At 53.5% G+C, this 110,496-nt stretch carries 130 protein-coding genes, 3 tRNA genes and 1 pseudogene (2 of these 134 cut by a window edge); 88 read left to right on the top strand and 46 right to left on the bottom strand.

Features of this window, described 5'->3' with window-relative positions:
• From SQ11_RS05825 to SQ11_RS05810, 4 genes are all read right to left on the bottom strand, one after another.
• Positions 1-53: the beginning of a PAS domain-containing protein gene (locus SQ11_RS05825; RefSeq protein WP_041513199.1), read on the bottom strand. It extends 1,792 nt beyond the left edge of the window; the window shows 53 of its 1,845 coding nt (coding positions 1-53); it begins with the start codon at positions 51-53; the stop codon falls past the left edge of the window.
• Positions 54-791: 738 nt separating this feature from the next.
• Entirely contained in the window at positions 792-1,739 is a 948-nt protein-coding gene (cbbX, locus tag SQ11_RS05820) for a CbbX protein (protein ID WP_041513198.1), read from the bottom strand.
• A 180-nt stretch (positions 1,740-1,919) separates the two neighbouring features.
• Positions 1,920-2,354, bottom strand: coding sequence for a ribulose bisphosphate carboxylase small subunit (locus SQ11_RS05815; RefSeq protein WP_041513197.1), 435 nt, complete (start codon positions 2,352-2,354; stop codon positions 1,920-1,922).
• Between the two features lie 22 nt (positions 2,355-2,376).
• On the bottom strand, positions 2,377-3,837 hold the full coding sequence (locus SQ11_RS05810; protein WP_198140804.1) for a ribulose-bisphosphate carboxylase large subunit: 1,461 nt from the start codon (positions 3,835-3,837) through the stop codon (positions 2,377-2,379).
• A gap of 206 nt (positions 3,838-4,043) precedes the next feature.
• Between SQ11_RS05810 and SQ11_RS05805 the strand changes: the two genes are divergently transcribed.
• Positions 4,044-4,976, top strand: coding sequence for a LysR family transcriptional regulator (locus SQ11_RS05805; RefSeq protein ID WP_041513195.1), 933 nt, complete (start codon positions 4,044-4,046; stop codon positions 4,974-4,976).
• Between the two features lie 214 nt (positions 4,977-5,190).
• On the opposite strand, the gene SQ11_RS16360 is transcribed toward SQ11_RS05805, so the two are convergent.
• The 3 genes from SQ11_RS16360 to SQ11_RS16355 all read right to left on the bottom strand — a co-directional run bounded on the left by SQ11_RS16360 (position 5,191) and on the right by SQ11_RS16355 (position 8,656).
• Positions 5,191-6,003, bottom strand: coding sequence for a lipase family protein (locus SQ11_RS16360; RefSeq protein ID WP_052494019.1), 813 nt, complete (start codon positions 6,001-6,003; stop codon positions 5,191-5,193).
• A 799-nt stretch (positions 6,004-6,802) separates the two neighbouring features.
• Complete coding sequence (locus SQ11_RS05795; protein ID WP_156972420.1) at positions 6,803-7,129, bottom strand: hypothetical protein; 327 nt, start codon at positions 7,127-7,129, stop codon at positions 6,803-6,805.
• Between the two features lie 753 nt (positions 7,130-7,882).
• A complete protein-coding gene (locus tag SQ11_RS16355; RefSeq protein ID WP_052494018.1) occupies positions 7,883-8,656 on the bottom strand; it encodes a S24 family peptidase in 774 nt (257 codons plus the stop codon).
• 171 nt (positions 8,657-8,827) lie between these two features.
• Between SQ11_RS16355 and SQ11_RS18225 the strand changes: the two genes are divergently transcribed.
• From SQ11_RS18225 to SQ11_RS05490, 61 genes are all read left to right on the top strand, one after another.
• Positions 8,828-9,199, top strand: coding sequence for a helix-turn-helix transcriptional regulator (locus SQ11_RS18225; protein ID WP_084226744.1), 372 nt, complete (start codon positions 8,828-8,830; stop codon positions 9,197-9,199).
• The gene (locus SQ11_RS05780; protein WP_041513192.1) at positions 9,199-9,627 is read left to right on the top strand and encodes a hypothetical protein; all 429 of its coding nucleotides are present in this window, start codon (positions 9,199-9,201) and stop codon (positions 9,625-9,627) included. Before SQ11_RS18225 ends, SQ11_RS05780 begins: the two co-directional genes overlap by 1 nt.
• On the top strand, positions 9,624-11,684 hold the full coding sequence (locus SQ11_RS05775) for a Mu transposase C-terminal domain-containing protein (protein WP_052494017.1): 2,061 nt from the start codon (positions 9,624-9,626) through the stop codon (positions 11,682-11,684). The genes SQ11_RS05780 and SQ11_RS05775 overlap by 4 nt, the downstream gene beginning before the upstream one ends.
• A 54-nt stretch (positions 11,685-11,738) precedes the next feature.
• On the top strand, positions 11,739-12,479 hold the full coding sequence (locus SQ11_RS05770; protein ID WP_041513236.1) for an AAA family ATPase: 741 nt from the start codon (positions 11,739-11,741) through the stop codon (positions 12,477-12,479).
• Position 12,480: 1 nt separating this feature from the next.
• Positions 12,481-12,765, top strand: a complete 285-nt coding sequence (locus SQ11_RS05765; protein WP_041513191.1) for a hypothetical protein — start codon at positions 12,481-12,483, stop codon at positions 12,763-12,765.
• A complete protein-coding gene (locus SQ11_RS05760) occupies positions 12,766-13,359 on the top strand; it encodes a hypothetical protein (protein ID WP_041513190.1) in 594 nt (197 codons plus the stop codon).
• Complete coding sequence (locus SQ11_RS05755; protein ID WP_232297909.1) at positions 13,356-13,667, top strand: LacI family transcriptional regulator; 312 nt, start codon at positions 13,356-13,358, stop codon at positions 13,665-13,667. Before SQ11_RS05760 ends, SQ11_RS05755 begins: the two co-directional genes overlap by 4 nt.
• Positions 13,668-13,773: 106 nt before the next feature.
• Complete coding sequence (locus tag SQ11_RS05750; protein ID WP_041513188.1) at positions 13,774-14,079, top strand: hypothetical protein; 306 nt, start codon at positions 13,774-13,776, stop codon at positions 14,077-14,079.
• Positions 14,076-14,243 carry a hypothetical protein gene (locus tag SQ11_RS17205; protein WP_156972419.1) on the top strand — a complete coding sequence of 56 codons (168 nt, stop codon included), beginning with the start codon at positions 14,076-14,078 and terminating at the stop codon, positions 14,241-14,243. The genes SQ11_RS05750 and SQ11_RS17205 overlap by 4 nt, the downstream gene beginning before the upstream one ends.
• Positions 14,240-14,482 carry a hypothetical protein gene (locus tag SQ11_RS05745; protein WP_041513187.1) on the top strand — a complete coding sequence of 81 codons (243 nt, stop codon included), beginning with the start codon at positions 14,240-14,242 and terminating at the stop codon, positions 14,480-14,482. The genes SQ11_RS17205 and SQ11_RS05745 overlap by 4 nt, the downstream gene beginning before the upstream one ends.
• Positions 14,479-14,778 carry a hypothetical protein gene (locus tag SQ11_RS05740; RefSeq protein ID WP_041513186.1) on the top strand — a complete coding sequence of 100 codons (300 nt, stop codon included), beginning with the start codon at positions 14,479-14,481 and terminating at the stop codon, positions 14,776-14,778. The genes SQ11_RS05745 and SQ11_RS05740 overlap by 4 nt, the downstream gene beginning before the upstream one ends.
• A complete protein-coding gene (locus SQ11_RS05735) occupies positions 14,778-15,635 on the top strand; it encodes a hypothetical protein (protein WP_041513185.1) in 858 nt (285 codons plus the stop codon). The genes SQ11_RS05740 and SQ11_RS05735 overlap by 1 nt, the downstream gene beginning before the upstream one ends.
• Positions 15,626-16,195 carry a hypothetical protein gene (locus SQ11_RS05730; protein ID WP_232297908.1) on the top strand — a complete coding sequence of 190 codons (570 nt, stop codon included), beginning with the start codon at positions 15,626-15,628 and terminating at the stop codon, positions 16,193-16,195. The genes SQ11_RS05735 and SQ11_RS05730 overlap by 10 nt, the downstream gene beginning before the upstream one ends.
• Complete coding sequence (locus tag SQ11_RS05725; RefSeq protein WP_041513184.1) at positions 16,182-16,499, top strand: HTH domain-containing protein; 318 nt, start codon at positions 16,182-16,184, stop codon at positions 16,497-16,499. Before SQ11_RS05730 ends, SQ11_RS05725 begins: the two co-directional genes overlap by 14 nt.
• A gap of 227 nt (positions 16,500-16,726) precedes the next feature.
• Entirely contained in the window at positions 16,727-17,251 is a 525-nt protein-coding gene (locus tag SQ11_RS05720) for a host-nuclease inhibitor Gam family protein (RefSeq protein WP_041513183.1), read from the top strand.
• Positions 17,252-17,782 carry a metal-dependent phosphohydrolase gene (locus SQ11_RS05715; protein ID WP_041513182.1) on the top strand — a complete coding sequence of 177 codons (531 nt, stop codon included), beginning with the start codon at positions 17,252-17,254 and terminating at the stop codon, positions 17,780-17,782.
• Complete coding sequence (locus SQ11_RS05710) at positions 17,779-18,210, top strand: hypothetical protein (RefSeq protein ID WP_041513181.1); 432 nt, start codon at positions 17,779-17,781, stop codon at positions 18,208-18,210. The genes SQ11_RS05715 and SQ11_RS05710 overlap by 4 nt, the downstream gene beginning before the upstream one ends.
• Position 18,211: 1 nt before the next feature.
• Positions 18,212-18,637 (top strand): gp16 family protein, encoded by a 426-nt coding sequence (locus SQ11_RS05705; RefSeq protein ID WP_052494016.1) that lies wholly within the window; start codon positions 18,212-18,214, stop codon positions 18,635-18,637.
• On the top strand, positions 18,630-19,016 hold the full coding sequence (locus SQ11_RS16350; RefSeq protein WP_052494015.1) for a Mor transcription activator family protein: 387 nt from the start codon (positions 18,630-18,632) through the stop codon (positions 19,014-19,016). Before SQ11_RS05705 ends, SQ11_RS16350 begins: the two co-directional genes overlap by 8 nt.
• 13 nt (positions 19,017-19,029) lie before the next feature.
• Positions 19,030-19,455, top strand: a complete 426-nt coding sequence (locus SQ11_RS05695; protein ID WP_041513180.1) for a hypothetical protein — start codon at positions 19,030-19,032, stop codon at positions 19,453-19,455.
• Positions 19,456-19,568: 113 nt separating this feature from the next.
• The gene (locus tag SQ11_RS05690) at positions 19,569-20,048 is read left to right on the top strand and encodes an N-acetylmuramoyl-L-alanine amidase (RefSeq protein ID WP_041513179.1); all 480 of its coding nucleotides are present in this window, start codon (positions 19,569-19,571) and stop codon (positions 20,046-20,048) included.
• A complete protein-coding gene (locus SQ11_RS05685; RefSeq protein ID WP_052494014.1) occupies positions 20,045-20,323 on the top strand; it encodes a hypothetical protein in 279 nt (92 codons plus the stop codon). The genes SQ11_RS05690 and SQ11_RS05685 overlap by 4 nt, the downstream gene beginning before the upstream one ends.
• A complete protein-coding gene (locus tag SQ11_RS05680; protein ID WP_041513178.1) occupies positions 20,324-20,899 on the top strand; it encodes a hypothetical protein in 576 nt (191 codons plus the stop codon).
• Positions 20,900-20,902: 3 nt separating this feature from the next.
• Positions 20,903-21,130, top strand: coding sequence for a TraR/DksA C4-type zinc finger protein (locus SQ11_RS18220; RefSeq protein ID WP_041513177.1), 228 nt, complete (start codon positions 20,903-20,905; stop codon positions 21,128-21,130).
• The gene (locus tag SQ11_RS05670) at positions 21,127-21,348 is read left to right on the top strand and encodes a hypothetical protein (protein WP_156972418.1); all 222 of its coding nucleotides are present in this window, start codon (positions 21,127-21,129) and stop codon (positions 21,346-21,348) included. Before SQ11_RS18220 ends, SQ11_RS05670 begins: the two co-directional genes overlap by 4 nt.
• Before the next feature lie 6 nt (positions 21,349-21,354).
• Positions 21,355-21,855: a DUF1804 family protein gene (locus SQ11_RS05665; RefSeq protein ID WP_041513175.1), complete on the top strand. Its 501-nt coding sequence runs from the start codon at positions 21,355-21,357 to the stop codon at positions 21,853-21,855.
• Positions 21,848-23,467 carry a phage terminase large subunit gene (terL, locus tag SQ11_RS05660; RefSeq protein WP_052494013.1) on the top strand — a complete coding sequence of 540 codons (1,620 nt, stop codon included), beginning with the start codon at positions 21,848-21,850 and terminating at the stop codon, positions 23,465-23,467. Before SQ11_RS05665 ends, terL begins: the two co-directional genes overlap by 8 nt.
• Positions 23,461-25,014, top strand: a complete 1,554-nt coding sequence (locus tag SQ11_RS05655; protein WP_041513174.1) for a DUF935 domain-containing protein — start codon at positions 23,461-23,463, stop codon at positions 25,012-25,014. The genes terL and SQ11_RS05655 overlap by 7 nt, the downstream gene beginning before the upstream one ends.
• Positions 25,011-25,343, top strand: coding sequence for a hypothetical protein (locus tag SQ11_RS05650; protein WP_041513173.1), 333 nt, complete (start codon positions 25,011-25,013; stop codon positions 25,341-25,343). Before SQ11_RS05655 ends, SQ11_RS05650 begins: the two co-directional genes overlap by 4 nt.
• Before the next feature lie 21 nt (positions 25,344-25,364).
• A complete protein-coding gene (locus SQ11_RS05645; RefSeq protein WP_041513172.1) occupies positions 25,365-25,805 on the top strand; it encodes a hypothetical protein in 441 nt (146 codons plus the stop codon).
• A 9-nt stretch (positions 25,806-25,814) separates the two neighbouring features.
• A complete protein-coding gene (locus tag SQ11_RS05640) occupies positions 25,815-26,258 on the top strand; it encodes a hypothetical protein (protein WP_041513171.1) in 444 nt (147 codons plus the stop codon).
• Positions 26,258-26,695, top strand: coding sequence for a hypothetical protein (locus tag SQ11_RS05635; RefSeq protein ID WP_041513170.1), 438 nt, complete (start codon positions 26,258-26,260; stop codon positions 26,693-26,695). Before SQ11_RS05640 ends, SQ11_RS05635 begins: the two co-directional genes overlap by 1 nt.
• A 4-nt stretch (positions 26,696-26,699) precedes the next feature.
• On the top strand, positions 26,700-28,232 hold the full coding sequence (locus SQ11_RS05630) for a LamG-like jellyroll fold domain-containing protein (protein WP_041513169.1): 1,533 nt from the start codon (positions 26,700-26,702) through the stop codon (positions 28,230-28,232).
• Positions 28,216-28,521, top strand: a complete 306-nt coding sequence (locus SQ11_RS05625) for a hypothetical protein (RefSeq protein ID WP_041513168.1) — start codon at positions 28,216-28,218, stop codon at positions 28,519-28,521. Before SQ11_RS05630 ends, SQ11_RS05625 begins: the two co-directional genes overlap by 17 nt.
• Before the next feature lies 1 nt (position 28,522).
• Positions 28,523-29,794, top strand: a complete 1,272-nt coding sequence (locus SQ11_RS16345) for a phage minor head protein (RefSeq protein WP_052494012.1) — start codon at positions 28,523-28,525, stop codon at positions 29,792-29,794.
• Positions 29,795-30,170: 376 nt separating this feature from the next.
• Positions 30,171-31,274, top strand: a complete 1,104-nt coding sequence (locus SQ11_RS05615; RefSeq protein WP_052494011.1) for a phage protease — start codon at positions 30,171-30,173, stop codon at positions 31,272-31,274.
• Positions 31,275-31,346: 72 nt separating this feature from the next.
• On the top strand, positions 31,347-31,745 hold the full coding sequence (locus SQ11_RS05610; RefSeq protein ID WP_041513167.1) for a hypothetical protein: 399 nt from the start codon (positions 31,347-31,349) through the stop codon (positions 31,743-31,745).
• A 59-nt stretch (positions 31,746-31,804) separates the two neighbouring features.
• The gene (locus SQ11_RS05605; protein WP_232297907.1) at positions 31,805-32,833 is read left to right on the top strand and encodes a Mu-like prophage major head subunit gpT family protein; all 1,029 of its coding nucleotides are present in this window, start codon (positions 31,805-31,807) and stop codon (positions 32,831-32,833) included.
• 136 nt (positions 32,834-32,969) lie between these two features.
• A complete protein-coding gene (locus SQ11_RS05600; protein ID WP_156972417.1) occupies positions 32,970-33,299 on the top strand; it encodes an HI1506-related protein in 330 nt (109 codons plus the stop codon).
• Complete coding sequence (locus SQ11_RS16340) at positions 33,299-33,802, top strand: gp436 family protein (protein ID WP_052494010.1); 504 nt, start codon at positions 33,299-33,301, stop codon at positions 33,800-33,802. The genes SQ11_RS05600 and SQ11_RS16340 overlap by 1 nt, the downstream gene beginning before the upstream one ends.
• Positions 33,802-34,308, top strand: a complete 507-nt coding sequence (locus SQ11_RS16335) for a phage virion morphogenesis protein (RefSeq protein ID WP_052494009.1) — start codon at positions 33,802-33,804, stop codon at positions 34,306-34,308. The genes SQ11_RS16340 and SQ11_RS16335 overlap by 1 nt, the downstream gene beginning before the upstream one ends.
• Positions 34,298-34,909: a phage protein Gp37 gene (locus SQ11_RS05585; protein WP_041513165.1), complete on the top strand. Its 612-nt coding sequence runs from the start codon at positions 34,298-34,300 to the stop codon at positions 34,907-34,909. The genes SQ11_RS16335 and SQ11_RS05585 overlap by 11 nt, the downstream gene beginning before the upstream one ends.
• Before the next feature lie 10 nt (positions 34,910-34,919).
• On the top strand, positions 34,920-35,084 hold the full coding sequence (locus SQ11_RS16725) for a DUF2635 domain-containing protein (RefSeq protein WP_084226741.1): 165 nt from the start codon (positions 34,920-34,922) through the stop codon (positions 35,082-35,084).
• A 76-nt stretch (positions 35,085-35,160) separates the two neighbouring features.
• Entirely contained in the window at positions 35,161-36,633 is a 1,473-nt protein-coding gene (locus tag SQ11_RS05580; protein WP_041513164.1) for a phage tail sheath subtilisin-like domain-containing protein, read from the top strand.
• A gap of 25 nt (positions 36,634-36,658) precedes the next feature.
• Positions 36,659-36,883 carry a hypothetical protein gene (locus tag SQ11_RS05575; RefSeq protein WP_041513163.1) on the top strand — a complete coding sequence of 75 codons (225 nt, stop codon included), beginning with the start codon at positions 36,659-36,661 and terminating at the stop codon, positions 36,881-36,883.
• A gap of 68 nt (positions 36,884-36,951) precedes the next feature.
• Complete coding sequence (locus tag SQ11_RS05570; RefSeq protein ID WP_041513162.1) at positions 36,952-37,305, top strand: phage tail tube protein; 354 nt, start codon at positions 36,952-36,954, stop codon at positions 37,303-37,305.
• A 2-nt stretch (positions 37,306-37,307) separates the two neighbouring features.
• Positions 37,308-37,628, top strand: coding sequence for a phage tail assembly protein (locus SQ11_RS05565; RefSeq protein ID WP_041513161.1), 321 nt, complete (start codon positions 37,308-37,310; stop codon positions 37,626-37,628).
• Positions 37,629-37,757: 129 nt separating this feature from the next.
• Positions 37,758-39,527, top strand: coding sequence for a phage tail tape measure protein (locus tag SQ11_RS05560; protein WP_084226740.1), 1,770 nt, complete (start codon positions 37,758-37,760; stop codon positions 39,525-39,527).
• Positions 39,527-40,720 carry a DNA circularization protein gene (locus SQ11_RS05555; RefSeq protein ID WP_041513160.1) on the top strand — a complete coding sequence of 398 codons (1,194 nt, stop codon included), beginning with the start codon at positions 39,527-39,529 and terminating at the stop codon, positions 40,718-40,720. The genes SQ11_RS05560 and SQ11_RS05555 overlap by 1 nt, the downstream gene beginning before the upstream one ends.
• Entirely contained in the window at positions 40,717-41,796 is a 1,080-nt protein-coding gene (locus SQ11_RS05550) for a phage baseplate assembly protein (protein WP_041513159.1), read from the top strand. The genes SQ11_RS05555 and SQ11_RS05550 overlap by 4 nt, the downstream gene beginning before the upstream one ends.
• Positions 41,796-42,224 (top strand): phage baseplate assembly protein V, encoded by a 429-nt coding sequence (locus tag SQ11_RS05545; protein WP_052494007.1) that lies wholly within the window; start codon positions 41,796-41,798, stop codon positions 42,222-42,224. The genes SQ11_RS05550 and SQ11_RS05545 overlap by 1 nt, the downstream gene beginning before the upstream one ends.
• Complete coding sequence (locus tag SQ11_RS05540) at positions 42,221-42,673, top strand: phage GP46 family protein (protein ID WP_041513158.1); 453 nt, start codon at positions 42,221-42,223, stop codon at positions 42,671-42,673. Before SQ11_RS05545 ends, SQ11_RS05540 begins: the two co-directional genes overlap by 4 nt.
• Positions 42,674-43,729: a baseplate J/gp47 family protein gene (locus SQ11_RS05535; protein ID WP_041513157.1), complete on the top strand. Its 1,056-nt coding sequence runs from the start codon at positions 42,674-42,676 to the stop codon at positions 43,727-43,729.
• Positions 43,720-44,307: a YmfQ family protein gene (locus SQ11_RS05530; RefSeq protein WP_041513156.1), complete on the top strand. Its 588-nt coding sequence runs from the start codon at positions 43,720-43,722 to the stop codon at positions 44,305-44,307. Before SQ11_RS05535 ends, SQ11_RS05530 begins: the two co-directional genes overlap by 10 nt.
• 9 nt (positions 44,308-44,316) lie before the next feature.
• Positions 44,317-44,946, top strand: coding sequence for a hypothetical protein (locus SQ11_RS17505; RefSeq protein WP_052494006.1), 630 nt, complete (start codon positions 44,317-44,319; stop codon positions 44,944-44,946).
• Positions 44,946-45,329 (top strand): hypothetical protein, encoded by a 384-nt coding sequence (locus tag SQ11_RS17500; RefSeq protein ID WP_041513155.1) that lies wholly within the window; start codon positions 44,946-44,948, stop codon positions 45,327-45,329. The genes SQ11_RS17505 and SQ11_RS17500 overlap by 1 nt, the downstream gene beginning before the upstream one ends.
• Positions 45,320-45,901: a hypothetical protein gene (locus SQ11_RS16325; RefSeq protein WP_052494005.1), complete on the top strand. Its 582-nt coding sequence runs from the start codon at positions 45,320-45,322 to the stop codon at positions 45,899-45,901. The genes SQ11_RS17500 and SQ11_RS16325 overlap by 10 nt, the downstream gene beginning before the upstream one ends.
• Positions 45,895-46,158 (top strand): hypothetical protein, encoded by a 264-nt coding sequence (locus SQ11_RS05505; RefSeq protein WP_041513154.1) that lies wholly within the window; start codon positions 45,895-45,897, stop codon positions 46,156-46,158. The genes SQ11_RS16325 and SQ11_RS05505 overlap by 7 nt, the downstream gene beginning before the upstream one ends.
• A gap of 44 nt (positions 46,159-46,202) precedes the next feature.
• The gene (locus SQ11_RS05500) at positions 46,203-46,430 is read left to right on the top strand and encodes a hypothetical protein (protein ID WP_041513153.1); all 228 of its coding nucleotides are present in this window, start codon (positions 46,203-46,205) and stop codon (positions 46,428-46,430) included.
• Positions 46,431-46,596: 166 nt separating this feature from the next.
• A complete protein-coding gene (locus tag SQ11_RS05495; protein WP_041513152.1) occupies positions 46,597-47,361 on the top strand; it encodes a DNA adenine methylase in 765 nt (254 codons plus the stop codon).
• 31 nt (positions 47,362-47,392) lie between these two features.
• A complete protein-coding gene (locus SQ11_RS05490) occupies positions 47,393-47,794 on the top strand; it encodes a hypothetical protein (protein ID WP_041513151.1) in 402 nt (133 codons plus the stop codon).
• A 175-nt stretch (positions 47,795-47,969) separates the two neighbouring features.
• On the opposite strand, the gene SQ11_RS05485 is transcribed toward SQ11_RS05490, so the two are convergent.
• A tRNA-Lys gene (locus SQ11_RS05485) sits at positions 47,970-48,045 on the bottom strand.
• A 305-nt stretch (positions 48,046-48,350) separates the two neighbouring features.
• On the opposite strand from SQ11_RS05485, the gene SQ11_RS05480 reads away from it, so the two are divergent.
• Entirely contained in the window at positions 48,351-49,208 is an 858-nt protein-coding gene (locus tag SQ11_RS05480; RefSeq protein ID WP_041513150.1) for a GNAT family N-acetyltransferase, read from the top strand.
• 49 nt (positions 49,209-49,257) lie between these two features.
• On the opposite strand, the gene SQ11_RS17495 is transcribed toward SQ11_RS05480, so the two are convergent.
• The 3 genes from SQ11_RS17495 to SQ11_RS05470 are packed head-to-tail and all read right to left on the bottom strand — an operon-like array spanning position 49,258 to position 50,013.
• Positions 49,258-49,401 (bottom strand): hypothetical protein, encoded by a 144-nt coding sequence (locus SQ11_RS17495; protein WP_232297906.1) that lies wholly within the window; start codon positions 49,399-49,401, stop codon positions 49,258-49,260.
• 18 nt (positions 49,402-49,419) lie between these two features.
• Positions 49,420-49,776 (bottom strand): hypothetical protein, encoded by a 357-nt coding sequence (locus SQ11_RS05475; RefSeq protein ID WP_041513149.1) that lies wholly within the window; start codon positions 49,774-49,776, stop codon positions 49,420-49,422.
• Positions 49,777-49,821: 45 nt separating this feature from the next.
• Positions 49,822-50,013, bottom strand: coding sequence for a hypothetical protein (locus tag SQ11_RS05470; RefSeq protein WP_041513148.1), 192 nt, complete (start codon positions 50,011-50,013; stop codon positions 49,822-49,824).
• Positions 50,014-50,404: 391 nt separating this feature from the next.
• Between SQ11_RS05470 and SQ11_RS17200 the strand changes: the two genes are divergently transcribed.
• Positions 50,405-50,770 (top strand): hypothetical protein, encoded by a 366-nt coding sequence (locus SQ11_RS17200; RefSeq protein ID WP_156972416.1) that lies wholly within the window; start codon positions 50,405-50,407, stop codon positions 50,768-50,770.
• 115 nt (positions 50,771-50,885) lie between these two features.
• Here SQ11_RS17200 and SQ11_RS05465 read toward each other — a convergent pair.
• From SQ11_RS05465 to SQ11_RS05415, 11 genes are all read right to left on the bottom strand, one after another.
• Positions 50,886-50,961, bottom strand: a tRNA-Ala gene (locus SQ11_RS05465).
• Positions 50,962-51,096: 135 nt separating this feature from the next.
• A complete protein-coding gene (hemF, locus tag SQ11_RS05460) occupies positions 51,097-51,996 on the bottom strand; it encodes an oxygen-dependent coproporphyrinogen oxidase (RefSeq protein WP_041513147.1) in 900 nt (299 codons plus the stop codon).
• Positions 51,997-52,046: 50 nt separating this feature from the next.
• A complete protein-coding gene (gene purD, locus SQ11_RS05455; RefSeq protein ID WP_041513146.1) occupies positions 52,047-53,357 on the bottom strand; it encodes a phosphoribosylamine--glycine ligase in 1,311 nt (436 codons plus the stop codon).
• A 98-nt stretch (positions 53,358-53,455) separates the two neighbouring features.
• Positions 53,456-55,027: a bifunctional phosphoribosylaminoimidazolecarboxamide formyltransferase/IMP cyclohydrolase gene (gene purH / locus SQ11_RS05450; protein ID WP_041513145.1), complete on the bottom strand. Its 1,572-nt coding sequence runs from the start codon at positions 55,025-55,027 to the stop codon at positions 53,456-53,458.
• Between the two features lie 164 nt (positions 55,028-55,191).
• Entirely contained in the window at positions 55,192-55,434 is a 243-nt protein-coding gene (locus SQ11_RS05445) for a helix-turn-helix domain-containing protein (protein ID WP_041513144.1), read from the bottom strand.
• On the bottom strand, positions 55,431-56,444 hold the full coding sequence (gene dusB, locus SQ11_RS05440) for a tRNA dihydrouridine synthase DusB (protein WP_041513143.1): 1,014 nt from the start codon (positions 56,442-56,444) through the stop codon (positions 55,431-55,433). Before dusB ends, SQ11_RS05445 begins: the two co-directional genes overlap by 4 nt.
• Before the next feature lie 266 nt (positions 56,445-56,710).
• Positions 56,711-57,940 (bottom strand): FAD-dependent monooxygenase, encoded by a 1,230-nt coding sequence (locus SQ11_RS05435; protein WP_041513142.1) that lies wholly within the window; start codon positions 57,938-57,940, stop codon positions 56,711-56,713.
• An 18-nt stretch (positions 57,941-57,958) separates the two neighbouring features.
• The gene (locus SQ11_RS05430; RefSeq protein ID WP_041513141.1) at positions 57,959-58,291 is read right to left on the bottom strand and encodes a hypothetical protein; all 333 of its coding nucleotides are present in this window, start codon (positions 58,289-58,291) and stop codon (positions 57,959-57,961) included.
• A gap of 22 nt (positions 58,292-58,313) precedes the next feature.
• On the bottom strand, positions 58,314-59,636 hold the full coding sequence (pepP, locus tag SQ11_RS05425; RefSeq protein WP_041513140.1) for a Xaa-Pro aminopeptidase: 1,323 nt from the start codon (positions 59,634-59,636) through the stop codon (positions 58,314-58,316).
• Positions 59,637-59,693: 57 nt separating this feature from the next.
• Entirely contained in the window at positions 59,694-60,398 is a 705-nt protein-coding gene (gene murU, locus SQ11_RS05420) for an N-acetylmuramate alpha-1-phosphate uridylyltransferase MurU (RefSeq protein WP_041513220.1), read from the bottom strand.
• Positions 60,399-60,432: 34 nt separating this feature from the next.
• Complete coding sequence (locus SQ11_RS05415; protein ID WP_041513139.1) at positions 60,433-61,437, bottom strand: aminoglycoside phosphotransferase family protein; 1,005 nt, start codon at positions 61,435-61,437, stop codon at positions 60,433-60,435.
• A gap of 100 nt (positions 61,438-61,537) precedes the next feature.
• Between SQ11_RS05415 and SQ11_RS05410 the strand changes: the two genes are divergently transcribed.
• From SQ11_RS05410 to SQ11_RS05385, 6 genes are all read left to right on the top strand, one after another.
• On the top strand, positions 61,538-61,828 hold the full coding sequence (locus SQ11_RS05410; protein WP_041513138.1) for an accessory factor UbiK family protein: 291 nt from the start codon (positions 61,538-61,540) through the stop codon (positions 61,826-61,828).
• A gap of 142 nt (positions 61,829-61,970) precedes the next feature.
• Complete coding sequence (locus tag SQ11_RS05405; protein ID WP_041513137.1) at positions 61,971-63,476, top strand: YifB family Mg chelatase-like AAA ATPase; 1,506 nt, start codon at positions 61,971-61,973, stop codon at positions 63,474-63,476.
• Between the two features lie 137 nt (positions 63,477-63,613).
• On the top strand, positions 63,614-64,819 hold the full coding sequence (locus tag SQ11_RS05400) for an amidohydrolase family protein (protein WP_041513136.1): 1,206 nt from the start codon (positions 63,614-63,616) through the stop codon (positions 64,817-64,819).
• Between the two features lie 93 nt (positions 64,820-64,912).
• Positions 64,913-66,883 (top strand): flavin monoamine oxidase family protein, encoded by a 1,971-nt coding sequence (locus SQ11_RS05395; protein ID WP_041513135.1) that lies wholly within the window; start codon positions 64,913-64,915, stop codon positions 66,881-66,883.
• Positions 66,884-66,972: 89 nt separating this feature from the next.
• A complete protein-coding gene (gene metH, locus SQ11_RS05390; protein ID WP_041513134.1) occupies positions 66,973-70,701 on the top strand; it encodes a methionine synthase in 3,729 nt (1,242 codons plus the stop codon).
• A gap of 136 nt (positions 70,702-70,837) precedes the next feature.
• Positions 70,838-71,332 (top strand): DUF1801 domain-containing protein, encoded by a 495-nt coding sequence (locus SQ11_RS05385; RefSeq protein ID WP_041513133.1) that lies wholly within the window; start codon positions 70,838-70,840, stop codon positions 71,330-71,332.
• A gap of 261 nt (positions 71,333-71,593) precedes the next feature.
• On the opposite strand, the gene SQ11_RS05380 is transcribed toward SQ11_RS05385, so the two are convergent.
• The 4 genes from SQ11_RS05380 to trxC all read right to left on the bottom strand — a co-directional run bounded on the left by SQ11_RS05380 (position 71,594) and on the right by trxC (position 75,289).
• Positions 71,594-73,738 (bottom strand): bifunctional (p)ppGpp synthetase/guanosine-3',5'-bis(diphosphate) 3'-pyrophosphohydrolase, encoded by a 2,145-nt coding sequence (locus SQ11_RS05380; RefSeq protein WP_041513132.1) that lies wholly within the window; start codon positions 73,736-73,738, stop codon positions 71,594-71,596.
• 151 nt (positions 73,739-73,889) lie between these two features.
• Positions 73,890-74,096: a DNA-directed RNA polymerase subunit omega gene (gene rpoZ / locus SQ11_RS05375; RefSeq protein ID WP_041513131.1), complete on the bottom strand. Its 207-nt coding sequence runs from the start codon at positions 74,094-74,096 to the stop codon at positions 73,890-73,892.
• A 90-nt stretch (positions 74,097-74,186) separates the two neighbouring features.
• The gene (gmk, locus tag SQ11_RS05370) at positions 74,187-74,813 is read right to left on the bottom strand and encodes a guanylate kinase (RefSeq protein ID WP_041513130.1); all 627 of its coding nucleotides are present in this window, start codon (positions 74,811-74,813) and stop codon (positions 74,187-74,189) included.
• Positions 74,814-74,857: 44 nt separating this feature from the next.
• The gene (gene trxC / locus SQ11_RS05365) at positions 74,858-75,289 is read right to left on the bottom strand and encodes a thioredoxin TrxC (RefSeq protein ID WP_041513129.1); all 432 of its coding nucleotides are present in this window, start codon (positions 75,287-75,289) and stop codon (positions 74,858-74,860) included.
• A 251-nt stretch (positions 75,290-75,540) separates the two neighbouring features.
• Here trxC and SQ11_RS17195 point away from each other — a divergent pair, with 251 nt between their 5' ends.
• Positions 75,541-75,705 (top strand): hypothetical protein, encoded by a 165-nt coding sequence (locus SQ11_RS17195; protein ID WP_156972415.1) that lies wholly within the window; start codon positions 75,541-75,543, stop codon positions 75,703-75,705.
• A gap of 172 nt (positions 75,706-75,877) precedes the next feature.
• On the opposite strand, the pseudogene SQ11_RS17830 reads toward SQ11_RS17195, so the two are convergent.
• Both SQ11_RS17830 and SQ11_RS05355 read right to left on the bottom strand, forming a co-directional pair.
• Positions 75,878-76,216 (bottom strand): annotated as a pseudogene (locus tag SQ11_RS17830) (IS21 family transposase); the annotation flags it as partial.
• A gap of 188 nt (positions 76,217-76,404) precedes the next feature.
• On the bottom strand, positions 76,405-77,517 hold the full coding sequence (locus tag SQ11_RS05355) for a glycosyltransferase family 2 protein (RefSeq protein ID WP_041513127.1): 1,113 nt from the start codon (positions 77,515-77,517) through the stop codon (positions 76,405-76,407).
• A gap of 442 nt (positions 77,518-77,959) precedes the next feature.
• On the opposite strand from SQ11_RS05355, the gene SQ11_RS05350 reads away from it, so the two are divergent.
• The 3 genes from SQ11_RS05350 (at position 77,960) to SQ11_RS05340 (ending at position 81,478) form a co-directional block, all read left to right on the top strand.
• Complete coding sequence (locus SQ11_RS05350) at positions 77,960-78,952, top strand: polysaccharide pyruvyl transferase family protein (RefSeq protein ID WP_041513126.1); 993 nt, start codon at positions 77,960-77,962, stop codon at positions 78,950-78,952.
• Entirely contained in the window at positions 78,930-80,036 is a 1,107-nt protein-coding gene (locus SQ11_RS05345) for a hypothetical protein (protein WP_041513125.1), read from the top strand. Before SQ11_RS05350 ends, SQ11_RS05345 begins: the two co-directional genes overlap by 23 nt.
• Before the next feature lie 200 nt (positions 80,037-80,236).
• Positions 80,237-81,478, top strand: coding sequence for a UDP-N-acetylmuramoyl-tripeptide--D-alanyl-D-alanine ligase (locus SQ11_RS05340; RefSeq protein WP_041513124.1), 1,242 nt, complete (start codon positions 80,237-80,239; stop codon positions 81,476-81,478).
• A 543-nt stretch (positions 81,479-82,021) separates the two neighbouring features.
• Here SQ11_RS05340 and SQ11_RS17185 read toward each other — a convergent pair.
• The 3 genes from SQ11_RS17185 to SQ11_RS05330 form a co-directional block, all read right to left on the bottom strand.
• Positions 82,022-82,279: a hypothetical protein gene (locus tag SQ11_RS17185; protein WP_198140802.1), complete on the bottom strand. Its 258-nt coding sequence runs from the start codon at positions 82,277-82,279 to the stop codon at positions 82,022-82,024.
• 368 nt (positions 82,280-82,647) lie between these two features.
• Positions 82,648-83,067, bottom strand: a complete 420-nt coding sequence (locus SQ11_RS16320) for a hypothetical protein (protein WP_052494003.1) — start codon at positions 83,065-83,067, stop codon at positions 82,648-82,650.
• Positions 83,068-83,184: 117 nt separating this feature from the next.
• Complete coding sequence (locus SQ11_RS05330) at positions 83,185-84,051, bottom strand: YicC/YloC family endoribonuclease (protein WP_041513123.1); 867 nt, start codon at positions 84,049-84,051, stop codon at positions 83,185-83,187.
• A gap of 314 nt (positions 84,052-84,365) precedes the next feature.
• On the opposite strand from SQ11_RS05330, the gene rph reads away from it, so the two are divergent.
• The 3 genes from rph to hemW are packed head-to-tail and all read left to right on the top strand — an operon-like array spanning position 84,366 to position 86,962.
• Positions 84,366-85,085, top strand: a complete 720-nt coding sequence (gene rph, locus SQ11_RS05325; protein ID WP_041513122.1) for a ribonuclease PH — start codon at positions 84,366-84,368, stop codon at positions 85,083-85,085.
• A 14-nt stretch (positions 85,086-85,099) separates the two neighbouring features.
• Entirely contained in the window at positions 85,100-85,693 is a 594-nt protein-coding gene (gene rdgB, locus SQ11_RS05320) for an RdgB/HAM1 family non-canonical purine NTP pyrophosphatase (RefSeq protein ID WP_041513121.1), read from the top strand.
• A 42-nt stretch (positions 85,694-85,735) separates the two neighbouring features.
• Positions 85,736-86,962, top strand: a complete 1,227-nt coding sequence (gene hemW, locus SQ11_RS05315; protein WP_041513120.1) for a radical SAM family heme chaperone HemW — start codon at positions 85,736-85,738, stop codon at positions 86,960-86,962.
• A 37-nt stretch (positions 86,963-86,999) separates the two neighbouring features.
• On the opposite strand, the gene trmB is transcribed toward hemW, so the two are convergent.
• The 3 genes from trmB to thiS are packed head-to-tail and all read right to left on the bottom strand — an operon-like array spanning position 87,000 to position 88,769.
• Complete coding sequence (trmB, locus tag SQ11_RS05310; RefSeq protein WP_041513119.1) at positions 87,000-87,671, bottom strand: tRNA (guanosine(46)-N7)-methyltransferase TrmB; 672 nt, start codon at positions 87,669-87,671, stop codon at positions 87,000-87,002.
• Between the two features lie 46 nt (positions 87,672-87,717).
• Positions 87,718-88,518 carry a thiazole synthase gene (locus SQ11_RS05305; RefSeq protein WP_041513118.1) on the bottom strand — a complete coding sequence of 267 codons (801 nt, stop codon included), beginning with the start codon at positions 88,516-88,518 and terminating at the stop codon, positions 87,718-87,720.
• 5 nt (positions 88,519-88,523) lie between these two features.
• Positions 88,524-88,769, bottom strand: coding sequence for a sulfur carrier protein ThiS (gene thiS, locus SQ11_RS05300; RefSeq protein WP_041513218.1), 246 nt, complete (start codon positions 88,767-88,769; stop codon positions 88,524-88,526).
• Positions 88,770-88,988: 219 nt separating this feature from the next.
• Here thiS and SQ11_RS05295 point away from each other — a divergent pair.
• From SQ11_RS05295 to SQ11_RS05280, 4 genes are all read left to right on the top strand, one after another.
• A tRNA-Gly gene (locus SQ11_RS05295) sits at positions 88,989-89,062 on the top strand.
• Between the two features lie 13 nt (positions 89,063-89,075).
• Positions 89,076-90,584 (top strand): AsmA family protein, encoded by a 1,509-nt coding sequence (locus tag SQ11_RS05290; protein WP_041513117.1) that lies wholly within the window; start codon positions 89,076-89,078, stop codon positions 90,582-90,584.
• A 19-nt stretch (positions 90,585-90,603) separates the two neighbouring features.
• Positions 90,604-91,698 (top strand): A/G-specific adenine glycosylase, encoded by a 1,095-nt coding sequence (gene mutY / locus SQ11_RS05285; protein WP_041513116.1) that lies wholly within the window; start codon positions 90,604-90,606, stop codon positions 91,696-91,698.
• A gap of 42 nt (positions 91,699-91,740) precedes the next feature.
• Positions 91,741-92,367, top strand: coding sequence for a 5-formyltetrahydrofolate cyclo-ligase (locus SQ11_RS05280; RefSeq protein ID WP_041513115.1), 627 nt, complete (start codon positions 91,741-91,743; stop codon positions 92,365-92,367).
• Between the two features lie 58 nt (positions 92,368-92,425).
• Here the strand turns inward: SQ11_RS05280 and SQ11_RS05275 are convergent, their stop codons facing one another.
• The 12 genes from SQ11_RS05275 to SQ11_RS05220 form a co-directional block, all read right to left on the bottom strand.
• Positions 92,426-93,058, bottom strand: coding sequence for a flavin prenyltransferase UbiX (locus SQ11_RS05275; protein WP_041513114.1), 633 nt, complete (start codon positions 93,056-93,058; stop codon positions 92,426-92,428).
• A gap of 102 nt (positions 93,059-93,160) precedes the next feature.
• Positions 93,161-94,000 carry an RNase adapter RapZ gene (gene rapZ, locus SQ11_RS05270; protein ID WP_041513217.1) on the bottom strand — a complete coding sequence of 280 codons (840 nt, stop codon included), beginning with the start codon at positions 93,998-94,000 and terminating at the stop codon, positions 93,161-93,163.
• 37 nt (positions 94,001-94,037) lie between these two features.
• Positions 94,038-95,006, bottom strand: coding sequence for an HPr(Ser) kinase/phosphatase (gene hprK / locus SQ11_RS05265; RefSeq protein ID WP_041513113.1), 969 nt, complete (start codon positions 95,004-95,006; stop codon positions 94,038-94,040).
• A 136-nt stretch (positions 95,007-95,142) separates the two neighbouring features.
• Positions 95,143-95,475: a ribosome-associated translation inhibitor RaiA gene (raiA, locus tag SQ11_RS05260; RefSeq protein WP_041513112.1), complete on the bottom strand. Its 333-nt coding sequence runs from the start codon at positions 95,473-95,475 to the stop codon at positions 95,143-95,145.
• A gap of 20 nt (positions 95,476-95,495) precedes the next feature.
• Entirely contained in the window at positions 95,496-96,971 is a 1,476-nt protein-coding gene (locus SQ11_RS05255; protein WP_041513111.1) for an RNA polymerase factor sigma-54, read from the bottom strand.
• 51 nt (positions 96,972-97,022) lie between these two features.
• The gene (gene lptB / locus SQ11_RS05250; RefSeq protein WP_041513110.1) at positions 97,023-97,745 is read right to left on the bottom strand and encodes an LPS export ABC transporter ATP-binding protein; all 723 of its coding nucleotides are present in this window, start codon (positions 97,743-97,745) and stop codon (positions 97,023-97,025) included.
• A gap of 21 nt (positions 97,746-97,766) precedes the next feature.
• Positions 97,767-98,315 (bottom strand): lipopolysaccharide transport periplasmic protein LptA, encoded by a 549-nt coding sequence (gene lptA / locus SQ11_RS05245; RefSeq protein WP_041513109.1) that lies wholly within the window; start codon positions 98,313-98,315, stop codon positions 97,767-97,769.
• Between the two features lie 63 nt (positions 98,316-98,378).
• Positions 98,379-98,954 carry an LPS export ABC transporter periplasmic protein LptC gene (lptC, locus tag SQ11_RS05240; RefSeq protein WP_041513108.1) on the bottom strand — a complete coding sequence of 192 codons (576 nt, stop codon included), beginning with the start codon at positions 98,952-98,954 and terminating at the stop codon, positions 98,379-98,381.
• A complete protein-coding gene (locus tag SQ11_RS05235) occupies positions 98,951-99,475 on the bottom strand; it encodes an HAD family hydrolase (RefSeq protein ID WP_041513107.1) in 525 nt (174 codons plus the stop codon). Before SQ11_RS05235 ends, lptC begins: the two co-directional genes overlap by 4 nt.
• Positions 99,476-99,720: 245 nt before the next feature.
• Positions 99,721-100,665, bottom strand: a complete 945-nt coding sequence (ispH, locus tag SQ11_RS05230; protein WP_041513106.1) for a 4-hydroxy-3-methylbut-2-enyl diphosphate reductase — start codon at positions 100,663-100,665, stop codon at positions 99,721-99,723.
• A gap of 215 nt (positions 100,666-100,880) precedes the next feature.
• Positions 100,881-101,762 (bottom strand): cobalamin-binding protein, encoded by an 882-nt coding sequence (locus SQ11_RS05225; RefSeq protein ID WP_232297905.1) that lies wholly within the window; start codon positions 101,760-101,762, stop codon positions 100,881-100,883.
• Between the two features lie 252 nt (positions 101,763-102,014).
• Complete coding sequence (locus tag SQ11_RS05220; RefSeq protein ID WP_041513105.1) at positions 102,015-103,139, bottom strand: 3-deoxy-7-phosphoheptulonate synthase; 1,125 nt, start codon at positions 103,137-103,139, stop codon at positions 102,015-102,017.
• 164 nt (positions 103,140-103,303) lie between these two features.
• Here SQ11_RS05220 and SQ11_RS05215 point away from each other — a divergent pair, with 164 nt between their 5' ends.
• The 7 genes from SQ11_RS05215 to SQ11_RS05185 all read left to right on the top strand — a co-directional run.
• On the top strand, positions 103,304-103,684 hold the full coding sequence (locus SQ11_RS05215) for a YajD family HNH nuclease (protein ID WP_041513104.1): 381 nt from the start codon (positions 103,304-103,306) through the stop codon (positions 103,682-103,684).
• 41 nt (positions 103,685-103,725) lie between these two features.
• Entirely contained in the window at positions 103,726-104,697 is a 972-nt protein-coding gene (gene miaA / locus SQ11_RS05210) for a tRNA (adenosine(37)-N6)-dimethylallyltransferase MiaA (protein ID WP_041513103.1), read from the top strand.
• A gap of 70 nt (positions 104,698-104,767) precedes the next feature.
• Positions 104,768-105,127 carry a BON domain-containing protein gene (locus tag SQ11_RS05205; RefSeq protein WP_041513102.1) on the top strand — a complete coding sequence of 120 codons (360 nt, stop codon included), beginning with the start codon at positions 104,768-104,770 and terminating at the stop codon, positions 105,125-105,127.
• 64 nt (positions 105,128-105,191) lie between these two features.
• A complete protein-coding gene (locus SQ11_RS05200) occupies positions 105,192-107,564 on the top strand; it encodes an acyl-CoA dehydrogenase (protein ID WP_041513101.1) in 2,373 nt (790 codons plus the stop codon).
• A 57-nt stretch (positions 107,565-107,621) separates the two neighbouring features.
• Positions 107,622-109,439 carry a long-chain fatty acid--CoA ligase gene (locus SQ11_RS05195; RefSeq protein WP_041513100.1) on the top strand — a complete coding sequence of 606 codons (1,818 nt, stop codon included), beginning with the start codon at positions 107,622-107,624 and terminating at the stop codon, positions 109,437-109,439.
• 162 nt (positions 109,440-109,601) lie between these two features.
• Complete coding sequence (locus tag SQ11_RS05190; protein WP_041513099.1) at positions 109,602-110,018, top strand: acyl-CoA thioesterase; 417 nt, start codon at positions 109,602-109,604, stop codon at positions 110,016-110,018.
• Between the two features lie 178 nt (positions 110,019-110,196).
• On the top strand, positions 110,197-110,496 hold the start of the coding sequence (locus tag SQ11_RS05185; protein ID WP_041513098.1) for a 3-hydroxyacyl-CoA dehydrogenase/enoyl-CoA hydratase family protein. 2,241 nt of this gene lie beyond the right edge of the window; only the first 300 of its 2,541 coding nucleotides appear in the window; it begins with the start codon at positions 110,197-110,199; its stop codon lies beyond the right edge, outside the window.

The raw sequence follows: 110,496 nt of genomic DNA, 5'->3' as shown, positions 1-110,496 counted from the left end.
ACGATGCCATCCGGCATTTCGTCCAAGACCAGCTTGCCCAAATCCGTCATCATCACTTTAGCTCACAAGAAAATTTGTCCGAGAAATCAGGTATGCCATCAAGCGCTGAAGATTGCTGATACGCCAAAGAAACTATTGCCTAGTCAAAGCATGTTCCCGCCGGCATTCTGGAGTCGACTCTTTTTCGTGGACATTTTGATTTTAAGGAGTCCGCGATGTCCAAATACATCCTCCTGTCCGATGGAATTTCGCCAACAGTTGATTGAGCTGGTTCGCACTGGTATTTGCGCCCATATACCCGAGCAGGGAGCTAGATAGTTAGCTGATTCCCCCCTGACGCCAAGGCCAATCATGCGGATGCGGATGCGGAGGCTGATGCTAATCCAGCTCCTCGGCGAGCTAAGGTATAGGTGTGCCCAGATACCGGCCCGTTAAGCGCCTACAGTCTAACATTGCACTCAACTATTCGGCAATTTGGGTCCAGCGCACAAAATTACTCGCAGACTCTACGAGCCCGCTCGCGATGCGGCGTGCGCCATCGCCAAGACAGAGGCATACCAACAATCACGCAGGACAGATAAAAGTGGAAATGCTGTTTACCCATCTCAAACGCATCCTGATTGGATCGATTGTGTTTGCGAGGTCTAAGTGGTACGCAAATGAGTTTCTATTGGCGATAACTGTCCAGAATTTACGATAGAGGGCGCGTCATTTGAAATCTGATATTGGGAGATTTACTTACCCGGAAAAACACAATAGTGCGCCCTGCTTCTGTTTCTTACAACAGAGTCCTATTTTTTTATTTCCGTACCGGTATTGGGTTCACCATCAAGCTTGCCTTCGAGGAACACCCGGCTGGCTGCAATGTCTTCCGCTTCGAGTGTCATGAGATCAATTTTGGCCAATGATTTCTTGGTTCCCTCGAACAAGCGATTGGCTTGGCGCAGCCGCGCCCGATCAAGGGCATTGCGAATGGAACGTGCGTTGGCAAAATGCTCCAGCTTCATGCGTAACCGGATATAGTCACCGAATGTTTTTTCACCCTCGGGACTGAAGCGATAGTTCTGCGCAGCCAGCATGAGCTTGGCGATTGCAAGCAACTCATCGGCATTATAGTCGGGAAAGTCGATGTGATGGGCAATACGCGAACGCATACCGGGATTACTGTGGAAGAATTTGTCCATCCGGTCTTTGTAGCCCGCCAGAATCACAACCAGATCATCACGATTGTTCTCCATTGCTTGCAAAAGGATTTCAATCGATTCCGCGCCATAATCACGTTCGTTCTCGGGCTTGTAAAGATAATAGGCCTCGTCAATGAATAGCACGCCGCCCATTGCTTTCTTCAATACTTCCTTGGTTTTCGGCGCGGTATGGCCGATATACTGGCCCACCAGATCGTCGCGGGTGACGGAGACTAGATGTCCCTCACGCACATACCCCAAGCGGTGCAAGATTTCGGACATCCTTAACGCTACGGTGGTTTTTCCGGTACCGGGATTGCCGGTAAAGCACATGTGCAGGCTGGGCGCCCCAGCGGTCAGATCCAACTTCTTACGCACGCGATCGACAAGCAATAGCGCCGCAGTTTCGCGGATACGGGTTTTGACGGGCTTCAAGCCGATCAATTCAAGATCAAGTTTATCCAGTACTTCCTTGATGTTGGAAGCGCGAAATTCAGCGCCCAGATCTACTGAATCAGTATCGAAGGGGGCGAGTTCCTTTGATGGTTTTTTCATGTTTGCTCCCCACAATGAAGTACGTAAGACATCAAATGCACGTTGGCTGTATTTGCTTGGTAAACGGGGTTGCTCACCAAGTTCATGAGTGGGCCGGTAGATGGAGAATGTAAATTCTCATCCCCATCCACCTTCGCCCAGATAGATCCCTTCCCTGGAGAAGAAGGGGAGGAACTCTCATTAATACCGTTCGGATTCCGCTTTGTCGGTTGCGTAGGAATGAATGGTGTAACGAATGCTACGGCCGTCCACTTCCTGGCGTACCACGCCAAAGCCCGGCTCTTTCTTCGGACGGTTGACGATATACGACATAGTCGGACTTTCCACCCCGCGCGTCGAGTTAAATGCGGTTACCCGGATATAATGATTCGGATAAGTTTTGCGGCAGTCATTGATTTCCGACAGGATCCCGGCGGGATCTTTCAAGTCAAACATCGGATTGCCGAACATTTCCCAATATGTATTGCGCGGATGGGGATCGTCCGTGTACTCGATGCCTATCGCCCAACCGTTTTTCAACGCATATTTGATTTGCGCTGAAATTTGTTTATCCGTCAGTGGCGGCAGGAAAGAGAATTGCCCCTGCGTGATGCGATTTCCTACATTGGTCATCATAATTATTATCTCCTACGTATGGTTAGACGCTGGCCGTGGTTGAGGGTACGAAATCGGCTGTGTCGGTTGATTCGTAATTGAAGGTAATATCCTTCCATGTATCCAGCGCCTGTTTGAGTGGTGTGCACCATTTGGCAGCTGCCTCAAGAATCTGGGGACCTTCTTTCACATAGTCACGGCCTTCATTGCGCGCCAGTATCATAGCTTCCAACGCAACGCGATTGGCAACCGCCCCCGCTTGTATGCCCATCGGATGACCGATGGTGCCGCCGCCGAACTGCAGTATCACATCTTCGCCGAGATAATCCAGCAACTGGTGCATTTGGCCGGCGTGAATGCCGCCCGAAGCGACCGGCATAACCTTATTCAGCGAGGCCCAGTCTTGATCGAAGAACAAACCGGTTTCGACGTTTCGCGGTGTATGTGTATCCCGCAGAGTGTCATAAAAGCCCTTGATCATGAGCGGATCGCCCTCGAGTTTGCCAACCACCGTGCCGGCATGAATATGATCCACGCCCGCCATCCGCATCCACTTGCAGATCACGCGGAAATTCATGCCATGATTTTTCTGGCGTGAATAGGTTGAGTTACCGGCGCGATGCAGATGCAGGATCATGTCATTCTTGCGCGCCCATTTGGCCATCGACTGAATTGCGGTGTAGCCGATCACCAGATCGACCATGATGATCACCGATCCCAGCGACTTGGCGAATTCCGCGCGTTCGTACATGTCTTCCATGGTGCCCGCAGTGACATTCAGATAGTGGCCCTTGACTTCACCCGTTGCAGCGGAGGCCTTGTTGACCGCCTCCATACAGTAGAGAAAACGGTCGCGCCAGTGCATAAAGGGCTGCGAATTGATGTTCTCGTCGTCTTTCATGAAGTCGAGCCCACCCTTGAGGCCTTCGTATACCACGCGTCCATAGTTACGGCCGGAGAGTCCCAGTTTCGGTTTGGTGGTGGCGCCGAGCAATGGCCGGCCAAACTTGTCGAGACGCTCGCGCTCTACCACAATACCCGTGGCGGGACCCTGGAAGGTTTTCAGGTAAGCGACAGGAATGCGCATATCCTCCAGGCGGAGCGCTTTCACGGCTTTGAAGCCAAATACGTTGCCAATGATGGAGGCGGTCAGGTTGGCGATGGAACCTGCCTCGAACAAGTCCAGATCATAGGCGATGTAGGCGAAGTACTGCGCCTCATTCTTGGTCCCGGGACCGGTATTGGGCACGAGTTCCGAGCGATAAGCCTTCGCACGATAGAGCTCGCAAGCGGTCAGGCGGTCAGTCCATACAACGGTCCAGGTAGCGGTGGATGACTCGCCGGCGACTGCGGCGGCCGCTTCCTCATGATCCACGCCGGCTTGTGGAGTGATGCGGAACAGGGCGATGATATCCGTGTCTTTGGGTACGTAACCAGGTTCCCAATAGCCCATTTTCTTATAGGGAATGACACCAGACTTGTAGCGTTCTTTACCTTCTTTCATTGTTTCGGAAGCCATAATTATCTCCAAGTTGTTGAGAAAACCACACCATGTCCACTTTTCACGAAATATGAACAGCAGGCAATACCAGTTCAATAACAATATTTTCCGGTGCGTTGGACGTATCATGTAATATAATCATCATAAATAACAATCAAATATATCGATGTACTTGATAGACTTATATCTATGGACAACAGGAGTAACTCATGCGCCATAGCACCTTGCGTCAACTTGAAGTTTTCGAAACCATTGCCCGTCTGGGCAGTTTTACACGCGCCGCGGAAGAGCTATTCTTGACTCAACCCACGGTGTCGATGCAAATCAAGAAATTAACTGATGCAGTCGGTTTGACGCTGTTCGAACAAGTTGGTAAAAAAATCTATCTTACCGATGCCGGACGAGCGTTGCATCAAACCTGCCGCGACATTTTCGAACACCTCGCGCGATTCGAGATGGTTGCGGCAGACATGAAAGGACTCAAGGCTGGCAAACTGCGGCTTGCGGTGGTGACTACCGCAAAATATTTCGCGCCGCGCTTGCTTGGCATGTTCTGTCAGCAATATCCAGGCGTCGAGGTCTCGCTCAAAGTTGCCAACCGTGAGTGTCTATTGGAACGCTTGGCAGACAATCAGGACGATCTCTATATCTTGGGTCAGCCGCCGGAGGAAGTAGATGCGGTGGCACAGGCGTTCTTGGAGAATCCGCTGGTCGTGCTTGCACCCATCAATCATCCGCTTGCCAATAAAAAAAGAATCTCGCTTAAGCGTATAGCCGAAGAGCCATTTTTGTCGCGTGAGCCAGGTTCCGGCACGCGCATTGCGACTGAACGTATCTTTTCTGAACAGGGCTTGAAGTTGAAAATCCGAATGGAGCTCGGAAGTAATGAGGCGATCAAGCAGACTATCATCGGAGGCTTGGGCATATCAGTCTTGTCACACCATACCTTGGGGTTGGATGCGTCCATGGGACAACTAGCCGTTCTTGATGTGGAGGGCTTCCCTATTCATCGCCATTGGTACTACGCCTATCCATCAGGAAAACAGTTGTCTATTGTGGCGCAGGCCTTTTTGGGTTACTTACAGCAAGCACCGCGGTTTTTGGTTGAAGGATCCAGCCAGTACGCGAACATCAGCCACTGAACCGCCCCAATTCGCCTAGACTCCAACATCTAAGAGAATGGGATAACAACCAAGGAGTCCATCATCAAAGGGGCCCACGCATTTTCAACTAGATCAACAAGAAAAGGAGCCATGAAACCCCTGAGTCTCGCATTGGCAATATTGCCATGTAGACATGTTTGCCACTATCTAGCTACGCATATTGACATTTGTCTATATACGCAACGAATAAATTTCACGCTCTATCGACATAGTTAACTGGCGCATGATCTGCCAATAGTTTTGGGGGCTTCTTAAGGCTTTCTAGTAGTTCAAGAAAGAAGGATTTTTTGTCCTCGGTTTGTGGCTCCTTAAGCAATTGCAATAGCCCAACGTGGCGAAATCCCATTGCTTCAGGAGGAAGCAACGCTGCTGCATCTTTGTTGTCAACAACGCGATGGATCGGTACGATTTGCAGGGAAGCAGCAAACGCTTCGTTTCCCACCCGGGGTGATCCAAATGTATAAACTGCGCGCGGCGCATATCGCGCTGCCGCCAGAGTGGCAAGTGCTGCGCCCAAGCTATGTCCGGTATAAAAGATAGGACAGATAAGCTGGGAGAGCTCCTTCTCGATCTCATCCCACACCGAGTCAAGCGCTTTCCTGAAACCCTTGTGAACCCCCACCTCGTGTCGATTCCAGGGAAGTAATCCACATTCCATGTCGGTAACATAATCCCTTTTGCTGTCGGTACCCCTGAATACCAGGATCGCAAAGGAAGGGGGGGTCATGGGTTCAACGAGCATTGCATGCGTATCCATGTCCACTGAGGCAAAAAAGGCGCGCTGTCTCAATCCCGCCTTTTCCAGAAAGCTAGCCCGGCTCGGCTGCGGAGCGAACATGACTTCCTCCACATCTTGCCGGTAAAACAAGCGGCAAAGCTCTGCGAGCCACAGCGCATTGGTGCGACTGTACTCGGGCCCTGCCTCCGGGTCGAATGATGAAAATTCCCTGCGAGCGAAGAAGTCTGTTGCTCCTCCGGGGTTTAGAAGGTCTTGCCATGTTGTCATTGACATCGATCAATGGGAAATGAGGCCGAAAGATGACGAGATTGATAAGCGTGAATTATATTGCTACGTCTCTATCGGCCCGCCAACCGGTACAGAATATGGTGTTGATCCACCAGCTGTTCCAGGCGCAGGCGGAACAGGTCATCCAGGCACTTGACTCTTGCTTTTTCGGCTTCATGAATTCACCAGAAATCAGGGGCTAACAACCCCAATTCTGGCAAAGCCTTCATCCATTGTATTCCTCTGAATTCTAATATCAATGCGGGTTAGGCGGGCTTTTCAGGGAGGACTAAATAAGCTGATCCAAGACAGACTTGATTCCTCTTCTTGTGATCTTCTTTCTTGGGACTTTCCTTGGTGGACCTACCCTTTTTTTGATCCCCTTTCCGCGTGACCCATATTCTTGAGGTCATTTAATAGTACTAGCGATACCGAACGCTTTACAATTCGTTGAAAGAAGGGATACGAGTACGAGAATTCAACCCGAGGATAGGTCATCATCACTTTATAGTATGTATCATGTAACTCAACAGGGTCTATATGTGTCACATACGACCCATTTCCTAAGGGTATCAGATCGAGCTTCTTAATAGTTTCCCAGCTTTCCCCTTTAACTCCACACTAGCTTTTGTTACATCGGAGGCCGCCCCACCGAGATTGACCCGGACTTCGACATATTCCTGTTTTGAACGAGTCACGCTTGTTTTGTCGAGTGACAGGTCAACGGTATAACACATCTCAATCGCAACAAACCACCATATAAAAAAAGTGCTGCTGGGAAGCGTGCTGCCCAGAGGTCTCAGTGTAATTCCGGAAAAAGCCGAAACATCAAGTAAAGTAGGAAAAAAATAACAGCGACACCCGGTATATATGAAAGACGTAACCATGGCGAAACACTAGACAATTCATCCCTTAACCACAATTCCAAGCCGCTGCTCAATACCATGGCCATTGCAACCATCACAGAATAGGCACCCATGAACCAAACAATGATCAAAGATATATATGTGCGGTTGCCCTTCACATCGAGCCATTTCTCCACTTCTTGCATTGCCGCCTTGTCCCTAAAGGGATGCAAGCCGAGCCATAGCCCTCTATAACACATGTAAATCAATGAATAGGTCACCGTACTCATTCCAAGCGCTAGGAAACGTAAGTAATATAAACCAACCAAATCTAGGCTGGGGCATTTCTCCAGGCAACGAGGTAGTCCAAAAGTGTATGTTTAAAGACCGTTGGAACATTGCAACATACGGCCACATGTTCATCAGAATGCCCACCCCGGAAACGAACGTCGTGGCAGTTACGAAGCGTAGTTGTTCCTTCCAGCGATCATCTTCATTTGGCATAGACTTCACCTTGTGGCTATCTTTATTTAGCTAAAAGTGGCAAAGCTACAACGACCCACTTGAGTGGTTTAGGAAGCATGATTTTTTATCAGCATAGATCAATCTGCAAAACAGTGCGTGCGTTGCACTGCATATTGAGGCCAACACACGAAAATAATTTTACGTACGCTAGTGCGCCTCAAACCCCAATTAGGAAAATTCCGAGGGTTTGGGCTTACAACCCGAACTACTGTTTCTAAAAACTAAAATTTTTGGAAGCGGGGGATCAGGGGCGTTTATCGCCAGATCGAAGAAGTGGCGGGGTGAGGGCTATGCTCAGACAAGTATAAATGTGGTGGAGAGGCATTGACTCATCATGCCCACTGTGGGGGGGTGATCAGTTTGAGACATCAAGAGAGAAACAAAAAAACGCGAAAAACCGCACGACATAAGGCACAACGGGAAATCTATCAGATTTTCATTATTTGAGACAAATTAAGAAAAAACGAGAAAAAGTGATGAGTTTTGCGCTCTATTTGAGACTGAGCTAATTACATTCTGCGTCCTGACCAAACAACACGCCCCACAACGCGTAACGCGGCGGCTCCTGCTCGGTTCAACACCTCACTATCGTATTGTTTATTGTCGCTTATAACGGTCACCGTACCGTCTAGTTTTCGCTGAATACGCTTGACCAGAAGGTCTCCGTCATGCTGCAGGACGTAGATGGCATTATCTTCAATCCGCCCATTGCGTATATCGACTAGGATCATGTCGCCACTGGTGAGAGTGGGTTCCATGCTGTCGCCTTTTACACTGATCAACGCTAGGTCTTTCGCCGATACACCAAGAGCATTTCTTATCCATTCAGAACGGAAGGCCCAATGATCAACAATCTGCTCAGAATGAACCACAGAGCCGTGTCCAGCACTCGCATGTAAGTCATAACGCGGCACTTGCACAAACTCTTCAAGGTTGGCTTGCCGGTAATCATCAGCCCTCCGACCATAATGAACGCAAGCCTTATCCAACTGAGGCTTTTTAGTTGTTAGTGGCTTAATTTCATTGATCTTATCAAGAATGCTCTGGGGTACCAGGAAAAATTTAACCCCGTCTTTAGCACCCTTCCCCGGCCTATGTATTAGTGGCCATGCTTCTCGCGTCGCTGTTTTGTAAATCCCGGCCCTGGATTTTGGTAATCCAGGAATCTTTAGCTCCGCAAGCATCGTTGCGGGGAAGTATTCCCCTTCCTTGCTTAAGATAGTGCCCCTGCTCGTATCCACCAACATATTCGAATTTAGTAGCTTTTCAAGTTTAGCGGTCATAACTGTCACCTAACTGTTACCAACTGCAAAATTACAGAAATCGTTAGGAAAGCATTTTTGTAATTTAAATACAGATAGTTATTAACATATGGGCATTAATGAACTGTCACCTATCTGTTACCTTTAAATTATTAGTTGACAGGTATACAGAACGGGTTTACAGTTCGCCTCATGTATAAAAACAAGTCACCGTTAAACACTGCAAAAAAACCAGCCTTAAAAGACTGGCATCGCGCAGATATTATTGCTGCCGTTCGCAAAACGGGGACTAACTTACAGCGGCTTTCACGTGATCATGGCCTTGGTCGCACCACGCTCAGTAACGCGTTGTATGGCCCATGCCCTAGATATGAACGCCTAATCGCGGAGCATCTCAGAACCATTCCACAAACTATCTGGCCCAGTCGGTATCACCTGGATGGCAGTCCCAGAAGCGGACGTGGTGAGCGTGGCCTCGGACGCTACAAAGCTAAAACTCTGAATGGTAGCACTATCAGAAAATCACGCAATGTATATCCGGTAGACAATCGGAAGGTTGCGTAATGAGCAAGCGCGACAAATTTACTTCTGATTTGTTCGAGATCCCTCAACCAGCGCCAAATGCAGCCGGAAGTTTGCACTGCAGAGTGCAGATCGCTCACACCATGAGCGAAGCCTTAATCGGGTACGACCGTTATGAGGTGGCGGGCACCATGAGCCGCTTGCTAGGACGCGATATCAGCAAGCACATGCTGGACGCCTACACCGCTGAGTCCCGAGAAGATCATATTCCGCCGCTAGATACGGCTATTGCTTTCGATATGGCAACCAACGATGTGCGCCTGCTCAATCTATGCGCATCAAAACTTGGCGCGCGCGTGGCCCTTGGCAAAGATGCCCTTAATGCGGAACTTGGCAAGCTTGAGCGCCTGCGCGATGAAGCGGCCAAGCAGATAAAGCAACTTAAACGAGTAATGGGCGTGGCGTTATGAGAACCCACTATTCCTGCGCTGAATTAGCGGCGATGAAGTTACCTGGATTACCGTTAACAAAAAAGGGTTGGATCGATCTCGTTACACGCGAGAAATGGTTAAAACAACAGCGAGTTGGACGTGGCGGCGGTTCAGAATACCAACTCCCGTCCGCTCTGATTGCCACCATTAAAGAGTGCACGCTACAGGCAATGGTCAAAGCCGCGCCGGTAGAGCAATCGCAAGTGACCGCGCTCTCAACCATCAAGCCAGGAGAGTTAAAGGACTGGCAGCGCCAAACAGCCGAAGCTCGCGCTGCAATATGTGCGGAAGTTCGCCGTCTGGCGGAGGTTGGAGGCACCGAGCGCGCAGTACGTACCGTTATCGAATTGGCGGAAAAGGGTGGCCTCGCACCACACCTGCAGAGACTGGTTACCGTGGCCAACGCAAAGGCCGGTGCAGGACGTGCAATCTCGCGCGGTACGCTCTATCGTTGGCTCAACGATTCACAAGCCGGATGGACCAAGCTAGCGCCAAAATCGCGCGAGTCGATCGACGTTCCGGCGTGGGCACCGTACCTGTTGAAGTTTTTCCAGCAGCCGCAGAAACCAAGCCTGGCTTATTGCATTGAGCAGCTCGCTGCAGCGCTTCCAGCCACCATCACACCGCCTTCATATGACGCCGCAAACCGGTTTCTTAAGAAAATGGGAAAGGTTGAGGTCCAGCGCGGGCGCATGGGTGGCCGCGAAATCAAAAACATCCGCCCATTCGTGCGGCGTGACACAAGCCAGATGTGGCCGAGCGATGCCTACACGGCAGATGGTCATACCTTTGACGGTGAAGTTTCACATCCCGCTCACGGCAGAGCGTTCCGGCCAGAGATTACCACGGTGCTCGATATTGCCACACGCCGGGCGGTAGGCTGGTCGGCCGGGTTGGCAGAGTCCACGTGGGCGGTTCTGGATGCGTTGCGCCACGCCTGCGAAAAGGGTGGTATTCCCGCGATCTTCTATGTTGATAACGGCTCTGGTTACCGCAATGCCGCCATGTCTGACGCTGCAAACGGCTTCATGGAGCGCTTGGGCATTACGCTCACCCATAGCCTGCCGTACAACTCCCAAGCTCGCGGAATCATCGAGCGTTCACATCAAACCATTTGGGTGCGCGGCGCCAAGGGCCTGCCGACTTACATGGGCGCGCAAATGGATGGCGAATCACGGCAACGAGTTTACAAGCTTACCCGCGCCGACATCAAAACCAGCGGCACGTCTCAACTGTTGATGGCATGGCGGGACTTCACCATCTGGTGTCAGCAGCAGGTAGATGCATATAACAACCGGCCACATCGTGCGCTGATGAAGGTGCGCGGTAATGACGGAAAGCTGCGGCATCAGACGCCAAACGAGGCATGGGCGCAAGCTGTTTCGGAAGGCTGGAAGCTCGTGGCTGTTGAGGCCGATGAGGCTGATGATCTCTTCCGGCCATACAAGGAAGCGAAAGTCAGCCGCGCCGAAATACGTTTATTCGGCAACCTCTATTACCACCGCGATCTTGAGCCCTATCACCAGGAAATGGTACGCGTCGGCTACGACATTCATGATGCCAGCCGTGTATGGGTGCGAGATCAGGCCGGCCGCATGATTTGCGTTGCCGAATTCGAGGCCAACAAACGCAACTATTTCCCGGAATCCTTCATTGAGCAAGCTGCCCAGAAGCGCGCTACAGGCCGAATCAAGCGCGCGCAGGTCAAGATCGATGAAGCCGAGGCCGAACTCAACCCGCCGCAAATGCTGGAATACCAGCCAGCAATCGAATTACCACCGATGCGTATTGAATACCCCCGAGAGGAGAAGGAAAGGCAGTCGGATAAGCCAGGCGTGGAAGTCGTCGAAACCGCTGTGGCCAGTGTTGTCGGTCTGCCCAAGCGTCGCCCGATGTTCGATACCGACGCGAGCAAATATCGTTGGCTGATGACCAATGAAGATCAGATCACTGGCGAGGATAACAGCTGGCTGGGGTGGTACAGAAAGACTTCAGAATTTGAGGATCTGTTCGAGGAAGAGGTGACCGCACGGTAGTTGACGCTACCGCACGGTCTTTTTAGTGCAGCAAAGCAAATAGGAGTGTATCAGGTGAAAAAACAATTTGTCAAAACGAGTAATTACGAGAGGTTCCGCACAGGTATCACCGCTGTTGAAACGCGTGGCGCCGCCGAGGCCAGTCTGCTGCTGATCACCGGCGAGGCTGGATATGGAAAATCAGCCACTGTCGACCAGTGGGCCATCAGCCAGGGCGCCGCTTATTTGCGCGCCAAGGTTGAGTGGACACCTCGTTACTTCATGACTGAGCTGGCCGAATCGCTCAAGCTCGATTCACGCGGCCGCGCAAAGGACATATTCGCCCGCATCGCCGGTTTCCTCGGCGGACAGCAAATACCGCTGGTGATCGATGAAATAGAACACTGCTTGCGCGATAACGCACTGGTACTGGAAGCGATCCGGGATCTGTCCGATCTCACGGAGGTTCTCGTAGTGCTGGTGGGTATGGAGCAAGTGCAGGCCAAGATTGCGCGCCATGCCCAGATCAGCAGCCGGATCGCCAAGGTTGTCACTTTCCTGCCCGCCACACTTGAAGATGTTCGGCTCACCTGCCGCCAGCTGGCGGACGTCGAAATTGCGGAAGACTTGGTAGCGGAAATTCACCAGCAAAGCGGTGGACGTATGCGCGAAATCATGAATGCGATCGCAACCTGCGAGCGTCACGCTTCGCGCAATAGCGCCAACAAGATCGCATTGGCCGACATGGCGGGACAAACCCTCACGCATGACTGGCAAGCGCGCCGCCCGCGTTTGATCAAGGCCGGAGCGCGCTGAGATGAGAGCATCAATCAGAAAACCAATTATCGAGCCCAAGTGGAAGTGTGGCGAATGTGGCGACCTTCATGATGACGAAGATGAGGCGCGGGAGTGCTGTGAGCCATCTGTCTTTGAGGTGTATGTATGCCCAACGTGTGGCGAGGAGCACTCCGCCGAAGCTGAAGCTATCGACTGCTGCAACTTCGATCCAGATGGGCCACCCCCGCCCCCGAGTGCGGAGGAACTGGAAGCTGCGGGCCAGATGCGCCTCCCGTTACCAAGCGTAATTGCGGGAGGGCGTTAAATGGCCTGGATCTCCGAACAACTGTTAACGGCCATCGGCAAGCATGCACTCAACGAGTGTATTACCGATGCCAGGCTGCTCGCGCTGACCGGCCTGAATGACAAGCAGGTAGAAAACTCGGCTCTCAAGTTACGCAAACATGAGCTGATCGAGTTGACCGGCCCCGGTTGCTACCGCCTTACCGATGCGGGAAGGGAGGCACTGGCGGCAGGTAAAGCTAATCTGCGCTCCGGTCCGAAAGGTGGCAGCCGCACAAATACACGCATCTGCAAGGATACTCTGCGCATCCGTGTATGGCGCGCTATACGCATCCTCCGCAAATTCAGCATTCCAGATCTGGAGCTGCTAGTGGCCCAGGGTGGTGAGAAGGATATCGGCTCCAATATCGGCAAGTACGTACGTGCATTAGAGCGTGCCGGTTACCTGATCAGGCTGCAAAAGCGCGAGGCCGGGACAGCGCTTACTTCCAATGGCTTCATTCGCTGGTGGCTGCCGGATGATAAGGATACCGGTCTGCATGCGCCGGTTTTGAGTGTTGCTAAAGGCGCCCTCTATGACCGCAACACGGAGGAAAGGAGGCCGCTATGTGGATGAGCCTACTCGCATCTGCTGTTGCTGCCAGTAACAAAGCCAAAGTGGCAGAAGATCTCGGCGTGTCACGCACCGCGATCAGCCTAGTGGTCTCCGGCAAATATCCTGCTAGCACCGACAAGATCGCGGCACGCGTGATCGAAACCTATGGCCGGGTGATCTGCCCGCACCTGGGCGAAGAAATCACGCTAGCCGAGTGTAAGCAGTACCACACCGGCCAAGTGCCAACCAGCAGCCCGCGCGCGATGAAGCACTGGCGCGCCTGCCAGACCTGTCCTCATAACCACTCGAATCAAGGGAGGAAATCATGAAAATGATACGGAAATTGGTGCTTGCATGCAGGTTATGGACTGACCCCAGTCTGGGATATACCTGGCGCGGGGCGTTGCGTACCGCCTCTGTGATGGTGAGGGCATCATGACAATAGTCCATCCCCTTCCTGATGCTCCGTCCATCGGCATTAATCATCAGATGATGGATACCCTTAGGCGGGTTAAAAGCGTTGCTCTAATGCTTGCCCATCAAGGGTTCCGCATCATCGATATTCAAATGAATCCGATAGCTTCGGTCATTACCATCATGCCGGAGGCCCGGTGCGCAAATCTGGGCGCTGCTGAGATCGGTCGTAATGAGCACCGTGGCGGAATGGATTACACGATGGTCGTGTCGCATGAGGGTGTCGACGTTCAGTGGACAATCACCAAACGCAGGAGTATGCCATGACGGAAATACAGTCGCTTTTAGGCACCATCGCAAAGCTAGCGGACGTCATGCGGCGCTGCGACGCGGAGGTGCCACAGGATAATCCCACTACCAATGATGAGTGGGATGGGGCCTTGAGAGAGGCCGCACAGGTTTTGCTTGAAGCAGAAGAGGTGGCGCTATGAACTGGTATATGCCGCCCGACCAACAGCATCCCGGACAATCCATTGGCGTCATCGGTTTAGCGGTCATTATTGGCCTCGCCGCAGTGTTTGGTACCGTATCGTGGTTCAGTAACCGTACCATCGATCAGAGTCGCGAGATCGCGCGTCAGGCACGCGAAATCTCACAGCTATCATCGGGGATCTGCCCGGCTGTCGAGGCAGGTGAGCAGCGCCCAGCTGTGCATGGGGGGCAATCATGACTACCGTAGTGGTGAATGGTGTTGACCTCGAATTGCTGAGAGATCGTGTTCATGAGGGCTATAACGCTTCCAGCGCAACCGTTATCGCCCTGATACAGATTGCGCTGGCCGAGCCTGCGCTGCGCGAAGAGTTGAAGGTAGAGCGCTCTGCTCTGCAAGCCATGTCAAGAGATATCGCCGAAATCGCTTTTACACGGATAAGTGATGGCCCTGACGCGGCCATTAGCGCTCTGGATGATTTTATCAAGAGACGCATCCGGCTGATGCCGATCGATACCAAGCGGGGGGTGCATTGATGACCGATAAAGAAAAAATACTTGCCGCCCTCAAGGGCTGCAATGTGCAATCGCCAATGTCCTTTACCGAGTTGATTGAGAAAACCGGGATTCCCGCTATGTCGCTGATAGTAATTCTGCAGGATCTCTTTGATGCTCGTGCGATTAACCGCGCCACTGTCATGCGCGATGGTCTGACGCGGGTTATGGTGTGGCCAACCGGTGTTCTGCCAAAAATTCCATTCCGCCAATTCACAATCAATCCGAAGAAATCCATTTTGCCGGATTCAGACCAATCGCAAAAACGGATAACCCCAACTCCAAAAATTGAGGAAAAAATTATGTCAACCGAAAAAAGCAAAGCGCGAATCATACTCGAAATCATTGCTAAGCAAGGTACTGCAACATTTAAGCAGTTGACCGACGCCTCCGGCGCATCCTCCGTCAGCCCATTTATCAAAGGGTATATTGGGAGAGGAGAGATCATCGTTGAGGGTCTACCCGGCGCCAAGTCTTGCCGCATGGCGCCCGGCGTGACCGCTGAAAGTCTCCTGTCTGAGGAGCGTAAAAAATCCACCACAGGTCTCCTGTCTGGCGAGTTCAAAAAATCCATCACGGAAACGGCCCCAGCATCATCAGCGCCAGCGCAGGCCGAGCATGTTGTTGATACCACCGGCATGATCCAGCCCTGGAAGCCGGTGCAACCCGAGGCGAGAACGAGTGCCGACGTTCCTGCCCGCCCGCGTTTTCGGCTTGCACGTACGTCAGATCAAACTCTCATGTTGTTCGGGCTGAATGCAGAGCCTATCGAACTCGACCTGGAACAAACGCAGCTCCTAGTTAGTTTCGTGAAAAATGAGGATCGTCCGTGCGCCTGATCTGCCCTTGCTGCCAAACCGATTTTCCGATCGAGGCGGGCATTAACGATATGGCCGCACGCAATGCGATAGTGCGAGCGTTCTCGCTCACTCCGATCGGGGATCTGCTGCTGGCTTATGTACAGCTATTCAAGCCGACGCAGCGCGCGGTTTCCATGCCGCGCCTGGTCAAGTTGATGGACGAACTTTTGCCAATGATTCAGAACGGGAAGATCGAACGCGGCAGCCGTATTTATTCGGCGCCTCAAGAATACTGGCGTCAGGCAATTGAAGAGATGCTGGCTAAACGCGATGCCCTAACGCTGCCGCTCAAGTCACATGGTTACTTGCTCACCATCATTGCGGGTTATGCCGACAAGGCCGAATCGAAGGCAGAATCAAAATCTGAAAACAGGCGAGCAGGAAAAACGCCTGTGGGTGGACAGATTGCACAAACACAAGCGGCGGAGTCGCATGATCCGATGCCGGAACGTCTGTTTATGCCGCAGTCCGTCAGAGAGCAGCTTAATAAATTCAAAGAGCAGGTTAGTAACTTTCGAGGTAACGATGACGACACCTAATCAAGTCCTGTTCACGCTCTCCAGCCATATAGGCAAGGGGCACGGGATCTCCGTGAAACAGTTATCGACGCTGGTAGGGGTGAATCCGCGCATGGTGCGCCTGTACGTCAGCCAACTGCGGGAAGACGGCTATGCGGTCTGCGGTACGCCGAGAACTGGGTATTACATGGCCGAAACCGCCGATGATTTGGAAGAAACATGCAAATTTCTACGCGGCCGCGCCATGCATAGCTTGGTACTGGAATCGCGCCTGCGCAAGATTTCATTACCCGATCTGCTTGGGCAGATCCACTTAAGGACTTAATCGTGAGAAGTATTGGACAGATGATTTTAGACCTTGATTCCTTAAGAAATCGACGGGGCCATGAGCTAACACAATGGGAAGACGAATTCATGACTTCGATAGCTGGGAAAACGGATTGCGGCAGAAATACAAGCAGTATGAGCGATAAACAGGTAACGGTTATTGATCGGCTTCATCAGAAATATCTTGTCATCAACAGCAAAGATTAACCACAAGAGGAGAAATACATGGCTAAAACCGCCACCAGACTTAAAGCCCCGGCACAGGTCTATGTGCCACAGACCAAAGATGATGCCGCTGCCGATATCCGCAAAATTGGCGATCTGCAACGCGTGCTGTTGCGGTCAACCACGGAAATGAACGATGCGATCGCGGCGATCACACACAACTTCCAGCCCCGGCTGGATGCCCTCAACGAGCAGTTGAAAATGTTGCAAGATGGCGTGCAAGGCTACTGCGAGGCACATCGGAGCGAGCTGACAAACGGTGGTCGGGTCAAAACGGCCAATCTAATTACGGGCGAAGTGCAGTGGCGCAAGCGCCCGGCTAGTGTTTCGGTGCGTGGCGTTGATGACGTGATCGAAACCTTGAAGCGCCTGGGCTTTAGCAAGTTCGTGCGCACAAAGGAGGAAATCAATAAAGATGCAATCCTCAATGAGCCAGATGAAGTGCGCGGCGTGGCAGGCATTAAGGTGGTAACTGATGTCGAGGATTTTGTTATTACCCCTTTCGAGCGCGAAGTGGTGGCGTGAATGGACATTCGCCCGGACATTCTCACCAGTAAGGGTCACTACTTTAATTTCCTTGACCCGGAAAACAGCTGCATTGAAATTGAGGATATAGCCACGGCACTTTCAAATCTCTGCCGTTTCAATGGACATACCAGCAGCTTTTATTCAGTTGCCGAACATTCCTGGTACGTCAGCATCCTTGTTCCTCGGCAGCACGCTCTGGCCGGGCTGCTGCATGACGCAGCAGAGGCTTATGTGGGGGATATTACCCGGCCGCTTAAACAGTTACTGCCTGAATACAAACTGATCGAGAAACGCGTCGAAGCGGCTATATTCAAGCGTTTCGGATTGCCGCTGGAATTGCCTGCCTGCATTAAACAGGCAGATCTAATAATGCTGGCAACAGAGCAGCGCGACCTGATGCCCGCTCATGATGACGAATGGTCTCTGATTACAGGCATCAAACCTTATCATCAGAAGATTGGCGCCTGTTCGCCTGCTGCTGCCAGAGCCTTGTTCCTGGAGCGGTTCCAAGATCTGGTGGGCACATGACCATTACAAAAGAGCAATGGAAAGAAGTTGAGCTTAGCCTGTCGTACTCATTTGGGCAGGTGAAACTGCGCTGCGATGGGTACGAAATCACTGCGCAGGTTCGAGCCGGGATAGCGCCGCTTCGCAGCTACATCTATGTTTATGTGGATGGCTATATCAGAGGGGAATGGCTGAAGGGAGGACATGAAATTCCTCTCAAATTCCATCGGAAGAAAAGTCTTTTCGTTCATTCGGCCAAGTTGCGCGCCGAGGCCAAAGAGGCGTTGAAAAAACGGCGGCTCGATAAAGGGCTGCGGGATTTTTACCAAAGTGCATTTAAATCCATATTGGTCTGGGAGCCTAGCTGGACGACGCCTATGTCGTTTATCCGCCACATCCGTAAATCCTGCACGTCGATCGAACTGATCAAGATGGGATACGGAGACTGAGATGAAACCGCGTCCTGCCCCTGATCTGCGGAAACGTGAGCTGGCACAGATCCATATTGCCAAGGCCCAGCTAGGCCTTGATGATGACACATACCGGGGCATGTTATGGACCGTTGCGCGGGTACGTACGTCGGCCGAACTCGACCACGTAGGGCGTCGCCGGGTGATCGAGCATTTGCATAGTCGTGGCTGGAAAAATGAAAAGAAACGCGTCCGGACGCCGGATGCCACGTACGCAAAGAAGCCGTTGATCGCCAAAATCGGCGCGATGTTGACGGCCTCGGGCCGCCCCTGGGAATACGCGGACGGAATGGCGCGGCATATGTTCAAGGTAGAAAAAGCAGCCTGGTGCGATGTGAGGCAACTGCGCAAAATCGTCGCGGCGCTGAATTATGACGCGAAGCGTAAACAGGGCGAGAATGGCTGAGATAGACGAAAGCCTGCTGCCGGGCATTCTGCGGGATATCGCTGGCCTTATCGGCTTGCCTGGCACGCTCACGCTAGTGCAGCACTATGGGGGCGTACGCTTGTATATCCCGAAGCGGTTCGATCCAGATCATGTGCTGGTTAAGATTCTGGGCGCCGCTGCCGTAGTTAAACTCATTGAGCACTTCGGGGGGGAGGATCACTTCGATATTCCGAAGGCGCTGATTGCCAGTGTGGCCGTACGCAACGCCAAGATAAAGGTGGAATACGGTGAATTGAGTCAGCGTCAACTGGCACTCAAATATGATCTCACCGAACGCCAGGTGCGTAACATACTGGCTGGGGTAGAAGAAGATGATGGTCAAGTAGCGTTATTCTAAAAAGGAGAATTAGATGAAACGAGTGATGGCGGTCTTGGCAATGGTCTTGGCAGCGCCTGTATTTGCCGGAGAGAATGACCTATCCGATGCGGAAGCAAAAAAAATAGCGCGGCATATGCTTGCTTCTATCGAGGCAGGGCGGGCAGATTTACGGGACGCAAACAAAGAAAGCTATCAGATGCAGGTGAGGCCAAAGCTGGAAGCGCTAATCAAGAGCTGGCCTGAAACAAATGGTGGAAACCGCGCGATCTTCCCTTACTTCGATTGTCAGCAAGCGGTCATTGATTTAATGGGATATGCGGATACATTTTTCTTGCTTGCCGACGGTAAGGGTAACCGCGAATTGCGCCAGCGCCGAAAGAGTCAATTCGAAAATAGCAATACAGGATGCGCCTCCAGCATAAAAAATCCAGACATGAGCCTGAAAGACATCCAATAAGCGTATTTGACAGCCGGTTAAATCCGGCATAAGCTACTTTTCCTCCGCCCGGCTCGTCCGGGCGGAACTATTTCCGCCTTAACTCTCCCTTCCGCCATCGCCAGAATGGCGGCATGTCATCAAGGCCCATCAATCTAATCGTTATCCATTGCGCTGCCACGCCTAACGGGCGGCGCACAACCGTGGAAGACGTCAACGCTTGGCATCGTGAACGCGGATTCAGGCGGTCTCCGGAATTCCGCGCACGGCAAAATCCATCACTGGATGCCATCGGTTACCACTTCTTTATCCAGATCAACGGCGCCATCGCGACCGGGCGCCATCTCGATGAGATCGGCGCGCACGTGCAAGGCTACAACCAAAAAAGCATTGGCGTGTGCATGGCTGGTACGGACAAATTCAGTACTGCACAATGGGATACGCTGCGTGGCAATGTGCGGCTGCTGATGGAGATGTACCCGGAGGCTCGGGTAGTCGGTCACCGTGATCTTCCAAAAGTTGCGAAATCCTGCCCTGGCTTTAATGTAGCGGACTGGCTTCGTGGTGATATGGAGCCGCTGGCCGGACATGAGTTTGAGGTTAACCGCGCATGAAGCCTGCCGATCTAATCAGGGATGCGGGCACCGGTCAGTTATCCCACACCAAGCTATGGGCGAACGTGGCATACGTTACCGCCACAGTTTCTTTCTTGCACCTGGTGTTTGTGTGCCATGTACCGCCTGACGCGGACATATGGTTGATCTATCTGGGTGTGGTCGGTTCGCACTGTGCCGTCAGCAAGCTGATTTCGATGAGATACCGCAATGGGCGGCGCCCCGATGATTTGGACAGCGCTGCCTATCGCGACAACCCACGAGACCTGTCATAAATGGCAAAGGCTCTAACTCTGTGTGCGGTCGGCCTGGTAGTAGTGGCGCTTCTGTGGCTGTGGCATGTTTCGCAGCTCCAGCCTTTGCCGCAAGTCAGCGTTTCCACTCCAGCAGAGACCGCGCCGGAAGTTGAAGATGCCCCCAAGGTTCCAGTTGTCACCAAGGCGCCGATTCGGGTTTATAGCGGCGGGAAGGTGCTCAAGAAAAAATTAAACCTTCCGTCCGCAGTGGCGGAAGATCCAGCCCGTGAAATCATCGCGTCTAGTCAAGCCAAGGCGGACGATCATCCGCAGACCATTACCACCGTTATCAACACCACAACCGGCGACAGTGAGACTTACATTCGCCGTGACCCGCTGCCGTGGCTCGCATGGGATACCAGCGGCGAAGTCGGAGTTTACGCCGGGATTAAAAACGGACAACAGGCGGTGCGGCTTCAAGCCAGGCAGGGCATTGTGCAGGTTAAGGCATTACACCTTGGGGTTATGGGGTCGATCGATCAAGCCGCTGGGGGCGCGTCAACGCTGAGCGGCACCGATTACTTCGTTGGCGTCGGCGCCTGGGTAAAGTGGTGACTCATGGATTTTTATGATCGTGCCCAAGCGCTGGAGCAAGCAGAACGGGAAAACATCCTGGCCCGTCAGCGTGCCGGTGCAAAGGCGCGGGATAAGCCCTCCCTAACCCATTGTGAAGATTGCGGCCTAAAAATACCGAAAGCCAGGCGGCTGACCGGGCGCGGAATCACCCGCTGTATCGGGTGCCAACAAGCTCATGAATATCAAAATAAACATAGAGGTGGGAGATGATGACTGATGAACACACGCGACTGCTGGGCAAGATCGAGGGCAAGCTCGACATGGTAATCGCGAGCCAAGAGCAAACCAATGTCCGGCTGGAAGGGATCGATGGCCGAGTGCGGGGTATCGAAGCCAAAGCCGCAGTGAATGGCGCCCTGACTGGGGGGCTGGTATCGATAGGTGTGGCACTGGCGATCGAGAATGGCAAACGGGCGATCGGCCTGTAACCTTTCATGGCGCACCCTCAAGAAAAAATAACGGCCGCACGTGCGGCCTACGTGTATGAAGCGTTAACCCTGGAGGCAATTGCCCAGAAATGTAACGTTTCAAAAGGTACGCTCGCACGCTGGAAAAAGACCGCCCAGGACGGGGGAGATGACTGGGACCGGGCGCGCGCCGCTGCACGGTTATCCGGCCAAGGGGCGGAAGCGGTAACGCAGGCTGTACTGGAGGATTTCGTGTTGTTGTTTCAAAGCACGCTGACCGAAGTAAAGACTGATAAGGACATCAAGCCGCTGGCCAAGGCGGAAGTAATCAGCAGGCTATCGGACGCTTATAACAAAACGATGAGTGCGGTCTCCAAAGGTAACCCGAAACTCAATAAATTGGCGGTGGCGATGGAAGTATTGCAGGTTCTGGCCGCCTTTATCCAACGGCATTACCCCAGGCACGCCAATGCTTTTGGCGAGATCCTGGAGCCTTTTGGTGAGGAAGTGGCGAAGAGCTATGGCTAACCGCTCTTCCCGCCGTGAATTCCTTGATGGCATTGCCAGCCTGGCCGCCGAGTATCGCCGCCAGATCGAGGCTGGCGTTGATGGCTTTACACCCGATCCGGCCGCACGCAAAGCGCGCGTGGAACAAGCGAACTCCGATCTGGAATACTTCGCGCGCATTTACTTCCCGCACTACGTGAAGCACGCCAACGCGGAACTTCATGACTTTCTTTACAAACGCCTGCTCGAAATTGTGGATAACGGGGTCGGGGACCATGATGCGATCGCCGCCCCGCGGGGAAACGCAAAATCGACGATCGTTACCCAGATCTTCGTGATCTTTTGCCTGGTTACCGGACGTAAGCGATTCCCGGTCATCATCATGGATGCGCTCGATCAGGCGCTGCCTATGCTGGAAGCGATCAAGGCAGAACTTGAATTTAACCCACGCCTGGCAATGGATTACCCAGACGCGACCGGCCGGGGCCGAGTATGGCAGGTCGGCACGATCATTACAGCCAATGATGCCAAGGTGCAGGCATTTGGCTCCGGAAAAAAGATGCGCGGTTTGCGGCATGGTCCGCACCGCCCGGATCTGGCGATTGGCGACGATCTGGAAAACGATGAGAACGTGCGCAGTCCAGAGCAGCGCGACAAGCTGGAATCATGGCTGAAAAAAACAGTCCTGTCTCTCGGCCCGGCCGATGATTCTATGGATGTGATCTTGATTGGCACCATTCTGCACTACGACTCAGTCCTGGCGCGGCAGCTCAAGAACCCTTTATGGAAGTCGCGCAAATTCAAAGCTGTGCTCGAATGGCCGCACCGCATGGACCTGTGGGATAAGTGGGAAGAAGTTCTGCTTAACGTGGGTGAGGACGCGGCGCGGATATTCTACGCGGAGCGCTCGACCGAGATGGAGGCGGGCGCGGCGGTAAGCTGGCCAGCCGCACAGCCGCTCTACAAGCTAATGGTGAAACGTGCCAGGGATGGCCGTGCTGCTTTCGATAGCGAGCAGCAGAATGATCCGGTGTCGGGTGACGATGCGCCATTTGCCAACGTAATCCAGTTCTGGGTCAACCGGCTGAGTGAGTGGGTGTTTTACGGCGCGTGCGACCCCAGCCTGGGCAAACATGGCGCCAGCCGCGATCCCTCTGCATTGCTGGTAGGCGGGTTTAATCGGCTCACCGGCATTCTCGATGTTGTGGAAGCGCTGATCAAGAAACGCCTTCCGGATCGCATCATTGAGGACATTATTTTGCTGCAGGTGCAATACCACTGCCTGTTATGGGTGGTCGAGACTGTCCAGTTCCAGGAGTTCCTCCGCACTGAGTTGGTCAAGCGTAGTGCGAAGCGTGGCATCCCGGTGCCAGCGCGCCCGGTGATCCCACACGCCGATAAGCTGCTGCGTATCGAGTCGCTGCAGCCACATATGGCTAACGGTTTGATCCGCCTGCATCCGTCGCAGGCCACGCTAATCGATCAGCTGCGGCACTTTCCCAAGGCGGACCATGACGACGGCCCGGATGCCCTTCAAATGCTGTGGATGGCGGCGGTTACGCGCGGCATTGGCATGGCATACCAAAGCGCACGTAGCGGCGCGGATGAACCAACCGGAGTAGGCGCATGGTAGCCATCGTTGATATCAACGGCAATCCGATCAATACCGGGTTGATCAAGGAAGCTCAGAGCGCCAGAGTCGGCAGTCTCCGGCATGAATTCGCCGGACACCCAAGCAGGGGGCTTACCCCGGCCAAGCTGGCCCGGATCATGGAATCCGCCGAGCTGGGCGACATTCGTGCCCAGCACGATCTATTCCTGGATATGGAAGAGAAAGACGGCCATATCTATGCCGAGATGAGCAAGCGCAAACGCGCGCTACTCACGGTTGACTGGAATATCGTGCCGCCACGCAAGGCATCGGCAAAAGAGAAGAAGGCCGCCGCCTATCTCAAAGAGCTGCTATCCGACGTCTCAAATTTCGAGGATGTGATACTGGATGCGCTGGACGCGATCGGCCACGGTTTTGCCTGCCAGGAGATTGAGTGGCAGATGCTGGGGGGTGAATGGCTGCCAAAAATGATCAGTCACCGGCCGCAAAGCTGGTTTCAGACCGACCGCGCCACACGATCACAGATCCGCCTGCGCGATATGACGATGGATGGCGCCGAGTTGACGCCATTCGGCTGGATCACGCATGTGCACAAAGCCAAGTCAGGTTATGTTGCTCGCGCTGGGCTGCATCGAGTGCTGGCCTGGCCTTTCTTGTTCAAGAATTACAGCGTGCGCGATCTGGCGGAGTTCCTGGAAATCTACGGTTTGCCGATGCGACTTGGCACGTATCCATCTGGCGTCAGCGATGATGAGAAAGCCACGCTGCTGCGCGCAGTAACGCAGATCGGCCACGATGCGGCAGGGATTATTCCCGAAGGGATGATGATCGATTTTAAAGAAGCCGCCAAGGGTAGCCATGATCCGTTCAAGGCCATGATGGATTGGTGCGAGCGAACTCAGAGCAAGGCGATTCTGGGCGGCACGCTGACCAGCCAAGCGGACGGCAAAACCAGCACGAACGCGCTCGGCCAGGTGCACAACGAGGTGCGTCACGATCTCAAGGTATCCGATGCGATCCAGTTGGCGGGCACGCTGACGCGCGACCTGGTGTATCCGTTACTTGCGCTCAACATCGGCGGGGTTGATGACATACGCCGGGTGCCGCGCTTCGTGTTTGATGTGCGTGAACCCGAGGATCTGCAGACTTATGCTAACGCGCTGCCCGCGTTGGTAGATATCGGCTTTCCTGTGCCGGTTTCCTGGGCACAAGACAAGCTGCGCATCCCGGTGCCTGGCGAAGGCGAGGAGGTGCTAGCCAGAGTATCCGGCGGCGCCGGGCAGCCGCCTGTGACAGCCACCGTTGCATTATCGGCGCTGCCTCCTGGTGAGGATGAATTTGACCAGCTGTCTGATGAACTGGCTAACGACTGGGAGCGTGTGACAGATCCGCTCATTGCACCCCTTATTGCGTTGGCGGCAGAGGCTGAGAGTTTTGGAGAATTCCAGTCACGGCTGCCGGATTTGCTTAAAAAGATGGATGCCGCCGCGTTGGCCGACATGCTGGCACAAGGGCAATTCGCCGCCCGGATCTGGGGGCGCGTTAATGCTTCGGGGCAGGATGCATGAGCGAGATTAACAGGCACATCAATTTAGGCCAAGGGATAACCGCCGAGATCGCGACCGGCACGTTCATCATTCTCCGTGGGCATAAAGATCCAGATGTGATACCAGGCGACACCGTATTCTCATTTCTGCTGCACGATATAGGTGCAAACCAGGTTGAGATCAAGATTTACAACGGTCGAGCAATGAAGCCGAGCGAACGTGCGCGGGTGCAGCAGTTTGTCGAGCAGATCGAATATAAGATCGGACTTATTGAAAGATTCAAGAATGGGAGGTCCCCCCGTGCAATGAAGATCAGGGCGAAGGATGGCATATCAGAAACAGATTGTTAACATCGATAAAGGAGATTCAACATGGGCGCATTAACCAATTATGCGGAAAACAAGATCATTGATGCGCTTCTACGAGCGCAGGCACTGGGTGTTCCGGCGACGTTCTATGTCGCGCTTTTTACAGTTGACCCGACAGACGGCAGTGCAGGCACCGAAGTCAGTGGCGGAAGCTACGCGCGTGTTGCGGTAGCTTGCAGCCTGGCTAATTGGGCGGGAACGCAGAGTGGCGGCAGCACTACCGCATCGAGCGGCACTAGCGGCACCACCAGCAATAACGTCGTTATCACTTTTCCGGCACCGACGGCAAATTGGGGGGTGGTCGGCGCATGGGGGTTGTTGGACGCGTCGAGCAGCGGCAATCTTTGGATCTACTCCGCCTTGGCCGCACCCAAGACAATCAACAATGGCGACGCTGCGCCCAGTTTCGCCATCGGCGCCGCTACGTTCCAGATCGACAATTAATGGTGTGCCATGTCAATGCTCGCAGATGAGATTGCAAACGATCCGACCGCGAAGGGGTATGCGGCCTATCTGGCGGATCAACCCGGTCAGGTAGTTGATCTACTCAACGCAAATACAGAATCAATGCACAAAGAGCGATGGATCACCACGCTCACTCTTATGGCTGAGTTAGAGATAGACATGGCCAGAAGTGTTCTGACCAAGCTGGAAGCATTATCGGCGACGGACATCGTGGTGAAAGAATTCATGGCTCATCTGCGATCTGACAAAGGTGCGGACATTGGTCACCCTAACACGATCGCAATGATTGATCTGCTAATGGTTGTGCCCGCTCCGGCCGGATTTTCTGCGGAAGAAGGCGCGGCGTTAAAAGGTCTCTCTCTCCGGCCTGCATCACGTATGGAAGTTCTCGGCCTGCCATATGCGACTGAAGAAATTCTGAGGACTAGATAATGACTGTATTCACGCAATCACAGGGCGCTCGCAGCGCATCGGTACTCACTCTCGGGACTCTGGCCAGCGCCACGTATGTCGCGTCGGCCGCGATCGACCTGGGTGCAGCAGTCCCGTTGGATGTCACTTTAGAGCTTGAATGTGACCCAAACGGAACTCCGGCTGGTAATAAACAGTTGCTAATTTTTGCCAAGCTGTCACTAAACAATACGGACTTCGGCAGCGGGCCGGAGTCGGGCACAGACACCAGCCAAGAAAATGATCTGCATTTCATCGGCGCAATGCCATGCGTCGACACAAACACGCACCGCAAATTTTTTAGCCTCGCTGGGTTGCCGGTAACCCGCTACCTAAAGCTGGTTGTAAAGAACGACATGGGCGTCTCGCTGACCTCGGGCGCCGTTTATCGAGCGGACATTACCGGCGCATCGGCCTAAGTTCATGGCAATCGGATTTGGAGCCAAAGGGGTAGGATCGACCGATAAGGTTACTGGCCCGACCGAGGGCATTCCTGCGCAGTTCAGCTTCCACATCTGGACGAACCGGAATGGAGAGGGAGCCGGAAATCTGGGGCGAATTTTCGGGCGCGAGGGAGCGAATCCCTTTGTTCTGTGTAATCACAATGACGTAACCAGTTATAGACTTTTCATTGGCGCGGGCGCTGCAACAAATTGGCTCTGGAATCGTCCGGCAGAGGGAGTATGGGCTCCGCTCGGGTTCTCTATTGATACATCATCTTCGGCCAATGATCCAACAGTCTATCAAGATGGAGTCCGCCTCACGGTAGGGGCAGGACTTACACAATCGGGCAGCGATTCTTCCTGGCCCGTGGGATCGGACACTTGGTATTTCGGCAATAATCCTGGTGGAACACGTAATTGGAATGGATCTCTTGCCGAGGTAGCCTGGTGGAATACGATTCTTACTGATGCCGAGTTTTATGCGCTGCAAAAAGGGGTATCGGCTGAGCAGGTTCGCCCCGAATCGTTAGTACGCTACCTGGCGATGGTCAGGGTGGCGGATGAGAAAGGGCTTGGGGTAACTGGTACCGCCTCGCTGCTACCCCATCCTGACATCAGGCGGACACCTCAGGTAAGGCGGATATGGGCCACAACCGCAGGTGGCGCGGCTGCGCTCGCGGGCGATGCCCAGGCGGCTGCGGTGGCCTCAGGAGCGCTGACAACGCAGATCGAAATCACCGGCACAGCCCTATCCGTGGCGGCGGCAATCGGTACGTTGACTACGCAGATCAATCTGGCCAGTGATGCCGTTTCCGTTTCCACGGCCAGCGGCACGTTAACTGCAAGAATCCAGCTATCCGGGGCCGCACTCGCCCAGGCAATATCTTCAGCGGCGCTTTCCGGCGGCATAAACCTTTCCGCCGCAGCCGTGGCCGAAGCGGCCGCGAGCGGGATGCTGGACACCGTTATTCGCCTGATTGGTTCCGCCGTCGGCACCGCGTCGGCCAGCGGTAATCTGAGTACCGGGGCCTCGGGTGAGCTGGAAGGCAACGCACAGGCATCGGCAACGGCATCAGCCAGCTTGACTGCACAGATCCGCCTCAATGCCGCCGCTGTTGCCCAGGCCGCAGCATCGGCCAGCCTGGTTAGTGGGATTCGCCTTAAGGGCGATGCGCAAGGTGGCGCCTCTGCCAATGGCGAGCTTAGCGCATCGATCACTCTCGCGGCCTCCGCGATATCGCAGGCTATTGTCAGCGGAAGTCTGACCACGCACATCCAGCTGGACGGTCCGGCCATCGCACAGGCGATCGCGATCGCAACATTGCATACCGGGATCAATCTGGCCGGATCTGCTGCAAGCAGTGCGTCGGCATATGGAGATCTGAGTATTGGCACGGAATACTCGGCGGGGCTATTGACGACGCGTCACGCACTGGCAGGAAGCATCCTGCACACTGTCGGACGGCCGATCACGCAACTCACCACGGAGGTTGGATATGCCTGCAGCGGCTAGTTATCTCATCGGCTCGGTCGTGCGTGTATCCGTATCTATTACCGATTGCGCAACCAACATCCTTGCAGACCCGGGTGGATTGATCCTTAAGGTGAAGCCTCCCGCCGAGGCGCCCACCACATTTACTTATGGCGTGGATTCGGAAGTGATCAAGGATGCCGACGGCGTCTACCATGCCGACATTACGCTGGACAAATCGGGTGAGTGGCGCTGGCGCTGGGAAGCCAGCACGCCCAATGTCGGAGTGGTCGAGGGTGATCTCGCCGTACGAGCCAGCCGCGTAGTCTGACATGATTCAGCTAAAAGCGCTTCCGCCAAAAGAGGCGATCGCCTATTTCCGGCAGAAGGGCTACAAGATCGGGTTTAACTGGCAGGATGTCTGGCAACAGGAACACCAGGCTGCGTTTACCGTGGCCAAGGCCATGCAACTCGATATCCTGCGCGACATCCGGTCTGGGATTGATGCCGCGCTGGCAAACGGCACCACGTTCGCCGACTTCCGTAATAACCTCAAGCCGCTACTGATGCAGAAAGGCTGGTGGGGCCGTGCGGAGATGACCGATCCCGATACGGGAAAAGTCAAGGAAGTGCAGCTCGGCAGCACGCGCCGTCTCAAAACGATCTACGATACCAATCTGCGTACGGCGCATTCCGAAGGGCAATGGGAGCGCATCCAGGCGAACAAGGCAAGCTTGCCCTATCTGCAGTACTCCGGCAATAACAGCGAACATCCACGCCTTCAGCACGCGGCATGGGACGGGTTGATATTGCCAGCCGATGATCCGTTCTACCAGGCACACATGCCGGTCAAGGCGTGGGGCTGCAAATGCCGGGTAATCCAGCTAAGCCAAGGGATGATGGATCGGCGCGGGTTGACTGTGAGCGATGCGCCTGTGGTGCCGGAATACACCTTTGTGAACAAGCGCAGCGGCGAGGTACAGCAGATCCCGAAGGGGGTAGATCCCGCTTTCCATTATCCGCCAGGTGGACGGCGGGAGAATCTACCAAAGTTCGTTACTGAAAAGATCATCCAGGCTCCGGCCGACGTCGGCGCCAGCTGGTGGCAAACAATGTCTCCGCTGATGTCGCCGGGAGTGGCGCAGAGCTTTGTCGCGTTTGTGACGGATACTCTAGTGGCTGGCCGTGGCCAAGGGAAGTTTGCGGTGGCCGGTTTCGCGCATCCTGATGATGTGGAATTCTTGCGCACGATGGATAAGCCTCCCGTGTCGGCTGAAATTGCGATCCAGGATAGGTTAATTGTGGGCAAGAAGGCCGAACGTCATGCCAATGCTGGCGATGCGCTGACAACCGAGGAGTGGGAGGCGTTACCGGAAGGACTTGCGAATCCGCGTGCGGTACTATACGACACTGAGACGGGGAATCTGCTCTACGTCTTGGACAGCATTGATGACCCGCGCAAGCAGAAGCTGGTGGTGCAGTCCGATTTTGTGCCAAAGAAACCCAAGAGCAAGCTCAATATGGCAAGAGCAGCTTTTAAAGTTGACCCGCTTGCTCTGAAAAATGAGAAGAGATACCGCTTGGTGAGAGGCAACTTGAATTAGGAAACGGATGGGAGGCCGGACGTCCCTCCATCAACGAATACTCGGAAACGTTACTGTGGACTCCGAAATTTCCACAGCTCACCCGTTCGATAAAAGTATAGTCCCAGTGGGGAAAAGCAGCAAGCTGAAAGATGGGGGTTTAAGCGTTTGAGAGACGTATCCGGCTACTATGCCCCTGAAAAATTCAGATACCCGCGTTAGACCCCCGTTAAATTCGCTCATAGCGGCATTGAAACGCGGAGCAAAACCTATGTTTCGCATCTTATCGGTTGACGGTAGAGTTTTTAGGGTGCTAATCTAATTTAGATCCTAATCCCTTCCGGGGCGGAAACGCTTCCGCCTTAACTACCTTCCCGGCCGCCCGCACAATGGCGGCATGAATCGCAAACCGAAAACCTTCCCCCTCGCAATTGGTTTTGCCGCGTGCGCATTTGCGCTGTCCGCCAGTGCCGAGGTGCAATTGCTTCCCGCCGGAAAGTTCCGCGCCACGGATGGTCGTCCCAAGGATGCGCCGCACTGGTACATCGATGCAACACTGGCTCAAGCCATCATTGACCAACTTGCCGGGCGGAGCAATCCCCTGGTGATCGACTATGAGCATCAATCCCTGCTGGCTGCAAAAAACGGCCAGCCTGCCCCGGCGGCGGCTTGGTTCAAGAAGCTTGAATGGCGTGAGGGCGATGGCCTTTATGCGATTGATGTTGAATGGACTGCACGCGCCTCAGCCTTGATCGAGGCGAAGGAGTATCTCTACATTTCCCCGGTTTTCAGCTACGACAAAAAAACCGGTGCGATCAGATCAATCTTTAACGCGGCATTAACCAATAACCCAGCCCTTGATGGGATGGACGACGTGGTGGCACAGGCTGCCGCTACACGCTTTTCAACTGAAACACAGGAGCTTTTAACTATGAACCTTGATGAGCTGTTGAACAATATCCGTTGGCTTCTAAATCTGCCAACACTGGCCACCACGGAAGAGGTTGTAGCGGAGCTGCAGAAAGCCGTTGACGTAATAAAAAACGGCAATCCGGAAGCGGCCACGGTTGGATTCAGCTTGCCCACGCTGCTCGCCGCGCGGAACACGGAAATTGTTGAACTCAAGGCTGCCTCACCAGATCCGGCCAAGTATGTGCCAATCGATACCATGAAAGCGGTGCAGGATGAGCTGGCGTCGCTACGGGCAGAAGTTAACGGGCGCGAGGTGGATAGCCTGGTTACCGCCGCGCTTGCCGACGGGCGTCTGTTGCCTCCGCAAGAAGCATGGGCGCGTGAACTGGGTGGCAAGGATATCGCGGCGCTGAAAGGCTATCTCGATACCGCGCAGCCGGTTGCGGCTCTCAGTGGTACTCAGACCGGCGGCAAGAAGCCTGGTGAAGGTGGGAACGATGAGCAGCTCACTGAATCGCAATTGGCCGTATGCAAAGCAATGGGCGTCTCGCCGGAAGAATTCAAGAAAACACTCGGCGCGCCAGTTTAAAGAACCTGGTCGCGCGGGATCGCCCGGCCACTTGGCCTCGCGAAGATTAAAACATCAGACAAGGAGAAAGATATGGCACTCGCAGCAGATCGCAACACACACATGCAAGACGGGGAATTGATCTCCGTCCCCGTAGCCACTGGCGTCACCATTTACGCGGGCGCGTTGGTGGTGGCCAACGCCAGTGGTTACGCAACCCCCGGCGCTGTTGCTACCACGCTAACTTACCTTGGTCGGGCTGAAGAGCAAGTAGTGAATCCCGGCGCCAATGGCGCCAAGAACGTGCTTGTGCGCCGCCGCAAAGCGTTCAAGTGGCTCAATCACGGCGCCGATGCGGTAACTCAGGCCGACCTTGGCAAAACTTGTTATGTCATTGATGACCAAACAGTGGCCAAGACCAATGGTACCAATACCCGTTCCGCTGCCGGAGTTGTGATCGGAGTCGATTCGGACGGCGTCTGGGTGCAGTAAAGATTCAAAGCTAGAGAAGAAAAGCAGCTCTATTTATTTATCTACCAGGAGAAACAACGATGCATTTTTCTAAAATTCTCACTCTGATCGGCGCCGGTCTTGTGGCGCTGCTGGCGCTTCTGCCGTTCGGTGCGATAGCCGGGCAACATGATGCCGGTTCCGGCATCGAGCTGCTTGGTTTTGCTGGGATGCTGGTGAACAAAGACACAATCAGCAATGTATTTATCAGCCTCAAAACCTCATTCGTCAATGCGTTCGACGCGGCGCCATCTGTCTGGCAAAAAATTGCCATGAAAGTACCATCCACTACTGGGCAAAATGATTACGCCTGGCTATCCGCTTTCCCGAAAATGCGGAAGTGGGTTGGCGATAAGTTTGTTAAATCCCTCGAAGCCTTCAAATACACGATCGTTAATGACGACTGGGAAGCCACTATAGAAGTTGATCGCAATCACATCGAGGATGATCAGCTTGGCATTTATGCGCCTCAAGCTCAAATGGCCGGTTTCTCAGCTAAGCAATTGCCGGATGAGATTGTGATGGCTCTGGTCAATGGTGGCTTCGCCAACCAGTGCTACGACGGTCAATATTATTTTGACACTGATCACCCGGTGGCGGGTGCATCGGTCTCCAATAAGGGTGCGGTAGCGCTATCCGCCGCTACGCAGGCGCTTGCTATCGCCAGTTATGGCGCGGGCCGCACGGCGATGCGCAAATTCAAAGACGATGAAGGCCGTCCCCTCAATATCATCCCGAACGTATTGCTCGTGCCCCCTGCGCTTGAGGCAATTGCCCTGGCACTTATCAATAACGATCGCCTCGACGATGGCAAAGCCAATCCCTACAAAGGAACGGCTGAAGTGGTGGTGGATGCCCGGCTGACTTCCGATACGGCCTGGTTCCTGCTAGACACCACGAAGCCGGTCAAGCCTTTTATTTACCAGGAGCGCAAGGCGCCGGTGTTCGTCGAGCAGATAGATCCGCAAACTGACGATGTATTCAGCCGCAAGAAATTCAAGTTCGGCGCGGAAGCGCGGGCGGCGGGCGGTTATGGTTTTTGGCAGATGGCCTGGGGATCAACCGGTTAATTGCCGCTGACGCTTGATGTGAGCGCTCCGTTAAGACGGAGCGTAATTGAATAAAACCCTGCCCGTGCCTGCAAGCGATGGGGGAGGATAAAGACGATTCACCTCCCCCCGCCTCTGCAGATTAATGGAGATCGATATGGCAAAGAGAAACCCTGCAGTACCAGCTCAATCAAGCGTGGTGTCCGGTGAGACGGAAGCTATGCTGGAATCTGCCCAATCTGTGTCCGAACCTCAAGGGACACGCGAAGCAGAACTTCCTCCCGCGCCTGGGCCGGAAGTCCAGAAAGAGAAAGTGGTGCATGCGTTGATTGTCCAGGCCGAGCGCAACGGTTTCCGGCGCGCCGGAATTCAATTCGGTACGGAGCCTGTCACTTTGAACGCGGCTGATCTGACCCCGGAGCAACTTGACCAAATTATCAGCGAGCCGCTGCTGAGCGTCGCTTTTATCGATATCGCAGCTGAGTAATGACGTACGCCACCGCCACTAACCTGCTTGACCAGTTCGGCGCTGAAGAGATCGCGCAGCGGGCTGATCGTGGCATGCCGCGCATGGTGACGGCGGAGATGCTCAAGACGGCCGCCGCCGCAGGAAGCCTTGCCGGTTACACCACGGATGAGCAGGCGGCAACAGTGGCAGCGCTGACGCTGATCGAGAGCAAGCTGCTGGATGCGGATAGCACGATCAACGGCTATCTCGCTACTCGTTACACAGTACCTCTGATTGCCGTGCCGCGCTTGGTAATGGTGGCGGCCTGTGATCTTGCCCGCTATGCGCTGTACGACGACATGGCTACCGACACCGTAACCGAACGTAACAAAAACGTTATCAAGCAGCTTGAGGCGATCGCCAAGGGTTTAATCAGCCTGGGTGTGGATGTCTCCGGCAATCGGCCGACCGCCAACGACGCGGCGCAGATTTCGTCTACCACGCCGGTATTCCGGCGCGGTAACGCGGAAGGATTTATCTAATGGCCGTGCCTGGCATTGCCGTCAGCGTTTCGCATGACGATGCCAAGATCAGGGCGGTGTTGCTCAACCTGATTGCGCTCGGCCGCGACAACAAGGATGCGATGCGCGACATCGCTACGCTGGGAGAAAACAGCACGCGTGAGCGCTTCCGTACCGAGATCGGGCCGGATGGCAGGCGCTGGAAACCGAGCATCCGCGTGCAGATCAGTGGGGGCAGGACGTTGACCAAAGATGGACACCTGGGTGATTCAATCACCAGTCATTCCGGCCGTGACTTTGCGGAATGGGGTGTTAACCGTATCTATGCCGCTATCCATCAATTTGGCGGCGTAATCAAACCGAGAAATGCATCATCGCTACGCTTTAAGCTGGCTAACGGTGCGTTTGTCACCACCAAATCGGTAACCATCCCGGCGCGGCCTTTCCTGGGCATTAATGCCGGAGATGAGGCTGACATACTGGATATTCTGCAAATGCGGATTCAAGGAATTATCAATGCTGGCTGAAGCTGAAAATGATCTGATTGCGCTGATAAAGGGGGCACCCATTGGTGCCAAGCTGCGCGATGTAGCCAGTCTGCCGGACCTGTCGGGAGACAGCCTGGTGAAAAAATTCACCACGGATGCACCGGCGGTATATCTCGCCGCCGGATCTCTGCGGGTGGCGGATCGTTCGGCCCGGCTGCGCTTCGGTGTCGCCTGTATCGCACGCAACAGTCGGGGGCACATTGCCGCGCGCCAGGGAGACGGCGGCGCCATCGGGCCGGTGGGCTTATATGAAATGCTGGAAGCGGTTGCAGGATTGCTTGATGGTGCGTTCGCGGGGCAGAGCAGTTGGAAGGTAACCGCAATCGATTTCATGGCCGAGGATCTGCTCTATAAGGCTGGCGTTTACGCCGGGGTGGTACAGATCGAGACGTACGGCACGGTGGATCTGCCCGTACCGGTGGATGAGGAAGCGCTTAACGACTTCGCTACGTTCCATAGTGATATGGATATCCCGCCGCATGAGACTGCGGCCGAGCATAACAAGTGGTTGCAAGAGCCGCCTGACCAGACTGCATCCAAGCCGGATGCCGTTGACCAGGTAACGCTGCCCACATCATAAAGGAGAGACGATGCAGAAATTTATCAAACCCGCGCCAGACTTGCATGTGCGCATGCCGAACGGGAACGTTCTGCCGGCAGAGGGAGCGTCGGTCGAGTTAAACAGCTACTGGCTACGCCGCCTTGCGGATGGCGATGTAATTGAAGTCGAGAAACCGAAAGGCAAGAAAATTTAGGTAAACCTTCAACCAGGCCAAAAAAGCAAACTGACCTTTATGTTTGACCAGATAAGTTAACCAGGAGAAATAAGCCATGCCAGAAAATGTAAGTTTCGCCGAGATCCCGGTCGATATCCGTACTCCCGGCCAATACATTGAAATCGACAACAGCAAGGCGGTTCAGGGGTTGCCGCAGCAAGAGCGCAAGATCTTGATTCTCGGTCAGCGCCTGACCGCCGGTACTGTGGCACAGCAGATCCCAACGCGGATGCTGAATGCAGACCAGGCGGCCGGGTATTTCGGGCGCGGCTCGCAGCTGCACGGCATGATTGCCGCCGCCAAGATCGCTAACCCCTACTCGGACATGTGGGCCGTGGCGCTGGATGATCTGCTCGCTGGCGTGGTGGCGACCGGCACGATCACCGTGACCGGCTCCCCAACCGAGGCAGGCACGATCAAATTGTATATCGGTGGCGTTCGTCTGCAGGCCGGAGTCGCCGCAGGCGATACGGTAACCGTGGTGGCCGCCTCTATCGCGGCCGCAATCAACGCGGCAGCTGATCTTCCGGTTACCGCCACTCCCTCAGTTGGAGTGGTGACTATCACCGCGCGACACAAAGGCGAGTGCGGCAACGCGATCGACATCCGGCTTAACTACTACATGGGCGAAGCCACACCGAAGGGCGTCAGCCTGGCTATCGTGGCAATGGCCAGCGGTAGCGGGAATCCGAATGTATCTAATGCGCTTTCGGCCATCGGCAATGACCAGTACTACACCATCGTTACCCCCTGGACGGACTCGGCCAACATGGTGGCGCTGGAAAATGAGTTGGGTACACGCTGGGGGCCAATGTCCCAAAAGACCGGCCATGCTTTCGCCGGGCTCTCCGGCACACATGGAACATTGACCACTTACGGCGCCGCGCGTAACTCTCTGCATTCGACCATTGTTGGTTCCGGCAAATCACCCACCGCACCGTGGATCTGGGCGGCGGTGTTGGCATCCGTGTGTGAGTTCAATGGCGCGATCGATCCGGCCCGGCCTTTCCAAACGCTGCTACTGTCGGGATTGCTGCCGCCGAGCGAAAAGGAACGTTTTACGCGCGAGGAACGCAACCTGTTGCTCAAGGATGGTATCAGTACTTTCCTGGTCGACGCGGGTGGCCGTGTGCTGATCGAGCGCGTTGTCACTACCTATCAGACTAATGCGTTCGGGATCGAGGATATCAGTTACCTGGATCTGGAAACCAAATGGACGGTGGATTACATCCGCTATGCGGTACGGGCGCGCATAGCGCTGCGCTTTCCCCGCTATAAGCTGGCCGACGATGGTACGAACTTCGCACCTGGACAAGCGATTGTCACGCCGCGCGTGATCCGGGCTGAGCTGCTCGGATTATTCCGCGAATTGGAGCAAGTTGGCCTGGTGGAAGACTTCGACCAGTTCAAGGCCGATTTGCTGGTGGTGCGTTCCGACAGCGATCCGAACCGGGTCAATGCGGTGATCCCGCCCGATATTGTTAATCAGTTCCGGGTGTTCGCGGCGGCGGTGCAATTCAGGCTGTAACTCGAAAAAGTAAACGGGGGAGAAAATGGAAAATCAGCACCGTCAGATTAAAGGCTACCGCGAATTAACATCAGCTGAGATAGCCCTTATGAATGAAATTAAGACCAAAGGCGCCGAGCTTGGCGAGTTAGTAGAAAAACTCAGAGCGACCGAAGGACTTGATCAGCGATGGGTGAGTATAGGCGCAACCGACTTTCAAACCGCGCTAATGGCGCTCACGCGAGCCGTGGCACAACCTACGTTTTTCTAATCAACAGTTATCCGGAATTTCCGGATAACTGAGGGTTAAACCAGATCAATTTTTAACGGGAGAGTTACATGTCGAATCAAGTTACCGGCCGCGTTTTTGTCAGTGTTAACGGCAAGCGCCTGGCGTCGAAAGAAGGTGCAAAGCTGGGTTTCGGCGGCATCGAGCGCGAAGCCGTGCTGGGAGACAGCGGTGTGCTCGGGTATAGCGAGAAGACTGCGGTGCCCTATGTGGAATGCACCATTGCGCACAAAGGGGATACGTCGCTCAAAGAGCTGCAGGATACCACCGATGCATCGGTCACATTCGAGGCCGATACAGGCAAGGTGTACATGCTGCGTAACGCGTGGTCCGCCAAAGCCATAGAGCTTGACAAGGGAGAAGTGGCGCTGCGCTTTGAAGGCATCAGTGCGGAGGAAGCATAGCCATGCAAACCACAACCGGAAAATTTAAGCACGGCCTCAAGATCGGCGATGAAGTGTATACCGATTTTGAGATGCGCGAAATCACGGTGCAGGATATGACCGATGCCGAGGTGGCGGCGACGCGCCAGGGCGGCGGCATGCATACGCCGATGACATTCAACGCACACGCAATGGTGCGGCAGTTGCAGTCTGTCTCTAATCAGAATGGCGGTATTTATCAAGGGCCATTCACTTTTGCCATGCTGCAACGTCTGAAGCCCGCCGACTACTGGGAGCTGCGCGGGGCGCAGCAGGAGTTGGACGAACTGGGGGAAGCCGAGTAGCGCAGCAGAAGGGAACACTGGATAGGATTTTTCTGCTTGCGCTGAAAACAGGCTGGTCGTACCAAGAAATAAAGGCTCTCCCAGTCTTTGAGTTTAATCATTATCTGTCGCACCTGACCAAAATCAAGAATGGCTAATCGCGATCTCACCCTAGCAATGAAACTGCACGCGGACGCAACCCGGTTTGTCTCTGGGTTGACTACTGCGGGGGGTGGTGTGCGCCGTTTCGCCGGGGGCGTCAAACGTGAATTTGACGCGATCAAGGGCATGTTGAGTAGCGTCGAGGGGAAACTGGCATCGGTCGGCGTATCAGTCGGCACGGTGGCCGCCATCGTGCAGTCAGCGCGCATGGACAAGAGCTTGACGCAAATCGGGCAGACGGCAGGCGCCAGCCAGGCAGATGTGGCTGGGTTGCGCTCCGAACTTTTTCGCATGGCGAAAGACACGGGGCAGAACGTTGAGGATCTGCAGCAGGGTTTTAACAACGCCGTGCAGTCAGGGCTGCGGTTCACCGAAGCGCTACCAGTCCTTGATGCCACCAACAAGGCAATGGCGGTAACCGGAGCAAATGCGGATAGCTTGACTGGATCGCTCACCGTTGCTGCTACCGCTTTCAATTTCGATCTTACGAAGCCGGACATGGCCGTCACCCTGCTGGAAAAGATGACGATTGCCGGACGCCTGGGCAATGCTGAACTGGAAAACCTGTCCAGCATTTTCGGCCGCATTGGACCTAACGCAGCGGCGGCCGGGTTTGGCTTCGATCAAACACTTGCATTCGTGGAAGGGCTATCTCAGATCGAGCGCCAGCCCGAACGGCTGGCCACGCTGGCAGACAGCACCCTCAGGCTATTTACCAATCTGCGCTACATGAAGGAAGCGCAGAAAGCCACGGGAGTAAAATTCTTCGATACTTCCACGGGCGACCGTCGTGATCCGATGAAGGTTCTGGCAGACATAAAAAAGCAGTATGACCAGCTAAACACGGAAAAGGATCGTTCACTATTCGTGCAGAAAGCATTCGGCAATGCGGATCTGGACACCATCAAGGGCATGCGCGTTTTGCTTTCCGGCGACATGCTGGGAAACATCAGCCAGATGACCGCCGGTATCGGCGCGGCAGGCGGTACGTTTGCGCAGGATATGCCCGGCGCCATCAACAACGCGATTGATCAGGTGGGCAGGCTGAAGGCATCTTTGCGCAATGCTGCGGATAGCTTTATTCAACCTATTAATGCCGGTATTTCGGACGCCATCAAAACTATGATGGATAGCAAGAGTGCTGGCGGCATGGGCCTGGATGGGAAAGACATGCTCGTTGGCGGGGCTGCTGGATTGCTAGGATTGTTCGGCGCTGGACGCTACGGTGGCAAGGCTATCGGCGCATTGGCTAAACGTTTCGGCGGGACGGCAGCCGGACTGGCGGAGGGCAAGGCGCTGGAAGCTGCGGCAGGTGTGACACCCGTGTATGTAGTCAATATGCCGGGCGGAGGTTTGTCCAACATGACGGGGGGCGTGGCGGGAGACCTGGTCGGAGCGGCGGGCGGGGGGATGCTGGCTAAGCTGGTTACATTGATCGGCGGTGGGATGCTGGCTAAAGCGGGACTTGTGGCCACGGCTGTCGGCGCCACGGGTTATGGACTTTATAAGGCAACTGAAGGCACCGAGGTAGGGAATGCGATCAGCGCCACAATTTCCAAGGCACTATCGTTTTTTAGCAATCAGGATGCACAACAGGCCATTGCGCTCAATGAGAAATTGCGCACTACCGATATCGGCGGCACTATCAATATTCGCGTCGATTCCGAAGGCCGCGCCGGTATCGTAAGTACATCATCGAGCAATAAGAACGTACGATTCAACGTCGATGCGGGCATGACGATGGCGGGGGCGATGTAATGGCTGCATGGCGCGATCAGCTTCAGGCAGCCACCTTTCGTAGTGTACCGTTCCACGTGCGCTCAGCAGATGCCACGATCGGACGCCGCACGGTCTCGCACGAATACCCTGGCAAGGATGTGCCCTATGTCGAGGATCTTGGGCGGCGTGCGCGTGAGTTCACGCTTGAGGCGTTTGTGCTGGGTTCGGATGTCATGCGCGCTCGCGATGCACTGATCGAGGCCCTCGAAGCACCGGGAACTGGTGAGCTGGTACATCCATATAAAGGCCGTATGAAGGTGGCCGTGCCGAACGGACGCTGGTCGCAATCAATGGATGAGGGTGGTGTGGTCCGTTTCTCGATCACCTTCCAGGAATCAAGCGACGTTGTACAGCCAACGGTGCGTGCCGATACCCAGACCGGCGTCGAGGTTGCCGCCAGTGACGCCGAGACCGCAGTTAAGTCAGCATTCGAGGATGTATTTTCTGTCGATAAGCAACCTGATTTTGTCAGTACCGGCGCGCTGGCCAGCATCGCGGTAGCGCTCGCCGCAATTAAAACATCGTCAAACAGCGTTCTGCAAAACACAGCAACCACCCCGCAATTTGTCCGCGATCTGAGCATGATTGGCAGTACTGCCAGCAGCTTGATCCGCTTTCCTTCGAGCCTGGCTGGCAGCGTTTTTGCTCAAATCAGCGGTATGCGCGCGATCGCGCTTTCGCCAGCAGCGGCGTTTCTCTCGCTTTCGGGACTGTTCGATCTGGGCGTTACCGGGTTGTCATCTATTGCGGGCACCACTTCTGCACGTAAACAGCAGGCTGCAAACCAGCAAGCTGTGATCGATCTGACCCGCAATGCGGCACTGGTCGAAGCGGCCCGGGCCAGCAGTCAGATGGAATTTGCCAGTTACGACGACGCGATCGCTGTACGCACGGACCTAGCTACTCGATTGGAAGCTGCCGCCGAAACCGCGCCCGACACTACCTATACGGCACTGATCGACTTGCGCTCGGCTGTTGTTCACGATATCACGTCGCGCGGCGCCGATCTGTCGCGCATCGTGCAATTCACGCCTAATACAACGCTACCCGCCCTGGTTGTGGCACATCAGCTCTATGGCGATGCCGCACGAGAGACAGAGATCGTGGCGCGCAACCGCATCCGCCATCCGGGATTTGTGACTGGCGGCCACTCGCTTGAGGTGCTCACATGAGCAATGTCGAGATGCGTGTTAACGGTGCATTTTACGGCGGCTGGAAGACTATCCGCATCGAGCGTGGAATCGAGCAGATCGCCGGTACGTTCGAGTTGTCAGTTACCGATCGCTGGGTGGAACAATCGGCCGTTCGGCAAATTAACCCTGGCCAGTCATGCCAAGTGCTGATCGATCAGGCGGTAGTGATTACCGGTTACGTCGACACCGTAACCCCACAGTACGATAAACAGCAGCACACCATTACCGTGAGCGGTCGTGACAAAACGGGCGACCTGGTGGACTGCTCTGCAATTCACAAGAGCGGGCAATGGTCTGGCCGTAAGTTAGATCAGATTGCTGTCGATTTATGTCAGTCGTTCGGCATTAAGGTGTTTAGAAATACCGATGTGGGTAGTGCTTTCAATCCTCCATTCTCAATAGAAGAAAGCGAGACGGCATTCGAATGCCTGGAGCGCGCTGCCAGAATGAAGGCTGTCTTGCTGGTTTCCGATGGATTGGGCAACCTGGTATTGACCCGCGCGGGTTCCGGTGCCCCGGTGGCAACGCTAACAGAAGGTGAAAACATTCTCGCGGCCAGAGGGGAATTCTCCTGGAAGGATCGCTACAGCCGCTACGTTATCAAGAGTCAAGGCGTAGGCAGTGATGACTTTTCCGGTCCGCAGGTTGCGCATCAGCAAGCCGAATCACGAGACTCGGCAATTACCCGCTACAGGCCATTGATCACATTGGCCGAAGATCAGGGTACCGGCGCCACACTTTCACAGCGCGCTCAGTGGGAGCGTAACGTCCGTATGGGCCGGGGCAATCGCGCCACGATCACGGTGCAGGGATGGGCGAGTGAGGGCAACTTGTGGAAGCCTAACACGATGGTGCATCTGCGCTCCCCCATGCTTTATGCAGATGCGGATCTGCTGATCGCGTCGGTGGTATTCATGCTTGATGAGCAAGGTACGCGCACCGAGCTGCAACTGGTACGGCGGGAAGCCTTCGACTTGGTGGCCGGAGTCAGCCTAACCGGCAAGCAGGATAAAGCGAAGAAGAGCAAAAGTGATGACTGGAGTATCGGATTTTGATGCGCACTATTAATAAGATGATCGCGCCATTGGCCCGTCGTGTACGGCTAATGGTGGGTCGCGGAGTACTTTCCCTGGTCAACGATGGCCTCAAGATGCAAGGAGTGCAGGTGCAGTTACTTGCGGGCGAAGTACGCGATCTTGAGCGCTTTCAGGATTATGGATTTACTTCCGTGCCGCATGGCGGCGCCGAAGTTGCGGCAGTGTTTATCGATGGCAACCGCGATCACGGTATTGCTATTCGTGTCGATGACCGGCGCTACCGGCTCAAGGGGCTGCAACCCGGCGAGGTGGCGATTTATACGGACCAAGGCGATAAGATTGTAATGCAGCGCGGGGGGGTGATTGAGGTGACCGCGAGCACCAAAGTGCGAATGGTGACACCCCTGCTTGAAGTCACCGGCGATATCAAAAGCTTTCAGCCATGAGCGACGTTAAGACTCTCTTTTTCGGCTTCGAGCAGGGTGCCGATTATGCCATAGATGCCCTTGGCCTGACCGCAGACGACGGATTGGAAACGGCTGTGATCCTTTCGCTCTTTACGGATCGTCAAGCCGAGTCTGGCGATATCATCCCCGATGCCACGGCCGATAGGCGTGGCTGGTGGGCGGACATGTTTGCCGATGTGCCAGCGGACAAGATCGGTAGCCGGTTGTGGTTGCTGCATCGGGAAAAACAACTGCAATCTGTGGTAATCCGTGCCCGCGAATATGCCCAGGAGGCACTTGACTGGCTGGTTGAGGATGGCGTGGCAAAGGCAGTGAATATCACCACCGCAATCGTGCGCATGGGTGTGCTAGGTATATACATCGAGATCATTCGGCCTGATAGCACCGTTGCGAAATACCGCTTTGAGAATTTCTGGAAGGCCGCATAAATGCCATTCTCCCGCCCAGCACTTGCCGATCTGATAGAGCGTTCGATCAACGATATCGAAGCACGCCTGCCAGGCGTCGATGCCCGGCTACGTCGTTCCAACTTAAACGTACTTTCACGCGTGCATGCCGGTGCAGTGCATGGGTTGTATGGTTATCTTGATTGGCTGGCCAGGCAGGTTATTTACGACACAGCCGAAGCGGAAATACTCGACCGCTGGTCGACAATTTGGCTTACACAACCGCGCAAGGTTGCCACACCAGCGGTTGGCAATGTCGCGTTCACCGGCACGAATGCCACACTCATTCCGGCGGGTACAGTGATGCAGCGCGCGGATGCGGCGGAATTTACCACTGATGCCGATGCCACCATATCATCAGGAACCGCTACCGTTGCCGTGACCGCCTCGGTGGCGGGTGCGGCAGGTAATACAGATGCCGCTACCGCGTTAACTATGGTGGTGCCGATTGCCGGAATTAACGGTTCGGCCACCGTTGCCACTGGAGGGCTTTCTCAAGGGTCCGATACCGAGGCGGACGCCAGTCTTCGCGCCCGGTTGATTGCCCGCATCCAGCAGCCGCCACATGGCGGTGCGGATTATGACTATATCGCCTGGACACTTGAGGTTGCTGGTGTGACCCGTGCATGGGTGTACCCGCAGGAGCTGGGGCCTGGCACCGTCGCTGTGCGCTTTGTACGCGATGACGATGTAAGCATCATTCCAGACGCGGGAGAGGTCGCGGCGGTGCAAGACTATATTGATGCCCGCCGTCCGGTAACGGCCGCTGTCATGGTCACAGCCCCGGTAGCGGTGGCGCTAAATTTCACCATCGCAGCGACACCGAATACAGCAGCGGTCAAGGATGCCATTGAGGCCGAGCTTGCCGATCTGTTGCTCCGCGAAGCCGAGCCGGGCGGCACAATCCTGCTCTCGCATATTCGCCAGGCGATCAGTATCGCAGCAGGCGAAAATAATTACACGATGACTGTGCCGAATGCGGACGTAACACACGCCACCGGCCAGATGGCGACGATGGGAACAATCATATGGGCATGACAGCCAACGATTATCTACGTCAGCTGCAATCGTTGCTACCGCAAGGCCAGGCATGGCCGCGCGACGCCGAGGCGACACTTACTCAGCTGTTGGCGGCCTTGGCCGAGGAATTTGCCCGCGTGGACCGGCGTGGCGAGGATCTGATCAACGAGGCAGATCCGCGAAATACATCGGATCTATTAACCGATTGGGAACGGATTGCCGGTTTGCCTGATACCTGCCTTACCGCTGGTCAGACCGTCGAGCAGCGGCGTGCCGCACTGGTTTCTAAGCTGACCAGCCTGGGTGGCCAGAGCAGACAATACTTTATCAATATAGCCGCTGCGCTCGGTTACCCTGGCGCAACGATTGACGAATTCAGGCCGATGAATTGCAACGATGATTGCAATGATGCAGTGGCATCTGAGGCGGATCGGTTTGCCTGGAGGATCAATCTGCCATCACTTGGCGGCGCAATAGTCATGAACTGTAACAGTACCTGTAATGATGCGCTCCAAGCGTGGGGCGATGAGGTTATCGAGTGCCGGATCAATCACTTTAAGCCAGCGCATACCACGGCTATTTTCGCTTACGTGTAAGGAGAAAGAATGCAACGAATTGACACCGCAACCAAGGCTGTTGACCTTTTCGGGGCTGGCAAACATGGCTTCAAAGATGGAAATCAATCGCTCGGGATCGCCCCAACAGATCTCAACGCCGCGATCTTCAATGCCATACAGGAAGAAATTGCGAATGTAATCGAGGGTGCAGGAATGGCACTCGACCCTGGTAGCAGAACTCAGCTTAAAGAAGCTTTGGAGTTATCGAATTTTGATATCGGAACCAAGTTGTTATTTTTTCAAGCAGCGGCGCCGATAGGCTGGACACAGATCACTACGCACAACAATAAGGCGTTGAGAATTGTCAGCGGTCCTGGAGGTGGTTCGGGTGGTTCAGTCGCGTTTACCACCGCTTTTGCGTCTCAGGCAGTGAATGGCTCGAATAGTGCGACCACGCTGACAACGGCCCAAACGCCACCGCATCCTCATGCATTTAACGTGTATAACACCGGCGGCGCGGGATCGAATCCAAGTGGCGGCTCTGGAGGTTCGCCCTCAGCTTCGCCAGGCACCGCTACTGACGGAGGTAGTGGTGGTTCACACAATCACACTTTTACCGGTACTGCCATAAATCTGGCAGTGCAATATATTGACATGATTCTGGCGAGCAAAAACTAATGGATATAAGACAAGCAGACTGTCCACTCGGTGCCAAGTGTGAAGACGTTAAAACTGATGGCGGCAAGCAGTATATCGCTCGCTGCCCTTGGTACATAAAGGTTGCCGGAGTTGATACCAATACCGGCAAAGAGGTCGAGGATTTTGGGTGCGCAATTGCCTGGATGCCAACGCTGATGATTAACACGGCCAACGAGTCACGCAAGGGGGTGGCGGCCACCGAGTCGTTCCGCAATGAAATGGTGAAAGAGGGTGAAAGAAACCGCCAATCTTTTGCCACACTCAACAATTCACCGCATATCCATAATCCAATGATGGTGGCTAACTCACACCCACCCCTTTACATTCCAATGGCAATTTCAAAGGAGAAACTATGCGAGTAACGATTATTCGAGACGATGGCGTTGTTGGAGTTGGCGGCGTATTTCGTCAGGTAGACCTCTCTGCCCTATTTGAGGGAGTCAGGGTGGTGCAATGGGATGGCACCCAAGGGCATGTCGAGTATGACGATACGGCCAACACCCTATTGGGTGACATCGATCCCTTTCAGCCATTCATCGATTTATGGATCGCGGCCGCACCACAGCCGCCTGCGCCTCCGACCACTGCGCAGATGATATCCGCCGCATTGGCACGCATTAATGGGGACTATCAATCGGCTGTAAAAGTGGTAACTGCCGACTACCCGGAGGAGGAGGTAAAAAGCTGGCCAAAGCAGGAAGAAGAGGCGCGCGCATGGGAGTTGAATAATGACATGCCCACACCCTGGATCGATGGGGCGGTAATAGGGCGCGGGATCACTAAGGCCGCCTTCGTTGCTAAGATCCTCGCAAAAGCCGCTCTGTTTTCTCCGATTCACGGTGAACTAACCGGGAAGGCACAGGGCCTGCGCGATCAGATCGAGGCGCTGGGTGTGACTCCCACTCAGCAACAACTGGACGCAATCCAATGGTAATTTTTTCTCTCAAGCCAGGGCGACCGTTATGGGTAGAGATTGGCTATCAATTTCTCCACATGGGTTACTCAGGAATTTTGTGGATATTGATTCTGCTGCCTATTCCGGCCTGGGGCGCCGGGGTTCTGTCTTTCGTCGGAGGGATTGTTCGCGAGCTGGAACAACATAATTGGGACTGGCGCGCCCTGGGGAGGCAGGATCTGTTCTTTTGGGGGCTGGCTTCCCTGCTATTAACAGTTATTTTTTACGCAGCATGAAAGTCAAGGGCATCACTTTTAACCACAGACGAAGGAGATAGACCATGAACGTTGAAGATGTGAAAGCTCAAATAAAAGCACTTCAAGATACGCTGACCGCCGCATTAACCGAGGCCAAAAATCTGAATCAGCAGGCCGATGCTGTTGTAGACAGAGGATTGAATGCGATCGAGCAATCGAGTTACTCCGCTCCTATCGTGATAGGTATCTCGATGGCGATGCTGACGGTTGGCGGATTGATAGGCTGGGCAGCGAAGAGCCTGTTTGGCTGATCACCATCTGCGTATAGATTACACAGATGAGAGAGCGACCGGAATCATGCGCTAACATGATCCCGGTCGCCATAACCCACAGAATATAGCTGTGAGCCATAGCCAAGGCTCCCTGCCACGTACGCGGCAATCGGAGTCTAGCATAACCATTTATAAGGCTCACGTAATGCACAACCCTATTATTCCCTGGATCGGCGGGAAACGACGCCTGGCAAACAAGATTATCCCGCTATTCCCAGACCATGAATGTTATGTAGAGCCGTTCGCAGGAGCGGCTGCACTGTATTTTCGTAAAGCCCCAGCGCCGGTCGAAGTATTGAATGATATCAATGGCGAGCTGGTCAATTTGTACCGAATAGTTAAATACCATTTGGAGGAATTTGTCCGGCAATTCAAATGGGCGTTAACCAGCCGTGAAATTTACAAGTGGACGCAAATTACCCCAACGGAAACGTTGACCGATGTCCAGCGCGCGGCGCGGTTCTTTTATCTTCAAAAGCTTGCTTTCGGCGGAAGGGTGGAAAGCCAGAGCTTTGGCACAGCTACTACTTGTCCACCAAGGCTAAACTTACTGAGGTTGGAGGAGGATTTAAGCCAGGCGCATCTGCGGTTGGCACGCACATACATAGAACACGTGAACTGGCAGGAATGTATGCGCCGATATGATCGCCCCCATACCTTATTTTATTGTGATCCTCCCTACTGGGGCACTGAAGGATATGGGGTTGATTTCGGCCTGGAGCAATACGATCAAATGGCTGATCTGGCCCGATCGATCAGAGGAAAAATGATTGTAAGCGTCAACGATATCCCTGAAATGCGCAAAGCGTTTAGCGGTCTAACAACGGAATCGGTAGACATCAATTATACCGTTGGTGGTACTCAGGGGCGGGGCAGGCGTTCAGAATTAATCATAAGGAACTGGAAATAATCTAGAATGCTGGGCGAGGAGGAAATGCCCAATGCTAGTTCGTTCTAAACACATTCAATTTAATTTCGAGAAGCATCGTAAAACAAGTCAGGAAGTAGAAGATGCCGTTCAGACGCAGGGGCTATCACAGAACGACGCGGAGTCCCTGCTCTCTCCGGAACGCTTCCGCCCATTTATCCAGGAGGTCGGAAAGCGTTGCTTCCATTGCTGCGGAGACCTGCAACAACTACCAGCGGTCATGTGGCATGGCCATAATCCAACAACACCGGAACCGGAACCACTCGAAATATGGTTCCACCCAGGGTGTGTTGAAAAATTCGTTCAACTATTATTGCGCGATGCCAACGAGGTCAGCCTAGGTAAGGAAGAGGCGGATGAGATTTTGCACCATTGGAAGAGCTGGAACAAGGAATGGAAGAATTGGGATCAATAAAATAGCGTTTCAGGCAGTCTCAAATGAAGCGCAAAATAGTCTCAAATGGTGCGCGCAGTTACACCCACGTGCCCAATTCTAATGTGCGATCGCATAATATTTACTTACACCTGCACTTACATAAAATAGAAAAGGGTTACACTCCCGAGAATCGGAAGGATAACTCTTTGATTATTGGTGGGTCGTGAGCGGCTCGAACGCTCGACCTACGGATTAAGAGTCCGCTGCTCTACCAACTGAGCTAACGACCCGGAATTTTCAAGGAGTGTGGCTGAAACAAGAAGCTTGAATCTCGGCTTCGTATTGACCAAACTTCATAGTAGCGAATGCTACCACATCCGTTGAGAAATTCGAATGGATGATGTGCGATGGATTTTTTTATCTACCCGGGGAAAGGTGCTTTAACGCACACTAATCGACTGCAAGCGCTGGTTGCAAAGTCGTGCTGACCGTGTCTAAATTACAAAGTAGAAACCAGGCATGGTTATCATTTTTCCCTCTGATTTACTATCCCCTTATATCCCCCCCTTAGATTAATTATTCGAGCGGAGTAAACATGCATTTCAATATACGAACGGGCCGTCTCGCAGACGCGGAGGCGGGCGGAATGATCTGCTACGAGGCATTCAGGACGATATCCGGACAACATAATTTCCCGTCGGATTTTCCCTCGACCGAGGTGGCATGTGACCTCTTTTCATCGCTGTTGTCACGCCCTGACGTATACTCGGTGGTAGCTGAGAGCGAGGGGCGGATCATAGGCAGCAATTTCCTGTGGGAAGATGCGGTCATCGCGGGTATCGGTCCGCTAACGGTCGCCCCGGATGTCCAAAACAGCACGGTTGGCAGATGCCTGATGGAAGACGTATTGGCGCGTGCCTGGCAGAAACGGTTCGCCGGAGTGCGCCTGGTGCAAGCCGCGTATCATAACCGCTCCCTGGCCCTCTACACCAAGCTGGGATTCGAGGTACGGGAGCCGCTGGCAAACCTGCAGGGGCCGGCGCTGGAGCTCGACATCCCAGGCTACATCGTGCGTCCCGCGCAAGCTGGGGATGAAGAGGCTTGCAATCGGCTTTGTCAGAACGTCCATGGATATGATCGGGGTCACGAGCTGCGCCAAGCGATCCAACAAGGCACTGCCACCGTGGTCGAACACGCCGGTCGCATCACCGGTTACGCCACATTAATCGGGTTCTTTGGGCATGCCGTGGGGGAGAGCAATGAAGACCTCAAGGCCCTCATTGGGGCTGCGAAAGACTTCCCGGGGCCGGGCTTTCTCCTGCCCACGCGCAATGGCGAGCTGTTCCGCTGGTGCTTGCAGCACGGACTTCGCATTGTCCAGCCCATGACGTTGATGAGCTTTGGGCTCTATACCCAGCCTTCGGGCGCCTTCCTGCCTTCGATTCTCTTTTGAAGTAGAGGCGAAACGACGGATGTCACGGTGAGTACAGAGGGGTGAGCCGTCAGGCTCCCGGCTTGACCTTCCCGGCTTCAATCTCCTGATTGCCAAGTGCGAGAATCTTAAGTAGCGCCAGCGTCTCCTGCGTTTCCTCATAAGAAGCCACGTCCTGGATTACTGCCTTTGCCTCGCCTTTTATCAATTGCAAAGCTTAACGCTAGCTTGCCTATTCAGAACTGTAGCACATGATTTTTCTCGTAACCTCTTCCCTGCCGACAGGATTCCCTGTCCAATTTTTCACCTCGTGGGTTTCCTCATTCATTACAGTGTAGCCATTGGGACACAATTCCTTAGACCGCTCATTCAATCCCTTCACTGTGTATGCTTCTCCTAATAGAGAACCGACATCCTTTGCTAAAAGATAAGTTTTAACACCTCTTTCCGATGTCACCAAAGTCTCCCTAATAGAACCAGTCCCAGCGCAGCCACTTAAAATGGATAAAGCGATTGCTAAAAGCGCGATTCTTTTCAATTTAAAAAGCTCCTCATTGATTAATATTCTCGGAACGATCAAGATAATCATCAACTCGCTTCGGCGGGTTTTTTATTGCCAATTAATTTGATGTGATTAACCTATCGCGCTCATCACGGCAGCGCGTTTCAGCATCCAAACCATAGGATCTGTGAACACAGAGAATGTCGGGCTCAGGTGTGGGGGGCGTTTTTCTATGGTGGAGAGATTATATGGCAGACCTGAAATTGCAACGAACTTGGAAAAGAATTTTGCCTCTTGAACCCCTTTCTCTTCTTCGTTGCTCATGCTCACCTCTTTTTGTAAAGAATTTGCATCCTATCCACTGCTGAGCTTTATATCAAGAAAGATAAAAAGGCATCGTGGGCGAAAATATTCTGCGGAAAATAGGTGGGCAATATATCGCACAGGCACTTAACACGCTACCAGACACTGAGAAATAAAAAAATAATTTTATAGAAACTTTGATCAAGTTCTCGGTGTTTGGCCTGGTGCGGTTAAATGCCAATGCATGACTGGAAGGCAGGGAAAATATCGTTATCGCTTTTGGTCGATTATTGAGGCGTTAAAGTGGAGTAAGGGAGCATCCTGCTAATGCGAAATAGCGCACAGATTGTTTTTGGCTGCGGAGTAATATTTGATACAGCAACCCTGCTAAATCGAATATTAGGAGCGACCCATGAGCATTAAATCTATTTCGAAGGATTGGATCATCGTTGGTTTACTGGGTGGATTGGTCGGCTTTGTTTACACGCAAGAAGGCACTGCTGGAGCCCCAAGGGCGGCTGAAGCTGGGGTAACTTCTGGTGGATCCGCGGTAGAAACCGCTGGCGCTGGTGCATCTGCTGGTACGGCAAGAAAAGCGGGGGGCAGTGCAGGAGGAAATGGCAGCGTGCCAGGATTAGGTGGCTCCGCTAGCGATCCAGGTGGCGTCACTCCCCCTAGTAAAAAGGGTCCGCCAAGTACTTCCGGCTCCAACGCATCTGGGCGAACTCCGGGGATGGGGGCAAGTCCATCAACGCTACCAGGCGCTGCGGGGGATTAAGTAATGCTGCAGTGGGAGGCCTAAAACTCCTAAAGGGGGTCGAAATGACCGACGACGAGAAAGCCAGCCCGAAGGTGGTGGCGGGGACTTCTTGGGACTTGTTGAAACACCTAATTGGTGGAGACGAGGAGGATCGAACTCCCGACCTTCGCATTGCGAACGCGACGCTCTCCCAGCTGAGCTACGTCCCCGATTATTACGCGTATTTTATAACAAAAAGCGGTGGCATAATATTGAGGTTTCTGAAGCATTGGCAATGATGTGGTAATTCCGGGGGTATTTCGGTAGACAATTGCACTTATAAGCATTACCGAGGCTCAAGCCCTTCACACCCAGTCCTTGCCAATCAGAAAATCCGTATAGAGCTTATCTTCAGGGGTGCCAGCCTCGGGTTTCCAGTCATAGCGCCATTTCACGATGGGCGGCAACGACATCAGAATGGATTCGGTACGTCCGCCCGATTGCAAGCCGAACAGAGTGCCACGATCCCACACCAGATTGAATTCCACATAGCGGCCCCGGCGATAGGCCTGGAAGTCGCGTTCAGGTTCACCATAGGGCGTATTGAGGTGCCGCTCCAGTAGCGGCACGTAGGCAGGGAGGAAATGATCGCCGACACTTTTAGTCAGATTGAAACAGGTATCGAAATCCGGTTTGCTCAAATCATCAAAAAAAATACCGCCTATGCCGCGCGGCTCCTTGCGGTGCCTCAGATAAAAATACTCGTCGCACCATTTCTTGAAGCGTGCATGATGGTCGCCACCGAACGGTTGCAGTGCATCTTTACAAGTCCGGTGAAAGTGTATGGCGTCTTCTTCAAACCCATAGTAAGGCGTCAGGTCCATTCCGCCGCCGAACCACCAGACCGGCTCGGCCCCCTCCTTATGCGCTTCCAGGTAACGGACATTCAGGTGCACCGTAGGTGCATAAGGATTGCGCGGATGCAGCACCAGCGACACGCCCATTGCCTCGAACGAACGTCCCGACAGTTCAGGCCGGGCGGCGGTGGCCGAGGCGGGCAGCCCGCCACCGAACACGTGTGAGTAATTCACTCCGCCACGCTCAAGTACGTTGCCCTCTTCCATCACACAGCTTAATCCACCACCGCCTTCGGGACGTTCCCATGGATCGCGGCGAAAACATTTGCCATCCACCTCTTCCAGACGCGCGACAATGCGTTGCTGAAGTCCGGTGAAAAATTCTTTAACTTGCTGCGTTGTATCCATGCAAACTCCCGATCCCCATCCCGCCCTACAGGCTACGCACTACAGATTCACTATTTTCGTTGGTTGATAGCGCGATACCCGATGTCGTGGCGCATCTGACAACCGTTGAAGTGAATTTGCTCGGCAACGTCATAGGCGCGGCGCTGCGCCATCTTCACGCTATCCCCCAGCGCGGTAACACATAATACACGCCCACCCGCAGTCACGATTTCCTTGCCGTTTTCCCCCCCCAGAGCCGTGCCTGCATGGAACACGCAAAAATCTTTTTCCGGTAGCGCCATGGATGGGAGTTCCGCCAAACCATGAATCACGTCTCCCTTACGCGGCGTGTCCGGATAACCTGGGGCTGCCATTACTACACCCAGGGCGGTGCGGCGATCCCATTCCGCCTCTATCTTGTCGAGCGTTCCGTTCATGGCGTGTTCCATCAGCGTTACCAGATCGCTTTTCAGCCGCAGCATGATGACTTCCGCTTCCGGATCGCCCATGCGGCAATTGAACTCCAGTACCTTTACGCCGCCATCCGGCGCTATCATCAACCCGGCATAAAGAAACCCGGTGTATTTCTCGCCTTCCTGCTCCAGGCCGTTGATCGTCGCCTGGATCACTTCACGCATTATCTTGGCATGCAGCTTGGGCGTGATGACGGGTGCGGGAGAATACGCGCCCATGCCCCCGGTATTGGGCCCTTGATCACCTTCTTTGAGGCGTTTGTGATCCTGACTGGTGGCAAGCGGCAACACATGGCGGCCATCAGCCATGACGATGAAACTCGCCTCCTCGCCTTCCAGAAATTCCTCGATCACGATCCCGGCACCCGCATCCCCCACGCGATTTTCAACCAGCATCGCGTCTACGGCGGCGTGGGCCTCCGCCAGCGTCGTGGCAACCACCACCCCTTTGCCCGCCGCAAGGCCATCGGCCTTGATGACGATAGGTGCACCTGTCTGATCCACATAATGATGGGCTTCGGCAGCGGAACTGAAGCTGGCATAAGAAGCGGTAGGAATACCGTGACGCTGCATGAAAGCCTTGGCAAAACCCTTAGACGTTTCCAGTTGCGCGGCCTGCCGGGTGGGACCGAAAATCTTCTGGCCCGCCGCGCGGAAAGCATCCACGACGCCCGCCGCCAGGGGAGCCTCCGGCCCGACGATGGTGAACGCGATGGACTCCTTTTTGGCGAATTCCACCAATTCGGGAATCCCGGTAATGGAAAGATTCTCAAAGTCGCTTTCCAGCGACGTGCCGGCGTTGCCGGGGGCGATAAACACCTTTATGGGACGCGTGACACGCGCCGCCTGGAGCAGTCTCCATGCTATCGCATGCTCCCTGCCGCCGCCGCCAATTACAAGTAGTTTCATATCAGGTGTCTCTACATTCAAGTTTTGCGAGCATCCGCTTCGCGGTCCTGGACTTTAGTGGTGGTCTTCGCAATACCAGGCACACCACTCCCAGCGCCTCAATGTCTGAAGTGCCGCGCGCCGGTCAATACCATCGCCACGCCCTGCTCATCCGCGGCGGCAATCACTTCTTCATCGCGCACACTGCCGCCAGGCTGGATGACCGCCTTCGCACCCGCCTGAACGACGACATCCAGTCCATCGCGGAACGGGAAAAATGCATCCGAGGCAACGACCGAACCGGTGAGCGCGAGTCCTGCATTCTGCGCTTTGATGGAAGCAATGCGGGCGCTATCCACACGGCTCATCTGTCCCGCGCCTACGCCCAGCGTCTGGCCATGGGCGCAATACACGATAGCATTGGATTTGACGAACTTCGCCACGCGCCACGCAAACAACAGATCCTGCAACTGCTGCGGCGTCGGTTGTATCTTGGTCACGACTTTCAGTTGCGCCGCGGCGACGTTGAGGTTATCCGGCGTTTGCACCAGCAATCCGCCGCCCACGCGCTTGAAGTCGAAAGCATTGCCTCCCGCCTGGAGCGGCAAGGTCAGCACGCGCACGTTAGTTTTTCGGGCGAGAATCTGTTTTGCGTCGTCGCTTAATTCCGGCGCGATGATCACTTCGACAAACTGCTTGATCACCGCCTCGGCCGCGGCGCCGTCGAGCGCGCGATTGAAAGCGATGATGCCGCCAAAAGCGGAAGTGGGATCAGTGGCAAACGCCAGCTGATAAGCCGCAAGTGGTGTATCGGCCACAGCCACGCCGCAGGGGTTGGCATGCTTGATGATGACACAGGCAGGGGAATCAAACGTCTTGACACATTCCCAAGCAGCATCGGCATCGGCGATATTGTTGTACGACAATTCCTTACCCTGCAATTGAGTGTAGCTGGCAAGGCTGCCGGGGGCGGGCGCGAGGTCGCGATAAAAGGCCGCCTGCTGATGGGGATTTTCACCGTAACGCAAATGCTGGCCAATGCTGAAATTAAGATTGAGGCGCTCGGGAAACGCCTGGCGCTGTCCACGTTGCTCATCCTTCGGATCGATCGAAGTAAGATAATTGCTGATGGCGCTATCGTAGGCAGCGGTATGCGAGAAGGCCTTGCAGGCAAGCTGGAAACGGACTTCCTGCCTCACTGCGCCGCCGGTGGATTTCATCTCCTCCAACAGTGGCGCATAATCCTCCGGATCGGTAACGATCGTCACGCTCTTATAGTTCTTTGCCGCGGCTCGCACCATGGTGGGACCGCCGATATCAATATTCTCGATGGCCTCTTCCAGGCTGCAATCGGAACGGGCCACGGTTTGGCTGAAGGGATAAAGATTCACCACCACCAGCTCAATGCCGGAAATCCCCGCCTTTTCCATCGCCACCATGTGTTCGGGCGCGTCCTTCCGCGCCAGGATGCCCGCATGGATTTTCGGATGCAGGGTTTTTACCCGCCCGTCGAGCATCTCGGGAAAGCCGGTGTAATCGCTTACTTCGGTAACGGTCAGGCCGGCATCCTTCAGCAGCTTGGCGGTACCGCCGGTGGAAAGAATGATCACTCCCAGGCGGCGCAACTCACGCGCAAACTCGACAATTCCGGTTTTTTCGGAAACGCTGATGAGGGCTTGTTTAATCGTCATTTATTAGAATTATCCTGAATCCGCTAGTCAGATGAAAATTTTTACAACTTAAATTACTAAACCGGCAAGCAGGCAACCCACCGCCGGATCAGGATTATAGCCGAATGTACCGCCCGACCTATCCACAGATCCTCGCACTATCGTACCGGGCTAGGCTACATGGCCTATTTGATCTGATACTGCTTCATTTTATTGCGCAGCGTATTGCGATTGATACCGAGCAACTCGGCGGCACGCGTCTGATTTCCCTTGGCGTGGTTCATCACCAGTTCGATCAAGGGCTTCTCCACGCTATGTATTACCATTTCGTAGATGGCATGAGGCTTTTCACCATCCAGATCGTTGAAATAACCGTTCACCGCTTCGCGCACGCAGCGGGCGATTTCGTTCTCGTTAATAATGCTCATGCGACCAACTCCTCGGGCTCAACGTAAGTCAAGCGCCGGCCGTGGCCGGCAAGCTCACTAAAAAATTCGTTAACCGCCAGCACCTGCTGATCTGTCGTTTGCAATTGATTCATTGCATGACGAAATACAGCAGAGCCGACCAGACCTTTGGTATACCAGGAGATATGCTTGCGGGCGACGCGCACACCGGAATACTCACCGTAAAAATCATATAGCTCATGCAAATGCTTGATGAGCACTCGATGGATCTCACTCACTTCCGGTAGCTGGAGATGCTTGCCGGTGGCGAGATAGTGGCTGATCTCACGAAATATCCATGGCCGGCCCTGGGCAGCGCGGCCGATCATGACGGCATCGGCCCCGGTGTAGTCGAGTACCCGCCTTGCCTCTTCAGGCGTAGTGATATCGCCGTTGGCGATGACCGGAATTTTCACCACAGCCTTTACCTCGGCGATGGTGTCGTACTCGGCATGCCCCGCATAAGCGCAAGCGCGGGTACGTCCATGAATAGCCAGCGCCTGGACCCCCGCGCTCTCGGCAATGTTCGCCACCGCCAGCGCATTTCTATGCTGTGTATCCCAACCGGTGCGGATCTTTAGCGTGACAGGAACATTTACCGCGCCCACCACGGCATCAAGTATCTTTCCCACCAGCGGTTGATCCTGCAACAATGCGGAGCCCGCCATTACGTTGCAGATTTTCTTGGCCGGACAGCCCATATTGATATCTATGATCTGTGCCCCTTGCGCCACATTGTAGCGTGCGGCTTCAGCCATCATGGCCGGGTCTGCACCCGCAATTTGCACCGAAATGGGATCAACCTCTCCTTCATGATTGGCGCGTCTCCGGGTTTTTTCGGAACCCCACAACAAGGAGTTGCTCGATACCATTTCCGACACAGCCATGCCCGCCCCCATACTCTTGCATAACTGCCGGAAGGGGCGATCGGTCACCCCCGCCATGGGTGCGACGATAAGATTGTTTTTAAGAATATGAGGACCGATCCGCATGCTTCTACTTTTAAATAGTGGGGAGCTAACCCGGGAGATGGAGGATAAGCGTTACAATTTTATTTTAACAGGCTATTGAAATTCACGTAGCGCGTTGGCGACGAGTACGCGTAAGCGTATCGTTATGCGGTGACAATGGATAGATGTAAGATTTTACAGGTGACGCCAGTTAATATTTACTGTAGCCCCCGTGAGGTTTGGGGAAATATACAAACTTAATTGATTGCGAAACTCACTGCTTCATCTCGACAAACATTTTTTACGAGTTAACCTCTAGCACCAAACATCATGCGCCGGGCAACGAAACGCTTGGCTTGCGGAAGGCAATCCAGCGCACTTAACCCGACGCTGCGCACGCTTCCCAATACAGGATCGTCATTGGAAAAAAGTTTCACCAGGGAATCAGTGAATAACCGCCCGCCGCCGCTATCCATCCGGCGCCTGTAACGATATCTCGCAAGCATTGCGGGAGTTCCTGTCTCAGCGGGAGCCGAGATAACTTCGTCAGCCAGTTCCCAGGCATCACGCAAACCCAGATTAAAACCTTGCCCGGCAACCGGATGCAGCGTTTGTGCGGCATTGCCGATCAATACCGCACGGCAAGCCGTGACGGGGGTGGCGTATTTAAGCACGAGAGGAAAGCCGGAACGCTTACCGGCCTCGACGAGTTTGCCGAGACGATCGCCGAAATGCTCATGTAACCGGACAAGAAACGCCGCATCGTCCAAAGCAAGAATCTCCTGGGCCGCTGAGGGAGAAACGGTCCACACCAAGGCAAAATACTCGCCTGAAGGCAGGAGTGCCACCGGGCCATCCGGGGTGAAACGTTCATAGGCCACGCCTGCCTGAGCGGGAGAACGCGTGAATTCGCTCCCGCCACGGCCGGTTATTTTCGGAGCGCACTCACTTTTGATACGCGCGACAACCGCCCATTGCTGATAGTCATGCACATGCTGGGTCACGCCGTCGATTTTCGCAGTGAGGCGGCCGCCATCCGCCAGCACCAGCAGCCGGCCGACGGCTTGTTTCGCCACTCCATCATGCTGAAATTCAATCCGCCCCGATTCAATTCCGGTTTCCAATTGCGTCACCTGCGCCCCGGTCAGATAATCGACGTCACATTTTTTCAGCGCCTTATGCATGGACCGGAATACATCATGGTGATTGATTACATAACCCAAAGCCGGCACACCAATATCGTCGGCGGTCATGACGGTTCGGCCGAAACCCCCGCGATTGGAGATATGAATGGTCGTAATGGGCGTAACATCCGGTAATGGCTTCCATACGCCCAAACGCTCTAAAATAAGCCGGCTGCCGTGGGACAACGCCAACGGACGGGAGTCTTCCGTTTTCTCGGGTAACCCGCGCGCTTCCAGCAGCAGGGCGGACACGCCACTGCCGCGCAATGCCAATGCCAGCGCCATGCCTACCGGGCCACCACCAATAATGATAAGGTCATACTCGTGCTTCAGCGTGATTTTTTCGCGGCTCATATGTCGTACATTTAGGGCTTATTTAGTGTGTGGTTTGTCCGTTCGTTCTTCGACAATTTCCGCATCCTCGATTACCACATATTCTCCTTCCTCCATTTCCCTGGCTTTACGTAACTTACGCCGCAGCCACCATAACCGAAATGAAATACCAGCGGCGGCTATGGCGAATAAGGCAAGAAAAGCGGTAAAGAAGAAAACGCCCAAAACAGCCATGGCAATCAATACGGGAATAAGGAGCAGGTAAGCCGCCCATCGGCTGCCAGGAGACACATGCACAATCTCCTCTTCGGGCATGCCCGTTTTCTCATTCCGGATGATGCGTCTTATGACTATCTTTCTATCTTCATTCATTATCCTGAATCCGGCAGTTAGACTATTGATCTTTCCTTTCCTGCATCAATTCTTCAATCTCCACCACCGTCTTGGGGGCAGCCGGCGTCAATACTTCGCATCCGGTTTCTGTTACCGCCACATCATCTTCGATACGCACGCCGATATCCCAGAAATGACGAGGCACATTATCCGCGGGGCGGACGTAGCAACCCGGTTCCACCGTCAGGGTCATTCCCGGTTGCAGTGGACGCCATTCCCCATCGCGCTTGTATTCACCTGGGTCGTGCACATCGAGTCCCAGCCAGTGACCGGTGCGATGCATGTAAAAGCGCTTATAGTCTTCCGATTGTATGACTGTATCCAGGCTACCCTGGCACAGACCTAAATCTATAAAACCCTGGACCAGCACCCGCAGTGCCGCTTCATGCGGCGCATCCCAGGAATTGCCTGGCTGCACCGCGCTTATCGCCGCCGCCTGCGCCGACAGCACCAGTTGATACAAATCCTTTTGCGCCGAACTGAATTTTCCATCCACCGGGAATGTACGCGTAATGTCGGATGCATAACCATCCACCTCGCAGCCGGCGTCGATGAGTAACAAATCGCCGCTATTCAGACAGGCATTGTTCTCGACATAATGCAATACACAGGCATTGGCGCCGCCTGCAACGATAGATGTATAGGCGGGTGCTTGCGCGCCATGACGGCGGAACTCGTGCAGCAACCCAGCCTCCACTTCATATTCGCTCATACCGGGCCGGGTTTCCCGCATTGCGCGGCGATGGGCGCCACTGGAAATCTCGGCCGCGCGGCGCATGACCTGAAGCTCTTCCGCGCTTTTGAATAGACGCATCTCATCCAGCAAGGGCCGGACATCATCAATTCTGGCGGGCGCGGTGACCCCGCTGCGCGCCTGTTGCCGTACCTGATTGATCCAGCCGGTCACACGCGTATCCCATGCGGTATCGTGTCCCAACGAGCAAAACACGGTAGAGTGGTTTGCCAGCAGGCTCGGCAGCATGTCGTCCAGCCTGAAAATAGGGTATGCCTCATCGAAATCGAATATTTCTCGCGCAGCCCCGGGGCCATAGCGGAAACCATCCCAGATTTCCCGCTCCAGATCTTTGTCGCGGCAGAAAAGGATATGTTTGGATTCTTTTTCATCGCTCTCCGCCACAATCACCAGCACCGCCTCCGGTTCGCGAAAGCCCGTCAGGTAATAAAAATAGCTGTCGAAACGATAGGGAAAATATGCGTCGCGATTCCGCACCTGTTCCGGCGCAGTGGGAATGATGGCAACGCCCTTTTGCATCTGGGATGCCAAATGCCGCCGCCGCTCACGGAATGATTTAACTGGGATCATCACTAATTTTTACAGTATTTGCCGGATAATGCAAAGCAAGTGTCGAGGCAGAAATTCTCATCCCGATCCCTTACTTAACCGGATATCGAGCGAGTGCAGGCGTTCCGGCGTACCCACGTCTACCCATGCGCCTCGATAATGTTGGCCGCCGACTTTTCCTGCCGCAATTGCCTGGCGCAGCAGTGGCGCAAGTTTTGCCACTGTGCCAGGTACGACATCCTTAAACAGTCTGGGTTGATACACACCGATTCCGCTAAAAGTGAGCGTATTTTTTTCTGAAAGCATCACTCTACCCGAATCGAAGGCAAAATCACCACCAGGATGATGGATCGGGTTATCCACCAGCACCAAATGCGCCAGATCTGCATCAGGATGGGTTTGCATATGCCGCAGGACCGGCAATAGTATCGAAAAATCGATTCCGCAATAGATGTCGGCATTCACCGTCACGAACGGCTGTTCTCCATCAGCTGACCCCTTGTGCAGAATAGTCAGCGCCTGGGCGATGCCGCCGGCGGTTTCCAGCGCAACCGGCTCACGCGAATAACGGATGCCGATCCCGTAATGTTTTCCATCGCCCAGGGCAGCCTCGATCATCTGGCCCAGATGAGCATGATTAATAACCACTTCAACAAAACCCGCGCGCGCGAGGTTCTCAAGATGATACTCAATCAGCGATTTGCCCCCTGCCCGCAGCAACGGTTTGGGCAACGCATCGGTCAGGGGGCGCATGCGCTCGCCGCGTCCCGCGGCCAGAATCATGGCCTTGAACCTATTCAGATTGAACGGCGCCAATTCAGAATGTGTAGCCAACTTTTGCTTCCGGCGGCTTGTTTTCCAGCCCATCCAGCAGTGTCAGCAGAGGATTAAGTTCGCGGTAACGCTCGCAGGCCTTGCGCAAGTATGCCATTACCAGCGGCATGTCCCTGAGATAGCCCGCTTTGCCGTCGCGGTGATACAGGCGCGCGAATATTCCCAGTACCTTGATATGGCGCTGTACGCCCATCCATTCAAAATCACGGTAAAAATCAGCAAAATCCGCAGCCACCGGCAATCCCGCTTTCCGCGCCTCTTCCCAGTAGCGTATTATCCAGTCCAGGATACGTTCCTCGTCCCAAAAGATATAAGCATCCTTGAACAGCGATGCCAGGTCGTAGGTAATGGGGCCATAAACCGCGTCCTGGAAATCGAGAATGCCGGGATTGGGAGTCGTAACCATCAGATTGCGCGAATGGTAGTCACGATGCACGAATACTCTGGCTTGAGCCAAGTTATTCCGCATAATTTGCTGGAAAATCGTATCAAGCAACGCTTTCTGGCTTGCTCCAAGTGCTATCTGCAAATGCTTCGCCACATACCAGTCCGGGAAGAGATCGAGCTCCCTCCGCAATAACGCTTCATCATACTCCGGCAGCATATCCGGACGGCTTGCCAACTGGATTTTAAGGAGCGCCGCCACCGCATCGCGATACAGGCGGTCGGCGCTATCGGGATCACTGCTCAGCGCCTGAAGGTAAGTGGTGCTTCCGAGATCCGAAAGCAGCAGGAAACCCTGCGCCAGATCCCGCGCCAATACGGCGGGCACATGCGCGCCGGCGGCAGCGAATAGTTCCGCCACATGCACAAAAGGCGCGCAATCTTCCTGCTGCGGCGGCGCATCCATCGCGATCAATGTTCCGTCGCTGAAAGTTGCGCGAAAATAACGCCGGAAACTCGCATCGGCGGAAGCCGGCGACAATGTGTAGCTTTTATCGGGAAACTGTGTCCTGATCCAGTTTTCCAGAAGTTGCAAGCGCTCCATGGTAATCCACTGATTTGCCTAAATGCCAGAAGTATGAGATTTTAGCATCATGCAACACTCCTCATCGGTCGGATGACGAGCGGCAATCATGGAGAAAATCATGCTCAACCAAAAAGTATTGGACGAAATCGTAACCAAGGTTAACGAACTGCTCGCGCAGAGCCCCGTGAAGGATGTAGAGAAGAATCTGAGAGTTATGCTGTCGGGAATGTTCACCCGGCTAGATCTGGTGACGCGGGACGAATTCGAGGTGCAACAGGAAGTCTTGAAACGCACGCGCGAGAAATTGACCATGCTGGAAGCAAGGATCGCCGGGCTGGAGAATCCCACGAAATCAGACAGCCTGGACACTCCAGTGGAGACACTGGATGACCTCACGGAAACGGAATAACACGCAAGCCTCAAACCGAGGAGAATTCATGCATGCAATAAAAATTGCAACGAGTTTGCCAATGTGAAAATACCGCTCGGTCAACCGCAATCCGCAATGACTCATGTTGATCCTATTGATCCCTGATTGAGAATTTGTTTGCATGCCGCTCGCTATTCTTTATAGCCGCGCTATCTCGGGCATGGAGTCTCCGCTGGTTACGGTGGAAGCTCATATCGCCAATGGTCTACCCAGTTTCACCATCGTCGGACTACCGGAAGCGGAAGTAAAGGAAAGCAAAGACAGGGTGCGGGCGGCATTGCAAAATGCTCAATTTGAATTTCCCGCCCGACGCATTACCGTCAATCTCGCCCCCGCCGATCTGCCCAAGGAAAGCGGACGTTTTGATCTCCCCATTGCATTGGGCATCCTCGCGGCAACGGGTCAAATTCCCTCGAATAAACTTGATCAGTATGAATGGGCGGGGGAACTTGCGCTGACCGGAGAATTACGTGCAATACGCGGCGCATTGGCGATGACTTACGGGGCATCGCTTTCGGGCCGCAGTTTCGTGCTGCCACAGCAGAATGCCGCCGAGGCGGCCTTGGTCAAGGAGTCGGTGGTCTATCCCGCGACATCGTTATTGCAGATTTGCGCCCACCTTGCCGGGCGCGAGCCATTGCAGCGTTATACCGCGGATGACAGGGCAAACGCAGCTGACGTGCCTCGATATCCCGGCATGGAAGAAGTCAAAGGCCAGGCGCATGCCAAGCGCGCGCTGGAAATTGCAGCAGCCGGGAACCATAGTGTGTTGATGGTGGGTCCGCCCGGCACGGGTAAATCCATGCTGGCGGCGCGCTTCCCCGGCATTCTGCCATCCATGACTGACGATGAGGCCCTTGAATCCGCCGCGATGCAATCCCTGAGCAGTGGCGGCTTCAACATTGCACGCTGGAAACGCCGCCCATACCGTTCACCACACCATACCGCCTCGGGCGTGGCCCTGGTGGGTGGCGGCAGCAATCCCCGCCCCGGTGAGATTTCGCTGGCAATGAATGGCGTATTATTTCTAGATGAGTTGCCGGAATTTGACCGCAAAGTGCTCGAAGTCCTGCGCGAGCCGCTGGAATCGGGACGCATCACCATATCACGCGCGGCACGCCAGGCCGACTTCCCCGCCCGGTTCCAATTGATCGCGGCGATGAATCCCTGTCCTTGCGGTTACCTCGGGCATTACAGTGGAAAATGCCGCTGCACTCCCGACCAGGTGGCACGCTATCGCGGCAAAATTTCCGGTCCCCTGCTCGACCGCATCGACATACAGATCGAGGTAACCGCCGTACCGCAGGAAGATTTGATGCGCCAGACCCAGAGCGAATCAAGCGATATGGTCAGGCAGCGGGTTGAATCCGCGCATCAGCGGCAATTGACACGTCAGGACAAGGCCAATGCGCGGCTGACGGTAAAGGAAATCGACAAATACTGCGTACCGGATACGTTGGGCGAGAATTTACTCAAACAGGCCATCAGCCGCCTGAATTTTTCCGCACGGGCTTATCATCGCGTACTGAAAGTGGCCCGCACCATCGCCGATCTGGCGGCAAGCGACGGTATAGCCAGTACACATATCGCGGAAGCGGTGCAGTACCGGAGACTGGACAGAAATTAGATGTGAAACTATGCAAATGCGCTAGCAGTCATTTGAAATTGAATACGATCCGGCAATAACAAATATTTCATATTGTTCGTCTCTCACTTTCTAGGGGGGACCGCTACTACCGGATTTAGGTTTTATGGAGTTTTTTGATGCAAAACGCCGATACGCTGTTTCGGGGTGCAAAGCTCTTTGATGGCACGCTTTCATCCATCGCCGTCAAGGATGGCAAGATTATTTCTATCGAATCCGGTAGCGGCATAAACATCCCGGCGAACCATGTCGTCGATCTCGGCGGGGCGCTGGTTGTCCCGGGTTTCGTCGAAGGCCATATCCATCTTGACACCAGCTTTTATGGAGATGCCTGGAAGCCCCACAAAGCATGCACCGCCGGGTTTGACGTGCGCGAACGTGTCGAATTCCAGCGCCGGAACCTCGCTGAGGCGGCGCCAATGGCCGAGCGCGCCCGCAGCCAGCTTGAGCTCTGTATTGCCAATGGATCGACACATATGCGCAGCCACGTCATGGTGGATGCAGTCACCGGTCTCAAATCCCTTGAAACCCTACTCGCTGTCCGTGAAGAATATCGGGATATTATTGATATCCAACTTGCCGCCTTTCCGCAGAATGGCATCATCACCTGCCCGGGTACGGCAGAACTGCTGGATGCCGCCTTCGATATGGGCTGTAACGTGATCGGCGGACTCGACCCTGCTTCGTTCGATAGAGAGGCCAAGGCACATCTCGATGTGGTTTTCGGTATTGCCGAGAAGCGCGACGTCGATATCGATATTCACCTTCACGATCCCAATAGGCTTGGCATCTTCGAACTGGAAGAAATTGCCGCCCGTACCCGCGCACTGGGCATGCAAGGCCATGTTGCCGTCAGCCACGCCTATGCGCTCGGCGAGGTTTCGCCCGATGTTGTCAGTCGCACCGCGCAGATCCTTGCCGAGGCGGGCATTGCGATCATGACCAATGCGCCGGGGGACCGCTCCTTTCCACCCATCCTGGAATTGCGCAGGGCGGGCGTTACCGTTTTCAGCGGCAGCGATAATATCCGCGATTCCTGGTGGCCCTATGGGGATGGCGATATGCTGGGTCGGGCCATGATGATTGGCTATCGTTCAGGCTTCTATACGGACAACGATCTCCGCGTCGCCTTCGATGTCGTGACCGAAGCAGGCGCAAAAGCGCTCGGATTCACCGATTATGGATTGCGCAAGAACGCAAATGCCGACTTCGTGACGCTCAACGCGGAACATATCCCTGAGGCCGTCGTGTCAGTGCCGAAGCATCGCTCGGTATATAAAGCGGGTAAATGTGTTGTCAGGGACGGTGTGCTGGTTAGAAAGTAAAATAGATCAAAACAAAATCAGGCAGTACAGGGGATCGGATTAGCTGACGCGTTTTTTTCCAATATTCAGAACCAAATCTTTTGAGAGAACTACATGCCAAACAATAAAACCGGTAAGCGAGCCGCCGCACCCTATGACGTCGTGATCGTTGGCGGCGGGATTGCGGGTTTGTATTGTTGCCACGAGCTGATTAAGCAGCGTGAATCGCTCAGCATCAATAGTATTCTCCTTCTCGAAGCTTCGAACCGGTTTGGGGGCCGCATAGAAACCTGGTCGTTGCTGAGAACTGATGAGAAAAATGGGGAAGCCATCGGATTCGACGATACCTGGGACCCCTGTAACTGGGATTTTACCAGCGGCAAGCCTGATCCTCTTGAGCCACAAGGCGACAAGCAATCTCCCTATAGAGGCCCCACCGAAAGACAGGCCATGGAAAAAGATGGCAAAGATGCTGAAAAGCGATCCAGGATTGAATATTTTCGTGCAGAATTCGGGCCCATGAGAATAGAGCCGCGTGACCAGCCGTTATTGCACGCATTGCTGGACGAACTGGGAATCAAAGAACAGGTGCCCGGTGATGAAGAGAGTCTGGACGATCTGGTACCGTTCTCTTCCTATGCGTCGGAAGATCCCATGGAGCCTCGGTTTACGCTCCAGGAAGAGGAAGCCAAGCAAAAAACGCCCTTTGACTTGATGATACTGGCCCTCAAGCGCATCTTCGAGCTCGTCCATCTCGATAACGCAGAAGCGCCATGGAAGAAGAGCGCAGCCAATGAACAGTGGAGAAATTTAACGGAAGAAGCATTCTTTTATCGCCACTACTGGAAAGGAGAATTGCTCGAATGGATCCAGAATATTACTGACGAAGACCTGGAAGCGTTTAGAAAAACTGCCCGTTTCAGAGATCAACCGCTGTGGAACCTCGGTTTCTGGAATGTTCTCAGCGATGTGCTAAGCCACTACGCTGTGGTCAAGATAAGAGACTGGGGAAGTTACTACCACTTTGTGCATGAAAACTTGAATGCCGCGGAATGGATCATTTTCTGGCTTAGAGCGATTCGCAGCACTGGATCGCTTCGCGGTATTCGCGGAGGAATGAGCCGGATTATCTGGAAGCTCCTCGAAAAACTTTATGAGGAAGGAAAAAATAATCCTTCATTATGCGTTCAGAGAGGCAGAAAAGTATTGGGCCTTCAATCCGATGGTGATGAGGTGAATGTCATCATGGAAAACGAGAAGGAAGTCATCAAGGCGCGAAGAGTGATTCTTGCTTTGCCCAAGCAGCCACTCGAAAAGATGTCCTGGAATGGAAAACCACCGCAAAAAAGACTCGAAGAAGCTCTGAATGCCGTTGCCTGCCTTCCACTGTTAAAGTGCTTCTTCGTAATCGAAAGGCCCTGGTGGGAAGACAACAGGCCTCTTAACCGCTATGCCGCGGATATCCCTACGCGCGAGTTGCTCTATGTAAAAAGCAGCGATGGAACAAAGGGACTGATCATGGTCTACACAGACCGTCCGGCGATTACATTCTGGTCTGATTACCTGAGAACCTTAGAGAGCGATCACAATGAACCCAATCAAACGCCATCGGAAGATCCTCAGCTTGAGAGCCAGGAAATAGCCAAAACCTGGTTCTTGAAGTTGAAAAAAGAACCTCTTCATCAAGATGCTCGAGATCCGTCTCAAGCGCTATACTTTGGTGACGAAAATCCGGCTGTTGTGAAGGAACCGGATTACCCCCGATTGTGGCAGCGTTTTGTGCAGTTTGCGAGGGACTATGAGCACCATGATTTTACCCAGGACCGCCTCCTCGCCTGCGGGATGCGCGACTGGGGCAAGAAACCCTTTGGCGCCGCGGCGCATGGATGGCTGCCAGGCGTGATGTCCTGGAGACATATTGATTTCCTTGAGGCATTCTCCTTGAATCCGGATTCGCCGGAACAAAAGAATATCCATGTTTGCGGGGAAGCGTTTTCTGACTACCAGGGGTTCATCGAAGGTTCGCTCCGATCCGCAAGGCGGGCTCTACGCAGCATTGAAAAGCAGGCAAACTCCGCCCGCTGAAGCAGCAGTTCACGCCATTCCCGGTTAGCTCGGGCAAAATAGCGGCGGGGGCATGATAGAATTCAGCCTCCACCGGAATCCGCCGAGTCATGAACGAACATCCCCGTACCGCATTACTGCAAGACCTCCTATCCCGCCGCATCCTGATGCTGGATGGCGCCATGGGCACGATGATCCAGAGCCACAAACTTGACGAGGCGGATTATCGCGGGTCGCGTTTTGCCGATTTTCCGCATGATCTCAAAGGCAATAACGATCTGCTGACGCTCACCCAGCCGCAGATTATCCATTCCATCCACACCGGCTATCTGGAAGCGGGTGCCGACATCATCGAGACCAATACTTTCAATTCCACTGCGGCCTCGATGTCGGATTACCATATGGAAGATCTGGTATACGAACTTAATTTTGCGGGAGCCAAACTGGCGCGCGAAGCGGCGCAGGCAATGGAAGCGAAAACCCCTGATAAGCCACGCTTCGTCGCGGGGGTTCTTGGGCCGACCACCAAAACGGCGTCGATCTCGCCGGATGTGAACGACCCGGGGTTTCGCGGTATCACCTTCGATCAACTGGTGGCGGATTACTCGGTTTCCATTAGCGGATTGATTGATGGCGGTGCCGACATCATCCTGGTGGAAACCATTTTCGATACCCTGAATGCCAAGGCCGCCCTGTTTGCCGTTGATCAATATTTCGACATTCACGGCATGCGCGTCCCCGTCATGATCTCGGCGACCATTACGGATGCTTCCGGCCGCACACTCTCCGGACAGACGCCTGAAGCCTTCTGGAATTCCGTGAGTAACGCGCGTCCACTATCAGTGGGACTTAACTGCGCTTTAGGAGCGGAGCTGATGCGCCCCTATATCGAAGAGCTATCGCGGGTGGCCGGTGTATATGTCAGTGCGCATCCCAATGCGGGCCTGCCTAATCCGCTGGCGGAGACCGGCTATGACGAATCGCCGGAATATACCGCGAGCCTGATCAAGGGGTTTGCGCAATCAGGTTTTGTCAATATCGTCGGCGGCTGCTGCGGTACCACCCCCGCACACATTAAAGCCATTGCCGATGCGGTAAGCGACATCGCGCCGCGAGCCGTTCCCGACGTTCCCAAAAAACTGCGGCTATCAGGCCTTGAACCACTTAGCATCGGTGATGACTCACTCTTCGTGAATGTGGGCGAGCGAACCAATGTCACCGGCTCGAAGGCCTTCGCCCGCCTGATACTGGGTAATAATTATGCGGAGGCGCTGAGCGTTGCCCGCAACCAGGTGGAAAATGGCGCGCAGATCATCGACATCAACATGGATGAGGCGATGCTCGATTCGCAGAAGGCGATGGTGACGTTCCTGAACCTTATTGCCGCCGAACCGGATATCAGCCGTGTACCGGTCATGATAGATTCGAGCAAATGGTCCGTGATTGAAGCGGGACTCAAATGCGTGCAAGGCAAGGCCATCATCAACTCCATCAGCTTGAAGGAAGGTGAAGCGGAGTTCATCGAACATGCGAAACTTGCGCGCCGCTATGGTGCGGCGGTCATCGTGATGGCATTCGATGAATCGGGGCAGGCCGATACGAAGGAACGCAAGGTGGAGATTTGCAAGCGTTGCTATCGCATTCTTGTTGATCAGATAGGTTTTCCGCCTGAAGACATTATTTTTGATCCCAACATTTTTGCGGTCGCGACCGGCATCGAGGAGCACAACAATTACGGCGTCGATTTCATCGAAGCCACGCGCATCATCAAGCAAACCCTGCCCTATGCCAAGGTAAGCGGCGGCGTGTCGAATGTATCATTCTCTTTCCGTGGCAACGAGCCGGTTCGCGAGGCGATCCATACCGCGTTCCTTTATCACGCGGTTCACGCCGGCATGACCATGGGCATCGTCAACGCCGGGCAGTTGGGCGTTTATTCCGATATTCCCAAGGACCTGCTGGAGCGGGTCGAGGATGTGCTGCTCAACCGCCCAGTCCAAGGGGATGTCACGCCCACCGAGCGGCTGGTGGAATTCGCGGAGAGCTTCAAGGGAAAAAGCAAGGAAACCGTCGAAGATCTTTCCTGGCGCAATCAGCCGATCCAGGAACGTCTGACTCACGCGCTGGTCAGGGGCATCACCACTTATATCGTAGAGGATACCGAGGCGGCGCGGCTCGAAATCAGCAACCAGGGTGGGCGCCCGATCCAGGTCATCGAGGGCCCGCTCATGAATGGCATGAACGTGGTGGGCGACCTGTTCGGCTCTGGCAAGATGTTTTTACCGCAAGTCGTCAAGTCGGCGCGCGTCATGAAACAGGCGGTGGCGCACTTGCTGCCATTCATCGAGGCTGAGAAAAAATTGTCGGGCGATTCCAAACCCAAGGGAAAGATCGTCATCGCCACCGTCAAGGGTGACGTCCATGATATCGGCAAAAACATTGTCACGGTTGTGCTCCAGTGCAATAACTATGAAGTCGTGAACATGGGTGTCATGGTGCCTTGCGCGCAGATTCTGGAGATGGCGCGGCGTGAGAATGCCGACATGATCGGTCTGTCGGGACTGATCACACCTTCGTTGGAAGAAATGGCACATGTGGCGAAGGAAATGCAGCGTGAAGGATTTACCATTCCGCTGCTGATTGGCGGGGCAACCACTTCGCGGGTCCACACCGCCGTGAAAGTTGCGCCGCATTACAAAGGGGTTACCGTTTGGGTGCCGGATGCAAGCCGCGCCGTGGGTGTATGCAGCAATTTGCTGTCGCAGGATTTGCGGGCGGATTATGTGCAAGGCTTGCAGGCGGAGTATGAGAAGGTTCGTACCCAGCATAAGAACAAAAAAGGGCCGTCGCCAATGCTGACTATTGCGGAAGCCCGAAATAATGCTTTTAAAACCGACTGGGCAACCTACACGCCGCCCGAACCGGATTTTATCGGCGTGCGGTCATTGAGAAATTACCCGCTGGAAAAAATAGTGCCCTACATCGATTGGACGCCGTTCTTTCAGGCATGGGAATTATCCGGCCGCTATCCGGCGATCCTTCAAGACGAGATAGTGGGGGAGGCTGCCACCACGCTATTCCGCGACGCCCAGGCCATGCTGAAGAAAATTGTCGAACAGAAATGGCTCGGCGCCAATGCCGTGGTCGGCCTGTTTCCCGCAAATACCGTGAATGGCGATGATATCGAGATCTATGCTGACAAAGCCCGTACCAAGGTGGCAATGACGTACCACAATCTGCGACAGCAGACCACGAAACCGGACGGGCGCCCGAATCTATGCCTGGCTGACTTTATAGCCCCCAAGGAAACCGGGATTCGGGACACGATCGGCGTATTCGCGGTGACTGCCGGACTCGGCATAGACGCACGGGTCAAGGCTTTTGAGGAAGCGCATGACGATTACAATGCAATTATATTGAAAGCATTGGCCGACCGCCTGGCGGAAGCTTTTGCCGAACATATGCACTGGCGGGTGCGGCGCGAATTCTGGGGTTTTGTCAAAGATGAAAAGCTGAGTAATGAGCAACTTGTCAATGAGGAATATCGTGGCATCCGTCCCGCGCCGGGTTACCCCGCCTGTCCCGACCATACCGAGAAGGGGCCATTGTTTGAACTGCTGAAAGCGCCGGAAAACGCTGGCATCATTGTGACCGAATCCTACGCCATGGTCCCTACGGCGGCGGTATCGGGTTTCTATTTTTCTCACCCCGAAGCGGATTATTTCGCCGTGGGAAAAATAAACAAGGATCAGGTGGAGGATTACGCAAGGCGCAAAGGCTGGACAATGGAAGAAGCGGAGAGATGGCTGGCGCCAACGCTGGCCTATGAACGACAGTAATACGCGGGATCGGGATCCTGGAGAGCGGGTTCCTCCCCGCCAACACGCCCCGAAAACAATAATCCGCCTCGACCCAATAATTTTTAATCTCCAGGGATTCTCCCGAAAGAAGTTCTCATTGAGCTGGAACATGTGAATGGCCGAAGAGACGCCGGATAAGCTAACGAAGATTGCACGGAAAAACGAGAAGACCGCCAAATCACGCAAGACGGTACCCAATGCGCAGTCCGGCAAAGGCATCCTCCTCTCGGGTGGCAATCCTCAGATCGCCAAGGGGTACGGCGATGCTCCAGTGCAGGCCTACATCGCGACCATGCCGGGCTGGAAAAGCGACATCGGGCGTCGCCTGGACGGCGTCATCGAACGCACCGTTTCCAGCGTGAGCAAGGCAGTCAAATGGAACTCGCCCTTCTACGGCGTCGAGGGTGACGGCTGGTTTCTCAGTTTTCATTGCTTCACGAAGTACATCAAGGTCACCTTCCTCAACGGCGTGTCCCTGCGTCCTCTTCCTCATGGTGAGTCTAAGCACAAGAACGTGCGTTATCTCGACATCTACGAAGACCGATTCGATGAGGTGCAATTCGCCAACTGGGTAAAGCAAGCCAGCGAACTCCCTGGAGAGAAGATGTGAGCGTTCAGAACGCAATGCTTGCGCTGTAGGAGCGAGCGGACGACCGGACAGGATTGGCGACGTGCAAAAAAAGTTGGCGCACATGTCATTGGCGGATTCAGCGTCGTCATGATGTCGGAACCAACGGAAGGAACCCGATCATGACCGCCGGACTCAATCCCGCTGTCGCAGCTCCTGCGCTGATGAAGCTGTGGTATGCCATCGGTTTTGCGTTGGCTGAGGACGGGAAAACCTGTGGGATTTGGAGCAAATACGGTTGACTCAGCCTTTCATACGGGTAATTTTCGCCACTTCCGGAATACGCCTCAGACTGCGCATGACTTGCGCGAGGTGATAGCGGTTGCGTATCTGTAGCATGAAGTTCATGGTTGTATAGGCACCATCCCCCTCCATGGCAACGTTGTCAATGTTCGAACCGGCCTCGGCGATTGCCGCCGCCACTCTTGCCAGCACACCACGCTGATTGGCTACCATTGTTTTGATACTGACCTCGAAATGCCTGGCAATTCCTTTACCCCATGCCACGTCCAGCCAATGTTCCGAATTACCGCGATTTTTGGAAATTGCGGGGCAATCATGGATATGAATCACCAATCCCTGATCTTTTTTGATGAAGCCGACAATGGAGTCCCCCGGAATCGGGCGGCAGCATTTGGCAAACTGCACCGCCATACCTTCGGTGCCAAGTATCGTGATGACACCATTACCTCCATTTGCCCCGGAAGCGGATTCTCCCGGTGATGCCAGACGCCTTGCGATGACTGCCGGCAGGTGCATGCCGAGTCCCATGTCCGCCAATAAATCCTTTTTGGATTTGGCACCGCTCTCGCGTGCCAGTTTTTCCCACTGTGCCTCATTTATCGTCTGCGGATCAATCTTGAGCGACATTAAAGCCTGATGCAGCAAACGTTCCCCCAGTTTTGCCGACTCTTCGTATTGCATGGTCTTGAGAAAGCGGCGGATATGCGAGCGTGCCTTGCCGGTAACCACGTAATTGAGCCAGGCGGGATTGGGCTTTGCATGAGATGCCGTGACAATTTCCACACGATCGCCACTCCTCAGAGGGGTGCGCAGTGGCGCATTCTCACCGTTTATTTTCGCGGCCACGCAGCAGTCACCAATATCGGTGTGCACCGCATAGGCAAAATCGACCGCCGTCGCATCCTTCGGCAGGGCCAATATCTTGCCTTGGGGCGTAAATACATAAACTTCGCCAGGAAACAGGTCGACCTTGAGATGTTCCAGAAATTCCAGAGAATCGGTGGAATCACTCAGCGTCTCCAGCAGGCTCTGCAACCACTGATGAGTTTTCATATGCAGATCATTAAGATCGGCATCGGTGCTCTTGTAGAGCCAGTGTGAAGCGACGCCCGCCTCCGCTATCCGATGCATGTCGGCGGTGCGAATTTGCACTTCAATGGGTGTGCCATAAGGTCCCCATAGCGTGTTATGCAAGGACTGGTAGCCGTTTGCCTTGGGAATCGCGATATAGTCCTTGAATTTGCCAGGAATAGGATTGTACAGGCTATGCAATGCCCCCAGCGCGATGTAACAAGACGGTACGTCCTTGACGATAACGCGAAAACCGTAAATGTCGAGTACCTCGGAAAACGTGAGATGCTTCTCCGCCATTTTCTTGTAGATACTGTAAAGCTGTTTTTCACGTCCAGTCACCTCCGCATCCAGTCCCGCCGCCTGTAGACGCTGCTTGATGGAATCCAGAATTTTGGTCACCACTTCACGCCGATTTCCACGCGCTGCCTTGGTGGCGTTGGTCAGTACTCTGTAACGTGTGGGAAAAAGGTATCGGAAACTGAGTTCCTGTAGCTCCTGGTAAATGCTATTAAGCCCCAGCCGATTGGCGATAGGTGCGTAGATTTCCATGGTTTCGCGAGCAATGCGGCGCCGCTTCTCGGGCCGCATCGCCTCGAGCGTTCGCATGTTGTGCAACCGGTCCGCCAGCTTGATAAGTATGACGCGCACGTCGCGCGCCATTGCCAGGAGCATTTTACGGAAGTTTTCCGCCTGGGCATCTGCATGAGTCTGGAATTCGATCTTGTCGAGCTTGGAGACCCCATCCACCAGGTCGGCCACCGCTTTGCCAAATCTATCGTTGATCTCCGCCTTGGAAACGTGGGTATCCTCCATCACGTCGTGCAACAACGCGGCAGTCAATGTCTGGGGATCGAGACGTAGTCTTCCGAGGATGCCGGCTACCGCCAGCGGATGGGAAATGTAAGGTTCACCGGATTTTCGGAATTGCCCGGAATGGGCGCTCTGGCTGAAAAGGTAGGCGTTCTGAAGCTCAGAAATATCTTCCGGCTTGAGGTAGCCGGACAATTCAGTAAACAGGAAATCCGCCTCGGGTAAGGTAGCAGAGGGATCCGGCAAACCTCGTGCTCGCATGGTAATTCCTTCCTTCACTGTGATAGGCCCAGAGGTACGGGCATCTCAGGATGGCAGCACTCTCATGACGGTCTATAAATTCAGTTGCAAATATCCTGAGTTGGAGGATTGAGTTGAACCCGCTTCTAGTATAGATGCGCTTCCGGCAAAATCAAAGCGGGACACTGGTAAGAATTTCTATTCCGACCATTCCCTGGGCCAGTTCGCGCAATGCAATTACAGTGGGCTTATCCCGTGCGGCTTCCACCATGGGGGTTCCGCCGATGGAAAGCTGCCGCGCGCGAATGGTCGCAACGAGGGTCATATCGAAACGGTTGGGAATTTTTTTCAAACAATCATCTACGGTAATGCGTGCCATAGTCTTGCTCCAAAAATATGTAGGGTACAAATGAACATTGTTTTGACTTCTCATCGCGCAGAACGGATAAAAAGCTCAAAAAATCTTTATTTATAGAACGGGCATTCTTTCGAATTGTGTTATCAGGTCACGATGGCGATCAAGCTGCCTGCATGCCCTCAAGCGCTCGGCGTGTACGATACAGGTCAAATCCTGCAATGCCCGGTCCAGCTTCTCATTGATGATAACATAATCATATTCGCTCATATGAGCCATCTCTTCACGGGCAGCTGCGAGACGCCGCGTAATTGCTTCCAGGCTATCCTGGCCCCTCTGCATTAAGCGCGTTTCCAGCGCCTCCGGCGATGGTGGCAGAACAAAAATTCCCACCGCTCTGGGAAAAGCGCGCCGCACCTGTTGCGCACCCTGGCTGTCGATTTCCAGCAAAATATCGTGTCCCGCCAGGATGGTTTCATTTATCCATTTTTGTGAAGTGCCATAGAAATTTCCGTAAACCTCAGCGCTTTCCAAAAACTCATGCTGGTTTAATCTCCGCTCGAAAGCTTCCTGGCTTATAAAATGATAATCACGCCCATCCACCTCTTCGGGACGCGCTGGCCGCGTGGTGTATGAAACCGACAAGCGCAAGTCGATGCCGGTTTTTAGCAATGCCTTAACCAGGCTTGTTTTTCCGGCGCCTGAGGGGGCGCTGATAATGAATAAATTACCCCACGTCATTTTGTAATGGTTTCTTCCAAAGTGTAGCAATCTGCCGCTGGTTTCTAGCGGGACTGAACCCAGCGCACAATATCTTGCGCTGCTATGGTACCAGACTGTCGCGCAACCTCGCGACCGTCCCTAAAAAGAGCGAGTGTCGGAATGCTGCGGATATGATATTGCGCACCCAACGCTGGCTCGGCCTCGGTATTGGCCTTCGCCAGCCGGACATGCGGCTCCAGCATGACCGCCGCTTGTTCGAAGGCTGGCGCCATCATTTTGCAAGGCCCGCACCAGGGCGCCCAGAAATCGACCAGCACCGGAATGTCGTTGCGGGCGAGATGTCTGCCAAACGTAGTGGCGGTTAACTCCACCGGACTACCGGTGAACAACGGCTGATGGCATTGTCCGCAATTGGGTTGCTGCTCGAGCCGTCCAGCGGGTACGCGGTTAACCGCCTGACAGTGGGGACACACAATGTGCAGGGAATTGCTCATGAGAATTCTCAATCTGATGGGCAGGGAAAGATTCTACCTTATCTTTGAATCCCGCGAGCACTATGCTTGGCATAAGCATGCCTGAGAGATCATTCCAAACCGCTTATCAGGTAGCAAGGCACCCCCACGATTCTCCATCATCCATACAAAACATGGAATAAAAGCGGCTGAATGTGCGGTAGCAAACTGTTACAAGCCCAACATTAGGTTATTTTTCCTTATGATATTAACCACTAAAAAAGGAAAGTCTAATGAAAAACTTAAAACTGTTTGCGGTATTGGTAATGTTGACCGGGCTGAGTGGATGCATAGCAATTGGCTCCAGAGGCACTCCTGGACCACAGGGACCCCAAGGACAGCAAGGTCCATCCGGTACCAGCGAGAAAGTCATCGTGGTTCCAGAGAAACAATACTGATCTAAGTAAAATGGCACGTGACGTAAAAGCCGCCTGGTCAGCGGCTTTTACAGTCCCCTTAGACTAAACGCGCCACCCTTTAAGTAAATTGCAGCAATGCGAGATAAAAAAGCCGCATGGTTAGCGGCTATATAAAATAATGACCTGATTCTTTATGAAGGATCTGTACCTGTTCGAGCACGTCAGCAACGGTAATGCCGCCATGCTCCGGATGCCGCACACTCTCGACCACAAGGCGCGGCAACGGGCAGGCCAGGCATTCAATTCCTCGAACGTGCTGAAACGCTGCTGCATGACATCCATCCAGATATGCCGGCGCGCTTCCTACACGTTCTTCTCAACAATACCCCTTCTCCCAGCCCGAGGCAACATTGCAGAAGTCGGGATCGAACAGATAGTGTGCCGCCATGGCAAAGAGGCGTGTATTGACAACATGACCGTTACTTCTGTAGACCTTGTCCACGGCGGTCTTCATGTTGTCGTAGATGCCGCGCCTGGGAACACCCCCCAAAGGGAAAAACTCTACTTCTGGATTGTCTACTTGAAATTCGTCGACTGCTCATTACTGCGCAGTATCTGCAATCCGAAAGGTACCTTTAGATTGCCATACAAGAATGGGTATCTTTCCGGTTAAGCCCCACGAGATTTCCCGATGGCTACCTTAGGCCAAAATCCGAAATTTTGTCCTAGTGCACATTGTTACGCAGTTATTCTCATGGAATCCATTGATCGGTCAAAGTCTATTTTTGGGTCACTTGTTGATCGACCAATATTTGTCCCTATAGAAGGATGGTCATTTTTAGCAATGCTTTGGCCAGGGAAGGGGATCATGGCTTTGGAACCGCATATCTCCATCTTCATTTCGCAGTAGCCATGTTTTAGTAAATCATCAATGCTTTTCTCGTAAGGTGGCTGCAAGGTGTCGCTGTATTGGGCTGCAATTCCCATCATCATTTCGTCCGTAAGGCTGGTGGTTTCCATAATGCAGTGAATCTCATCCCAATGAAAACCGTTTGTTCGCTGCCGACGACTACCCATATGTTGATATGCTTCGACTCCACATCTAATTTTTTCTCGAAATTGCTGTTTTGTCCGTATTGGCAAATGGTAAATCGGGAAACTGTTTTTGGCCGGAACTCTTATACACAAGGACTTGCTTCCCACGAATATGTCATGATTTCCCTGCGCAACAAAGTAATCATTCAAAGGAATGCGGTTGGGTTGGAAAGCGATCTTTCTAAAACGGGAAGGTTTGGGAGGTTTCAGAAAAACCCCATCGATTACCCTGCCACTTTCCATGTCCAAAGGAATCAGATTGAGCCACGGCATGGAGATTGCTGGAAATCGACTGAGCTCTGACAGCGTGCCGTCGAACTCCTCCTTCGATTTAAAGGGCAAGAACTCATCTGCGTCGAGAAAGAATATCCATCCGGGCATTTTATTGTCCACAAGCTGGTGTGCTGTCCAGGTCATCAGTTCGGACTGATAGTAGCCAGGATCGTCGAAGCAGTAATACTCGATATTGGAGCTTTTCTCTGACAAAAGCTTTATATATTCCCTGGTGCCATCGGACGAGAGATGGTCAATGAGAATAACGCGATCAAACAGGCACGAGGTATGCGCGCAAAAGGCCTCGAGGATGTCCTTCTCATTTCTTATCATTGAGATGAGCGTTGTCTTCAGTTCTGATCGACCTGCAGCCTGACCCAGAATTTCGAATTTGATTCGAGCCCATAAGAGCTTTCCACGTAAAACTAATTTCTTCCTTACGAATTTTTCCAGACGAGCTAGTAAAGAGTCCGTATTTTGCATGTCTATGTTTGCATTCCTATGAGCAAGAGTCTCAGAAAAATCTTAAAAGAAGAACGCGAAATCCGGTAGCGAATGAGAGCGCTCATCCGGACTGATCCGGTAGCGGAATATTCGCCAAATATCTTAATAAATCCATGGGTTAAGAGAGATATGCTATATTACATCATGCAAATGCATTTCCCAATAGCTGTAAAATCTTGCAGGTAGTCATTGTTTTCCCCATCAAGGAAAATTCAACCTGTCTTGCCAAGGTATAGGCTGTATATTCCAAGGATGAGCTACAGTATGAGCAACCTATCTTGGTTCATCGTGTTGCTCGTTCGTCTGACAGAAACAAAGCGTGGGAGAGATGCTTTTACACTTCGTGATGCGGTAGGAGCTGAGAGCTATCTTCTGGCTTTGATGGGAGCTGCATATGAGATATAGGGAATCCGCACTAGCAATGAAAAACAATCATGCCGAAGTAATGCAATCGCTTGCGGATGAGCATGATGTCCTCGCTGCTCTGATTGGAGCAGATCGCGTGCACTATCTTGATATTCCCATGCACAGAAACATAGGGGATCTGTTGATCATGTCCGGCACGCTACGCTTCTTCGAGCGCTATCAAATAAGAATTGGTGTTAAGGCAGCTTATTTCAGCTATCGCACAAGGTGGGCGCTTCCTAATGATGTGATTGTGTTTCAAGGTGGAGGAAATTTTGGCGATCTCTATGACGGACACCAACAGGCTCGTCACAGCGTGATTCAGGCGCTGCCAAGGAACAGAATAATCATTCTTCCCCAGACCATCCATTTTCGCTCCAAGGACGCATACGAGGAGTGTTGTAAAACCTTTTCGCAGCATCCGGACCTGCATATTTGCGTCAGAGACCGGTCATCGTATGAACTTGCGCTACCTATGTCCCGGCACGTATATCTCCTACCTGATATGGCGCATCAGTTATGGCCTATACAGCGTTCCCGGCATCCTGAAAGCCGCCATCTCGCGCTCATGAGAGTCGATAAGGAGCGTGCGAATGCCATCGCAACGGATTTTGACCTGCGTGCTGACTGGGAAGAGTTATTCCAGCGCAGTGAGAAGCGCCGGATTCAAAGGGCATGTCGTTTATTGCGTGCATTGCACTTGATGCACTTCAGTCTTGCACGAGTCAGCCATGGACTGGATTTATGGGTCGAGTACGTAGGTAAATTCATCGATGACGCTGTTCATCTATTCAGCCGGTTTGACATAATCACCACTGATAGGCTGCACGCCCACCTTCTGGCTTGCCTGATGGGAATTCCGAATACCATCTGGAATAACTCCTATGGCAAGAACCATACCTATGCCGCTGCCTGGACTGGATCAAGCGATATTGTCCAATTAGGCCAAAGCGTCCTACCAGACGAAAAATCGCCCACTGATAAATATGGCGAAACCCAAAATACGTGATCGGATAGCTCGTTTTCTCGATATTCCCGTACATATCCCGTCGCTTGTTGAGCACGGCAATGATTTATGCACGAGGATCGATGGTAAATTCCTGCACGTTCGAAGTGAACACTCAGAGCTTGTTCTCTCTCCCGAGGCTTTGGGCACTGCATTTCTACTGCCTGCCCTGGCGATGGGAAGACGTCTTGCCGGAAAGTCATGTGATCCGAAGTGGCTGGAAAATACAAAACGCATACTTGATCTGGTAGATGAGTGGTGGGATTGGGGGTTGATCCACCCCGACTTTACACCGGGTGCTCCTGGCAAGCCGAGCCAAGGGGTGGGACTAGCATTCAGCCTGGGAGTGGATTCGTTTTACTCCTGTTTTTTTGCTGATCCGGGCCCCGACCTTCTAATTCTGGGTTCCGGATTTGATATCCCATTGGAACGAAGAGATATTCTCATCCCAATGTGCAATTCGCTAGCTGCAGTAGCTGAGGCAACGGAAAAAAATTGGACGATGATCGAGACGGATCTCAAAGGGCATCGTCTCTTTCGGAGAATATCCTGGGAGGCTTCTCATGGCGCCGCAGTCGCATTTTTGGGGCATCTGCTGCAGAAGCATATTGGTACCCTGCTTATTTCTTCCAGCTATGATCAGGATCACCTAGGTCCCTGGGGCTCGCATCCCGATCTCGATTCTTATTGGTCCTCAAGTCGTCTTTCGGTGAAAAGCATAGGCCATGAAGTTTCCCGATCGGAAAAATTGAAGCGATTGATCAATCACCCAGTTGCAAGATCATTGATGAAGGACCACTTACGCGTATGCTGGGAAAATCCGTCATCGCGCGGAAACTGTGGCTATTGCCATAAGTGCGTATTATTGCGCATGACCTTGCGCTGGCATGCGCCGGATTTGCAGATCCGCACCCTGCCCGAAGATATACCTCTGATTCAAGCCATCGAGGCCTTGCCGCCACTAACAAATAACCTGCCACTTAATTTCAGAAGGGAACTGATAGGACATCTCGATCCACCCATCGATAAGGCGCTGGGGAAGCTAATTAAACGGTCGGAGGAAAGCATTGAAAGTGCCCGGCCTTGAGGCACATGTGCTTGAAAACTCTGGCATGTTTCGGTTCATCAGGGACGCCGCCACTATTGCGACCGGAAAGGCATGTTTTCAAATCGCGAGTGCATGGCGCAGAACGCTCGCCTATGGAGTCAGGAAGATTGCTGCCCGGCATGCATCATGCATATAGAAGATGATAACAAATTTACTTCCAATCTCAAGGATAAATTGGCATGGCTCTGGATTACCAGTGGCTAAAGCTTAAGACATTCCTGAAGTCAAGGAGGCGCCCATCCAGCGAAGAAATGGAAAAATTCCTTCTCCGCAAGCGCTCCAGAATGGGCTCCACGAAATTCATAGGGATAACCGGTAGTGGCGGCAAGACTACTACTGCACGTTTTATTCATCACCTGCTGAGTGAAAATGACAGATGCGCTCTATCTGCTTTCGATAATGCTCTTCCCTCAATCCAGGGAGGTATTCGAAAGCTTACTAGAAACATCAAATATGCGGTCTTCGAAATCAGCGGAGACAGGCGAGGTGCGATAGATGCGGCTTGTAAATTCGTGCAGCCGGAATTTGGAATAATAACGGTGATTGCAGAAGAACACATTACAAACTTTGATGGCATCGGCGATATTGCACAAGAAAAAGGTTGTCTTGCATCAAATATTCTTCCGAGTGGAGTGGTATTTTTGAATGCAGATGATCCCCGAGTCCTTGATATGCGTGCAAGAACCGCAGCAAAAGTATTTACATATGGTAAATCAGAAGAGGCGGATTATTGTGCCACAGACCTAAGCATTTCAGCTGATGGACATTTGCGATTCACGTGTCGTCACAAGAAAGAATCTGTCCAATTTGATGTCGGATTACTGGGGCTACATTTTATGACTCCATTGTTGGGCGCCATTTCTTGCGCACATCAACTTGGCATTTCGCTATCTTCATTGGCCGAGCGCAGTAAAACATTTACTCAGACACTAGGACGCTGCTCTTTGCATTCCAGTCCGAATGCTCCCATTTTTATCTGCGACACGGCGAAAGCGCCATTTGGGACCCTGCATCTGGCTTTACAAACGATAAGTAACTTTCCACAGGCGCCACGAAGAACAATAGTGCTTGGGACCGTGTCGGATAAATCCAAGAAGGGTATTCACACCCACTATAAACTAGCCTATGAGCTTGCCCGAAAGTTGGCTGACAGGGTAATTTTCTTCGGGGAAAAGGCTTCTCACGCAAGGCCGGACGAGGAAGATGTGTTGTCAGGGCGAGCCAAGTTCATATCAAACATCGTTGAGTTGCGGGATTTCATCCGTGAAACCATGATCCCGGGGGAAGTAATACTTTTAAAAGGATCCGCATATACCGACCATCTGGAGCGAGTCGCCATGGATTACGAAAAAAAAGTTGCTTGCTGGAGTACCAGTTGCCGCATAAAGAAAGAATGTTTTAGATGCGACAATTGCTACTAAATTTATAGAAACTTCCCGCTTCTCCATTGGGGTTTGCAGCTGAAATTCATCAGAAAATCCTCTAGTTCTTTAGCTAAATAGTAGCTTCCACGCCTATTCTCAAAGAGCGTGCTCTACTTGTTCGTTTGCCCATTATTCTTTTAGGGCAAAAGCCTCATTCTGGCATTGCCGCATTCGGTGTATATGTACCTCAAAATTTTGGAGATGAAGTCCCTTGTGTACACGACTGGGTACACAAGAGTTGTGAGCTTCCTGAGATGAATTGCAATGGGGTGAAATGATAAAAGCTGAGTGGGCAACAGCTTTTTAGGAAGTTACGGAAATTATGAGACTACCTGATTCTTTGAAATGTACCTGAATAAGAAGTAGCCCCATTATATTCGCATGGATAAAAAGTCTATCTTATTCAATCTTACCTGTATGTACACTCAAAGGTACCCGTCATGAGGGGCAGTGCGACTTAAAAATAAAGTACGCTCATAAAACATTAAGAACCAAAAACTATTTCCAGTAGCTTGGTCGTCTATGAGATATAGCTAAATACTAACCCTCATCTCCAATATCATGCCGAGAAAGACTGGCCATCATTCTTAAAAACTCTTCTGGAAGATCCAGATTTCGCGAATACTCTTCTATAAAATAATGAAGAGGTAATATTCGCTGGGTGTGATGATAATACAATCCTCTAATAATTTTTTCGATAACTATTTGAATACGATTAGTATCAGGAGAAAAGGCATGTGCACGTCCGAGATGTATTCTCTCTTTACTTTTAATCTCTGTCCAGCACAGGCGTTTCATCAGATCAGCTACCAGTGCAGGCCTTCTATGCATGCGCGGCAAGATGCGCTGATGCAACAATGAAAGTGACGCTGAGCTGCTCTCGCTACCCATGGCAACTACAAGTCGGAAATCTCATCGTGAAGAGAGTTCTTCTCGTTGCATGGCTTGCAGGCTGGTACTGTAATGAGATTTTTACGTCGAGGTGCAGGGAAAAGTCCAACGGGAGGCACATGATCCCTGGTAGTAGCATTAGAGCCACACAGATAGCATAGTTTCTTGGCTCGGCTTTTCAAAATGGGCTTCACTTTTGCGCAACAAGTTGGATTTATATAGACCAGCAATAAAGAATTCTAAACAATCCTGAGCTTATTGCCGACGATTATTGACTACCCAAACTCAGCATAAGGATTTGGTCCCTGCTTCTTAAATATGGAAACCTTAGACCGGCCGGCAGGGCTCATACCCAGTTTACCCAATACAGACTCAGAACGGATAAGCAATGTCGCACTGTTACCCCATTCCTCGGTACGAAGCGTGGCAAGGATTTGAGCAGCCAACTCGACTATCAGGCTGTCAGCTTTGCACGGCACGCCAGGATGCGCATAGCCTACTATTTCACACCCGCCATTTGCTGAATATTTTTGATTATGGGAGGCAACAAAGGTGAGTTTGAAAAGCGAAAGAATTGATTTGTCATCTACAAAATGAATGGGGCTTTGACGAAGTTCTTGATAACCGCTAAAAAAATAAAGGTTTGTAAAAGGCAATAATCCTGAAAACCCGCAGCCTGAGTTGACGATACCCATAGGTGTACCCGATAAAATTGCGCTTTCTTGAGACGTATTGCAATGGGATGAAATGAAAAAGCCGCATGGTTAGCGGCTTTTATAAAATACTGAGATAGCCTGATTCTTTATGAAAGGTCATTCAATATTCTGTACCTGTTCCCGCATCTGCTCGATCAGTACTTTGAGCTCCAGGGAAATCTTCGACACTTCCACATCCACCGATTTTGAGCCTATCGTGTTGGCTTCGCGATTGAGTTCCTGCATCAAAAAATCCAGGCGTTTGCCGATCGCGCTCCCGCTGGACAAGACCCGTTCAACTTCATCTAGGTGAGCCTGCAGGCGGGATAATTCTTCGTCTACATCGATTTTGCTGGTAAATAGCAATAATTCCTGACGGATGCGATCATCGTCCTGATTTATCATCGCCTCGCTCAGCCGGGATCTGATCTTCTCCCGGAATGCCACAAGCAACGCAGGGATACGCGGCGATACTTCCGCCACCAGACGACGCATCTTGCCGAGACGCTCAAGCAGGATGGTTTGAAGTTTCTCACCTTCGCGGGCGCGTGCCGCGGCAAACTCATCCAGGGCAATGCTTAGCAATTCCATGCATGACTCGCCTAAGCTTTCCGCAGGTGGGGAATCGGCCCCCAGTATTCCCGGCCAGCGAAGGATGTCGGCCACTTCGAGGCCTCGCGCACCCGGCAGGACCCCTCTGACGATGCGGTCCAATTCAAGCAGTTTTTGTAGCAAGTCGGTATTGATTTGCTGCGGATCTTCGGCACTCGCGAGCCGAGAAAAACTCAAACGGCATTCGATTTTTCCCCGGTTCAATCTGGCCGTCAAAAACTCACGCATCCTGGCCTCAAGCAAACGGAGTTCATCAGGCAGGCGGAACTGAATGTCAAGATAACGATTGTTGACGGAGCGCAGCTCCAGATTCAGTGAGCCATGCGGCACCTCCTTTGCAACTGCCGCATAGCCGGTCATACTGTAGATCATGCTAACTTAACCACCGGCAAGTCCTTAATAAGTTAAAATAACCAATGTGGCGCATTACCACACGCCATTATCGCGGATTATGCCACAACGCACTCGCGCCTAGCGGCTTGTCGGCGTTAATCCGGAACGCAACCATGTGTGCCGCAAGAATTGCGCCATTTACCCCATAGCAGCCTCGCCTGAAAAGTGAGCGCAGGTAATACAGAATATTATTATTAATCATAATACTGATCTATTACCGATTTAGGATTGCACCATGCGCCATCGGCGCAAGCTCCGCCGATGCCATTATCTTCTAAGGATTTACCATAACCATGCGTCCCAGCAATCGCACCCCAGCTCAACTCCGCTCTGTTGAAATCACCCGGCATTACACCCGGCACGCCGAAGGTGCGGTGCTGATCGCGTGCGGTGACACCAAGGTATTGTGCACCGCCAGCCTGGACGAAAAAGTCCCCCCCTTTCTCAGGGGTAAAGGTCAGGGCTGGCTCACTGCGGAATATGGCATGCTGCCGCGCTCCACGAATGAGCGGATGCAGCGCGAAGCAACCAAGGGCAAGCAATCCGGCCGCACCATGGAAATCCAGCGCCTGATCGGGCGCGCACTGCGTTCGGTCGTGGACCTGACCAAGCTTGGCGAGCGAACTATCCAGATCGACTGCGATGTCATCCAGGCCGATGGCGGCACCCGTACCGCCAGCATTACCGGGGCGTTTGTAGCGTTGCATGACGCTGTCGAAAAGCTGCTGCAGCGGCAATTGATACAAACCACGCCGATACTGACGCATGTCGCCGCCATCTCGGTCGGTATCTATGAGGGTGTACCCGTGCTTGATCTGGATTATCTGGAAGACTCCTGCTGCGATACCGACATGAATGTCGTGATGACCGGCGATTTCGGCCTGGTGGAGGTGCAGGGCACCGCTGAAGGGATCTCGTTCAGCCGGCAAGACCTGAACACCATGCTGGACTTGGCACAGCACGGAATACAGGATCTGATCGAGATTCAGAAAGCGGCGCTGGCAACAAAATGAGCGGAGTCCCGAAAATGCAAAAACTCGTGATTGCCAGCGGCAATGCCGGCAAACTTCGGGAAATCCGCCACTTGCTCGAACCCCTGGGAATTGAGGTATTGCCGCAGTCCGCTTTCAATATTACGGAAATCGAAGAGCCTCATTGCACCTTCGTTGAAAATGCGCTCGCCAAGGCGCGCCATGCCAGTAAGTCGTCCGGATTGCCGGCGCTGGCGGATGATTCCGGCATTTGCGTGAATGCCTTGAACGGTGGGCCGGGCGTTTATTCCGCGCGCTATGCGGGAGAACCCAAATCGGATGAGCGGAATAATCAGAAGCTGGTGGATGTGTTAAGAAATCAAGCGGATCGCGGGGCACACTATTACTGCGTCATGGTGCTGGTACGCCACGCCGATGATCCGCAACCCATCATTGCCGACGGCGCCTGGCATGGCGAGATCACACTGGAACCTCGCGGTGAAGAAGGGTTCGGTTACGATCCCTATTTCTTTCTCCCGGATTTGGGTAAAACCGGAGCGCAACTTCCGATGGAGCAAAAAAATCGAATCAGCCATCGCGGCAAAGCGCTGACGCGACTGGTTGAGCGCATCAGGGAAGAAACATTTTGAATCGCAGCTGATCCACCCCTTCAACTTGTTGTCTGAATCGATATGACAGCAATCATTCCTCCCGCATCTATGCCGGACACCCCCTCTCTGAGACTGAAATCGCTGCCCCCACTGAGTCTCTATATCCATATTCCGTGGTGCATGAAAAAGTGCCCCTATTGCGACTTCAATTCCCATGAGGTTCGTGGCGAAAATGGTAATGTGCCGGAGACTGAGTATGTAACCGCGCTGATCCGCGATCTGGAAACAGCATTACCGCAGATCTGGGGGCGTAGCATAACGAGCGTATTCTTTGGCGGCGGCACACCCAGCCTGTTTAGCGCCCGATCCATCGATGCGATTCTTACCGCGGTGAGGACCTTGCTGCCGCTGGAACATTTTGCGGAAGTGACGCTGGAAGCGAATCCCGGAACGTTCGAGGTGCAAAAGTTTGCCGATTTCCGCGCTGCGGGAATCAATCGCCTGTCCATCGGCATTCAAAGCTTCAACCCCAGGCATCTTCAATCGCTGGGACGAATCCACGACGGCAGCCAGGCGCATCGCGCGGTCGAAATTGCCCAGGAGAATTTTGACAATGTGAATCTTGATCTGATGTACGCACTCCCGCATCAGACCATGGAGGAGGCCCGAAACGATATCAAGACTGCGGCCGCTTACGGCGTCCCGCATATTTCCGCTTATCATCTTACGCTGGAGCCCAATACGTTGTTTCATCGCTATCCACCGCCGCTGCCGGATAACGATTTGGCGGCGGAAATGCAGGTAATGATCGAGCAAACGCTTGCTCAGAGCGGTTACCTGAATTATGAAACTTCGGCATTCGCCCAGCCCGGGTGCGAATCGCGCCACAATATGAATTATTGGCTGTTCGGCGACTATCTGGGTATTGGTGCGGGTGCGCACAGCAAAATAAGCTTTGCCGATAGAATGATGCGCCAGATGCGCTATAAACAACCCAGAGATTATCTTGCCAAAACTTCGCCGGACATGATGGCTTTTGACTCACCCGTCATGGAACAGCATGAAGTAGGGCAGAATGACCGGGGCTTCGAATTCATGATGAACGCACTGCGCCTGACCGGGGGTTTTGCGACGAAAATGTTTGAGGAGCGCACCGGCCTGGCCATTGACAGTATCCAGCCACAACTTGACGAGGCAGAGCGGCGACAGCTGATAACGCGCGATTGTCAGCGAATCGTGCCCACTCTTGCCGGCAGGCGCTTTCTGAACGATTTATTGCAGATCTTCCTGCCGGAGTCAGGAGCCTAAGGAGCTACTTGCCCCTCATCTCTTTTTTACATGCTTTTTATTGCTTTTGGAACACCATATCCCGCACATCATGCCCCAGCCGCAAACCGCGCTGCTCAAATTTAGTCAACGGCCGGTATGCCGGACGTGAGGCATAGTCAACGGCGGTATTGGCAAGTTGCGGTTCGCCGCATAATGCTTCCAGTATTTGGCCGGCATAATCCTCCCAATCGGTCGCGACATGGATATAACCCCCACGCTTCAGGTGCCGGCACAGAAGCGCGACGAATTCCGGCTGTATCAGCCGCCGCTTATGGTGGCGCGCTTTGGGCCAGGGGTCAGGAAAAAAAATATGCACGCCATCGAGACAATCGGATGGCAGCATCCGTTGCAGGACTTCCACTGCGTCATGCTGGATAACACGCACATTCACTAATCCAGACTCATCGATCTGCTTCAGCAGGCTGCCCACGCCTGGCGTATGAACATCGATGGCGAGATAGTCATATTGGGGGTGAGCCTTGGCGATAGTGGCTGTCGTCTCGCCCATGCCGAAACCGATTTCCAGAAATTTTGGCACGCTCCTGCCAAAAATGCGATCGAGATCAAGCAGATTATCCGCAAATGGGATGCCATATTTCGGCATCAGGGTTTCATGCGCGCGGCGCTGGGCGTTCGAAACACGCCCCTGGCGAAGGACAAAGCTGCGGATGAGACGATGCTCTGCCATTTAGAGGAAAGAATAGGCCCGGAGATCGGGGAAACGGAAATTCGGGTTAGGAGGCTTTGCCTTTGCTGCTGGCGATAGTGCCGCTGACGGGCGAACTGGGGCTGGCACTATAAAGCTTTTTCGCCATGCGTCCAGCCAGATAGGCTTCGCGCCCGGCTTCCACCGCTTTTTTCATAGCGGAAGCCATCAACACCGGATTTTGCGCAGCGGCAATGGCCGTATTCATCAGCACGCCGTCACAGCCCAGCTCCATCGCGATAGCCGCATCCGAAGCGGTGCCGACACCCGCATCGACAATTACCGGAACAGTGGCATTCTCGATGATAATCTGCAAATTCCACGGATTGAGAATCCCCATGCCGGAACCGATCAGGGAAGCCAGCGGCATGATCGCGATACAGCCGATTTCTTCCAGTTGCTTGGCTGCAATAGGGTCATCGGAAGTATAGACCATGACCTGGAAACCTTCTTTTATGAGGATTTCTGCCGCCTTGAGGGTTTCGACCACGTTGGGATAAAGCGTCTTCGGATCACCCAGAACCTCCAGCTTCACCAAGCTGTGGCCATCCAGCAATTCACGTGCAAGGCGCAGGGTGCGCACCGCGTCATCCACGGTGTAGCAGCCGGCGGTGTTGGGTAACAACGTGTATTGCGATGGCGGCAGCACATCCAGCAGGTTCGGTTCACCAGGATTCTGGCCGAGATTGGTCCGGCGGATCGCCACAGTGATGATTTCCGCGCCACTGGCATCAACCGCCGCGCGCGTCTCGGCGAAATCCCTGTATTTGCCGGTACCCACCAGAAGCCGCGAGGAGTATGTCTTGCCTGCAATGATGAAGTTGTCCATAGCGCTTATCCCCCACCTACCGCGACCACGATTTCGAGCTTGTCCCCGTCGGTCAGAACCTGCTCGTCATATTTGCTGCGCGGAACAATTTCCCCATTGCGCTCTATGGCGATACGCTTGCCCTGCAACGCCATATGGGCCAGCAATTGCGTGATGTTCAGCATTGCGTCATGTTGATCGCTCTTTGGCGGCCGCGCCTGATCGGGGAGGGGAAAGCGTTGCGGCTGCCCGTTGATGATGAGTTGTATCATTTTAGAACCGCCTGGAAGCGGATACATTTGGATGCCAGTTTGGCTTTGGGATGTCGATTATACGGTGGAGCAGTCACATAGTCGACTGAGTGCGCCCGTATCTTCCGTCACAAATTCGCTCTGCCAGGATTCGGGAAGCAGCGAGATCGCTACAGGGCGAGCCCTCTCTTATTGCTGACAGCGCCTATAAAGTGGTTTCCATCGTATAATTCCATCCATGCGGGTGTAGCTCAATGGCAGAGCAGAAGCTTCCCAAGCTTACGACGAGGGTTCGATTCCCTTCACCCGCTCCACCTTCTCCCGTCTATGAATCCGTATCTCAGATACGCACTTATCGTATTTGCTGTCGTTACAACTCTGCTGGCGGGCCTTGTGATCTATATTGCCGCCATTTTTGACCCCAATGCCTATAAACCCCAGATCATTCAATTGGTAAAGGAAAAAAAACAGCGTGCCCTCAGGCTCGATGGCAATATCAAGCTTACATTCTTCCCTAATATCGGCGCCACGGTCGGTAATATCACTTTAAGCGAAACTAACCGTGACAAGGAATTCGCCGCTGTGGAGGACATCTTTGTGTCGCTCGCCTTGATGCCATTGCTCAAAAAGCAACTGGTGATAAATGAAGTGGCTATCGTCGGACTCAAAGCCAATCTGATTCGTTTCAAGGATGGCCGCACGAATATCGACGATCTTATTGCCAAAAGCGAAGAACCCGAACAGTTCAAAATCGACATTGATCATATACAAGTGGAAAATACGATGCTCACTTTCCGTGATGAAGCCAGCGGGGAACAGTACGTATTCAGGGACTTGAATCTCAAGGCCGGCGAAACCGGTTCCCGCTTCCATTCGGGGGATGGTTCGGTCCGGCACCAAGTGAAACTGTCGTTTAAGGCTAACCAACCCGATCGGCCCGCGATTGATCTGAACACCAGGCTGGAATTCGAATTAACGTCCGATTTCGACAAGCAGTATTACACCCTGGATGGCCTGAGTCTGGAGATCAATGGGGCCGTTACGGGAATCGATAATCTTGTGGTAAGTTCCAGGGGTAATTTGTCTATCAAACCTGCTGCTGGCGAATTTACTGCAAGCAAGCTTATGCTGGGCATCACCGGAGCAAGCGGCACGAATAATCTCGACATCAAGTTCGACGCACCACGCTTGAGTCTTATCGGAGAAACAGTGGCGGGCGACAAAACAACCGTGACCGCAAAAATAACCGGGCCCGAGGGTAGCACCAGCGGCACTCTCTTCCTTTCAGGTGTGGAGGGCTCGGTAAGTGATTTCAAGAGTAAAGCGCTGAGCGTTGAACTGGAATCAAAGAAAGGAGGGCTGACCGTCAACGCCATGCTGGCGTCTCCACTTACCGGCAACCTGGATACCCGCCAATTGAAGCTGCCGGATTTAACCGCTGTTATCAACGCCAGTGGTCCGGATATTTCCGGCAACGGCATCAGCGGTAATCTGCTGGGCAACGCCGCCGTGGACGGCGTGTCGCAGAACCTACAGGCTAATCTCGCCGGCAAGTTAATGGATAGCAATATCCAGGCTAAATTGGGGGCAGCGAATTTCGCCCAGCCGGCCTTCGATTTCGAAGTGGACATCGATCAACTGGATATGGATCGTTTTTTGCCCGAACAGCGGAAACAGGGAAAATATGCACAGAAAGCCGAAAACGGAAAAACCTTGGAGGAATCGCTGGGTTTATCCGTGCTGAACGATCTCGAGGTTCGGGGCTCGATCCGCATCGGTTTGCTGAAAGGCGCTAGCGTCAAATCGTCCAATGTGAGGCTCGACATTAATCCTTAGTCAGAGACGGGACCATCGCATGTCTACTTTCTCCGCCAAACTGATCCGCTGGCAAAAACTTCACGGACGCAATAATCTCCCCTGGCAGAACACGCGTGACCCGTATGCTATTTGGGTCTCTGAGATCATGCTGCAGCAAACGCAGGTGACCACCGTCATCCCTTATTACCTGCGGTTTCTGCAACGCTTCCCCAATATCGGAAGCCTTGCCGCCGGCACGGTCGATGAAGTGCTAGCGCTATGGAGCGGCCTGGGCTACTACTCACGCGGAAGAAATCTGCATCGGGCGGCACGCTTGATCGCCGAGGACCAAGAAGGCATATTTCCCCGAGACCTTGAAGTCATTCAGCAGCTCCCCGGCGTTGGCCGCTCAACCGCCGCGGCAATTGCGGTGTTCGCGTATGGAGAGCGATCCGCCATACTCGACGGCAACGTCAAGCGCGTTTTTGCCCGCTGCTTTGGCGTGGATGGCTATCCGGGGGAAAGAAAGAATGAGATATTGCTGTGGCGGAAAGCCGAAGAACTGCTGCCCGAGAAAAGTGAAAAAAGCCGGATTGAAATATATACTCAGGCATTGATGGATCTGGGCGCAACCGTTTGCACCCGCGGCAAACCCAAGTGCATGGCATGCCCGCTGCAGCAGGATTGCATCGCATTACGGGATGATCGCGTAGATCGGCTTCCTGCTCCCAGGCCCCACAGGCCGCTGCCAGAAAAAGAAACCATTCTGTTGATGCTGATGAAGCAAGGTAAAGTACTGCTGGGAAAACGCCCCGCCACAGGGATTTGGGGCGGGCTGTGGTGCCTGCCCGAAATGCCGGTGAGCGAAGACGCCATCGCCTATTGCACCCGGCACTTTGGGATGACGGTGGAACCGCTGGCACACATGCCGCCATTGGATCACACCTTCACCCACTTCAGGCTGCGGATTCATCCGCGGCCGCTGCAAGTCGTTTCCTATCCCGCCGCTATCAAGACACCATGGCAAGACGAGGCAATGTGGATAACGCTTGACGATGCGCTAAAAGCAGCCATTCCCGCGCCGGTCAGAAAACTGATCCTGCGACATGGACACCCGCAATCAGGCCAATTGCCGTTCGAAAAACAATTGTGATTTTACGCAATCAACATTCTCTACGAGCAGTTCACCAAAATAATGCATAACTGGCAGGAATGGAGAAAGCATCGGCGTGCCGAGTTGATGACGCGCAGGGAGTCAATCGGCGAAGCGGAGCATCGCTGCTGGAGCGTAGCCATCACGCATTCGCTCGAACGGGGCTTTCCCTCGTTACAAAACCGCGTGGTGGGGTTTTGCTGGCCCCACCGCGGCGAGTATGATCCTCGTCCCGCGATGGGCTATTTCCAGGAGCGCGGAGCAACCCTTGCACTGCCGGAGATAGTGAATAAGCGGGAGGTCCTACACTTTCGCAAATGGTGGCCGGAAGCACGCATGAAAGTCGGTGCTTATGATATCCCGGTCCCTGATAATACCGAGCCGGTAACGATTGGCACGGTGATAATACCCATGATCGGATTTGATCGACTGGGCTTCCGGCTTGGGTATGGCGGCGGTTATTTTGATCGCACCCTGATTGCAATCACCCCACGTCCGTTGACCATCGGTGTGGCGTTTGAAATGCTGCGCCTGGATAGCGTCCACCCTCAGCCGCACGATGTTCCGATGGATTTTATTGTGACCGAGGCCGGGATTTACCGGGTAACGCCAGCCGGCCTGGATTTAATTTCTATAGAGGAGTGCGCGGCGGAGAATGCCTTGAAATAAGCGCCGCCCCTTACCTTTACCCCATCGGTGAAATGGAAACCTGATGCACATCCGCGCCCTATGGCACGATGCGGGGCTGGTTTTCTGTGCCCCAGCGCGGCATAAGCGCGTGCGCCACCCCGAGGTGATCGAGTATGCGCGCCACGATAAAGTCCACCACATCCTGCACGCTTGCGGGATGGTGATAAAAACCGGGATTGGCAGGCAAAATCACTGCGCCGCTGCGCGCAAGTTTCAGCATATTTTCGAGATGAATCGCTGAAAATGGCGTTTCGCGGGGAACCAGTATGAGCTTCCGGCTTTCCTTCAGCATGACATCCGCTGCGCGCTCGATCAGCTTCTGGCTGAGCCCCGCCGCGATGGCGGCAAGCGTTCCCATGGTGCAGGGGCAGACCACCATCGCGTCCGCCGGATTGGAACCGGAAGCTACCGGCGCAAACCATTCCTCTCGTCCGAATACTCGCAGTTGTCCTTCAGCGGCGTTAAAACGATGCCTGAACAACTCTTCCGCCTCCTTGGCACGAGACGGGAGTACCAGTTGCATTTCCTGATGTGCGACAATCTGTGCCGCTTGGGAATACAACAGATAAACGCAATTGCCACCCGCCAAGAGCAACTCCAGCAAACGTATGCCGTACGGCATTCCGGATGCGCCGGTTAAAGCAAGGGTAATGGTTTTTGTTGTACTCATAGATGCTCGACGGTTTATTTTCCGATAGTACGATATACGACATCGGGTAACTTATCTTTTACAAGTTGAATCATATATGAACGCTTCATCCCTGCGTTCATTCTATGAATCCAGTTCCCTATGCCGCACCAACACTTGGTTGTTTCCCGCGAAGTAACGCGCCAGGCGTTCCACGAAATACACCGATCGATGACGTCCGCCGGTACAGCCGATAGCAACCGTCAGGTAACTCCGATTGTCGCGAATAAAACAGGGCAGCCAGTCATCGACGAACCGCCTGATATCTTCAAACATTCGATTGACGTCGATATTCGCATCAAGATATTCGATGACCGGCCCATCCCTGCCGGTCAGCGGCCGCAGAAGCGCCTCATAGTGCGGATTGGGGAGACAACGTACATCGAACACCATGTCGGAATCCAATGGAATGCCATGCTTGAAGCCGAACGATTGAAACAGGAGCGTCAGGCTTGCGGGATTGAGGCCAATGAAATCCCTGACCCAGGCGCGCAACGAACTGGCACTGAGGTCGCTGGTGTCGATGCGATTTGCAAGATCGCGCACCTCGCGCAGCATTTCACGCTCCGCCTGTATGCATTCTGGCAACGTCGAGCGGTCATCGCTGAGTGGATGGCGGCGGCGTGTTTCCGAGAAACGCTTTACCAGCGTATACGTTTTGGCCTCCAGGAACAGCAAGTGCACATCTATTTCCTGCTGCCTCAAATCCGACAGCTGCTGCGGCAACAAGTGCAGGGTCTCTCGGCTTCTGGCGTCAATACTGACAGCCACCCTTGGATGCGCCGATCCTTTTAAATAAAGCGTAACCTCTTGCAACAAGCTTGCGGGAAGATTATCCACGCAATAATACCCGCTATCCTCCAGAGCGGTAAGCGCGATGCTTTTGCCGGAACCGGCGAGGCCACTTATGACAATCAGTTGCATTTCTTTTTTTGATGTAACGATGGGCGTACCCTTGAATTCATGGTTCACTTTTCAGGCTTTTATCATTTTCCTGATCCTCCATTTCCTGCTGATGCCGCGCAAGAAATTCCTGGGCACTGTCGATCCCTCGCAGTTGCAGGACGTAATTACGCACCGCCGCCTCTACCAGTACGGCCAAGTTGCGCCCGGCGGCAACCGGGATGATAACCTTCCGGATATTGACGTCCAGTATGTTTTCGGTGACATCATTGATCGGCAGCCGTTCCAGGGAATTAAAGTCCACGCTGCTGGGTTTCTGCAGATGCACAATAAGCTTCATGTTTTTTTTCCGGCGTACTGCGGTTTCGCCAAAAATGGTGCGAATATTCAGCATCCCCAATCCGCGGACTTCAAGAAAATCACGTAACATCGGCGGACACCGTCCCTCAAGGGTTTCCGGGGCAATGCGATAAAGCTCTACGACATCATCCGCAACCAACCCGTGCCCGCGGCTTACCAGTTCCAGCGCCAATTCGCTTTTGCCGACACCGCTTTCGCCGGTAATCATGACCCCCATTCCCAGAACATCCAGCAGAACGCCGTGCTGCGTACTGGAAGGCGCTAGAACGCGTCCGAGAAAAGGGCGTAATAACCAGATTACCTCCAGGCTGGAATGCGGCGAGCAGAATAGGGCGGTATGAGTAGAGTCTGCAAAAGTCCTTATTGAGTCCGGTACGTTGGCACCACCGGCAACGATAATGCACCATAAACTGCTTTGCGCCAGCCGCTCCATATTCTGCCGCAAGGAAACAGGATCGAGCTGATTCAGATAATCAGCTTCCGGATCGTTCAGCACCTGGATCCAGTTAGGATGAATGAAATTGAGATGGCCGATTATCCCCTGAGTAGACCGGGCTATGGCGTCGTCGTTGAGCTGTCTGCCGCCGCCATCCCTGCCTGCCTCCCAGGTCAGAGCCAGTTTTTGACACTTTTCTTCAAATAGTTGCGTAACACTGATTCGGGACATTCGATAGGCTATAGTTTATGTAATGCAATTTACGGGAATGTAGCGGTATGCTTGGAACCGCTAAGTCATGGCGATGGGCGCCTTCCCAACGTTACCGAAGAAGGCGCCGAGCTTCTATGCTGTGGAATCCGTTCGGCTACTCCGGCTGTTCCGTTTCCTGATTTTTCAACGCCCCGTTATTGCGGCGGCTTGTATTCTTTTCCTTGTGCCTGAGGATCTGTCGATCAAGTTTATCCACCAGACTGTCTATGGAAGCATACATATCGGCACTGTCGGTCTCCACAAAAATATCTTTGCCTTTCACGTGTACATTGGCCTCAGCCTTCTGCTTAAGTTTTTCCACGGACAGGATCACGCTGACATCAATCACATGGTCGAAATGACGCGTGACCTTGCTCATCTTTGAAGCAACATAATCACGCAAGGAGGAAGTAATTTCTACGTGGTGACCGGTAAGATTTAGATTCATCATGCCTCCTGAGCTTGGGGTTAAAATGATTTACGAAGATTAACGGGAGGAATCTGAATGGACTCCCGGTATTTTGCGACAGTACGACGTGCAACTACAATGCCTTGCTGTCCCAGAATTTCTGAAATCTGACTATCACTCAGTGGTTTCTTTGCATTTTCCGAATTTACCATTTGCTTGATCAGCGCACGAATCGCGGTGGCAGAACAGGCGCCGCCCGTATCGGTCGCCACGTGACTGCCAAAAAAATACTTTAACTCGAATATCCCACGCGGCGTACGCATAAATTTCTGGGTAGTCACACGCGAAATCGTGGACTCATGCAACTCAAGTGCTTCCGCAATTTCCCGCAACACCAATGGACGCATGGCAACCGCGCCGTGCTCAAAAAACTGCCGTTGGCGATCGACAACAGCGGAGGACACTTTCAGTATGGTGCCGAAACGCTGCTGTACATTTTTGATGAGCCATTTGGCCTCGTGTAATTGACTGACCAGTCGACGCGCGGAATCATCATGACTCCGTTTAAGAATATCGGCATAGAGGCGGTTGATCTTGAGCCGCGGCATTGCTTCCGGGTTAAGACTGGCTACCCACGACCCATTGATTTTCGTCACAATCACGTCAGGGATAATATAACGTGCCACCGCCGAACTGAATGCCGTACCCGGTCTCGGATTCAAGTGGGTGATAAGATACTGGATTGAGCGCAGACATTCGTCATCGCAATGCAGCAACTTTTTAATTGTGCAAAAATCCCGCGACGCCAAGCTATCGAGATGGCTGTCAACCAGAAGTAGCGCATGGTCCCGGAATGGCGTGTCTTCCGGCAGAGCTTGCAATTGCATGCTTAAGCATTCCCTCAAATTACGCGCACCGACACCGGGTGGATCTAGATGCTGCAAATATTCAAGGGCAATGTGCAGGGCATCGATATCTATTTCAAGCTCGGGCGGCAAGAGACTGACGAGTTCTTCCAGATCCTGAACAAGATACCCATCGTCGTTCAGACTGTCGATCAGCAAGCCCACAATTCTTCTGTCTCGCTCGCCGATCTGACTCAGGCTGAGTTGCGAGTTGAGGTGCTCACGTAAACTGGGCGGCTCCGCCGCCTGTTGCGAAAAATCGCGGTCGTCATCCTCATCACGTGGGCTGCGAGAAACGCCGTCATCGCCGAACCAGTCCGATTCGTCGGTCAGGTCATGTTTTACGCCAGGATCACTGTCGGTAGCTGGTATCTCCGTTATACCCTCACCGGAGACTTCCAGCAAATCCGGAGCTAGCGGCTCTGCCGGGCTGTCAGGAAGGATGGACCGATATTCAGTGGCATCGTTGCCTATGCTGTCATCCAGTTCCAGCAAAGGATTTTCCTGCACGATGCGCTCTATCTCCTGATTCAGTTCCACTGTGGAAAGTTGTAGCAACCGTATGGATTGCTGCAGCTGGGGAGTAAGCGTCAGGTGCTGCGACAGCTTAAACTGGAGGGTAGGCTTCATAGTATGGAAAACAACAGTAGAACCAGATTCGCGTAGGTCGAATCCTCATTTTCACAGCCGGAAATGTTCTCCCAGATAGACTTTTCTCACATCTTCATTATAGATGATTTCATCAGGCTTACCGCTCGCCAGCACCATACCATCACTGATGATGTAGGCGCGATCACAAATCCCCAGTGTTTCCCTCACGTTATGGTCGGTAATGAGAACACCGATGTCGCGTTCCTTGAGAAACTGGATAATTTTCTGGATATCCAATACGGCGATGGGATCCACTCCGGCAAATGGTTCATCCAGCAGGATGAACCGTGGCTGTGTTGCGAGCGCCCTGGCAATTTCCACACGTCGGCGCTCACCACCAGACAAACTGATACCCTGACTGGTACGAATATGGCTGATATGCAGATCATGCAGCAGACCGTCCAGACGCTGCTGCATTTCATCGGCTGTGTAATTCTTCAATTCCAGCACGGCGCGAATATTGTCAGCCACGGAAAGCCGCCGGAAGATCGAGGCCTCCTGCGGCAGGTAGCTCAAACCCAGACGCGCGCGCTGATGAATCGGCAACTGGGTCAAATCGCGCCCGTCGAGGTATATGCCGCCCCCATCCAAAGGCACCAATCCAACCATCATATAAAAACAAGTGGTTTTTCCGGCGCCGTTCGGCCCGAGCAAACCGACCACTTCACCGCTATTGACGGAAAGCGATACATCCTGCACAACTGTGCGAGACTTATAACGCTTTTTTAAATTACCTGCTCTTAGCTCACTCATTTCGGGGACGGCGTTGCGACGCTATGGACTCTCATCCTTCGGGTTCGGTTCCTTTTTCTTCGGCTGAATTACCGCCCGCACTCGCCCATCGGCATTTGTTTGAGTGCTCGTCCCATTGTTGTTGCTCGTGACCTGAAAAAATTCATTGATCGCATCGTAGGCAATATAGTCTCCATGAACTTCATCGTGCCCTCTTTTCAATCTTGCTTTCTTGAAAAGCTGGACCTTGTCAGCCTTGCCATCATATTCCATACGTTCGCTCCAGCCCTCGATGTAATCATCCTTGCCATCGCGCTTCTGCCGAAAGCTGGCGAGATTACCGAAAGCGGTGGCATATTGAAAACCGTTGGCATCTTCTTTCACCGTCATCTTGTCAGCGCGGATGACCAGCGTACCCTGTGTGAACACCACATTGCCGGTAAAGGTGGCAAGCTTGTTGGCATCCTGCACGGTGGCCTGATCGGATTCCAGATGGATGGGTTTATCGCGATCCGCACGCTCGGCCAGTACCGATCCCGTAAACAACATGGCTACCGTGATCAAAAGAAATGTGTCGGCGCGGAGCTTCATCCTCTTCTCGCCGATACGCTCATACATGACAGGAAATAGCTGCAAGGCGTCTGACGCACCGCACTAACGCGTTTTGGCATGGACAACTCTGACCTGTGACAATAACCGGGTAACCTGGGTACGGTTACTGACTTCCATCCCGACCGCTTTAATGACGGCATTCGCTTCGGTAATAACCACCGGCCTGTCGGTTTTGGCAATTCCGTCATCAGGAAGGAGATGCAAGAAACTGGTGGTCATGGCTGTTTCTCCCCGGCCTTTACCCGCACTCCGCAGTATCCTGACGTTACCCGATAAATAAATGTCCTCGCTGTTGGCGGTCATCTTTGCCTGGTCCGCGTCCACTTGCATCGCCGGTTTGCCAGGCTCGGTATTGATAAAATGGGGATATTCCAGATCAGTGGTATCATCGTCCGGATAGTGCACCATTTTTTTTGCTGAAAGCAAGTGACGCGTAATGCCGTCCCGATCCATGCGAACTGCGGAGAAATTTTCTATCATGTAATCGGGCTCGGCGCGACGCGAGCTTCCATCCTGGATCGGGGAAGGCGCACGCACCGATTGGTTCAGCCACAACAGCAGCGCCGCCAGCAAAGTTGCCAGAAGGAGAGGAAATCCGGGAAGCAGCCGGCCGATCATTTAAGGTACGTCGCCAAATGGGTATCCAGTGTATCCTGCGCCTGCATTATCATTTCGCAGATCTCCCGCACCGCGCCACGTCCGCCCTCGAGGCAAGTGACATAATGCGCGTGCCTTTTCACCAGCGCGGGTGCGGCCGGCACACAAATGGCCAGGCCGCAGCGCAACATTACCGGTAAATCTATTAGATCGTCACCCACGTAGGCGCAGGCGGAAGCGTCCAGTTCCAGTTCCTTCAATAATGCTTCGAATGCGGGCAGCTTGACTTTCGCATCCTGGTAAACGAGCGTAACACCCCAGTCTTTCGCTTTCAAAGCGACGCAGCGGGATTCTCTACCGGTAATAAGGGCAATCTTGACGCCACTTGCCTTGAGCATTTTTATGCCGTGACCGTCGTGGCTATTAAACGCTTTGATCTCCTCACCGCTATCCGTAAGATAGAGACTCCCATCGGTAAGCACTCCATCCACGTCGAAGGCAACTGCGCGGATTCTTTTCGCTCTTTCCAGTATATGTTGCATCGATATTCCGAGGGTAAGCCTGAGGGTGGTTTGAAGAAGACTAGTAAGGCAACCCTGAATAAGTTCCTTGGAGTCCATGGCCCGGCACAGGTAAGCACGCATCCGGCAGTATACCTGGCGATAGTGATGTCACCGTCCTCCCGGCAGCCGGTATGGGTCCCGCCACAGCAGCGATTACCAATCGCTCCCTCAAATTGCGGAAATAGGGTCGCGAAGCTTGCTTAGAGGTCTGACATCCGGATCCATCAATTTTTAGGCAGCGGAAATACCACCGATTCAACCACACCGCTGAGTTCCTCTACCACCACTTCCCTGCCAGCCTGTCCGGCTCCAATCTGCCTGAGGCGTGAGATGACTTCCTGTACGAGCACTTCCGGCGCGGAAGCGCCAGCTGTAATGCCAATTCGATCCTTCTCCTCCAGCCAGCTTTCCTGTAATTGCTCGGCACGATCTATCATGAACGCATCCACACCGGCGTTTCGTGCGACCTCGCACAACCGATTGGAATTTGAACTATTGGGGGAACCCACGACGATCACCAGATCGCATTGTTTTACCATCATCTTGACCGCATCCTGACGGTTTTGCGTGGCATAGCAAATATCGTCCTTTTTCGGCCCGGTTATTTTTGGGAAGCGTTTCTTCAGAGCATTGATCACCCGCGTTGCATCATCCACCGACAGCGTGGTCTGGGTGACATAGGCCAGATGAGTCGGATCCTTAACCTGCAAATTGTCGACATCTTCCTCTGTTTCCACCAGATACATGCAAGGCCCGTCCCCTTCAGCCTGGCCCATGGTGCCTTCCACCTCAGGATGACCTTGGTGGCCGATCATGATGATTTCCCTGCCCTGCTCGCGCATCTTCGCCACTTCAATATGAACTTTGGTCACCAGTGGACAGGTCGCATCGAATACCTTGAACTGTTGCGCCTCGGCCTCTCGCCGCACTTCATGGGAAACACCGTGGGCACTAAAAATTAAAATGCTGCCAACAGGAACTTCATCGAGATTCTCAACAAATACGGCTCCTTTTTTTTCCAGATTCTCGACCACGAAACGGTTATGCACCACCTCGTGACGGACATAAATCGGTGCCCCATGCATGGCCAGTGCCCGCTCGACAATCTCGATAGCGCGATCCACGCCGGCGCAAAAACCTCTGGGATTTGCAAGCAATACCTTGATCATTGGTCGTTCTCCATAAAAACCATCTTCATTTGAGCGCCGATACTGTGTGTGTTCCAACGCGCACTCCTTCGCAATATGCAATAGTGTACCTTTAATCCATGACAAAAGCCGACGAATCATTATACTAGCAGGCTGCCGGACTTGAAAAAAATTGACTGCAAAAGTGCTATTTTTTCGTTTCAATGTCCAGGAGAGAGTCTGCTCGCCGGAGCTCCTTAACCGGACCGAACCTCCTCCAGCTGCGCGCACACCTTTTTTGCCGCCTGCAAAATACGTGGCGTCTGGCGGTGCATGAGGTCCGGATGCACAAAAAATAAATGATTGTTTTTGATCGCGCTAATGGTTGACAGGCGCTCTCTGATTCCAGTTTCAGCGATTTCGAGGGATACGCTGGCGATGATGGCCTGAGGATCGGCTTCCAGCAGGCTTTCCGTGGAGATCACCGGTGTGAGGGAAGCCGCGGAAGCAAACACGTTGATGCCGCCGCACATATCGATGATATCGTTGATAATATGATGCCCATTTACGGTCATGAGCGGCTGATGCCAGATCAATTGAAATACCTTGACCGGCCGGCGGCTAACGTAAGTGCGCTTTATTTGCCGCAACTCTGTTTCGTAAGCGCTTGCCGCTGATTCCGCTTGTGTCGAGGTTCCCCCAAGCGTGCCGATTATCCGCAATAAACGTGGCACATCTTCCAATCTGGTGGCTTCTGTGGCAAAAACGGTGAGCCCTAGTTTCTCAAGTTTTTCAATATCAGCAATGGAATTGCCGCTATGCCACGCGACCACCAGATCAGGCTTGAGAGCAATAATTCTTTCCAGATCAAGACTGGATGAATCCCCAACGTCCGGAATGGATTTGGCCGCCGCCGGATAGTCGCTGTAACGGCTGACGCCCACAAGCTTGCCGCCGGCGCCTGCGGCGAATACCAGTTCAGTGATATTGGGTGAGAGTGAAATAATACGTGTAGCAAAGTGATTCAGGCGGATGTCACGTCCACGATCATCCGTCAGCCTGAGTGGAAAATTGGGGGGCGAAGACTGGCGCGTGACATCTATAGCACTCGCAAGACCGATAGAAGTCCACGGCAACATGGGCAATATCCACAACAGCGCTAAAATGCCATGCCTCATATATGGAGGGGGTTTTTAATGCGTATACCCCATATTCACGATGGATTCAAAAATAATGCCCCATGTATGGGTCCCAGAAATTCAATTTGAGGTTGACAAATGAGCGGTCAACTGCCGGATCAAGGTTCACTGGGTTAGGCATGCGATCGCAAACCAGGGACTGCAAAGGGGATTGCGGAAATGTCTTGAGATGCGACGATGCGGACCAGAATTCTAAGATTCCGCTTCCTGATAACGGCTGATCAAGGCCGTGCGTTGTTCATAAGCCGCCCGTGCGATGCGGATATCCTCCAGAAAAAGCGGCAATTCTTTGATCAGCAGGGCTTGCGGCCCATCCACGAGCGCCTTATTCGGTACCGGATGAAAATCCACCAGCACCATGTTGGCACCCGCGATCACACCTTGGGCAGTAACATGCATGATATCCAGGATGCCTTCTGGCGAAGGCGCGCGCATGCCAACCGAATGCGAAGGATCGATGCAAACAGGCATGCGCGTCAGCCGTTTGACTACCGGCACATGAGCAAAGTCCACAAAATTGCGATGAGGGTCCGCCATGTTGGTTTTCATGCCGCGCAACCCGAAGACGACCTTGCGGTTACCCTCGGAAGCCAGATACTCCGCGGCATTGAGTGATTCATCCAGGGTGATGCCGAAGCCCCGTTTGATCAGCACGGGAAAATCCTGCTGACGTCCGACAATTTTCAGCAGTTCGAAATTTTGTGTATTGCGCGTGCCGATCTGCAGCATGACACCGGTGGCGTTGCCTGTCCGGAAGAGCGCGTCACGAATTTCTTCCACGTGGGTCTCATGGGTGATTTCCATGGCGATCACCTTGATGCCATATTTCCCTGCGAGCTCGAATACATAAGGCAGGCACGCTTTACCATGACCTTGAAACGAATAGGGACTGGTACGCGGCTTATAGGCCCCCATACGAGTGCAAACCTGCCCATTATCGCGCAGCGCCCGCATCATTAATTCAACGTGCTCGAGGGTATCCACCGCACACAGTCCGGCGAACACATTAAGCGTATCCTGGCCAAAGCGGACGCCGTTATAGTCGAAGTGGGTAGATCGATGATCGTCCTTGTGCCGTCCGAGAACACGGTACTCCTCCGAAATCCTGACCACCTGCTCGACGCATGGCAGATTTCGCATATCTTCAACAGGTAACGCCTTGGTATTGCCAATCAAATATACCTCGGTCAGCGTCTGCTCCACGCCAACTTCGCTATGCACGCGCGTGGAAATACCCGGCAAGTTAGCCAGATGCACCATTAACTGCTTGTATTCGGAACTGTCAGATCGGGTATCCGGGCTTAGGACAAGAATCATGGGATAGTATCGGGGGTTGACAAAACCAGCGCGGAAGGCATGGCGGCAAAATTGGATTCTAACCGAAAAGCCCGGTGCTTGCCATGCAATCGAATATGGCGTTTAATGCTTTTTCATGTGGTATTTAAATGGATTTTGAAGTTTGCCCCGGCTTACCGATTCAAATGTCATCGAAATCAATTCCCCCGGACAACGACAGGCTGGATCGTATTGTCGCCGAAGCCCGGCGCAACCGGGAGCAACGAAATAGAACCTATCGTGAGCAGGCGCTCAGGATTTATCCGTGGATCTGCGGACGATGCGCCCGTGAGTTTAATCACACGAACGTCCAGTTGCTGACGGTACATCATCGGGATCACAATCACGATAATAATCCGGCTAACGGCAGTAATTGGGAATTACTATGTGTGTACTGTCATGAGAACGAGCATTCCCGATACCTGGATAACGCCGGCGGCGGCAATTCATCGGGGAATGTAGAGACAACGCAAGCCACGCATAATCCATTTGCAAATCTCAAAACCCTGCTTAAAGATAAAGAGTAAGCAGCAATCGAATCAATCCGGTTAAATCTGGCGTTTCATCCATGACAGAGCAGAGTTGTTTTCCACCTTTTCCACCCGCCATTGTTCTCATGGGGCCCACCGCGAGCGGCAAAAGTGGCATTGCACTGGAAATCGCCAAACATCTGCCAATTGAAATCATCAGCGTGGATTCCGCCCAGGTCTATCGTCACATGGATATCGGTACCGCCAAACCCGATGCGCAATCCATGGTGGCGGTGCCGCACCATCTCATCAATCTGATCGAACCGCACGAGCGCTATTCCGCCGCGCAATTCGTTAATCATGCGCTTGCCGCCATGCGCGAGATTACGGGGCGGGGTAATATTCCACTCCTGGCCGGCGGCACGATGCTTTATTTCCGGGCATTGCTGGAGGGTCTTTCCGAACTCCCCTCCGCAGATACCCGGCTGCGCGCATTGATCGAAACCAGAGCGGAAGAGAGTGGCTGGCCGGCGCTGCATAACGAGTTGCTGCGGCTTGACCCGGTCAGCGCAGCGCGCATTCAACCCACCGACAGCCAGCGCATCCAGCGTGCGCTGGAAGTCTATTACCTCACCGATAAACCCATGTCGGAAACGCTGAAAAAACCCAGACATCTTTATCTTCCCTATCGGGTGATTCGCGTCGCCCTGACTCCCGGCAATCGCCAAGTATTGCATCAGCGCATCGCGCAACGCTTCGAAAAAATGCTCGAACGGGGATTGATCGATGAAGTTCGTGCAATCCGTGATAAATTCTGTCTGGACGATGAAAGTCCTTCAATGCGCTGCGTCGGCTACCGGCAGGTGTGGATGTATCTGAACAATGAAATCAGCCTGGACAAAATGCGTGAAATGGCGCTCGCCGCCACACGGCAGCTGGCAAAACGGCAGCTCACCTGGCTGCGTCCTATGCAAGGCATAGCGAAATTCGATTGCCTGATGGAAAATTTGCCGGAACACGTATGGGAGTATCTGCGTGGCACTGGTTTGAAGACGACATTGGTTTCATAATCATGGCTTATCAATAAAGGGTCGATGTGATTGTCGATTTTTTGATCAACTCCAGTTGGGAGAAAAAAATATGAATGATAAATATAAAAGGATAATTTTTATCGGAATGCTTATCGGCGCTCTCTCCATCACAGCCTGCACAAGGCATGAGGACAAGGTGCACGAGTCCTGGGTGACCCCTCCGGCGGGGCCGGTTATCGACGATACCACGCTTGCCGGCAACATACAGTCAGCATTGCGCGCCGATCCGAATGTCAAGAATCTGGACGTGAAAATCGAAGCACACGATGGCGAGGTTATGCTGAGCGGTTTGGTGGATAATCAAACTCAGATAGATCGCGTCATCATGCTTGCCTGGATGGCCGAGGGCATTAAAAAAGTGGACAATAAAATGAGTTTAAAGAGTGCTGGCGCGGCCGTAAAAGATTGATCGCGTTCGGAGTCCCCTACAATAATAGGATGTGGTTGTTTCAAATTTAAGCGGGAAAATTACCTTGATCTCTTCTGTGCTGCTGGCACTGGTTGTCGTTCTCGGCGTTATTCTATTCGTCCCGATGCTGCGGCGCGCCCTCATTTCGAATCGTATGCTGAAATTTTTCCGCAAGATCCTGCCGCAGATTTCGCAGACCGAACAGGAGGCGCTGGACGCGGGAACCGTATGGTGGGACGGAGACCTGTTCAGCGGCAAGCCGGACTGGAACAAGTTATTAGCCTATCCTAAGCCGAAACTGAGCACAGAAGAAAAAGCCTTTCTTGCCGGTCCGGTGGAGCAACTGTGCGCGATGCTTGACGAATGGCACATTACGCGCGAGCTGCACGATCTGCCGCCCCATGTCTGGCAATTCATCAAAGACAACGGTTTTTTCGGCATGATTATCCCCAAGCAGTATGGAGGCCATGGTTTTTCGGCGCTGGCGCATTCCGAGGTGGTGATGAAAATCGGCTCGCGCAGCGGCACCGCAGCGGTATCGGTGATGGTACCGAATTCCCTGGGGCCGGCGGAGCTGCTATTGCATTACGGCACGGAAGAACAAAAAAATTACTACCTCCCGCGTCTGGCGAAAGGGCAGGAAGTCCCTTGCTTCGCTCTTACCGGACCGGATGCGGGGTCGGATGCAGGGTCGATTCCCGATTTTGGCATTGTCTGCCATGGCGAATTCAATGGCGATCCGAATGTACTGGGTATGCGGGTCACTTGGGAAAAACGCTATATCACCTTAGGTCCGGTGGCGACTCTGCTCGGACTTGCGTTCCGGCTACATGATCCGGATGGACTACTTGGGGACGAAAAAGATCTCGGCATTACGCTCGCGCTGATCCCCACCCATACGGCGGGTGTCAATATCGGACGCCGCCATTTCCCGCTCGATGCAGCCTTTCAGAATGGTCCCAATTCCGGCAAGGATGTGTTCATTCCGATGGATTGGGTAATCGGCGGGCGCGACGGGGTAGGTTACGGCTGGCGCATGCTGATGAACTGTCTTGCGGCCGGGCGATCGATTTCCCTGCCCGCCACCAGCACCGGCGCGGCCAAACTGGCGGCACGCACCAGCGGCGCGTATGGCGCGGTGCGTGTGCAGTTCAAGACACCCATCGGGCGCTTTGAAGGCGTGGAGGAAGCGCTGGCGCGTATCGGCGGCAATACCTACATGATGGATGCGGCGCGGGTGATGACAGCAGGCGCGGTGGATCTTGGCGAGAAACCCTCGGTCATCTCGGCCATTGTCAAATATCACCTTACCGAACGCGGGCGCCAGACTATCAACGATGCGATGGATATCCATGGTGGCAAGGGTATTTGCATGGGACCCAGCAACTACCTGGGGCGCAATTATCAGCATATTCCCGTCAGCATCACAGTGGAAGGCGCCAACATCCTGACGCGCAATATGATTATTTTCGGTCAGGGCGCGATACGCTGCCACCCTTATGTGCTAAGGGAAATTCGCGCAGCGAATGACAGCAATGCGGCACGCGCCTCGCTGGAATTCGACCGAGCATTGATAAGACACATTGTTTTCAGCATCGGCAATGGCATACGTTCCCTGCTGCATGGATTAACCGGCGGCTATCTTGCGAGCGCTCCAGGCAGCGTGGGTCCGGAAGTCCACGGTTACTATAGTCAACTGACGCGTTTCTCCGCCGCTTTCGCTCTGCTCGCCGATCTATCCCTGCTTGTTTTGGGTGGATCGCTGAAACGCAGGGAAAGATTATCGGCTCGCCTGGGCGATATTCTCAGCATGCTTTATTTATGTTCCGCGACACTCAAGCGCTTCAAGGACGATGATCGTCCCGCGGCCGATTTGCCATTGCTGCATTGGTCGATGCGGGATGCGCTTTATCGCATGCAGGAAGCTTTCGATGGCCTGCTGGGGAATTTTCCCGGAGGCGCTGTCGGGAAGCGGCTGCTTCGGTTTCTGGTATTTCCTTTGGGTAAATCATTCGCGCCGCCATCGGATGAACTGGGCCATAAGGTAGCCAAGCTGATGCTGACCCCGGGAGAAGCGCGTGACCGCCTGACCGCGGGTATTTACATGCCAGAATCCGATGATGAACCGCTGAACATTCTGGAAGAGGCGATGCGCTGCGCGGTCGTAAGCGAGGCAGTGGAAACCAAGTTGCGCGCGGCCGTCAAAGCGAGCCGGATTCCCGCACAGCGGGAGGAGAAAATTGCGGCCGCCCTCAAGCAAAGGGTTATCACTACCCACGAGTTGGAGTTGATGGGAAAAATGGAAGCCCTGCGCCGGCGTGTCATTATGGTGGACGATTTCCCCCCGGATTTCGGCAACGAGCCGCAAGCTGACGCTGAATCGGGGGGAGCGATCCCGGAAGTGCCCGCGGAAACGATCCATGACACGGCAAGCTAACAACTTGCCAGAGCCCTCGATTAATAACCCATAGACAAGTGGCGAGGGAGACGACTCATGCAAAACAGGCAGCCCGACCTGACAAACATCATCCCCGTAGAGGTAGCCGGAACACTGGATGGCCTGTTCAGTGAGCGAGCCCGCCGATCACCCGAAGGAGTGGCTTACCGGGATTACGATCGATCGAGCGGCAAATGGCGCGACCTGACCTGGGAACAAATGGATCAGGGCATCATGCGCTGGCAGGCCGCGCTCTCTCGGGAGAGTCTGATGGTGGGCGACAGGGTGGCGGTGATGCTGAGAAACTGCCCTGAATGGGTGATGTTCGAACATGCCGCGCTGAGAATGGGACTGGTGGTCGTACCCCTTTACACAGCCGACCGCCCGGAAAATGCAGCCTATATTTTGTCTGATGCTGGCGTCAAGGTATTATTGCTGGAAGAGCTGGCACAGTGGCGCACATTTTCCGGCTTGGACCGCCAGATCGACAATCTTAGGCGCGTCGTTACGATTCAGAGCAGCCCTGAAGAAATTGATGATAATCGCTTGCTTGCATTGCATGACTGGCTACCCGGGCAAGGTGGAGAAATAGAACGCATCAAAGCCGATCCGCATCAACTGGCCACCATCATATACACCTCCGGCACTTCAGGCCGACCCAAGGGGGTGATGCTGAGCCATCACAATATACTCACGAATGCGTATGGCTGCTCCCAGATCGTACCGCTATCGCGCGATGATCTGCTGCTCTCGTTCCTTCCCCTGTCCCATGCCTTTGAGCGCACGGCCGGTTATTATGTCCCCATGATGTGCGGAGCCACGGTGGCCTATGCCCGCTCGATTCAACAATTGCCGGAGGATCTGCTGATCGTTCGTCCCACTGTCCTGGTTTCGGTGCCCCGAATCTACGAGCGAGTGTACGCCGGAATTCGCGCCAAGCTCGCGGAAGGGTCCGCCGTCAGCCGTAAACTATTTAATCTGGCGGTCGACATCGGTTTCAGCCGCTTTGAATATCAACAGCAGCGGGGCTCCTGGCGTCTTTCTCACCTGTTATGGCCGTTGCTGGACAACCTGGTGGCGAAGAAGGTGATGACTAAACTGGGCGGGCGGCTTCGCGGCGCGATGAGTGGCGGGGCGGCATTATCGGCTGACGTTTCACGGGTATTCCTCGGTCTGGGATTGCCGCTGCTGCAAGGCTACGGCATGACCGAAAGCAGTCCCGTGGTATGCAGCAACACCTTCGATAATAACGTACCCGGAAGCGTGGGGCGGCCCATTCCAGGTGTGGAAGTCAAGCTCGGCGGGAACGCGGCCCTGCTGATTCGCGGACCCAATGTAATGCTCGGTTACTGGAATGATCCGGAAGCCACCAAGGCGGTGTTGACGCCTGATGGCTGGTTGAACTCTGGAGACATCGCGCGCATTGACGAGAGCGGCGGGATTACGATCACCGGGCGCGTGAAGGAAATCATCGTCATGTCTACCGGTGAGAAAGTCCCACCAGCGGATATGGAGGCAGCAATTCTGCGCGATCCATTATTCGAACAAGTGATGCTCATCGGTGAAGGACGTTCATACTTAAGCGCACTGGTAGTTCTGAATCCTGGTAACTGGGAAAGCCTATCAGGGCAATACCACCTTGAGGGTGACTGGCGCCGCCTGACGCAAGACCAGAAACTTGAAGAAATCCTGCTGGAAAGAATCACTCGTCAGATAAGCGAGTTCCCCGGGTATGCCAAGATATACCGCGTGACACTTGCGCAGGAACCCTGGACCGTCGAGAACGGCATGCTCACGCCGACCTTGAAACTGCGTCGGGGACGAGTCCTTGATCGTTATAAGGATGAAGTGGCCAGACTTTATGAAGGACATTAAGACAACCACGCAGCATATAAGAATGGGGGAACCAAGTGCAATCCATCAAGATCACATCGATCCCGGTGACTTGAAATAAACCGGTGATGGATGCGCTTCCCTCCATTCATCCTACAAAACCACGAAGCTGTCTCATTAAATTGGAAGCAACGGCCGGACAAAATGAATAGTGATACAGAAATCCACACCCCGCTGCCGGAAGGCCGCGATCCGATTCTGCGCCTGGTGCCAATGCCCACTGACACCAACTATGCCGGCGATGTATTCGGCGGCTGGATCATGGCGCAGGTAGATATTGCGGGCAGCCTCCCGGCGATCCGCCGCGCGCGCGGACGCGTGGCGACAGTAGCCGTAAACTCCTTCGTTTTCAAGCAACCGGTATTCGTCGGCGATGTGGTGAGCTTTTATGCCGACATCGTCAAGGTTGGGCGCACTTCCATCACTGTGGATGTTGCCGTCTATGCTCAACGAGGACTGCGTCAAGGCAACGATGAAATCTGCATCAAAGTCACGGAGGCGGTGCTGACTTATGTGGCGGTGGACGAGAATCGGAGACCGCGAGTTGTTTCGCAGGAATGATAGGTGGCTCAAAAAATTCAAAGTTCTATGCAAGTTCATTTGCCAATTGCAGCGCTTGCCGAAAATATTTATACAGCATATATTTGATATGTCAGGAAATATTTTTCAAGCGATGAAACATTGTGACGAAACTTGGATTTTTGCCTAATGTAAGAAACGGATCAAACTGGAGGCAACATTGATTAACAGTAAATTCGCCGTACGCAAGGCCGCTGTCCTGGGGGCCGGTGTGATGGGCGCGCAGATTGCGGCGCACCTGATTAACGCCAACGTGGAAACGCTGTTGTTCGAACTTCCGGCTGAACAGGGAGACCCCAATGCCAATGTGTTCAAGGCGGTCGAAAATCTGAAGAAGCAAGAGCCCGCGCCACTGTCAATTCCGGCCCGGGCAGCCTCTATCCAGCCTGCAAACTACGGCCGGAATCTCGAGTGGCTAAGGGATTGCGATATCGTGATCGAAGCCATCGCCGAGCGCATG

The sequence above is a fragment of the Nitrosospira sp. NpAV genome (assembly GCF_000832065.1).
GTDB lineage: Bacteria > Pseudomonadota > Gammaproteobacteria > Burkholderiales > Nitrosomonadaceae > Nitrosospira.
Note: the sequence above shows the minus strand (reverse complement) of the source record. Positions and strands in the feature narration are given on the sequence as shown.

Coding starts and splice junctions, on each gene's coding strand:
- rph (WP_041513122.1), top strand. CDS start 84,366: ATGCGTCCCAGCAATCGCACCCCAGCTCAACTCCGCTCTGTTGAAATC.
- SQ11_RS05385 (WP_041513133.1), top strand. CDS start 70,838: ATGGCCGAAGAGACGCCGGATAAGCTAACGAAGATTGCACGGAAAAAC.
- thiS (WP_041513218.1), bottom strand. CDS start 88,769: ATGATACAACTCATCATCAACGGGCAGCCGCAACGCTTTCCCCTCCCC.
- SQ11_RS18220 (WP_041513177.1), top strand. CDS start 20,903: ATGGATTTTTATGATCGTGCCCAAGCGCTGGAGCAAGCAGAACGGGAA.
- SQ11_RS17505 (WP_052494006.1), top strand. CDS start 44,317: ATGCAACGAATTGACACCGCAACCAAGGCTGTTGACCTTTTCGGGGCT.
- SQ11_RS05615 (WP_052494011.1), top strand. CDS start 30,171: ATGAATCGCAAACCGAAAACCTTCCCCCTCGCAATTGGTTTTGCCGCG.
- murU (WP_041513220.1), bottom strand. CDS start 60,398: ATGATTCTGGCCGCGGGACGCGGCGAGCGCATGCGCCCCCTGACCGAT.
- raiA (WP_041513112.1), bottom strand. CDS start 95,475: ATGAATCTAAATCTTACCGGTCACCACGTAGAAATTACTTCCTCCTTG.
- SQ11_RS05495 (WP_041513152.1), top strand. CDS start 46,597: ATGCACAACCCTATTATTCCCTGGATCGGCGGGAAACGACGCCTGGCA.
- SQ11_RS05655 (WP_041513174.1), top strand. CDS start 23,461: ATGGTAGCCATCGTTGATATCAACGGCAATCCGATCAATACCGGGTTG.
- cbbX (WP_041513198.1), bottom strand. CDS start 1,739: ATGAAAAAACCATCAAAGGAACTCGCCCCCTTCGATACTGATTCAGTA.
- SQ11_RS05710 (WP_041513181.1), top strand. CDS start 17,779: ATGACCATTACAAAAGAGCAATGGAAAGAAGTTGAGCTTAGCCTGTCG.
- SQ11_RS17200 (WP_156972416.1), top strand. CDS start 50,405: ATGAGCATTAAATCTATTTCGAAGGATTGGATCATCGTTGGTTTACTG.
- SQ11_RS05490 (WP_041513151.1), top strand. CDS start 47,393: ATGCTAGTTCGTTCTAAACACATTCAATTTAATTTCGAGAAGCATCGT.
- SQ11_RS05570 (WP_041513162.1), top strand. CDS start 36,952: ATGTCGAATCAAGTTACCGGCCGCGTTTTTGTCAGTGTTAACGGCAAG.
- SQ11_RS05540 (WP_041513158.1), top strand. CDS start 42,221: ATGAGCGACGTTAAGACTCTCTTTTTCGGCTTCGAGCAGGGTGCCGAT.
- SQ11_RS05680 (WP_041513178.1), top strand. CDS start 20,324: ATGGCAAAGGCTCTAACTCTGTGTGCGGTCGGCCTGGTAGTAGTGGCG.
- SQ11_RS17205 (WP_156972419.1), top strand. CDS start 14,076: ATGACGGAAATACAGTCGCTTTTAGGCACCATCGCAAAGCTAGCGGAC.
- ispH (WP_041513106.1), bottom strand. CDS start 100,665: ATGATCAAGGTATTGCTTGCAAATCCCAGAGGTTTTTGCGCCGGCGTG.
- SQ11_RS16350 (WP_052494015.1), top strand. CDS start 18,630: ATGGCTGAGATAGACGAAAGCCTGCTGCCGGGCATTCTGCGGGATATC.
- SQ11_RS17500 (WP_041513155.1), top strand. CDS start 44,946: ATGGATATAAGACAAGCAGACTGTCCACTCGGTGCCAAGTGTGAAGAC.
- SQ11_RS05400 (WP_041513136.1), top strand. CDS start 63,614: ATGCAAAACGCCGATACGCTGTTTCGGGGTGCAAAGCTCTTTGATGGC.
- SQ11_RS17195 (WP_156972415.1), top strand. CDS start 75,541: ATGAAAAACTTAAAACTGTTTGCGGTATTGGTAATGTTGACCGGGCTG.
- SQ11_RS05670 (WP_156972418.1), top strand. CDS start 21,127: ATGATGACTGATGAACACACGCGACTGCTGGGCAAGATCGAGGGCAAG.
- SQ11_RS05635 (WP_041513170.1), top strand. CDS start 26,258: ATGACTGTATTCACGCAATCACAGGGCGCTCGCAGCGCATCGGTACTC.
- SQ11_RS05435 (WP_041513142.1), bottom strand. CDS start 57,940: ATGAGCCGCGAAAAAATCACGCTGAAGCACGAGTATGACCTTATCATT.
- SQ11_RS16345 (WP_052494012.1), top strand. CDS start 28,523: ATGATTCAGCTAAAAGCGCTTCCGCCAAAAGAGGCGATCGCCTATTTC.
- SQ11_RS05205 (WP_041513102.1), top strand. CDS start 104,768: ATGAATGATAAATATAAAAGGATAATTTTTATCGGAATGCTTATCGGC.
- SQ11_RS05760 (WP_041513190.1), top strand. CDS start 12,766: ATGGCCTGGATCTCCGAACAACTGTTAACGGCCATCGGCAAGCATGCA.
- SQ11_RS16355 (WP_052494018.1), bottom strand. CDS start 8,656: ATGACCGCTAAACTTGAAAAGCTACTAAATTCGAATATGTTGGTGGAT.
- SQ11_RS05560 (WP_084226740.1), top strand. CDS start 37,758: ATGGCTAATCGCGATCTCACCCTAGCAATGAAACTGCACGCGGACGCA.
- metH (WP_041513134.1), top strand. CDS start 66,973: ATGAACGAACATCCCCGTACCGCATTACTGCAAGACCTCCTATCCCGC.
- SQ11_RS05550 (WP_041513159.1), top strand. CDS start 40,717: ATGAGCAATGTCGAGATGCGTGTTAACGGTGCATTTTACGGCGGCTGG.
- hprK (WP_041513113.1), bottom strand. CDS start 95,006: ATGTCCCGAATCAGTGTTACGCAACTATTTGAAGAAAAGTGTCAAAAA.
- SQ11_RS05195 (WP_041513100.1), top strand. CDS start 107,622: ATGCAAAACAGGCAGCCCGACCTGACAAACATCATCCCCGTAGAGGTA.
- SQ11_RS18225 (WP_084226744.1), top strand. CDS start 8,828: ATGTATAAAAACAAGTCACCGTTAAACACTGCAAAAAAACCAGCCTTA.
- SQ11_RS05715 (WP_041513182.1), top strand. CDS start 17,252: ATGGACATTCGCCCGGACATTCTCACCAGTAAGGGTCACTACTTTAAT.
- SQ11_RS05340 (WP_041513124.1), top strand. CDS start 80,237: ATGGCTCTGGATTACCAGTGGCTAAAGCTTAAGACATTCCTGAAGTCA.
- SQ11_RS05410 (WP_041513138.1), top strand. CDS start 61,538: ATGCTCAACCAAAAAGTATTGGACGAAATCGTAACCAAGGTTAACGAA.
- SQ11_RS05445 (WP_041513144.1), bottom strand. CDS start 55,434: ATGAGCATTATTAACGAGAACGAAATCGCCCGCTGCGTGCGCGAAGCG.
- gmk (WP_041513130.1), bottom strand. CDS start 74,813: ATGACGTGGGGTAATTTATTCATTATCAGCGCCCCCTCAGGCGCCGGA.
- SQ11_RS05705 (WP_052494016.1), top strand. CDS start 18,212: ATGAAACCGCGTCCTGCCCCTGATCTGCGGAAACGTGAGCTGGCACAG.
- SQ11_RS05355 (WP_041513127.1), bottom strand. CDS start 77,517: ATGCAAAATACGGACTCTTTACTAGCTCGTCTGGAAAAATTCGTAAGG.
- SQ11_RS16325 (WP_052494005.1), top strand. CDS start 45,320: ATGCGAGTAACGATTATTCGAGACGATGGCGTTGTTGGAGTTGGCGGC.
- SQ11_RS05480 (WP_041513150.1), top strand. CDS start 48,351: ATGCATTTCAATATACGAACGGGCCGTCTCGCAGACGCGGAGGCGGGC.
- SQ11_RS05405 (WP_041513137.1), top strand. CDS start 61,971: ATGCCGCTCGCTATTCTTTATAGCCGCGCTATCTCGGGCATGGAGTCT.
- SQ11_RS05330 (WP_041513123.1), bottom strand. CDS start 84,051: ATGATCTACAGTATGACCGGCTATGCGGCAGTTGCAAAGGAGGTGCCG.
- SQ11_RS05415 (WP_041513139.1), bottom strand. CDS start 61,437: ATGGAGCGCTTGCAACTTCTGGAAAACTGGATCAGGACACAGTTTCCC.
- SQ11_RS05545 (WP_052494007.1), top strand. CDS start 41,796: ATGCGCACTATTAATAAGATGATCGCGCCATTGGCCCGTCGTGTACGG.
- SQ11_RS05755 (WP_232297909.1), top strand. CDS start 13,356: ATGAGCCTACTCGCATCTGCTGTTGCTGCCAGTAACAAAGCCAAAGTG.
- SQ11_RS05600 (WP_156972417.1), top strand. CDS start 32,970: ATGGCAAAGAGAAACCCTGCAGTACCAGCTCAATCAAGCGTGGTGTCC.
- SQ11_RS05215 (WP_041513104.1), top strand. CDS start 103,304: ATGTCATCGAAATCAATTCCCCCGGACAACGACAGGCTGGATCGTATT.
- pepP (WP_041513140.1), bottom strand. CDS start 59,636: ATGATCCCAGTTAAATCATTCCGTGAGCGGCGGCGGCATTTGGCATCC.
- SQ11_RS16360 (WP_052494019.1), bottom strand. CDS start 6,003: ATGACAACATGGCAAGACCTTCTAAACCCCGGAGGAGCAACAGACTTC.
- rapZ (WP_041513217.1), bottom strand. CDS start 94,000: ATGCAACTGATTGTCATAAGTGGCCTCGCCGGTTCCGGCAAAAGCATC.
- SQ11_RS05555 (WP_041513160.1), top strand. CDS start 39,527: ATGGCTGCATGGCGCGATCAGCTTCAGGCAGCCACCTTTCGTAGTGTA.
- rpoZ (WP_041513131.1), bottom strand. CDS start 74,096: ATGGCACGCATTACCGTAGATGATTGTTTGAAAAAAATTCCCAACCGT.
- SQ11_RS05255 (WP_041513111.1), bottom strand. CDS start 96,971: ATGAAGCCTACCCTCCAGTTTAAGCTGTCGCAGCACCTGACGCTTACT.
- SQ11_RS05580 (WP_041513164.1), top strand. CDS start 35,161: ATGCCAGAAAATGTAAGTTTCGCCGAGATCCCGGTCGATATCCGTACT.
- miaA (WP_041513103.1), top strand. CDS start 103,726: ATGACAGAGCAGAGTTGTTTTCCACCTTTTCCACCCGCCATTGTTCTC.
- trmB (WP_041513119.1), bottom strand. CDS start 87,671: ATGGCAGAGCATCGTCTCATCCGCAGCTTTGTCCTTCGCCAGGGGCGT.
- dusB (WP_041513143.1), bottom strand. CDS start 56,444: ATGCGGATCGGTCCTCATATTCTTAAAAACAATCTTATCGTCGCACCC.
- SQ11_RS05565 (WP_041513161.1), top strand. CDS start 37,308: ATGCAAACCACAACCGGAAAATTTAAGCACGGCCTCAAGATCGGCGAT.
- SQ11_RS05275 (WP_041513114.1), bottom strand. CDS start 93,058: ATGAGTACAACAAAAACCATTACCCTTGCTTTAACCGGCGCATCCGGA.
- SQ11_RS16320 (WP_052494003.1), bottom strand. CDS start 83,067: ATGGGTATCGTCAACTCAGGCTGCGGGTTTTCAGGATTATTGCCTTTT.
- SQ11_RS05690 (WP_041513179.1), top strand. CDS start 19,569: ATGTCATCAAGGCCCATCAATCTAATCGTTATCCATTGCGCTGCCACG.
- SQ11_RS05735 (WP_041513185.1), top strand. CDS start 14,778: ATGACCGATAAAGAAAAAATACTTGCCGCCCTCAAGGGCTGCAATGTG.
- SQ11_RS05725 (WP_041513184.1), top strand. CDS start 16,182: ATGACGACACCTAATCAAGTCCTGTTCACGCTCTCCAGCCATATAGGC.
- lptC (WP_041513108.1), bottom strand. CDS start 98,954: ATGATCGGCCGGCTGCTTCCCGGATTTCCTCTCCTTCTGGCAACTTTG.
- SQ11_RS05665 (WP_041513175.1), top strand. CDS start 21,355: ATGGCGCACCCTCAAGAAAAAATAACGGCCGCACGTGCGGCCTACGTG.
- SQ11_RS05475 (WP_041513149.1), bottom strand. CDS start 49,776: ATGATTATCTTGATCGTTCCGAGAATATTAATCAATGAGGAGCTTTTT.
- SQ11_RS05530 (WP_041513156.1), top strand. CDS start 43,720: ATGGGCATGACAGCCAACGATTATCTACGTCAGCTGCAATCGTTGCTA.
- lptA (WP_041513109.1), bottom strand. CDS start 98,315: ATGAAGCTCCGCGCCGACACATTTCTTTTGATCACGGTAGCCATGTTG.
- SQ11_RS05585 (WP_041513165.1), top strand. CDS start 34,298: ATGCTGGCTGAAGCTGAAAATGATCTGATTGCGCTGATAAAGGGGGCA.
- SQ11_RS05430 (WP_041513141.1), bottom strand. CDS start 58,291: ATGAATGAAGATAGAAAGATAGTCATAAGACGCATCATCCGGAATGAG.
- SQ11_RS05280 (WP_041513115.1), top strand. CDS start 91,741: ATGCATAACTGGCAGGAATGGAGAAAGCATCGGCGTGCCGAGTTGATG.
- SQ11_RS05350 (WP_041513126.1), top strand. CDS start 77,960: ATGAAAAACAATCATGCCGAAGTAATGCAATCGCTTGCGGATGAGCAT.
- SQ11_RS05380 (WP_041513132.1), bottom strand. CDS start 73,738: ATGCGAGCACGAGGTTTGCCGGATCCCTCTGCTACCTTACCCGAGGCG.
- rdgB (WP_041513121.1), top strand. CDS start 85,100: ATGCAAAAACTCGTGATTGCCAGCGGCAATGCCGGCAAACTTCGGGAA.
- SQ11_RS05775 (WP_052494017.1), top strand. CDS start 9,624: ATGAGAACCCACTATTCCTGCGCTGAATTAGCGGCGATGAAGTTACCT.
- SQ11_RS05815 (WP_041513197.1), bottom strand. CDS start 2,354: ATGATGACCAATGTAGGAAATCGCATCACGCAGGGGCAATTCTCTTTC.
- SQ11_RS05575 (WP_041513163.1), top strand. CDS start 36,659: ATGGAAAATCAGCACCGTCAGATTAAAGGCTACCGCGAATTAACATCA.
- SQ11_RS05500 (WP_041513153.1), top strand. CDS start 46,203: ATGAACGTTGAAGATGTGAAAGCTCAAATAAAAGCACTTCAAGATACG.
- mutY (WP_041513116.1), top strand. CDS start 90,604: ATGTCTACTTTCTCCGCCAAACTGATCCGCTGGCAAAAACTTCACGGA.
- hemW (WP_041513120.1), top strand. CDS start 85,736: ATGACAGCAATCATTCCTCCCGCATCTATGCCGGACACCCCCTCTCTG.
- SQ11_RS05535 (WP_041513157.1), top strand. CDS start 42,674: ATGCCATTCTCCCGCCCAGCACTTGCCGATCTGATAGAGCGTTCGATC.
- SQ11_RS05630 (WP_041513169.1), top strand. CDS start 26,700: ATGGCAATCGGATTTGGAGCCAAAGGGGTAGGATCGACCGATAAGGTT.
- SQ11_RS05805 (WP_041513195.1), top strand. CDS start 4,044: ATGCGCCATAGCACCTTGCGTCAACTTGAAGTTTTCGAAACCATTGCC.
- SQ11_RS16335 (WP_052494009.1), top strand. CDS start 33,802: ATGGCCGTGCCTGGCATTGCCGTCAGCGTTTCGCATGACGATGCCAAG.
- SQ11_RS05625 (WP_041513168.1), top strand. CDS start 28,216: ATGCCTGCAGCGGCTAGTTATCTCATCGGCTCGGTCGTGCGTGTATCC.
- SQ11_RS05640 (WP_041513171.1), top strand. CDS start 25,815: ATGTCAATGCTCGCAGATGAGATTGCAAACGATCCGACCGCGAAGGGG.
- SQ11_RS05605 (WP_232297907.1), top strand. CDS start 31,805: ATGCATTTTTCTAAAATTCTCACTCTGATCGGCGCCGGTCTTGTGGCG.
- SQ11_RS16340 (WP_052494010.1), top strand. CDS start 33,299: ATGACGTACGCCACCGCCACTAACCTGCTTGACCAGTTCGGCGCTGAA.
- trxC (WP_041513129.1), bottom strand. CDS start 75,289: ATGAGCAATTCCCTGCACATTGTGTGTCCCCACTGTCAGGCGGTTAAC.
- SQ11_RS05220 (WP_041513105.1), bottom strand. CDS start 103,139: ATGATTCTTGTCCTAAGCCCGGATACCCGATCTGACAGTTCCGAATAC.
- SQ11_RS05720 (WP_041513183.1), top strand. CDS start 16,727: ATGGCTAAAACCGCCACCAGACTTAAAGCCCCGGCACAGGTCTATGTG.
- SQ11_RS05225 (WP_232297905.1), bottom strand. CDS start 101,762: ATGTTGCCGTGGACTTCTATCGGTCTTGCGAGTGCTATAGATGTCACG.
- SQ11_RS05345 (WP_041513125.1), top strand. CDS start 78,930: ATGGCGAAACCCAAAATACGTGATCGGATAGCTCGTTTTCTCGATATT.
- purH (WP_041513145.1), bottom strand. CDS start 55,027: ATGACGATTAAACAAGCCCTCATCAGCGTTTCCGAAAAAACCGGAATT.
- SQ11_RS05610 (WP_041513167.1), top strand. CDS start 31,347: ATGGCACTCGCAGCAGATCGCAACACACACATGCAAGACGGGGAATTG.
- hemF (WP_041513147.1), bottom strand. CDS start 51,996: ATGGATACAACGCAGCAAGTTAAAGAATTTTTCACCGGACTTCAGCAA.
- SQ11_RS05695 (WP_041513180.1), top strand. CDS start 19,030: ATGAAACGAGTGATGGCGGTCTTGGCAATGGTCTTGGCAGCGCCTGTA.
- SQ11_RS16725 (WP_084226741.1), top strand. CDS start 34,920: ATGCAGAAATTTATCAAACCCGCGCCAGACTTGCATGTGCGCATGCCG.
- SQ11_RS05190 (WP_041513099.1), top strand. CDS start 109,602: ATGAATAGTGATACAGAAATCCACACCCCGCTGCCGGAAGGCCGCGAT.
- SQ11_RS05505 (WP_041513154.1), top strand. CDS start 45,895: ATGGTAATTTTTTCTCTCAAGCCAGGGCGACCGTTATGGGTAGAGATT.
- SQ11_RS05645 (WP_041513172.1), top strand. CDS start 25,365: ATGGGCGCATTAACCAATTATGCGGAAAACAAGATCATTGATGCGCTT.
- SQ11_RS05290 (WP_041513117.1), top strand. CDS start 89,076: ATGAATCCGTATCTCAGATACGCACTTATCGTATTTGCTGTCGTTACA.
- SQ11_RS05810 (WP_198140804.1), bottom strand. CDS start 3,837: ATGAAAGAAGGTAAAGAACGCTACAAGTCTGGTGTCATTCCCTATAAG.
- SQ11_RS05745 (WP_041513187.1), top strand. CDS start 14,240: ATGAACTGGTATATGCCGCCCGACCAACAGCATCCCGGACAATCCATT.
- SQ11_RS05650 (WP_041513173.1), top strand. CDS start 25,011: ATGAGCGAGATTAACAGGCACATCAATTTAGGCCAAGGGATAACCGCC.
- SQ11_RS05470 (WP_041513148.1), bottom strand. CDS start 50,013: ATGAGCAACGAAGAAGAGAAAGGGGTTCAAGAGGCAAAATTCTTTTCC.
- lptB (WP_041513110.1), bottom strand. CDS start 97,745: ATGAGTGAGCTAAGAGCAGGTAATTTAAAAAAGCGTTATAAGTCTCGC.
- SQ11_RS05780 (WP_041513192.1), top strand. CDS start 9,199: ATGAGCAAGCGCGACAAATTTACTTCTGATTTGTTCGAGATCCCTCAA.
- SQ11_RS05750 (WP_041513188.1), top strand. CDS start 13,774: ATGACAATAGTCCATCCCCTTCCTGATGCTCCGTCCATCGGCATTAAT.
- SQ11_RS05235 (WP_041513107.1), bottom strand. CDS start 99,475: ATGCAACATATACTGGAAAGAGCGAAAAGAATCCGCGCAGTTGCCTTC.
- purD (WP_041513146.1), bottom strand. CDS start 53,357: ATGAAACTACTTGTAATTGGCGGCGGCGGCAGGGAGCATGCGATAGCA.
- SQ11_RS05740 (WP_041513186.1), top strand. CDS start 14,479: ATGACTACCGTAGTGGTGAATGGTGTTGACCTCGAATTGCTGAGAGAT.
- SQ11_RS05685 (WP_052494014.1), top strand. CDS start 20,045: ATGAAGCCTGCCGATCTAATCAGGGATGCGGGCACCGGTCAGTTATCC.
- SQ11_RS05765 (WP_041513191.1), top strand. CDS start 12,481: ATGAGAGCATCAATCAGAAAACCAATTATCGAGCCCAAGTGGAAGTGT.
- terL (WP_052494013.1), top strand. CDS start 21,848: ATGGCTAACCGCTCTTCCCGCCGTGAATTCCTTGATGGCATTGCCAGC.
- SQ11_RS05395 (WP_041513135.1), top strand. CDS start 64,913: ATGCCAAACAATAAAACCGGTAAGCGAGCCGCCGCACCCTATGACGTC.
- SQ11_RS05305 (WP_041513118.1), bottom strand. CDS start 88,518: ATGGACAACTTCATCATTGCAGGCAAGACATACTCCTCGCGGCTTCTG.
- SQ11_RS17185 (WP_198140802.1), bottom strand. CDS start 82,279: ATGAAACGCCTGTGCTGGACAGAGATTAAAAGTAAAGAGAGAATACAT.